Source organism: Stenotrophomonas testudinis, assembly GCF_024499815.1.
In the GTDB taxonomy this organism is placed as follows: Bacteria; Pseudomonadota; Gammaproteobacteria; order Xanthomonadales; family Xanthomonadaceae; genus Stenotrophomonas.
In genome coordinates this window covers 56,862-170,398 of record NZ_JAMOKY010000001.1, presented here as the reverse complement: position 1 = coordinate 170,398, position 113,537 = coordinate 56,862, and the positions used below count along the sequence as shown (strand labels likewise).

Sequence of the window (113,537 nt, the reverse complement as noted above, 5' to 3'; positions counted from 1 at the left end):
GCCAGGCCACGCGAACGCAGCTCGGTGAACGCCTGCGGCGAGGTCACCTCGTGTATCAGGTGCAGGTCGATGTACAGCACGGCGGGGGCGCTGTCGGATTCGGGAACCACCACGTGGGCGTCCCACAGTTTGTCGTACAGGGTGCGGGGTGCGGAAGTCATGCGTATGCCTGGCAGAAGTACGAGAGAGCGAACATCAATAAAGAAAGCGGGACGGTCAAGTCAGCGGCGACGGGCGAGCACGCGCAGGCGCACGTAGTCGGCCAGCGGCTGGCCGGCTGCGTCACGCGGCAGGTCGTCCAGCAGGGCCGCGGCGGCGTCGCGCACGGTGGCGCGGGCCGCGGCCGGCAGATCGTCCAGCAGCGGCGCGGCGAACACCCGCAGCCAGCCGGCCACGCCGGTCGGCAGCGCGGTCGGGCGCGGCGTGGTTTCGATCAGCTGCACCTGGAAGCCGTGCTGGCGCAGGCGGTCGGCGTAGGCATCGGCGGTGGGGAAGTACCACTGGAACGCGCTGGCGCCATGGCCATGGGCCACGCGTGCGGCCTGCACCGCGGCGATGATGGTGGCCACGTTGCCATGGCCGCCGGACTCGGCGACGAAACGGCCGCCGGGACGCAGGGCACGACGCACGCCCTCCAGCACGCGGTCCGGGTTGCCCATCCAGTGCAGCGCGGCATTGCTGAACACCGCATCGAACTCGGCGTTGAAGGTCAGCGCGTGGCCATCCATCACCTGCGCATCGACGCCGCGCGCGCGGGCGGCATTGACCAGTTCCGGCGAGGCGTCCACGCCGTGGATGCGTGCGCCGCTCAGGGCCAGTTCGGTGCTGAGTACGCCATCGCCACAACCCAGGTCGAGGATGCGTTCACCGGTGCGCGGGTCGAGCAGGCGCGACACCGCACCGCCGAGCAGCGGCACGAAACCGGCATCGATCGCATAGTCCTGGGCGTTCCACTGCTGGCCGGCGGCCGTGGTGGCGGTGTCGAAGGCGCTCATGTCGGTTTCCTCAGGCAGTGGCGGCGGTCGGGGTTTCAGTGTTGCTGGCGGCGGCCTGGCGCTGGCGCAGCAGGCGGTTGGCCACGTCCAGCCAGGCCAGCGCGGAGGCTTCGATGATGTCCTTGCTGGTGCCGGTGCCGTCGTACTCCACGCCTTCGTGGCGCACGCTCAGGTTGGCTTCGCCGCGCGCGTCGGCACCGATGCCGACGCTGTGCACCTGGTAGCTGTCCAGCTGCAGCTGCACGCGGGTGGCCGAGGACAGTGCGCCGAACAGGGCATCGACCGGGCCATCGCCCTGCGCGGTTTCGGCCACGCGGTTGCCTTCCGGGTCGGACAGTTCGACCAGCGCATTGGCGCGGCTGCCGACGTCGCTGATGGTCATCGAGGCCAGGCGGTAGCCCTGGTTGTTGGCGCCGCCCTGCATCAAGGTCTGCAGGTCGGCGTCGGTGACCACGCGCTGCTGCTCGCACATCGCCTTGAACTGTTCGAAGACCAGCTTCAGTTCGTCCTCTTCCAGCCAGAAGCCCAGCGCACGCAGGCGCGATTCGACCGCAGCGCGGCCACTGTGGCGGCCCAGCACCATCTGCGAATCTTCCCAGCCGACGTCTTCCGGACGCATGATTTCATAGGTGCCGCGGTGGCGCAGCATGCCGTGCTGGTGGATGCCCGATTCATGGGCGAACGCATTGGCGCCGACGATGGCCTTGTTGCGCTGGACCGGCATGCCGACCAGGCGCTGCAGCAGCTGCGAGGTGCCGACGATGCGCGGGGTGTTGATCGCGGTGTCCTGCTCATAGAAGGCCTGGCGCACCTTCAGCACCATGGCGATTTCTTCCAGCGAGCAGTTGCCGGCGCGTTCGCCGATGCCGTTGATGGTGCACTCGACCTGGCGTGCGCCACCTTCGACGGCGGCCAGCGAGTTGGCCACGGCCAGGCCCAGGTCGTTATGGCAGTGCGCGCTGAAGATCACGTTGGCCGCGTTCGGAACATCGGCCACGCCGGCGATGACCTGCTGGAACATCGCGCGGATTTCTTCCGGCGTGGTGAAGCCGACGGTGTCGGGCAGGTTGACGGTGGTCGCGCCGGCAGCGATCGCCACGCGGGCCACTTCGATCAGGTAGTCCAGCTCGGTGCGGGTCGCATCCTCGGCCGAGAACTCCACGTCGTCGACGTAGGTGCGGGCCAGGGTGACGTGCTTGCGTACCGACTCCAGTACCTGCTCGCGGGTCATGCGCAGCTTGTGCTCGCGGTGCAGCGGGCTGGTCGACAGGAACAAGTGCAGGCGCGGGTTGGCCGCTGCTTCCAGGGCGCGTGCCGAGGTTTCGATGTCGGCCTGCAGGCAGCGCGACAGCACCGCCAGGGCCAGGCTCGGGCGGCGCAGCTCACGGCCGATCAGGGCCATCGCTTCGCGGTCGGACTGCGAGCTGGCCGGGAAGCCGGTCTCGATGATGTCCACGCCCAGTTCGTCCAGCGCACGCGCCATCACCAGCTTCTGCGGCGGGCTCATGCTGCAGCCGGGGGACTGCTCGCCGTCACGCAGGGTGGTGTCGAAGATGCGGATGCGCGGGGTGGTAATTCGTTCGATGGTGGTCACAGGGAAATCTCCTCGACAGCGGGCGCGACGGCTTGCAGGTTGGAAGGGGAAGAGGTGGGGGAGACGGGGGCGCTGGCCTTGCTGGGCGAGCGCGGGGTTTCAGTGCGGCGCCGGCGCGGTTTGCGCGGCGGCCGCGGGCGGATGTCGGTCAGCAGGCCGGCCAGCACGCCGGCATCGATGTTGCCGCCGGACACCACCGCACACTTGCGGCGGCCAGCCACGCGGCGGCCGGCGGCCAGGGCCAGTGCGCCGGCGCCCTCGGCGATGATGTGTTCTTCCAGCGCCAGGCGGACCAGGGTCTCGCGCAGTTCGGCTTCGCGCACGATCACCACGTCGTCCAGCAGCGAGGCGCACAGGCGGCGGGTCAGGTAGCCGGGCACCTTCACCCGCACGCCGTCGGCCAGCGACGGCACCGGTGCGATCTCGTTGACATCGCCGTGGATCGCGCGGGCCATCGAATCGACGCCCTCGACCTGCGCACCGATGATGCGCACGCCCTGCGATTTCAGGGCCAGCGCCACGCCGGAGGCCAGGCCGCCGCCACCGATCGGCACGATCACCACGTCCGGCGCGTGCGGTGCCAGTTCGATGCCGACCGTGCCTTGGCCGGCGATCACGTCGGCATCGTCGAAGGCGGACAGGAAGCGGTAGCCATGGCGCTCGGCCAGTTCCACAGCGAAGGCGAAGGCCTCGTCGTAGCTGTTGCCGTGCTGGCGAACGGTGGCGCCCCAGTGGGCGACACCGGCGATCTTGGTGGCCGGCGCGCCATGCGGCATCACGGTGATAGCCGGCACGTCCAGGCGGTAGGCGGCCCAGGCCACGCCCTGGGCGTGGTTGCCGGCCGAAGCGCAGATCACCGGCCGGGTATCACCGCGTTCGCGGCCGGCCAGCAGCGCGTTCAATGCGCCGCGCACCTTGTAGGAACCGGTGCGTTGCAGATTTTCCAGCTTCAGCCAGGTGCCGAAGCGTTCGGCATGGTGCAGCGGGGTGGGCGGCAGGAAGCGGCGCAGGCGGGCCTGCGCAGCCAGTACGTCGGCGACGCTTACGTCGCCGACATCGCTTTCCTTGCTGGCATCAGCGGCCGGCATGGGCCACCAGCGGGTTGCCGGCATGCGCCGGGTGCGGGCACGGGCGACGAAGAAGACGCCTCCGTGCCGGCACCGTGGTCGCTACGGTACGGGTGTTCATCATGCAGCTCCTTCCACGGGCGTCAGCTGTACCGACACGCAGTCGTAGATCTTTTCCATCTGCCGGCACAGGGTTTCCGGCGGCCGCTGGCCATCGACCACCAGCTGCAGGTGCCAGCGACCGTCATCGGCGGCCACCGGCGCGCCGCTGATCGCACGCGGGGCGAAGCCGCGACGCTCGGCCATGCCGATCACGCGCAGCAGCGCACCTTCGGCCGGGTGCAGCACCAGGTCAAGCCGGTATTGCATTGGGGGTCTCCTGGCGGGCGTGGGCGGGGTTGCTTTCCAGCATGGTGCTGTTGGCAGTGTTGGGCGGCACCAGCGGCCACACGTTGGCGCGTGCATCGATGGCCACGTGCAGCAGGGCGGGGCCCGGTTCGGCCAGCAGCGCGGCCAGGCCGCCTTCTACGTCGTCGCGGTTGTCGATGCGGGTGGCAGCGATGCCGAACACCTTGGCCAGGGCCACGAAGTCCGGGTTGTCGGACAGGTCGATCTCGCTGTAGCGCTCGGAGAAGAACAGCTCCTGCCACTGCCGCACCATGCCCAGCGAACTGTTGTCCAGCAGCACGATCTTCACCGGCAGGCGGCAACGCGCGATGGTGGTCAGCTCCTGCACGTTCATCATGAAGCTGCCGTCGCCGGACACCAGCACCACGGTGCGGTCGGGGCAGGCGAATTGCGCGCCCATCGCCGCCGGCAGGCCGAAGCCCATGGTGCCCAGCGCGCCACTGGTCAGGTGGTTGCGCGGGTGGTTGAAGCGGCAGTGCTGGGCCACCCACATCTGGTGCTGGCCGACATCGCAGGCGATGACCGTGTCGGCCGGCGCCACTTCGCTCAGCCGCTTCAGCAGCGCCGGGGCGTAGATGTGCTGGCCCGGTGCGTCGTAGCGGGCGGCGAAGCGGTCGCGGTGCTGGGCACAGCGTTTGCGCCATGCGTCCTGGTGGGCCTGGGGGGAGGGGAAGGCCGCACGCAGGGCGCGGATGGCGTGGCTGACATTGCCCGACACCGCGACATCGGCGCTGCGCAGCTTGGAGATCTCGTAGGCGTCGGCGTCGATGTGGACCACGCGGGCGAACGGAGCGAACTCGGCCAGCTTGCCGGTGGCACGGTCATCGAAGCGCGCACCCAGCACCAGCAGCAGGTCGCTTTCCTGCACCGCCATGTTCGCGGCGCGGGTGCCGTGCATGCCCAGCATGCCCAGCGACTGCGGGTGCTGCGGGGGCAGCGCGCCCAGGCCACGCAGGGTCATCACGGTGGGGATGGCGCTGGCCTCGGCGAAGTCGCGCAGGTCCTGCACGGCCTCGCCCAGGGCAATGCCACCACCGGCGTAGATCACCGGCTTCTCGGCCGCTGCCAGTGCGGCGATGGCCTCGGCGATGGCCGCATCGGCGGCCGCGGCCGGCGGTTCCACGCTGGACGGCATGTGCGCCGGCAGGTGGCTGGCATCGGCCAGCTGCACGTCCTTGGGCAGGTCGATCAGCACCGGCCCGGGGCGGCCCTCGCGCGCGATGCGGAAGGCGTCGGCCACCACGCGCGGCAGGTCATCGACGCTGCGCACCAGCCAGCTGTGCTTGACGATGGGCAGGGTCAGGCCGAACACATCCAGTTCCTGGAAGGCGTCGGTACCCAGCAGCGGCGTGGCGACCTGGCCGGTGATGCAGACCATCGGCACCGAATCCAGCATCGCATCGGCGATGCCGGTGACCAGGTTCGACGCGCCGGGGCCGGAGGTGGCCACGCAGACGCCGACCTGGCCGCTGGCGCGGGCGAAGCCATTGGCTGCCAGTGCCGCACCCTGCTCGTGGCGCACCAGGATGTGCTTCAGCGACGAATCCACCAGCGCGTCGTAGAACGGCATGATGGTGCCGCCGGGATAGCCGAACAGCGTACGGACGCCCTCGGCCTCCAGCGCCTGGGTCAGCCAGCGCGCGCCGTTGGGCGGCGCGCTGCGGTGTGTGGGAGAGTTCATGGGGGAACCTTGCAAAGCGGGTGGGGGTGGCCGCGTGCTTACGCGGCCTGTCCTTGCAACCAGACCATCTTGGCGCGCAGTTCCTTGCCCACCTTCTCGATCGGGTGCTCCAGGTCGGCCTGCTTGTACTTCTTGTAGTTCGGCAGGCCCGCTTCGTACTCGGCTACCCAGTTCTTGGTGAAGGTGCCGTCCTGGATGTCCTTCAGGACGTCCTTCATGCGCTCCTTGGTGCTGGCGTCGATCACGCGCGGGCCGCTGACGTAGTCGCCGTACTGGGCGGTCTCGGAGACGAATTCCAGCATGCGCGAGATGCCGCCTTCGTAGAACAGGTCGACGATCAGCTTCAGTTCGTGCAGCACTTCGTAGTAGGCGATTTCCGGCTGGTAACCGGCTTCCACCAGCGTTTCGAAGCCGGCCTGCACCAGCGCCGAAGCGCCGCCGCACAGCACTGCCTGCTCACCGAACAGATCGGTTTCGGTTTCTTCCTTGAAGGTGGTCTGGATCAGGTTGGCGCGGGCGCCGCCCAGGCCGGCCGCATAGGCCTTGGCATGCTGTTCGGCCTTGCCGGTGACATCCTGGTGGATGGCCCAGATGCACGGCACGCCGCGGCCGATTTCGTATTCGCGACGGACCAGCGCGCCCGGGCCCTTCGGCGCGACCAGCACCACGTCCAGGTCGGCGCGCGGCTCGATCATGCCGTAATGCACGTTCAGGCCGTGGGCGAACAGCAGGCAGGCACCCTGCTTCATGTTCGGCGCCAGCACCTCGTTGTACAGTTTCTTCTGCACCATGTCTGGGGTCAGCACGGCGACCAGGTCGGCGTCCTTCACGGCGTCAGCCGGAGCCACCACGTTGAAGCCGTCCGCCTGGGCCTTGGCTTCTGTCGGGCCGCCCGGGCGCAGGCCTACCACCACGTCGAAACCGGATTCGCGCAGGTTCAGTGCGTGGGCGCGGCCCTGGCTGCCGTAGCCGATGACGGCGATCTTGGTCTGGGGCAGATCGTTGGTGCTCATGGGGGAGGTTCCTTGGGGTGGGAAGAAAAAAGACGGCCGGCAGTCGAAGCGACGTACCGGCCGGTCAGGGAAAAACGGTGGGGGAGGCGCCGCGCATCGCACGGGCACAGCCACCACGAGGCGTCGTGGTGTGGCAGCTCCGGGTTTTGCAGTTGGCGGTGTTCATGGTGGTTGCGTCTGAAACCAGGTCTTGAAATGAAAAAACCCGCACCGGGGCGGGTGCGGGTTTTTGTCGAGTTCCGGTGTGTCTGTTGCTTACACGCTGGCTCGTCCCGCACCTGTTGGCTGGGTAATAAGTACGAGCACGAGAATCGAACGCAGCGAGGCGGCGCCGGTGTCGGCGGCTTCAACGTGGGTTCGCAGTGGCGTGGTGTGGTGCAACATGTTGTCGAGAGAAACATGTGCGATTCGGCAGTGTCAACCCTGGCAACGGATATTTTTTTGGTTTCCGCTGCATCCGGCGCAATCGCTTGTGGCACAAGGATGGTTTCCGCAGAAAGTGTTTCGGTGAACCCGAATTCACTCTTTTCAGCGGGTTTTTTGCGCGGGAATGAGGGGCTTTCGCCGCTTCGCTCGCCGGGCACGACCCGGCGCTACCGGATCCCGTGCAGGTAGCGCCGGGCCCTGCCCGGCGGATTGCCGCCGCCTTCCATGACCTCTGCCCGATACCGCGTGAAGGCCGCAGCGGCGAAGATCGGGGGACCACCCTTTCCCCGGAATCCGACCGTGTCCCGACGCCTTGCCCGTTCTCTGCTGGCCGCTGCCGTGCTGGCTACGCTGCCGACCCTGGCCGCCGCCGCCGACCGCATCACCGGCCACACCTTCGCCACCCGCTCTGAGGTCATTGCCCCGCATGCCATGGCCGCCACCTCGCAGCCGCTGGCCACCCAGGTCGCGCTGGACGTGATGAAGGCCGGCGGCTCGGCGGTCGACGCCGCCATCGCCGCAAACGCCACCCTCGGCCTGATGGAGCCGACCGGCAACGGCGTGGGCGGCGACCTGTTCGCCATCGTCTGGGACCCCAAGACCCAGAAGCTGTACGGCTACAACGGCTCGGGCCGCTCGCCGAAGTCGCTGACCCTGGCCGAGTTCCAGCGCCGCGGCCTGAAGGACATCCCGGCCACCGGTCCGCTGCCGGTCTCGGTGCCCGGCGCGGTTGACGGTTGGTTCGCCCTGCACGAGCGCTTCGGCCGCAAGCCGATGGCCGACAACCTGGCCCCGGCCATCCGTTATGCCCGCGAGGGCCATCCGGTCGCCGAGGTCATCGCCTATTACTGGGACCGCTCGGTGCCCAAGCTGTCGCAGTACCCTGGCTTCAAGGAACAGTTCACGATCAACGGCCACGCCCCGCGCAAGGGCGAGATGTGGAAGAACCCGAACCTGGCAAATACCCTGCAGCAGATCGCCGACGGCGGCCGGGATGCTTTCTACAAGGGCGCCATCGCCCACACCATCGGCGACTACTTCAAGGCCAACGGCGGCTACCTGAGCTACCAGGACATGGCCGACCACCACGGCGAGTGGGTCGAGCCGGTCAGCAGCAACTACCGCGGCTACGACGTGTGGGAACTGCCGCCGAACAGCCAGGGCATCGCCGCGCTGCAGATCCTCAACGTGCTGGAAGGCTACGACTTCTCGAAGATCCCGTTCGGTTCGCCCGAGCACGTGCACCTGTTCGTCGAAGCCAAGAAGCTGGCGTTCGCCGACCGCGCGCGCTTCTACGCCGACATGGCCTTCCAGCCGGCACCGGTGCAGACGCTGATTTCCAAGGACTACGCCGCACAGCGCCGCGCGTTGATCTCGATGGACAAGGCGCTGAAGGAAGTGCAGCCGGGCACGCCGAAGCAGCTGGAGGAGGGCGATACGATCTACATGACCGTGGCCGACGCCGACGGCATGATGGTGTCGTTGATCCAGTCCAACTACCGCGGCATGGGCAGCGGCATGGCTCCTCCGGGCCTGGGCTTCATCCTGCAGGACCGCGGCGAGATGTTCGTGCTGCAGAAGAACCATCCCAACGGCTACGCACCGGGCAAGCGCCCATTCCAGACCATCATCCCGGGCTTCATCACCAAGGACGGCACGCCGTACGCCAGCTTCGGCGTGATGGGCGGCGCGATGCAGCCGCAGGGCCACGCGCAGATCGTGATGAACCTGGTGGACTTCGGCATGAACCTGCAGGAAGCCGGTGATGCACCGCGCATCCAGCACGAGGGCTCGACCGAACCGACCGGCCAGGCGACGGCGATGAGCGATGGCGGTGAAGTGAACCTGGAAACCGGCTTCCCGTACGAGACCGTGCGCGCGCTGATGCGCAAGGGGCATCGCATCGTGTTCGCCGACGGCCCGTATGGTGGCTACCAGGCGATCATGCGTGATCCGGAGAGCGGGGTTTACTACGGTGCTTCCGAGAGCCGCAAGGATGGGCAGGCGGCGGGGTACTGAGTTTCCCGGCCAACGGGCTGAGCCCCCTCTGCGATGGTGGTGGTATCAGTGATGCTGGGCTTGGCCGGGCGGGTGGGTTGTCTGGGGGACGCCGTGAATACGTCCCTGTAAGCTCGGTCGCCGCATCCATGCGGCTCACGCCCCCAGCCAACCCACCCGCCCGGCCACGGACAGTTTCCGTGGCCATCACCGCAGGAAAAGAAAGAAGAAGAGCAAGAGCAAGAGCAAAGGCGACAGCCACAGCCGCGCGCTTTGGGTGGGGTCGGATCCGTTTTCCGCAGGAAAACGGCTCCGGCCCCTTCTTGTTTTCCGATACACCTCTTCCACGCAAAGCGTGGAAAACCAACCGTCACCGAGAAACTGTCGGGGGTGGGGCGGTGTGGGTGGGCAGGACCGCAGGCGCCATGGATGGCGCCTACGAGCCCCCATGGACGGGTTTACGGCGTGTCCTGCCCGCCCACACCGCACCGCCCAACAAGAAGCAACCCAGAGCCGCTTCGGCCGTTGCCGTTGCATTGAGCAGGTGCAGGGCTGCAAGCCCTGCAGAAACACACTCAACCCTGATCCTGCGCCCGCGCCGCCTCCGCCTGCGTCTCCTCCTGCGCTGCCATCTCCCGCGCAATCCACGCATCGATCATGCGTCGCTGCCGCTGCGCTTGCCGCCGCTCCCGCGTGTACTCCTCGTCCAGCACCCGGTACAGCGACACCATCACCAGCACCATCAGCAGCGCGAACGGCAACGCCGCGATCGTGATCATGCCCTGCAGTGCATCCAGTCCGCCGGCCAGCAGCAGGGCCGCCGCGATCAATGCCACCGCTACGCCCCAGGCCAGCTTGCGCTTCAGCGGTGGATCGCCCGCTTCGTCGGTCGACATGCTGGCCAGCACCAGTACCGCCGAATCGGCCGAGGTCACGAAGAAGATCATCAGCAGGACCAGTGCCACGCAGGAAAGCAGCAACGGCATCGGCATGCTGTCGAACAGGGTGAACAGCACCGTCTCGTAGCCATTGCCCAGCGCCTGCACCAGATTGGCATCGCCGAAGATCTCTGCCCACAGTGCCGTGCCGCCGAATACGGAGAACCAGAAAAAGCCCAGCACCGTTGGGGCCAGCACGACACCGATGACGAACTCACGCACGCTGCGCCCGCGGGAAATGCGTGCGATGAACGAGCCCACGAACGGTGCCCAGGATATCCACCAGGCCCAATAGAAAATGGTCCAGTCCGCCACCCACGTACTGCCGGAGAATGGCGACATGCGCAGGCTCATGGTCACCAGTTGGTTGAGGTAGGAACCCAGCGTGGTAGTGAACGTATCAAAGATGAAGCCGGTTGGGCCAAGTACGAGCACGATGGCTGCCAGAAGTGCGGCCAGTGCAAGGTTGAAATTGGACAGCCACTTGACGCCGCGCTCGACACCACTGGCGGTGGAGGCCATGTAAAGCACGAACGCCACCGCGATGATGGTCATCTGCACGGCAACGGTTGCCTGGAGCCCGAACACGCGCTCGATGCCGGCGGCGATCTGGATGGTGCCGAAGCCCAGCGTGGTGGCGACACCGATCGCGGTGGCGACCACGGCGGCGACGTTCACCACCGTGCCGATCCAGCCGCGATGATGGCGACCGATGATCGGCTGCAGCATGTCACTGACCAGTCCGCGCCCATTGCGGTTGAACTGGAACCAGGCCATCGCCAGGCCGATCAATGCATAAATCGCCCACGGATGCAGGCCCCAGTGGAAGAATGCATAGCGCATTGATGCGCGCGCAGCCTCCATGCTCTGCGGCGCCAGTCCTTCCGGTGGCTTGGTGAAGTGGGAAATCGGCTCGGCCGCGCCCCAGAACACCAGGCCGATACCCATGCCGGCGGCGAACAGCATCGACATCCAGCTGGCCCGGGAGAACTCGGGTTCGGCGTCTTCGCCGCCGATGCGCAGATTGCCGAAGCGGCCAAAGGCCAGATACATCAGGAAGGTCAGCGCGAGGAACACGACGAGCAGATAGAGCCAGCCGACGCTGCGGATGACGTCGGCCAGTACCGACTGCACCACGGTATTGAAAGGGCCGGGCGCGAAACCAGCAAGGAGTACCAGTACGAGCACCAGTGCGATGGAAGCGCGAAACACCATGAAGGAGCTTCTCCGATCAAGGGATTGAGGGGAGCGAGCCAGAGCTTGCAGCGATGGCCGCGCATGCGGCACCGCATCACGTTACTGAACGGAATGTCATCGCTCCGTTAACGATGGGCGCTCTGTGCTCTAATGCGCGGCAAGAAGCGGGGGTACCGCGGCCTGGTGGTCGCGGTTGAGATAGTCCCTTGGAACCTGATCCGGCTCATACCGGCGTAGGGAAGCTTTGCAGTGCAGCCGCGCCCGGAGTCCGCCCAAGGACCGTCCGGGCGCGGTGCGCAGTGCGCCGCCGCTTCGTCCCTGACCTTTCCTGGACGATGCCCGATGAACGCACAGCTCTCCGCCCTGCAGCAGCAGGCCCAGCAACTCTCCGAATCGGTGACCCAGCCGATTGCCGGTTCGCGCAAGATCCATGTGTCGGGCTCGCGGCCTGACCTGCGTGTGCCCATGCGCGAAATCGTGCTGTCCCGCACGCCCGTGCTGTTCGGCGGCGGCGACAACGCGCCGGTCACGGTGTACGACACCTCCGGCCCCTATACCGACCCGGATGTGCGGATCGATCTCTCCGCAGGCCTGCCAGCGCTGCGCCGCGGCTGGGTGGAGGAGCGGGGCGACACCGAACAGCTCGATGGCCTGAGCTCGGCATTCGGTCGAGACCGCGAACACGATGCGAAGCTCGACCCCGTGCGCTTCCCCGCGCGCAACCTGCCACGGCGCGCGCGTGCCGGTGCCAATGTCACCCAGATGCACTACGCACGGCGCGGCATCATCACGCCGGAAATGGAATTCGTCGCCATCCGCGAGAACCAGCGGCTCGAAGCGATCCGCGATGCGGCGCTGCTGCAGCAGCATCCGGGGCAGTCGTTCGGCGCCTCTATCCAGAACATCATCACCGCCGAATTCGTCCGCGATGAAATCGCCCGCGGGCGCGCGGTGCTGCCCAACAACATCAACCACCCGGAAAGCGAGCCGATGATCATCGGCCGCAATTTCCTCACCAAGATCAACGCCAACATCGGCAACAGCGCGGTGTCCTCGGGCATCGCCGAGGAAGTGGAGAAACTGGTGTGGGCCATCCGCTGGGGCGGCGACACGGTGATGGACCTGTCCACCGGCAAGCACATCCACGAAACGCGCGAGTGGATCATCCGCAACTCGCCGGTGGCGATCGGCACCGTGCCGATCTACCAGGCGCTGGAGAAGGTCGACGGCCGCGCCGAAGCGCTGACCTGGGAAATCTTCCGCGACACGCTGATCGAACAGGCCGAGCAGGGCGTGGACTACTTCACCATCCATGCCGGTGTGCTGCTGCGCTACGTTCCGCTCACCGCCAAGCGCGTCACCGGCATCGTCAGCCGCGGCGGCTCGATCATGGCCAAGTGGTGCCTGGCACACCGCAAGGAGAACTTCCTCTACACGCATTTCGAAGACATCTGCGAAATCATGAAGGCCTACGACGTGACCTTCTCGCTGGGGGATGGCCTGCGCCCGGGCTGCATCGCCGATGCCAACGACGCGGCGCAGTTCGGTGAGCTGGAAACGCTGGGAGAACTGACGAAGATCGCCTGGAGGCACGACGTGCAGACCATGATCGAAGGACCCGGCCACGTGCCGATGCAGCTGATCAAGGAAAACATGGACAAGCAGCTGCACGAATGCGGCGAAGCGCCGTTCTACACGCTGGGGCCGCTGACCACCGACATCGCACCGGGGTACGACCACATCACCAGTGCCATCGGCGCGGCGATGATCGGCTGGTTCGGTACGGCCATGCTCTGCTATGTCACGCCGAAGGAACACCTGGGCCTGCCCAACCGGCAGGATGTGCGCGACGGCATCATGGCCTACCGCATCGCCGCGCATGCGGCAGACTTGGCCAAGGGCCATCCGGGTGCGCAGGTGCGCGACAACGCGCTGAGCAAGGCGCGTTTCGAGTTCCGCTGGGAAGACCAGTTCCACCTCGGCCTGGATCCGGAAAAAGCGAAGGCGTTCCATGACGAGACGCTGCCAAAGGATGCGCACAAGCAGGCGCACTTCTGTTCCATGTGCGGTCCGAACTTCTGCTCGATGAAGATCACCCAGGATGTGCGTGACCATGCCGAAGCGGGGTGGCAGCGGTAGCGCCGGGCCATGCCCGGCGAGCGGAGCGGCCTGTGGAAACCGCCGGGCATGGCCCGGCGCTACCACCACGCATCCACGCTGCACCGGCTATCCTCGCGCCACCACACAGGGGAAGGACGCCATGCCCGTTGCCATCACCACCCGTTGGCTGGCCATCGCCCGCCGTCATCCGTCGGCCTGGTTGCTGGGCGCGCAGCTGATCGCGGTGATGTTGTATCCGGCACTGGATGACACCGCAGGCGGGCGCGCCGCGTTGGGTGTGTTCGGTATGGCGGTGCTGGGGCTTGCGCTATGGGTGGTGCAGCGCAGCCCGCTGGGCACGTGGCTGGCGCTGGTGCTGGCGATCCCGTCGGTGGTGTTTTCCATTGCCGCGGCACTGCTGGACCGACCCGCGCTCGGAACCGCAGCGCAGCTTCTGGAAAGCCTGCTGTATTTCTATACGGCAGGCGCGTTGATCGCCTACATGCTGCAGGACCATAAGGTCACCCGCGATGAACTGTTTGCCGTTGGTGCTACGTTCACGTTGCTTGCGTGGGGATTCGCGTTCGCATTTGCGGTCTGCCAGCAGTGGTATCCGGGCAGTTTCCAGGGCAGTGGAGAGAGGCCGCAGCGCACCTGGATGGAACTGCTTTATCTGAGCTTCAGCTTGCTGTCCGGGGTGGGGCTCAGCGACGTCGTTCCGCTGCATCCACAGGCACGCGCTTTGGTCATGCTGGAGCAGTTTTCCGGTGTCATGTACGTCGCTCTGGTGGTTTCGCGACTCGTCGGATTGACCATGATCCGGCGGCTCTGAAAATGAACCCCAGATAAAAATTTCGCGCCCAAAGGGGCGCGAATGATGTTGCAGCTTATGTGAATGCGTCGGCGAGAGAGAGCCTGATGTCGACCACGCATAGGCGAGGTAACCTGCATAGGCTAATATTCGTCCGCTTAGTTTTTTTTGCGGTATGCGCCGATGCTTTTTGCGGAATCTGGCTTCTCGCTGTGCCTCGGACGGAATCGTGTCGATTGGCAGTTGCCTCCGTGGCCCGTTTCAGACTTTTAGCAACACATGACCAGCGAAACCCAGCCGCCTGAAGCCGACCGCATACGGATCGGCGATTGCACCGTGACGTTGTCCTCGCGCGAGGTTGATGTCGTGGGTGCGCGTCGACCGCGCCGGCTCACCCCGAAAGCGCTGGGCGTGCTGCGCGTGCTGCTGCGGCAGCCGGGCCGCGTGGTCACCCGCGAAGAACTGTTCGCGGAAGTGTGGCCGGATACGCTGCCGACCAATGATGTGCTGACCCAGGCCGTGACGCAGCTGCGCAAGGCGTTCAGCAGCGACCAGGACAACGGCCAGACCTACATCGAGACCATCGCCAAGACCGGCTATCGATTGCTGGTGCCGGTGCAGGTGCTGTCAGATGCCGCGCGTGAAAGTGCGGAGGATGCAGCATCGCCCGAAGCCCCCGCCGCTGATGAACCCGTGGCGGTGCTGCAGCCGGCAGCGAACGCGGCGGCGCGCCGTCGCTGGCGTTACTGGCGTCGTCGCCTGCTGCTGGCGCTGGGCGTGGCGATGCTGCTCGCGTTGCTGGTGCTGACGGTGTTGCTGGTGCGGCGTCCGTCGCCGGTGAGTTCGCCGGTGGATGCCGCAGTGGAAGATGGCACCCGCGTGATCGGCAGTCCCGAACGTCCGTATCGCCTGATCACCGCCACGGCTGGTTTCGAGACCTATCCCACGTTGTCGCCGGACGGTTCGCAGGTTGCCTATGAAGGCGCGAACGAGGACGGCAAGGGCGGCAACGCGATCAAGGTGCAGACTTCGGGCAACGCGCCGGCACGCCAGCTGCTGTCGCCGCCGGAAGGCGCCAACGATCGTTTCCCGACCTGGTCACCGGATGGCCGCGAAATCGCCTTTGCGCGTTTTGGTGCCAACGGTAGCTGTCAGGTGCTGGTGGCCAGTGCCACCGGCGGCGCGCTGCGCCAGGCCACGCGCTGCGATGGCACCGAACTGCTGAGCTTCGACTGGACGCCGGATGGCCGTGGCCTGGTGTTCGGCAGCATGGTCGGCCGTTACGCGCATCGCGGCATCCGCGTGCTGGATCTGCCCACCGGGCAGTGGCGGGCGATCGACTATGCGGTGGATGAGAGCGATTTCGACTATGCGCCGCGCTATTCGCCCGATGGCCGCTGGCTGGTCTTCGTGCGCAACCCGCAGCTGGGCGATCTGTGGCGCGTGCCAGCCACGGGCGGTACGCCCGAACAGCTGACCAATGAATCGGCCGAGCTGCGTGGCTGGGCCTGGCTCAGCGATGGCCGCACCATCGTGTTCGGTCGCCGCGTCGACAGCGAAGCCCGTCTGTACTACCTGGACGTGGCACGGCGCACCCTGCGTGACGCCGGCCTGGATGATGCGCAGTGGCCGGCGGTCTCGCGCCGCGGTGACATGCTGGCCTTCGTCCATCGGCGCGCCCAGTTCGGCGTCTTCAGGATGCCGTCGATTGGTGGCAGCGAGCGCTTGTTCGCTTCCAGTGGTCGTGACGCCCAGCCGATGCTGGCTCCCGATGGCCACCAGCTGGTCTTCAGCTCCGACCGCTCCGGCAGCTTCGCGCTGTGGTGGGCCGATCTGCAGCGGCCCGATTCGTTGCGGCCGATCGAGGGCCTGCGCCCGGAAGCCCGGCAGGCCCCGGACTGGTCCGAGGACAGCCGCCAGGTGCTGGTGGTGGGCCGCGATGACCACGGCAAGGCCGTGGTCTATGAGATCGCGCCCCGTGACGAGCGGCTGCAGCTGCTGCCGGTGCCGGTCGAGCAACCCCTGCAGGTGCTGTACGGGGCGGGCCCGGACCAGCTGTTGGTGCTCGAGCGCGGCGCGGACCAGCACACCCGCCTGAGCCTGTTCGACCGCAGCAGCCAGCCGTGGCGACGCCTGGCCAGCGTGGAAGGCGTCTCCCAGGCGCGTTTCGACCGCAGCGGTGGGCGGGTGGTGTTCACCCGGTTGGCGGCCAGCGGGCTGTGGTCGATCGATCCGGCCCTGGACCAGGCCAGCGTCCAGCAGATCAGCCAGGACCGGCCCAGCCGCTGGCGCTACCGGACCTGGACCGTGGCCGGGCAGGGCGCTGTGGACTACCTCGGCACCAGCAATGCCTGCGCCACCACCCTGGTGCGCCTGCGCGGCAATCAGGAGGACCCGGAGCGCTGCCTCGACGCGCAGCGGCTCAGTGCCGGCAACGGCCTGAGCGCCAGCGCCGATGGGAGTGACCTGTACCTGGCCTTGGCCGTGACCGACGGGGCCGACATCGGCGTCATGCACCTGCCCAAGGCGGCGCCGTCGTTATTCCCTGCCTTCAGCAAGTTGTTGATCTTCAACGACAATGGGCCTTCGTAATTTCTTCGTGCCGCTCTCGTCGCGAATTCGTGGCGATCTCGTCAGACTTTCCTGACGCGGAAGCACCTGATTGGGCAAAACGGAGGCCTGTACTTGGCAAATCCGTGGTGCCCTCATGCGTCAACTCTCCCTGGCCGATCGCGGCCAAACCGTGTCCCTCGACAAGGCCGTCGACGATGTAGCCCCGACCTGCCTGGGCGTTGCCCGCCTGGGCAGCCTGCAGACCGCCGGCGTCAACTTCACCGTGTGGATGCAGGTGCGTGGCACCTCCTGGGTGGAAGCGAAGGAAGGCCGGTTCCGGCTGCGCCAGGGCGAGTGGATCGCGTTCGAGAAGGAGTCGCGCCCGCTGGTGCAGGCCGGCCGCAATGGCCTGTGCGTGGGCCTGAGCCTGAACCCCGAGGCGCTGCGGGTGCTGGCCGAGATGGCCGACTGCGGTCTGTACGCCGGCCGTGGCCGGATGAGCCGCAGCGACGCCCGCGTCGGCCTGCGCCTGTGGCGTGAGGCACTGGCCAATGGCCTGCCGGCGCCGTCGCTGCGTCCGCTGCTGCTGCACCTGGCCGGTCTGCAGCGCAGCCTGGCCGACAACGTGCAGCGCTGCCCGGGCCGCTCGCGCAGCCGCAAGCGCCAGGTGTTCGGCCGCATGCAGCGCGCCCGCCTGTACCTGGAAGGCAACAGCCACCGCGTGGTGCGCATCGGCGAACTGGCCGAGCTGACCAACTTCTCCAGCTGGTATCTCTCCAAGACCTTCCAGAGCCTGTACGAGGAAAGCCCGCAGTCGCTGTCGGCGCGCCTGCGGCTGGAACGTGCGGCGGATCTGCTGCGCGACACCGACATGATGGTCGGCGAAGTGGCGGCGGCCAGTGGCTTCGACAACTGCTGCAGCTTTGCCCGCGCCTTCCGTGCGCGCTATGGCACCTCCGCATCGCGTTTTCGTGAAAACGGCGCGAAGCTTCCGCCACAATCGGCAAAGTCTCCGGGTGTGTCGCGCAAATACAGCGCTGCAACGCAATCGTAACGTGCTGGGGTGTTTTAACACGCTGCTAACACGTACCTTGGAGAGATTGATGAACTTCCGTAATCCCGCAGTGCGGCTCGGCCTCCTGCCGGCCGGCATTGCGCTGGCGCTGACGCCGGCGTTTGCTTCCGCACAGGAAGCGGCTTCTGGCACCACCGACCTCGATCGCATTTCGGTCACCGGTTCGCGCATCCGCGGCGCCGCCGTTGAGACCCAGCAGCCGATCGTGACGCTGAGCCGTGAAAACCTGGAAAAGCAGGGCTACACCTCCGTGGCCGATGTGCTGCAGAACCTCACCTCGGCAGGCTCGCCGGCCATCTCCCGTTCGGAGTCGCTGGCATCGGGCGAGAACGTCGGCGGCTACTATGTTGACATCCGCAACCTGGGTGCCCAGCGCACCCTGGTGCTGATGAACGGCAAGCGCCTGGGCGCGACCACTGCCGGCTACCAGGACCTGAGCCAGATTCCGATGGCCGCTGTGGAGCGCATCGAGATTCTGAAGGACGGCGCTTCGGCCATCTACGGCTCGGACGCGATCGCCGCAGTCGTCAACGTCATCACCCGCAAGCGCGTCGACGGCGCCGAAGCCAGCGTCTACGTCGGCCAGTACGGCCAGGGCGACGGTGACACCACCACCTACGCCTTCACCCTGGGCAGCGTCGGTGAGCGTGGTGGCGTCACGCTTTCGGCCGAGTACTCGAAGCAGGATCCGGTCTGGGCGCGCAATCGCTGGTTCAGCCGTGACGGCAACGCGGGCCCGAACTACCCCGGCTCCGGCAACAGCCCGATCAACCAGAAGGGTGCATTCTGCGATCCCTGCGTAACCCCGGATCTGGAGCAGGGCGACCCCGGCTACGTCGGTCCGAGCGCCCAGCGTTGGTACACGCTGCGCGACGGTGGCAACCCGGCCAACCGCGCCGATTACCGCCTGGAGACCAGTGCCGACGCCGTCAATGCCAACCAGCAGATGATGGTGCAGACCGGTATCGAGCGTAAGTCGCTGTATGTCAACGGCAATTACGACTTCACCGACTCGATCGCGTTCAATGCAGATGTCCTGTACAACGAGCGCAATACCACCCAGCAGATTGCCGGCTACCCGTACCAGTCTGCGTCTTTCGGCACTCCGCTGTCGGCTGACAGCGCGTTCAACCCGACCGGCGAAGACCTGACCTTCCGTCGTCGCCTGTGGGAAGTTCCGCGTACCACGGACAGCCAGGTCAAGACCCTGCGTTTTGCTCCGACCATCAGCGGCTTCTTCGACTTCGCCGGCAAGACCTTCGACTGGGACGTCGGCGCGCTGTGGAACCGTAACGAAACCACCAAGCGTGGTCACGGCGACATGAGCCTGATCGCTTCCGAGCAGGCGCTGGGCCCGTCCTTCATTGGTGCAGACGGCGTAGCACGATGCGGCACCAGCATGGCCGACGCGATCGCCACCAGCAACTGCCGCCCGTGGAACCCGCTGCTTCCGTTCGGCGTTGCAGGTGCAGGCTCGCTGGCTGATCAGGCCACGCAGGACTTCCTGTTCCCGTACTTCACCGACACCGGCCTGACCAAGACCACCAGCTTCACCGCCAACCTGGCCGGTTCCATCGTGACCCTGCCGGCCGGTGACCTCGGCTTCGCGGTCGGCGTCGAGCACCGCAAGGAAGAAGGCCGCTTCTCGCCGGACGCCTTCGCACAGTCGGGGCAGTCGACCGGCCTGGGCGCGCAGACCACCCAGGGCGAGTACTCGCTCGATGAGGTCTACCTGGAACTGAACGTGCCGGTCCTGAGCGACGTGCCGTTCGCCAAGGAACTGACGCTGAATGCCGCCACCCGTTACTCGGACTACAGCAACTTCGGTGACACGCTGAATTCGAAGTTCGGGTTCACCTGGCGTCCGATGGATGAGCTGCTGGTCCGCGGTACCTGGGCCGAGGGCTTCCGTGCCCCGACCATCGACAATCTGTATGGCGGTCTGAGCAGCAGCTTCGAGTCCTACACTGATCCGTGCGGCATCACCGCGCCGGGCTCCGTCAACGGCAACGCTGCCTGCTCGGCCGGCGGTGTTCCGGTTGGCTTCACGCAGTTGGGCCAGGGCCTGACCCCGTGCACCTCGACCCCCTGCGCGACCCCGGACCAGTTCATCTCCGGCGCCAACCCGAACCTGACCCCGGAAACCTCGAAGAGCACGACGGTGGGCCTGGTGTGGAGCCCGCGCTGGGTGCAGGGCCTGGACATCTCGCTGGATTGGTACAAGTACGAAATCAGCGACATGATCATCGCTGACAGCGTCGACCGTATCCTGCGTGACTGCTACGTGCTGGGCGATGCCTCGCGCTGCGGTTCGCACACCCGCGCTGCTGACGGCCACATCAACTCGATGACCTACGGTCTGGCCAACCTCGGCCAGATGGAAACGCAGGGCTACGACCTGGGCATCAAGTACCGCCTGCCGGAAATGGCTATCGGTCAGTTCGCCATTGACTGGCAGACCAGCTACCTGGCCAAGTACGACGAGCAGGGCCAGAACGCCGACGGCAATTCCATCACCATCGGCCGTGTTGGCGAAGCGGGCCTGTTCCGCGTGCGTTCGAACGTGGGCGTGACCTGGTCGCTGGGTGACTTCGGTGTGGCTTACACCGCTCGTTACTATTCGGGCATGAACGAAGCCTGCGTTGCAAACCGTCCGTGCGATCTGCCGGACCGTCTGCAGAACGGCGAAGGTGCACCGCTGCGCAAGACCGGCTCCAACACCTTCCACGACCTGCAGGTCAACTGGAAGGCTCCGTGGGATGCCACCATCGCCCTGGGCGCCAACAATGTGTTCGACCACAAGGGTCCGATCATGTTCACCCAGCCGAACTCGAACTTCGCCTATTACGGTGGCTTCGACGTGGGTCGCTTCCTGTACATGAAGTACACCCAGCGCTTCTGATCCATCGAAGCGTCGCAACACGCAACACAGGAGGGCGGACCGCAAGGTCCGCCCTCCTTCTTTGTGCAGGGTTCTCTGGATCTTGTGTAGGAAAAATCTGAGTGGCGGCGGAGGGTGATACCGATCACGGTCGGGCGCTGTCGCATCCAGCACATTGGCGTTGTCCAATGACGGACGCCTGGAGATGGATATGAAAGCCACGCTCTTGAACAAGCTCTCTGCGGCCGTGCTGATCTACGCCACGCTGGCCGGATCGGCATCAGCCCAGAACCTCATCATCTGCGCCGGTGGCCGCTATTGCGCCGAACTGCGCCAGGAGTGCCTCGCCTCAGGCCAGCTGCCCGCGTACTGCGAGGCGCTGTGGCGCGATTGCGTGCTGGACGCCTGTCCCCAGCGCTGAAACGACGATGGCGCGCCTCACGGCGCGCCATCCTGGGGAACTACGGCTTCGGGCAGGATCAGGCTTCGGTCGGTAGCAGCCCCATCAGGCTGTTGGCATGCTCGCGCCACTGCGGCAGCTTGTTCAGTACGCCGGCACGCTGCAGGTAGTCCTCGTCCACCGGGTCGCCGTTGACCAGTGCCAGCGCCACATGCACCGCACCGGTCACCCAGAAGCTGCGCGTGTTGGCCCGCTGCGGCTGCAGGTGGAAGGCCACCGCTTCGATGATCGGCATCGGCAGGCCCCACAGGCCCAGCAGGTAGGCGCCGGCCTCGGCATGGCCCGGGCGCGGATCGTCGGCCTGCGCCGGTTCACTGCGCTCGTTGCGCACGCCCGGCAGCAGCAGACCAATATTGGCCAGCAGGGCGGCCGTTGCGCCCAGCTCGGCACTGGATTCGGGCAGCAGGCGCGCGGCCAGGCGCGAGGCCATCAGCGCGCGCTGCTGCAGCGAATTGCGCTCTGCTGTGGACAGTGTCGGTGTGGAAAACACTTCGCTGGCCAGCACCAGGTCGCGCAGCGTGGCCAGGCCCAGGCGGGTCACCGCAGTGCGCAGGTCGGCAATGGTGCGGCCCTGGCTGAAGAACGCCGAATTGGACAGTTGCAGCACCTTGGCAGCAATCGCCGGATCGGCGGCCACCAGCTTGGCCACGTCGGCACTGTCGGTGTCGTCGTCATGCTCCAGCGCTTGGGTCAGACTCAGGTACAGGTGCGGCGGCGAGGGCAGCTTCTCGATACGGCCGATCGCATCGCGCAGGCGCGGGCTGTCGAGCACCTCGCGCAGCTCTTCCAGGCTGGTCAGCGCTTCCAGCAGCACTTCCGGCGCCAGCGGCAGTGGCAGGAAGCGGTGGGCCACGCCGATCAGGCGCGCCGGCGGCGGCCGGTTGCCATGCTGGGCATCGACCAGTGCGATACGGATGGTTTCAGGCCGCAGCGTGCGGATCTGACCCAGCAACGTGGTTGCATTGAGGTCGGGCAGCTGCGGGCAGACGATCACCGCATCCACGCCCTGCGCCGCCACCGCGGACATCGCAGTGTGGCCATCGAAGGCGGTCAGCGGTTGCCATTCTTCCCCAAGATCGGCAATGAACTCGCTCAGCTCAGCCGGCAGGCTGGCTGAATCCCCAACTAGCAGAATACGCACGACACATTCCCCTGGCTGTCTCGACGGCGTGCGTCGATGACGTGTGAAGTGACGCAATTTACCTAATATGGCGCCAACAGTGATGGGCCGCAGTGTTGAAACGTGACCAGCATCGCTCCGGCGCGTGGCACCGGAGCGATCCTGTTCAGACTCAGGCCTTGCTGTCGAGGTGGCGCTGGTGCGCCTCGATCAGGATCTGCTTGGCCTCGGCCGCGCCACCCCAACCGTCCAGCTTGACCCACTTGCCCTTTTCCAGGTCCTTGTAGTGCTCGAAGAAGTGGCCGATGCGCTCCAGCCAGTGGCTGGACACCTGGGCGATGTCTTCGACGTGGGCGTAGCCGCTGAAGATCTTCGAGACCGGCACGGCCAGGATCTTTTCGTCGCTGCCAGCCTCATCGCTCATCTTCAGCACGCCGACCGGACGGCAGCGCACGACCGAACCCGGGACCAGCGGCAGCGGCAGCACCACCAGCACGTCGGCCGGGTCGCCATCGCCACACAGGGTGCTCGGCACGTAGCCGTAGTTGCACGGGTAGCGCATCGGGGTCGACAGGATGCGGTCGACGAAGATCGCGCCGGTTTCCTTGTCCACTTCGTACTTCACCGGCTCCGAGTCCTTCGGGATCTCGATGATGACGTTGATTTCTTCCGGCGGGTTCTTGCCGGGCGAGACGAGTTCCAGACCCATGGTGTGCTCCAGGTGGGGGATGTGGACGGATAGCCCACCATTTTATGCCTTTGCCGGGCGCTGTGCAGGGTAGGGCGGCGCCGACCTTGGTAGGGGCCCCTGGCGGAGGCGTCTGGGCGGGGTTTCCCGATGGGGGCGGGGGCGCGTGGCGGCGCAGGCTGGATCCTCATTCCCGAGGAGCACCGCCATGACCTGGATACGCTGCTGTGGCCTTGCCGTACTGCTGTCCGTCGCCCCGCCGGTGGTCGCCGGCAGCCATGTCGACCTGGTCGATTTCCCCACCAGCGAGGCCAACTGGGACCGTTTCTACGACCTGGAAGCAGCCCTGATGCGGAGCTTCGACCACATCTGCGCCGACACGATCTGCGCGGGCGACTACAGCAACTACCGGGTCATGCAGGTGCGCTGCGCCGTGCAGCTGGCGGCGGCGGTGGTCACCCGCTGCACCTGGGTGGTGGCGGCCAGCGAGCTGCGCGTGCAGCCCGCCACCGGCGAGGTGCAGGTGGACAACGGTCGCTGGGTCTGCCCGGCCGACCTGCTGCCCGGGGTGCCGGTGGAAGCCTTCCATGCGTCGCTTGCCGCCCCCGGCGGCCTGGTGGCGCCGTTGCCGGTGGTCGGTCGCAGCCTGTTTTCCGGCCTGTTCGAGTGCCTGCAGGGCCCGGGGGTGCAGCCATGAGGCGTGCCCTGTCGTTGGTGATCGGCCTGCCGCTGTGCCTGGCCAGCCTGCCCGCCGTCGCCGCGGACCGCTTCGTCGATGCCCGTCTCCATCCCGACCAGGCCAGTGGCTGGGAGCGTTTCCGCAACGTCGAGCGCGCGCTGGAGGCCGGCTTCGATGATGTCTGCGGCGATACCTTCTGCGAAGGGGAGTACTACAACCTGCAGCCCATGCGCCTGCGCTGCTCGGTCGAGCGGGCCACCGGTCAGGTGGCCGCCTGCACGTGGACTTTCGTCGGCAGCAGCACCTCGGTACGCAGTGATGGCAGCATCGATGTCGACCTGCGCAGCTATGCCTGCGTGCTGCCGCTGGCTGTGGGCACGCCCTTGGAGAGCCTGCTGCAGGCGCTGGAAGCCGTCCCTCCACGGGATTCGATCGATGTGCCGTTGCCGGGCACCTCGACCAGCGTCTACGACGGCCTGACCGAGTGCCTGTAACCAGAGGATTTCAGTTCGCGGCGGCGGCCTGCACTGCGTCCTGATGCAGTGCTTCGTTCAACTCATCCACCACCGTCGTCCAGGCCGCGTCCGCCTGCAGCGATTCGGCAAGGAACTGCCGCTGAGCATCGCTCCAGAATGGGGCGTCGGCCACTTCCACCCCGGTGGCGAGCTGATGGCTGCTGATGAAGCTGGCGATCCCCTCGGGGCTCTCTTCAAGGCCCAGCTGCAGGAACAGATTGGTCATGCTCGGTTCGGTGGTGATCATTGCGACAGCCTGGCAAAGGAAAGGTAAGCTGCATTATCTATGTCTTCCGTCGTCCCGTGATGAACACCCCAGACGCGTGCGGTTGCAACCGCAGCGCCCTTCTGAAAGCCGCAACGCGGGCCAGCCACGACGCGCTAGACAAGCGCATCCTGGCCGAAGGCATTTTCGCTGACCGCGCCCGCTTCGGCCGTTTCCTGAAAGTGCAGTACCGCTTCCATCGCAGTGTTGACGCGCTTTATGGCATGCCGACGCTGATGGCGTTGCTGCCGGATCTGCCAGAGCGCCGTCGGCTGCAGCAGGTCCGCCGTGACCTCCTTGATCTTGGCGTGGAACTGCCGGCGCAGGATCCCGATGCCCGTTTGCCCGGTGCATCGCTGCCGGAAGCACTGGGCTGGATGTACGTCGCCGAAGGGTCCAGTCTCGGCGCCGCCGTGCTCTACCGGATGGCCGCCGCGCTGGGGCTGGACCACCGGTTCGGGGCCCGCCACCTGGCCGGGCACCCTGACGGGGTGGCCGTGCACTGGCGCCGATTCACTACGGCGCTGGATGCAGTAGCGCTGACCCCAGGGCAGATTGAGCAGATGATCGATGCCGCCAACATCGCTTTCCGCAGCGTCCACGCCCATGTGGAGAAGGAGTTCGCTCGCTGAACTGCCTGGTGGAGCCGGGCCCAGGCTCGGCTGCTCCAGCCTGCGACGGGCTCGGAGCGCCCGGTAAAGGGCTCCGAGCGCCGCTGCGCGGATCTACAGAAGCGGCACCAGCAGCAGCGCCACGATGTTGATGATCTTGATCAGCGGATTGATCGCCGGGCCGGCGGTGTCCTTGTACGGGTCACCGACGGTGTCACCGGTCACCGCGGCCTTGTGCGCCTCGCTGCCCTTGCCGCCGAAGTGGCCATCTTCGATGTACTTCTTGGCGTTGTCCCAGGCACCGCCACCGGTGGTCATCGAAATGGCCACGAACAGGCCGGTGACGATGGTGCCGATCAGCAGGCCGCCCAGCGCACGTGGCCCCAGCAGCAGGCCCACCACCACCGGCACGGCCACCGGCAGCAGCGAAGGCACGATCATTTCGCGGATGGCCGAGCGGGTCAGCATGTCCACGGCCTTGTCGTACTGCGGCTTGCCGGTGCCCTGCATGATGCCGGGAATCTCGCGGAACTGGCGCCGCACTTCCTCCACCACCGCACCGGCCGCGCGGCCGACCGCTTCCATCGCCATCGCGCCGAACAGGTAGGGAATCAGGCCACCGATCAGCAGGCCGATGATCACCGTGTGGTCGCTGAGGTCGAAGCGGAACTCCTGGCCCGGGTTGGCCGCCTGCAGGTTGTGCGTGTAGTCGGCGAACAGCACCAGCGCGGCCAGCGCCGCCGAGCCGATCGCATAGCCCTTGGTCACCGCCTTGGTCGTGTTGCCCACGGCGTCCAGCGGATCGGTGATGTCGCGGATGTCCGAGGGCAGCTCGGCCATCTCGGCGATGCCACCGGCGTTGTCGGTGATCGGCCCGTACGCATCCAGGGCCACGATCATGCCGGCCATCGACAGCATCGCGGTCGCGGCGATGGCGATGCCGTACAGGCCGGCCAGCGCATGCGCGCCCCAGATCGCCGCACACACCGACACCACCGGCAGCGCGGTGGACTTCATCGAGATGCCCAGGCCGGCGATGATGTTGGTGCCGTGGCCGGTGGTCGAGGCCTGCGCGACGTGCTGCACCGGCTTGTACTGCGTGCCCGTGTAGTACTCGGTGATCCACACGATCAGGCCGGTCAGCACCAGACCGATCAGCGCGCAGCCGTACAGCGCCATCGGGCCATGCACGTTGTCGCTCATCAGCCCGGTGGTGATCGGGTAGAACGCGATGGCCGCCAGCACGCCGGAGACGATCACGCCCTTGTACAGCGCACCCATGATCGAGCCGCCTGGCTTCACCTTCACGAACAACGCACCGATGATCGACGCGATGATCGACACCCCGCCCAGCACCAGCGGGTAGAGCACCGCGTTGGCACCGGCCTCGCTCAGCATCAGGCTGCCCAGCAGCATCGTGGCGATGACGGTGACCGCATAGGTTTCGAACAGGTCGGCGGCCATGCCGGCGCAGTCGCCCACGTTGTCACCGACGTTGTCGGCGATCACCGCCGGGTTGCGCGGGTCGTCCTCGGGAATGCCGGCTTCCACCTTGCCCACCAGGTCGGCGCCGACGTCGGCACCTTTGGTGAAGATGCCGCCGCCGAGGCGGGCGAAAATCGAGATCAGCGAGGAGCCGAAGGCGAGGCCGACCAGGGCGTGCAGCGCCTGTTCCATCGGCAGCCCCATGCGCAGCAGCAGTGCGTAGTAGCCGGCCACGCCCAGCAGGCCGAGGCCGACCACCAGCATGCCGGTGATGGCGCCGCCGCGGAACGCCACGTCCATCGCCGCGCTGATGCCGTTGCGCGCGGCTTCGGCGGTTCGCACGTTGGCGCGGACCGAGACGTTCATGCCGATGTAGCCGGCCGCGCCGGACAGCACCGCGCCGACCGCGAAACCAATGGCCGTATACCAGCTGAGGAACACGCCGACCAGCACGAACAGCACCACGCCGGCCACGCCGATGGTCAGGTACTGGCGGTTGAGGTAGGCGCGCGCGCCTTCCTGGATCGCGGTGGCGATCGCGATCATGCGTTCATTGCCGGTGGGTTGGCGCAGGATCCAGCGCGCCGAGATGATCCCGTAGAGGATCGCGAGAATGGCGCAGCCCAGCGCCAGTGACAGCCCATGACGTTCCAGCATCAGACCCCTCCGCAGAATGGATGGTGAGCATCCAGTGGCGATGAACGGCACCACGAGGGGGACGACGGGTTGCAGCCTGGAACCAACCCGTGCCGACCGAAACGGTCGTCCGACGTATGGCGGTGTTCAGCATTCCCTGGTGCCCGCAGTATGCGTCCCGGCCCTTGTAGAGTCGAGCCATGCTCGACTGGCTCCTTCACGGCACCCTTTGCACCCCGTTAAGCCACCTTCTGCAAGCCTGCGCACAGTCCTGACGGAGATTCCCCATGCGCCTGTCCCTGCTGATGTTTGCCGCTCTGGTCCCGGCCCTGCCGGCCCTGGCCGCAGAAACCCCCGAGCTGCAGCGGGCGGTCGGCGCACCACAGGCGGTGGGCGCGGTGCATACGCTGCGGCAGATTCCCGAGGCCTGCGCACGTCTGGAAGGCGTGTTCACCGGCCAGGCCGCCGAGCCGTACCGCTTCTCCGCCGTGCGCATCAGTGAGCAGTGCCAGCCGCGCGCCCGCTTCGTCGATTACGCCAAGGCGCAGCCGAGTGCCGACAAGGGCTGGAAGCTCAACGACGTGATCCGCGTGCCCAATGCCGCGTGCCCGGCGCAGCAGGCGGTGGTGCGGGTGTGGCGCCTGCCGGTCAGCAACACCCAGGCGCTGGATGGCCAGGGCCAGTCACGCATCTATCTGGAAGAAGCGAAGAAGCAGGCGGCCGCCGGCAAGATCCCGCAGGTGACGATGTTCGCCGCGCAGCTGCAGGTGGAAGGCAAGGCCTGCAATTGATACGGGTGGGTGCCGACCGTTGGTCGGCACCGATGTCGCATCCACGCATGGCGTGGATCTACTGCCGCCGCCATCACACCCCAGCCAGCTTCGCCCCGCGCGCCACCAGCAGCTCGCGTAGCGCCTTGCGATGGCAATGCGCCTCCTCTTCGCAGTAGCAGCCCACGGCGATGTCACTGTGTTGCGACAGTGCCGCCAGAAGATCCAGCGCATGGGCGGCCTCGGGCGCTTTCATCTCGGCCTTGAAGTGGCGGAAGAAGGCGTTCCAGTCCGCCGCAGTCTTCGCCTCGTGCGCCAGCTTCACCCGCGCCGGGCTGGGTGACAGCGTCGGGAACCAGACGTCATACCAATCCTGCCGGGCGAACTCGCTACGCGGCACGCCCCGTGGCGGCCGCCGCACCGTGCCGATGCGCAGGCCCTCGCCGGGCTCGCGCGGGCTGCCGAGTCGAACAACGCGCAGTGCCATCGCCTTCCTCCCTCGCCCCGACCGTGGATCAGCCCTCGAACGCGGGCAGCTTCTGCTTCACCGCTACATTCTTCAGCGTCACGTACCTCGGCAGGCCGTCGCTACCGTAGGGCAGCGGTGCTTCGCCCTTGATCAACGGCTGCAGGTAGGCACGCGCCTTGGCCGTGATGCCGAAACCATCGCGGCGGATGAAGCCGGCCGGCATCTTCTTCTCGTGGTTGGCGATCTTCGCCAGCGGCGCGGCCTCGATCTTCCAGCGATACGGCGCATCGCTGCTGCGTACGATCACCGGCATCACCCCGTTCTGGCCCTTCAGCGCCAGCTGCACAGCGGCCTTGCCCACCGCCTGGGCCTGTTCCCAGTCGGCTTTGCTGGCGAGGTGGCGGGCCGATCGCTGCAGATAGTCGGGCAGGGCCCAGTGAACCTTCAGCCCAAGCTGGTCCTTGACCCGCCCGGCCAGATGCGCGGCAACGCCGCCCAGCTGCGAATGGCCGAAGGAGTCCTTGCCGCCGCCTGCGTCGGCGACGAAGCGGCCATCGGCGGTGGCGATGCCCTCGGAGGCCACGACGACGCAGTAGCCGACGCGCTCGACCACGGCCTCGACCTTGGCCAGGAAGGTGGCCTCGTCATAGGCACGCTCGGGCAGCAGGATGATGTGCGGGGCTTCGTCCTCGCCGTTGCCGGCCAGGCCCGCGGCGGCGGCCAGCCAACCGGCGTGGCGGCCCATCGCCTCGTAGATGAAGACGCGGGTGGAGGTCTCGGCCATCGCCGCCACGTCCAGCGCGGCCTCGCGCACTGAGACCGCGGTGTACTTGGCCGCCGAGCCGAACCCCGGGCAGGTGTCGGTCACCGCCAGATCGTTGTCGATGGTCTTGGGCACACCGATGCAGGTCAGGTCGTAGCCGGACGCCTTGGCCAGCAGCGACACCTTCAGCGCGGTATCGGCCGAGTCGTTGCCGCCGTTGTAGAGGAACCAGCGCACGTCGTGGGCGCGCAGCACCTCCAGCAGGCGGTCGTAACGGGCGCGGTCGGCCTCCAGCGATTTCAGCTTGACCCGGCACGACCCGAAGGCACCGCCCGGGGTGTGGGCGAGGGCGCGGATGGCGGCGGCACTCTCCTTGCTGGTGTCGATCAGCTCCTCGCGCAGGGCGCCGAGAATGCCGTTGCGGGCGGCCAGGACCTTGATGCCCTTGGCCCGGGCCTGCTCGATGACCGCCGCCGCGGTGGCGTTGATGACCGCCGTGACGCCGCCGGACTGGGCGTAGAGGAGGGTGCCGCTGCGCATGCTTCTACCTGCTCGGTGAGGGGGACATTGCAGAGACATTACCCGTATGCGCTAAAGTGGCGCTATTGCGGTGCAGCGATACCGGTCCGTCCGGGGCGCGAACCTTCTTTGTTTTCAACACGTTGGAGTCAGGTCAATGCGATTGGTTCTGTTGGGACCGCCCGGTTCGGGCAAGGGGACGCAGGCGACGCGCCTGAAGGAAAAGCTGGGCATCGCCCATATTTCGACCGGTGACATGCTGCGCGCGGAAATCGCCGCGGGCTCGGAGCTGGGCAAGCAGGCCAAGGCGGTGATGGATGCCGGCAACCTGGTGTCCGATGACATCCTGCTGGGCATGCTGGAGTCGCGCCTGACCCAGGCCGATGTCGCCAAGGGCTTCATCCTGGACGGCTACCCGCGCAACGTGGCCCAGGCCAATGCGATGGACGGCCTGCTGGCCAAGATCGGCCAGCCGCTGGACGCCGTGGTGCAGCTGGACGTGGCCACCGAGCTGCTGGTCGAGCGCATCGCCGGCCGCGCGCAGGAACAGGGCCGCGCCGACGACAACCCGGAAGCGGTGCGCCAGCGCCTGCAGGTCTACAACGACCAGACCGCCCCGGTGGTCGACTTCTACGCCGGCCGTGGCACCCTGGCCCGCGTCGATGGCGTCGGTGACCTGGACGAGATCGAAGCCCGCATCCTGGCGGCGATCAAGAGCTGATGGCGGTTGGCCGGCCCTGCGCCGGCCGCCGCACAGCGACAACGAAACAGGCCTGATCCTTGTGGACCAGGCCTGTTTCGTTTCATAGGTGCCAGCGATGAGCTTGCTCAGGGCTCCGCAGCATGAGCTCCCTTGGGGATGGCCTCTTGGGGAGTAGGACCGGTTCGGGTACTACGGCTGGCTTCCTGAATTGTGTACGGGTTCACATACCTGCGCTATCAGGAATTCCCTGACAGACGATTGGACTTTTCTCACAAGCGCTGTAGGAGTTGTCTGACCCCGCTGCCGACAATGGCCCTATACAGCCGTGATCGGTCACAATCCCCGGTCATGAGCAGCGTACATATCCTTGCAATCGCCGGCACCTTCATGGGTGGCGTGGCCGCCCTGGCGCGGGAACTGGGCCATACGGTCAGTGGCAGCGACCAGGCCATCTATCCGCCGATGTCCACCCAGCTTGAACAGCTGGGCATCGTCCTGGACCAGGGCTACCGCGCCGACAGCGTGCCGCCGGGCACGGCCGAGGTGGTGATCGGCAACGCCCTGTCGCGCGGCAACCCCGCCGTGGAAGCCGTGCTCGACGCAGGCCAGCGCTACATCTCCGGCGCCCAGTGGCTGTCCGAGCAGGTGCTGCCGGGCCGCGACACCCTGGCCGTGGCCGGCACCCACGGCAAGACCACCACCACCACCATCCTTACCTGGCTGCTGGAAAGCGCTGGGCGCTCGCCGGGCTTCCTGATCGGTGGCGTGGCCGAGGATTTCGGCGTCTCCGCCCGCCTGGGCCAGGGCCGCGAGTTCGTGGTCGAGGCCGATGAGTACGACACCGCCTTCTTCGACAAGCGCAGCAAGTTCGTGCACTACCGGCCGCTGGTGGCCATCCTCAACAACCTCGAATACGACCACGCCGACATCTTCCCGGACGTGGAGGCCATCGAGCGCCAGTTCCACCACCTGGTGCGCACCGTGCCCGCGCGCGGCCGCCTGATCGTCAATGGCGAGGACGCGCACCTGGCCAAGGTGCTGCAGATGGGCTGCTGGACCCCGGTCGAGCGCTTCGGCTTCGACCCGTCGCTGGACTGGCATGCCGAGCTGCTGGCCGCCGATGGCAGCGCCTTCCGCGTGCATCACCACGGGCAGGCGCTGGGTGATGTGCACTGGTCGCTGCTGGGCCGCCACAACGTACTCAACGGCCTGGCCGCACTGGCCGCCGTGCATGCGGTGGGCGTGGCCCCGGCCGAGGTGATCCCGGCGCTGGCCCGCTTCCGCAGCGTCAAGCGCCGCATGGAAGTGATCGGCAGCCATGACGGCATCACCGTCTACGATGATTTCGCCCACCACCCCACCGCGATCGCGACCACGCTGGACGGCCTGCGCGCCAAGGTCGGCGACGCACGCATCGTGGTGGCGATGGAACCGCGCAGCAACTCGATGCGGCTGGGGGCACACGCGCAGGCGCTGGCACCGTCGCTGGCGCTGGCCGACGAAGTAGTGTTCCTGCATCGGCCGGAACTGGCCTGGGATGCCGCGGCGGTGATCGCCGCCGTGCGTGGCCAGGCCCATGCCGTGCCCGATACCGATGCACTGCTGGCACAGCTGCAGTCCAGCGTGCGCAGCGGTGACCACGTGGTGTTCATGTCCAACGGTGGCTTCGACGGCGCGCCGCGCCGCTTCCTCGCCGCCCTGCAGGCCCAATGAGCACCGACGTTTCGCTGCCGCTGTTTCCGCTGCACACCACGCTGTTGCCCGGCGCGGCGGTTGGCCTGCGCGTGTTCGAGCGCCGCTACCTGGACTTGGTGCGCGACACCGGCCGCAGCGGCGAGGGCTTCGGTGTCTGCCTGATCCTGAAAGGGCAGGAAGTGGGGGAGCCGGCTACCCCGGCGGCCTACGGCGTGCAGGTCCGCATCGAGGATTTCGATGTCGGCGCCGATGGCGTGCTGCAGCTGCGCCTGCGCGGCACCCGGCGTTTCCATGTCGAACGTACCCGCGTGCGCGACAACGGCCTGGTCGTGGCCGATGTGCGCTGGTGCGAGGAAGACCCCGATGACGAACTGAAGCCGCAGCATGCGCTGCTGGCCACGGTGCTGGGGCACATCATCGAGCAGGCCGGCGAAGCCTATGCGCCGGCCAACCCGGCGTTGCTGGACCAGGCCAGCTGGGTCGGCTGGCGGCTGGCCGAACTGCTGCCGCTGGGCGAGCAGCAGCGGTTGCTGCTGCTGCAGATGGACGACCCGCACCAGCGGTTGCAGCAGTTGTTGGGGTGGATGCCGTAAGCGGCCATCCACGCGTGCCGTGGATCTACAGAAACGGCCATCCACGCGTGGCGTGGATCTACTGTAGAGCCGAGCCCATGCTCGGCTTGCCGGATCGCGCGAGGATCAGCCGAGCACAGGCTCGGCTCTACACGTTCCGGTAGCGCCGGGCCATGCCCGGCGGATCCATCACGGCTGCGTCTTCAACCGCAGCACCGGCAACCCGGTTTCGGCGTGCACGTCCTCGTGCTGCGGCATGCCCTGCACGGCCTCCTTCACCGCGTTGAACGCGGGGTCGATGCCGCGCACCGGGTGCCACATGCCGATCCACTCGAAGTGGCGCTCGTAGCGCAGGGTCTGCGCACTGCCCAGCCACAGCGGCACGTCGCCCGGCTGCAGCTGGCCCGGCGCCGGCCACAGGCGCAGCACGTAGCGCTCCTCCGGCTTCGCCCCCTGGCGCACCATCAGCAGGGCTTCCACCCGCGTTTCCAGCGTGGCCGGCAGCACCGGCAGCTCCTCGGCGCCGGTGTTCTTGTCCAGCATCAGCAGGGCTTCTTCCCAGCCGGCCTGCGCCTGCACGGTCCAGCCGCGCGCCTCCAGCTGCGCCTGCAGCGGTGCCAGCGGGCCAGCCACCTGCACATCCAGCGGCCAGCGCTGGTCATCGTCGAACTCGTTGCGGCGTGCCGGCAGCCTGGCCCAGTCGTGCTGCCACCAGGCCTGCATGTCGATGGCATGCGGTGCCGGCAGGGTCGGTTCGAAGCGCTCCAGCTTCACCGGGATGTTGCGCGGCGCGTACCACATCGCCGCCACCGCGAAGACGCCGTAGAACAGCCACGCCACCGGCTTCACCCAGAACGAGCGGTTGAAGCGGCGGCGGTAGGCGATGCCCAGCACCAGCAGCCAGAACGTGCCGAACAACATGCCGCCGATGACGTCGCTCAGCCAGTGCGCGCCCAGGTACAGGCGTGAGAAGCCGATCAGGCTGACCACGATGCCCGACACCAGGTACGGCCAGACGCGGGTGCGGCCGGGCATCTCGCGGGCGATCAGCACCGCGAAGAAGCCGAAGGTGATGGTGGCCATGGTCACCGACACCGAGGGGAAGCCGAATCCGCTGCTGGCATCGACCGGGCGCACTACGTCCACGGTGGTGCCCAGCAGCTTGGTCAGGGCCAGGCCGAAGGCCAGCGCGGCCAGCCAGTGCGCGGCCGCCATCCAGCGCCGGCGCCAGACCAGGTAGCCCATGGCCGCGGCGGTAGCCGGCATCAGCACCTGCCACGCGCCCAGCGAGGCCAGTGCGGCCATCGGGTAGTCGGCCAGCGGGTTGCGCAGGGCCAGCATGGCCTGGTGCACCAGCAGGTCGATGGCCAGCGGTTCGCCATGGGCGACCACCACGGTCAGCAGCGCGAACCAGCCCCAGCCCAGCAACAGCAGCATCAGCGCCAGCATCGCCAGCGGCACCGATTCACGGCGCTTCGGATCGAGCACGCCGACCGTGTAGCGGCCCAGCGTGGGGTGGCGGTTGGACCAGTCCAGCAGGCGCGCCAGCCAGTGGTCCATGCGCGCGGCCGACCAGCGATAGCCGTACAGCACGATGGCCCAGACCAGGCCGAGGATGACCACCAGCAGGCCGACCACCACCACCAGGCGCCCGGCGACCGCGGCGACGGCGTCATAGGCCTCGCCAAGGATCCAGCCGGGGGCCAGGAACAGCACCGCCCACGACAGGCTTGCGATGCCACTGGCCTGCACGTAGCGGCTGGCCGGCATCTTCAGCATGCCGGCGATGGCTGGCACGAACGGACGGATGGCGCCCACATAGCGCGCGATCAGGATGCTCTTGAAGGCATTGCGGCGGAACAGGTTCTCGCCGCGGTCCAGCAGCTGCGGGTAGCGGCTGAACGGCCAGACCCCGCGCAGGCGGTCGCCCCAGCGGCGGCCGATCCAGTAACTGATGCCATCACCGGCAAACGCACCCAGCGCCGCCGCCGCCACGGCATACGGCCCGGAGATCTGCCCCAGGCCGATGAACACGCCCACCGCGAACAGCAGGGGCAGCGCCGGCACGATGGCGCCGAGAATGATGACCGCATCGCAGAAGGCGATCAGAAAAATAACCGCGCCCGCGAGTACGGGATGGGCGGCAATCCACGCGAGGGTGGCGTCGATCCATGAAGAGTCCATTGCCCGATTATAGAGGCGTGAAGGTGACTGGTTCCCAGCGGCTTGGTGACCGTTTGCAACCAGCGCCATCGCCTAGAATGGGCGCATGCCGCACTCGACCGACGCTCCAACGCATGCCCTGAAGGCCGACAGCTTCGGCCGCATCCTGCTCGTGCAGGGGCCGCATGGCCCCTTCGTACGCCGCGACTTGGGCGCAACGCCGCTGTGGCTGCGCGTGCCGGCGTGGTGGCTGGCCCGTCGCGAAGCACGCGCGCTGCGACACATCGAGGGCATGGCCGACGTGCCGCAGCTGCTGGACTGGGATGGCCGCCACCTCGACCGCAGCTTCATGGCCGGCGATGCCATGTACCAGCGCCCGCCGCGTGGCGACCTGGCTTGGTTCCGTGCCGCGCGCCGGCTGCTGCAGCAGCTGCACCGGCGCGGCGTGGCGCATAACGATCTGGCCAAGGAAGCCAACTGGCTGGTGACCGAGGACGGCCGCCCGGCGCTGATTGATTTCCAGCTGGCGGTGATCGGCAACCCGCGTTCGCGCTGGATGCGCCTGCTGGCCCGCGAAGACCTGCGCCACCTGCTCAAGCACAAGCGCATGTACTGCCGCGAATCGCTTACCCCGGTGGAGAAGCGCGTGCTCAAGCGCACCTCGTGGGTGCGCGAGCTGTGGTTCGCCACCGGCAAGCCGGTCTACCGCTTCGTCACCCGCCGCATCCTGCATTGGGAAGACAACGAAGGGCAGGGACCGAAGCCGTGACCGCCGCGCAGGTGGTGACCGGCCCGCCGAGCGCGGCCAGCGTGCTGCGTGCGCAGCTGCCCGGCGCCAGCTTCGTGCATGCCTGCCAGGCCCATACCCGTCGCAACGGCCGCAGCGCGTTGCAGGCATACCGCGATGTGGCAGCGACCATTCCTGGCTGGTTCGATGGCCTGATGGCGCTGCGCAACCGCGGCATGCGCCTGCTCGGCATGAAGGACCTGGGTTCGTTGCGCGCCGTGCAGGACACCGCCGCGCCGCGACCGGGCCAGCGGCTGGGCATCTTCACCCTGCAGTCGCTGGATGAGGACGCCATCGTGCTGGAAGACAACGACCGCCACCTCCGCGTGCAGCTGGCCCTGCAGTGGCAGGGCGACGTGCTGCAAGTGGCCACCGTCGTGCATACCTACAATGCGTTTGGCAGGGTTTACATGCTTCCGGTGGCGCCGGTGCATCGATGGATCGTGCCGCATCTTCTGAAGAAGCAGGTGCAGGCGTACTGTTGATTCAATGCCCCGCCGCCGGGCCATGCCCGGCGGGCACGCGGCGTTGCAGCACTACGGCGCCGTCGGCACCACCTGCTGGCCGATGAAATTGCGCTTGCCGTCGAAGTCATAGCCGATCTGCAGCTGGCCGACATCCGGGCAGGCATGGCAGTCGCGCAGCGGCGTGCGGTACAGCAGGCGAATGCCGCCGCCATCGAGCGGTGCGGTACCGGCAGACTGCGCGGGTGCGAACGGCGTGGCCTGTGGGTGCGCGGCCAGCACCGCCTGTACCCCCGGGTCGGCGCGCAGGGTGTCGTCCAGCTGCACCGCGTCGACATCGATGCGCTTGCCAGCGGCGTCCACCAGTCGCGTGCCTTCGTTGGTGTTGGCGCGGAACGGATACTCCACCGTGGCCACGCCCAGGCCATCGTGTTCATGCCAGGCCGTCACATAGGCCAGCTCGCCGCCGGTGGACAACTGCTCGGCAGCGGCGACGGCATCGGCGCTGGCGCCGGCGGACTTCATCGTTTCAGCCAGGCACGCGCGCGTTGCACTGTTCTCACCTTGGCGGCATGCGTTGAGGTCGCCATCCCAGACCACCGACTCGCTCCAGCGCAGTGAGCCATCGGCGGCCTTGTTGGCGGCAGGCGCATCGCCGGTGGCGGGTTCGGTGCCGGGTTCCGGCGAACGGCCTTGGCAGGCGGTGAGCAGGGCCAGGCCCAGGGCAGGCAGCAGCAGGCGGGAACGGCGCATGGCGTAAACCTCGTGCGTGTGACCAGGGCATCAGTATCGTCAACGCGCGGTGAACTCCGCGTCGGCGCGGCATACTGGCGGCTCATGGCATACGCTGGAGTGTGGAACGTGGGCAGTCTGCAGGGCAAAACCCTTTTCATCACCGGTGCCTCGCGTGGCATCGGGCTGGCCATCGCACTGCGCGCCGCGCGCGACGGTGCCAACGTGGCCATCGCCGCGAAGTCGTCGGTGCCCAACCCGAAGCTGCCGGGCACCATCCACAGCGCCGCCGAAGCCGTGACCGCGGCCGGCGGCCAAGGCCTGGCGCTGAAGTGCGACATCCGCGAAGAGGAGCAGGTGAAGGCGGCCGTGGCCGCGACGGTGGATACCTTCGGCGGCATCGACATCCTCATCAACAATGCCAGCGCGATCTGGCTGCGCGGCGCGCTGGACACACCGATGAAGCGGTTCGACCTGATGCAGCAGGTCAATTCGCGCGGCAGTTTCCTGTGCGCGCAAGCCTGCCTGCCGTACCTGCTGCAGGCGCCCAATCCGCACATCCTCACCCTGGCCCCGCCGCCCAGCCTGGCACCGAAGTGGTGGGGCCCGCATACCGGCTACACGCTGGCCAAGATGGGCATGAGCTTCGTCACCCTCGGCCTGGCTGCGGAATTCGGCCCGCAGGGCGTGGCGATCAATGCGCTGTGGCCGCGTACGGTCATCGCCACCGATGCGATCAACATGATCCCCGGTGTGGATGCGGCCGGCTGCCGTACGCCGCAGATCATGGCCGACGCCGCGCACGCGGTGCTGGTGCGCGAGGCCGCCGGTTTCCACGGCCGCTTCCTGATCGATGACGAGGTGCTGGCCGAAGCCGGGGTGACCGATCTCTCCCGCTACGCCGTGGACGCGTCGCGGCCGCTGCTGCCGGATCTGTTCCTCGACTGACTGCGGTAGAAAAGGCTACGGGATTGAGCCGGCCATCACGGCGGGCTCGGTTAGAATACGCGGCTGTAATCGTTTTCAAGGAAGGCCCGCATGCCCCGTATTCTTTCTTCCACCGCGCTGGCTGCTGCGCTCGCGCTTGCCCTGTCTGCCTGCGGCAATACACCTGCCGGCGACCCGGCCACGTCGGGCTCGGCCGAGCAGCGCGCTGCGACGGCTGCCGTGGACGCGCAGCAGCAGCTGACCGCCAAGCTCAACGCCTACATCGGCTGTTTCAACGCACTGGATTCAAAAACGCGTGACAGCATCCAGTCCTATACGCGTTGGATCAAGGATGTCGACGCAGGCCCGACGGGCCGCGAATCGAGCATCTACGGGCCCTTCGAGATCAGCGATTACGACATGAAGCAGTGCGATGCACCGGTGACGGAGGCGATCGCGGCCAAGCCTGCACTGACCGAGCTCGATGCCGCCGCCAGCCGCTACCAGCAGGCGCTGAAGGCGCTGGCGCCGGTCAGCAAGGAGGCCCACGACTACTACGAGCGGCAGGATTACGAAGACGACCAGTTTGCCAAGGGCAAGCAGATGCACGGCCCGCTGATGGCCGCGTTCAAGCAGTTTGTCGCAGCGAGCGAGCAGTTCAACGCTGAGCTTGAACGCCAGAACGATGCCGCGCAGCGTGAGCAGCTGAAGGTGCTGGAGCAGGCCGAGGGCCGCACCCGCGAGTACTACCGCCTGGCGATGATGCTGGAAGCCAAAGCTATCGTCGAACTGATGACGCAGGATGCGTTCGACACGGCCAAGGCGCAGGAGCGTCTGGACGCCTTCAACCGCATTTCGGACGAAGCGCATGCCAAGGTGGCGGATCAGGAGCCCGGCAAATCCGATTGGGAAGGCTTCGAGCGCGAGGCGGAAAACTTCCGCCGCCAAGGCAAGGAACGACTGCAGCGTGTCAGCGAGAAAAGGGCCTACAGCCAGTTTGAGCGCGGCATGCTCGACTCGCCGTCGATGGCGCCGCAGGGCTCGCCAGGCAAGCTGATGCAGGAATACAACGCGCTGGTCTTCCAGAGCAACCGGCAGTAATGCGCCCTGTTTTCTGCATGCGAGGAACCGAAGTGAACGCTTCCGTACGTGTACTGCCGGTGCTGCTGCTGGGCGCCGTGGCCGGTCTGGCCGGCTGCAACAAGTCCAACGGCCTGTCGGTGGCTGATCCCAGCCTGGCCAAGGTCAACGCCTACATCGAGTGCTACAACGGCGTCGAACAGCCCATCCACGAGGGCTTCGAGACCTACACCGGCTGGATCAAGGATGTCGAGGCCGGTCCGACCGGCAAGGAAGCGCAGCCACGCTCGCCGGGCAAGGTGCTGTCGCACCGTGTGGAGTACTGCGGCCAGCCGCTGACCGACGCGCTGGCGATGACGCCGGCAACGCCGTTGGATGCGCCGGTGCGTGACTACCAGCAGGCCTTCCAGGCCCTGTACGCGAAGATCGAACAGGCCGATGGCTACTTCAGCCGCGAGGAGTTCCGTCGCGATGGCGGCGAAGGCATGCGCGGCCAGCACGCACCGCTGATGCAGGCCTATGCGGCCTTCTTCAAGGCCAGCGACGCACTGGACGTGGCGCTGGAAAAGAACGAGGAAGACCGCCGTGCCGCGCAGCTGAAGCAGATCGAAGAGAGCGAAGGCCGTTCGCCGGCGTACTACCACCTGCGCCTGGTGGGCGATGGCAAGCAGCTTGCGGTGGCCTTCCAGGACGAAAAGCCGGACGTCGCCGCGCTGCGCACGCGCCTGGCGCATTACGAGGCGCTGGTGAAGGAGATGCAGGCCGCCGGCATCGGCAAGGACGACCCGATGTGGGCCCATGTGCAGCGCTCGGCCGACATGCTGGTCCGCAAGGCCGGCCGTGGCATCGAACGCATCGAGCAGGGCAAGCCGATCAGCGCCGAAGGCCTGGCCGCCGAGCGCAAGGCTTCGGGCAGCTGGCTCATCTCGGCCCCGGAAGGCGCGCAGTCGGACATCCTGGACGCGTACAACGACCTGGTCACCACCAGCAACCGCATGCATTGACGGATTCTGGCTCTGGTGGGTGCGGACCGTTGGTCCGCACTGTGCCGGTGCTCATCCACGCATGGCGTGGATCTACTTGTTGAAGGTATCCGGCAGGGCACTGCCGCACCGGCGGCAATGGCGCGCGTCGGGCTCGTGGCCTTCCAGCCCGCACTGCGGGCAGCCACGTGCATCCCGGCGCGCGGCCATCTCGGCATCGCGCATGGTGCTGGCCAGTTCGGCGGTGTAGATGCCGGTGGGCACGGCGATGATGCTGTAACCGATCAGGATCAGCACCGAGGTGACGAAACGGCCGAGCACGGTCTGCGGCACGATGTCGCCGAAGCCGACGGTGGCCATGGTCACCACCGCCCAGTACATGCTGGCCGGGATGTTGCTGAACCCATGCGCCGGGCCCTCGATGATGTACATCAGGGTGCCGGCGATGATCGTGATGGTAATGACCGTGAACAGGAACAGCAGGATCTTGCGCCGGCTGCGCCACAACGACTGCAGAAGGATGCCGCTTTCCTCGATGTAGCGGGTCAGCTTGAGGATGCGGAACACCCGCAACATGCGCAGCGCGCGCACCACCAGCAGGCTCTGCGCGCCGGGGATGAACAGCGACAGGTAGGCGGGCAGTATCGACAGCAGGTCGATGATGCCCCAGACGCTGACCGCATAGCGCAGTGGCCGCTTCACCACCGCCAGGCGCAGCAGGTACTCGATCGTGAACAGGGCGGTGAAGCCCCACTCGATGATGTACAGCCAGTCCGACCACGCCACGTGCAGGTGCTGCACGCTGTCGATCATCACCACCAGGATGCTGGCGATGATCGCCACCACCAGAATCAGGTCGAAATTGCGCGACGGCCGGGTGTCGTGGCGGTAGATGATTTCGAACCAGGTCCGGCGCCAGCCGGAAGCGGTGGCGGGGTTCAGCTGGGGGGCGGAAAACGGGCGCATCCGCACATTGTGCCGCAGGGGCTGGGGGGCGAGAATGGGGGTTCCTGAACCCACTCCACTGCCATGACCGCCGCTACCGATCCGTTGATCTCCCTGTCGCACTACTACCTGCCGGTGTACAAGCCCCGCCAGGTGGTGTTGGAGCGAGGCCAGGGCGCCCGCGTATGGGACAGCCAGGGCCGCGAGTTCATCGACCTGGCCGCCGGCATCGCCGTGTGCGGCCTGGGCCATAACGACCCGGACCTGGTGGCTGCGCTGGTCGAGCAGGCCGGCAAGCTGTGGCACACCAGCAACGTCTTCTACAGCGCGCCGCCGCTGCACCTGGCCGAAGAGCTGGTGCAGGCCAGCCGCTTCGCCGAGCGCGTGTTCCTGTGCAATTCCGGCGCCGAAGCCAATGAAGTGGCGATCAAGATGGTCCGCAAGTGGGCCTCCAGCAAGGGGCGCCCGGCCGACAAGCGCGTCATCATCACCTTCCGCGGCAGCTTCCACGGCCGCACCATGGGCGCGGTCACCGCCACCGCCCAGCCGAAGTACCAGGAAGGCTACGAGCCGCTGCCCGGTGGTTTCCGCTACATCGACTTCAACGATGAGGTGCAGCTGGAAACCGCGATGGCCGCCGGCGACGTTGCTGCGGTCATGCTCGAGCCGGTGCAGGGCGAGGGCGGCGTGATGCCGGCCAGGTCCGGTTTCCTCAAGCGCGTGCGCGAGCTGTGCGACCAGCACGACGCCCTGCTGGTGCTGGACGAGATCCAGGCCGGCATGGGCCGCACCGGCACCCTGTTCGCGCACTGGCAGGATGACGTGGTGCCGGACATGGTCACCCTGGCCAAGGCGCTCGGCGGCGGCTTCCCGATCGGCGCGATGCTGGCCGGCCCGAAGGTGGCCGAAACCATGCAGTTCGGCGCCCACGGCACCACTTTCGGTGGCAACCCGCTGGCCGCGGCCGTCGCCCGCGTGGCCCTGCGCAAGTTGGCCTCGCCGGAAATCGCCGCCAACGTCAGCCGCCAGTCGAAGGCGCTGCGCGATGGCTTTGACCGCATCAGCGAAGAGTTCGGCGTGTTCAGTGGCGTGCGTGGCCGCGGCCTGATGCTGGGCGCGGTGCTGAGCCCGGCCTTTGCCGGCCAGGCCGGTGTGATCCTCGACCACGCCGCCGACCAGGGCCTGCTGACCCTGCAGGCCGGCCCGGACGTGCTGCGCTTCGTGCCGTCGCTGAACATCACCGACGAAGAAGTGGCCGAAGGCCTCAAGCGACTGCGCGCGGCCGTTGCCGCGTTCGTCGCCGCGCGCTGATCCCGGCGCCAGGGAACCCCTGTAGAGCCGAGCCCATGCTCGGCCGCTGCACGTAAGCCGAGCATGGGCTCGGCTCTACAGGATTGCGTAGCGCTTCAACACCTTTCCCAGCCCACGCCCGTCGCGCACCGTTTCCGCGTGCAGGCCGGCGGCGCGTGCGCCGCGCACATTGGCGAACAGGTCATCGACGAACAACGTGTGCGCAGGCGCCACCTGCAGCACGTCGAGCACGCGCTGGAACACCGCCGGCTGCGGTTTGCGCAGGCCGAAGTCGGCACTGCAGAACACCCGTCCGTGCAGCGCAGGGAACAGGCCCGGCAGCAGCTGGGGCAGCGCCTTCACCATCAGCGCGCCGTTGTTGGTCAGTACTGCCAGCGGCACCTGCAGGTGCTCAAGGCGCTGCAGCACCGCGTGCTGCGGATGGCTGGCGGCCTGTCGTGCGGCGGTCCAGGTCTGCACATCCACGGTGCGGCCCAGCAGTCCGCCAAGGCGTGCCAGATAGGTCGTGCCATCCAGCACGCCGCTGTCGTGTGCCGCTTCCAGCCCACTGCCATACAGCGCCGCCTGCACGGCATCGGCGCTCACGTCCAGCGCCTGCGCCAGATGCAGCACGCGCTGCGCACGCTGGTAATGCACCAGCACGCCATCCACATCGAGCAGCAACAGGTCGATCCGCATGGCCTGAGCATGCCATCGCCGTGGAATCGCGAATACCCCGGCGTGCGCGTGCGACAGACGGTCGCAGCCGGTGGCGCATGGCCCTGCCTAGAATGGTCGGTGAACCCGCAGGAGACGCAACGATGAAGGCTTGGATGGTGGCAGTGGGACTGGGTGCGCTGATGCTGGCGCCGTCGGCGATGGCACGCGTGTGTGCGGTGAGCATCGACAGCACGGACCAGATGAGCTTCAGCACGCGCCAGATCAAGGTGGCTGCCGACTGCAGCGAAGTCGACCTGACCCTGCGCCACACCGGCAAGCTGGCGGCCACGGCGATGGGCCACAACTGGGTGCTGACCCGCACGGCCGACTACCAGCCGGTAGCGATGGCCGGCATGCGCATGACCCTGGCCGACAGCTACCTGCCCAAGGCAGACAAGCGCGTGCTCGCGCACACCAAGGTGATCGGCGGCGGCGAGACCGCGCGCGTGCGTTTCTCGACCAAGGGCCTGCAGAAGGGCGGCGATTACACCTTCTTCTGCTCGTTCCCCGGCCACTTCGCGATGATGAAGGGCAGCTTCGTCTTCGGTTGATGCCGTTTGTAGAGTCGAGCCATGCTCGACTGCACGCGTGCCAACCAAGGTTGGCACCCACCAGATGCGGCAGTGCCAACCAAGGTTGGCACCTACCAGAGCAGGGCTCAGCCCTTGGCGGCCTTGAACGCGATGCGGGCGGCGGCCAGGGTGGCTTCGATCACGGCATCATCGTGTGCGCTGGACATGAAGCCGGCCTCGTAAGCCGACGGCGCCAGGAACACGCCCTGGTCCAGCATCGCGTGGAAGAAGCGGTTGAACGCCGGGATGTCACAGGCGGTGGCCTGTGCATAGGTCTCCACCTTTTCGCTGGTGAAGAACAGGCCGAACATTGCGCCCACGCGGGTGGTGGTCACGGCCACGCCGGCTTCGGCGGCGGCCGCTTCCAGGCCCTCGCACAGGCGCGCGGTGCGTGCGGCCAGGTCGTCGTGGAAGCCCGGCTGCGAGACCAGTTCCAGCATCGCCAGGCCAGCGGCCATCGCCACCGGGTTGCCGCTCAGCGTGCCGGCCTGGTAGATCGGGCCGGCCGGGGCGATCTGCTGCATCAGCTCGCGGCGACCACCGTAGGCACCCACCGGCATGCCGCCACCGATGATCTTGCCGAAGGTGCTCAGGTCCGGGGTGATGCCGTAGTGCGCTTGCGCGCCGCCCAGGGCCACGCGGAAGCCGGTCATCACTTCGTCGAAGATCAGCAGTGCGCCGTACTGCGTGCACAGCGCGCGCAGGTGCTGCAGGTAGCCGTCGCGCGGCGGGATGCAGTTGGCGTTGCCCACCACCGGTTCGATGATCAGGCCGGCGATCTCGCTGCCCTGCGTTTCGAACAACGCGGTGGCGGCGTCGAAGTCGTTGTAGGGCAGGGTCAGGGTCAGTTCGCTCAGGCCGGCCGGCACGCCCGGCGAGGTCGGCACGCCCAGGGTCAGCATGCCGCTGCCGGCCTTGACCAGGAACGAATCACCGTGGCCGTGGTAGCAGCCTTCGAACTTGACGATGCGGTTGCGGCCGGTGGCGCCACGGGCCAGGCGGATGGCCGACAGCGTGGCCTCGGTGCCCGAGTTGACCATGCGCACCATCTCGCAGGACGGCACCAGGCGGGTGATGGTTTCGGCCATGGTCACTTCGGCCGCACAGGGCGCGCCGAAGGACAGACCGTTGTCGATGGCCTTCTTCACCGCCTGGCGCACGGCCGGGTGGTTGTGGCCGACGATCATCGGGCCCCAGGAACCGACGTAGTCGATGTAGCGGTTGCCGTCGACGTCGTACAGGTAGGCGCCATCGGCGCGCTCGACGAAGAACGGCTCGCCGCCGACGGACTTGAACGCGCGCACCGGCGAATTGACGCCGCCCGGCAGCAGCTGCTGGGCGCGGGAGAACAGGGCGTGGGACTGGTCGTGGTTCATGGGGCTTTCCTGGGTGTTACGCGAACTGGGCGAGGAAGGCGCGCTGGGCCGTGACCGGGTCCTGCGCGGCATAGATGCCACTGACCACGGCCACCAGGTCGGCGCCGGCATCGATGATGGGACCGACATTGTCCGGCGTCAGGCCGCCGATCGCCACCCGCGGCACACCCAGTGCGGCGCTTTGCCGCAGCAGGTCGGTGTGGGCGCGGCTGCGGGTGACCTTGGTGGTGGTGGGATGGAAGGCGCCGAAGGCCACGTAGCTGGCGCCGGCGGCCACGGCCGTTTCGGCATTGGCCAGCTGGTCGTAGCAGGACGCGCCGATGATGGCGTCCGGGCCGAGCAGGGTGCGCGCGCTGGGGATGTCGCCGTCGGTGCCGCCCAGGTGCACGCCGGCCGCGCCCACGGCCTGGGCCAGCTGCGGGTCGTCGTTGATGATGAGCGGCACGCCATGGGCGGCGCACAGCGCCTGCAGGGCGGCGGCCTGTTCCTGGCGCAGCGCGTCGCTGGCGGTCTTGTTGCGGTACTGCAGCCAGGTGGCACCGGCGGCCAGCAGCGGCGCCGTGCGCGCCAGCAGGCGTGCGGTATCGGGTTCATCCGGGGTGATCAGGTAGACGCCGCGGGGCGCCGGGGAAGCAGAAGTCATCGATGGCTACCGGTGAGTGGGCCGCGATGGGACAATGGCGGCCCGTGAATCCAGCCCTGATTATCCGATGAGCGACGCCACCCCCACCACCTTGCGTACCTGGATGTGCGTGGTCTGCGGCTTCATCTACCGCGAAGCGGACGGTCTGCCCGAGGAGGGCATCGCCCCGGGCACGCGCTGGGAGGACATCCCCGAGACCTGGACCTGCCCCGATTGCGGGGTGACCAAGGCCGATTTCGAGATGGTCGAGATCGATTGACTCAATGCAACCGCGGCATCGGCCCACCCAGGTCGATCAGCTTTTCGCGCAGCCACTGCGCATCGTTGGCCTCGGGGTTGCGGCGCAGGTACTGGCCCAGGTCGTGGCGGGCGCCGGCCACATAATCCAGCTGCAGGTAGGCCAGGCCCCGGTCGCGCAGGGCATCGTGCTGTTCCGGGGCCAGCTTCAGCAGGCGGTCGGCACTGCGCGCGGCACGGTCCCACTCGCTGGCTTCGGCATACACGCCGTGCAGGTTGCGCAGCATGCGGATGAGGATCGCGCGGGTCGGCGCCGGGTCGAGGATCTGCGCAAGCACCTGGTCGTCCGGGGCCTGCCCGCCGAGGTGTGACTTGGCGCGCTCGCGCAGTTCGTCCACGTCCAGCGGGCGGCCGCCATTGAACGGGTCCATCACCAGCACGCCGTCGTCCACCGGCAGGCGTACCAGGAAGTGGCCGGGGAAGGACACGCCGTCCAGTGGAATGCCCAGGCGCCGGGCGACTTCCATCTGCACCAGGGCCAGCGAGATGGGGTTGCCCAGCCGGCGCTCGAACACCTGGTTGAGGTAGCTGTTGCGCGGGTCGTAGTACTCCTGGTGGTCGCCGCTGTAGCCCAGTTCGTCGAACAGGTGGCGGTTGACCGCGGCCATCTTCAGCGGCCAGCGCTCGATGGTGTCCACTTCCGCGCGCAGGTGGTCGACATGGCTCTGCACCAGCGCGTCGTACACGCCGGGCTGCAGGTCGGGGTATTCATCGCGCGCGATCAGCAACGCGGTCGGCAACAGTGGCAGTGCCTCGTCATCGACGTCGGCCAGTGCATCCCAGTCGGGGAGTGTGATCCGGTCCTGCATGGCCACAGACTGGAGGCAATCGCAGGCGGTTTCAAGCGGTGTGGCGTGAAAAGAACTTTGCCATGAAGAAACGGGGTCGGATCCCTTTCGCATGCGAAAGAAATCCGACCCCGAGAGATTGCAGCCAACTGTCAGAGGCGGGGCGGTGTGGGCTTGCAGGACCGCAGGCGCCATGGATGGCGCCTACGAGCCCCCAGGGATGGGTTTACGGCGTGTCCTGCAAGCCCACACCGCCACGCTATCCCACGGAATGCACGACGTTGACGTTGACTTTGACGTTGCCGGCCAGCGGCCGGCACTACCCGCGGGTGCCGGGCGCCGCCCGGCCAACCCTTATTTCTCGATGCCCGGGCCGAAGGTCAGCGGGGTGCCGTCCTTCAGCTTCAGCTTCTCGGCCTGGCCGGCGTTGAGCTCCAGCACGTAACGCGCCGGGCCACCGCTGGGGTAGGGCGGGCACTTGTCGCCGGCCGAGCACGGCGGCACGTCGCGCTGCTGGCTGACCAGCCTGCGCTCGCTGTCGAAGTACAGGATGTCCAGGGCGATCTTGGTGTTCTTCATCCAGTACGCCTGCATTTCCTCGCGGTCGTGGATGAACAGCATGCCGTTGTCGGCCGGCATCTGGTCGCGGAACATCAGCCCGCGGGCGCGGGTTTCATCATTGGTGGCCAGCTCCACCTGGTAACGGGCGCCGTCCAGCTCCACCCAGTGGCGGGCGGCATCGGTGGCGCAGCCGGTCAGGGCCAGCAGGGGGAGGATCAGCAGCGAGCGCAGCGACATGTCAGCGTCCTTCGGGAAAATCAGAGCACGACCGGCGGTTCGCCGCCGACGATCACCACATCGGCGCGACGGCGCGCAAACAGGCCTACGCAGACCACGCCCGGCAGCTGGTTGAGCTCGCGCTCCAGCTTTTCCGGGTCGGTGATCTCCAGGTTGTGGATGTCCAGGATCTGGTTGCCGTTATCGGTCACCACGCCCTCGCGCCAGGTCGGCTGGCCGCCGGTCATGTCGCGGATCTGGCGGGCCACCAGGCTGCGCGCCATCGGGATCACTTCCACCGGCAGCGGGAACCTGCCCAGCACCGGCACCTGCTTGCTCGGGTCGACGATGCAGACGAAGCGCTCGCTGGCCTCGGCGATGATCTTCTCGCGGGTCAGCGCGGCGCCACCGCCTTTGATCAGGCACTTGTTGGCATCGCACTCATCGGCGCCGTCCACGTACAGTGACAGGCTGCCGGCGTGGTTCAGTTCGATCACCTCGATGCCGTGCTGCTTCAGGCGGGCGGTGCTCTGTTCGGAACTGGACACCGCGCCCTTGATGCGGTGCTGGATGCGGGCCAGGGCATCGATGAAGTAGGCAACGGTGGAACCGGTGCCGACGCCGACGATCATGCCGTCCTGGACGTATTCGATGGCTTTCTCGGCGGCAAGGCGCTTGGCTTCGGACATGGGAGGACTCTCAGGCAGGGAATCAGGATTTCTTTTCGAGCGACAGCAGCAGCTTCCACTGCGCGGCCGTCACCGGGAACACCGACAGGCGGTTGCCCTTGGCAACCAGCGGGAAGCCCTCGCCGAGTTCGTCGGCGTGCAGCTTGATCTCGTCCAGCGCGATCACCTGCTTCAGCTTGCGCTCGAAGCCCACGTCCACCAGCATCCAGCGCGGGTTTTCGCGCGTGCTCCTGGGGTCGTGGTAATCGGACGTCGGGTCGAACTGGGTGTCGTCCGGGTAGGCCGCGCTGGCCACCGTGGCCAGGCCGACGATGCCTGGCACCTTGGTATTGGAGTGGTAGAACAGGATGCCGTCGCCGACCTGCATGCCATCGCGCATGAAGTTGCGCGCCTGGTAGTTGCGCACCCCGTTCCAGGGCTCGACCTTCACCTTGGCCAGGTCATCGATGGAAAAAGCGTCCGGTTCGGACTTCATCAGCCAATAGCGCTTGCGGGCGGTCATGCGTTCACGGGGGCAGCGGAGGGGAACAGGGTGCCGTCTTCGGTGCAGATCGCATCCACCGGCACGTCCCACGACGCCACCGGCAAGGACTCGACCTGCTGCACCGCGAACGCAGCACCGACCAGCCAGGGCGGCGCCGGCCGGTCGTGGCGGAAGGCGAAGCTGCGATCATACCAGCCGCCTCCCATGCCCAGCCGCCGGCACTGGCTGTCAAAGCCGACCAGCGGGGTCACCACCAGCGCCATCTGCGCCGGCTCCAGGGTGTCTTCCAGGGCCACGTCCGGTTCGGGGATGCCGTAGCGGTTGCTGGTCAGCGGCTGGCCGGGACGCCACGGCGCGAAGCGCAGCACCTCGCCGGCCAGCACCGGCAGGCAGTAGGTCAGGCCTTCGGGCAGCTGCAGCTGCCAGCGGTGCAGGGCGATCTCGCCATCCAGCGCCCAGTAGCCGGCCACCGGGCCGGAACGCGGGGCGAAGGGCAGAGCGAGCAGGGCATCGGCCAGCGATTCGGCGGCGGCGATGCGCGCGGGCGCGGAAAGATCACGGCGGCGTTGCCGCAGGTCGTGGCGCAGGGCCTGGCGCGGGTCGGTCATGGCAGCGTGCGGCGGGGGAACAGCCGTCATTGTGCCGGAAAGAACAAGGGCGACGCCCGAAGACGCCGCCCTTGCTGGAATATTGCATTCTCCGCAATGTCGATGCATGCGAAACGACCTTGAACCCGGGGGCTCAAGTGGGAACGCTGGAGAACCATCGGGCTTCCCGCTACAAGGCGGACCTGCACTCCCGGCGCTGTCGCGCTCCCGGTGTCGTTCTTAAGGGACAAGGCGAATGTTTGCACATGCCGTCGAGTACCGCAGAGAACGCGTGGCCATTATAGCCAGCGCGCAGGATCTGGATAGGCCGTTCGTCGGCAACAGTACGTGCTAATTCAGCTATGAAAAGGCGCATTACGCACGATCTTCACGTGCTGCTGTCGATCGCGCGGTCCAGTCGCCGGTTCAGATCGGCCAGCGTCTGCTGCAGGGCCACCGCCTGGCGGGCGTTCTCGTCGCGCAGCAGCTGCAGCTCGTGGGCCAGGTTGAGCGCGGCCAGCACGGCTACGCGGTCGACCGCGGCCATCCGGTTGCTGCCACGTATCTCGCGCATGCGCGCATCCAGCAGGCGCGCGGCGGCCATCAGGCTGTCGCGTTCATCGCCACCCACGCCCACCGTGTATTCACGATCGAGGATGCGGACACTGACCGGTTCGGCGCTCATGTGTGCTGCTCCAGGGATTTGAGCCGGCTGATCATCGCTTCCACCCGCGAGCGGGCCTGCTCGTTCTTGGCCAGCAGCGTCGAACGCTCGGTCACCAGCTGTTCCTGCTGATGGCGCAGACTGCGGTTCTCTTCGGCCAGGCGCTGGTTGCGTTCAAGCAACGCTTCCACGCGGGCGGCGAAGGCCTGCAACTGGGCAAGGGGGTCGGCGGGTTCCATGCCGCACGATAGGCAAGCCGGGCGAGGGCGGTCAAGCGTTGCCGCAGCAGGGCCGGGCCGCCACGAGGAGTACCCGGTTGGGTTGCTACACTACCTGGCTCACGGGCGCGCGCGTGCGCCCTCCGGGTTTCCCTTACGAACGAGCCGCACGATGACCGAACTTCCCTCCGTCGACGACGTTTCCCGCGCCAGCCAGGAACTGGGCCTGGGCGCCACCGCTGCCGAGCTGCATGGCGGCCTGTGCGGCTGGCTGGCCGCCGGCGGCGCCCCCGGCAATGACTGGCCGGCACGCGTGCTGGCCGACGACAATCTGGCCCCGGTGCCGGACGGCAGTGCGCTGGCGCAGCTGCTGGAGGCCACCATCAAGCAGCTGGAAGACCGCGACTTCGCCTTCGAACTGCTGCTGACCGACAGCGACGACGTGGCCGCGCAGGCCGACGCGATGTTTGCCTGGACCCGCAGCTTCCTCGGTGGCTTCGGCCTGGGCAGCGGCGGCCGCCGCCCGACCCTGTCCGAAGAGGGCGAGGAAGCGCTGACCGACATGGCCAGCCTGGCCCGTGCCTCCAGCGAGGATTTCGAGGCTGGTGGCGAGGACGACGACGAAGCCCTGTCCGAGATCGAGGAGTTCATCCGCGTGGCGGTGCTGCTGCTGCACGGTGACGTGGTGCTGGCCGCGCGCCACCGCCAGCGCCTGAACTGATGGATATCAAGCAGCGCACCGGCATCGCGGCCGGCGAGTACAAGCGTCGCCGCCGCCAGCTGATGGACATGGCGGCCGACGACGCGATCCTGGTGCTGCCGGCCGCATCGGAGAAGGTGCGCAGCCTGGATACGCATTACCCGTACCGGCAGGACTCGGACTTCCAGTACCTGAGCGGCTTCCCGGAACCGGAAGCGGTGCTGGTGCTGATTCCCGGCCGCCGTCACGGCGAGGCCATCCTGTTCTGCCGCGAGCGCGATGCCGAGCGCGAAGCCTGGGACGGCGGTCGCGCCGGCCAGGATGGGGCGGTGGCGCAGTACGGCATGGACGATGCGTACCCGATCGACGATCTGGACGACATCCTGCCGGGCCTGCTGGAAGGGCGTTCGCGCGTCTATTACCACTTCGGCCGCGACGCGGACTTCGACCTGAAGCTGATCGGCTGGGTCAACCGCGTGCGCTCGCAGGTGCGCCACGGCGCGCAGCCGCCGCACGAGTTCCTGGAACTGGGCCACCTGCTGCATGAGCAGCGTCTGTTCAAATCCGGTGCGGAAGTAGCGCTGATGCACCACGCCGCGCAGATCAGCGTGCGTGCGCACCTGGCCGCGATGCGGGTGGCGAAGGCGGGCATCCACGAGTACGAACTGCAGGCCGAACTCGAACGCGTGTTCCGCGCCAGCGACGCGGTGCCGGCCTACTGCAGCATCGTCGGTGCCGGCCGCAACGGCTGCATCCTGCATTACCGCGACAACAACGCGCGTTCGCGCGATGGCGAGCTGGTGCTGATCGATGCCGGTGCCGAGTACCGTGGCTACGCCAGCGACATCACCCGCACGTTCCCGGTGAACGGCCGCTTCAGTGCCGAGCAGCGCGCGCTGCACGACCTGGTGGGTGAGGCGCAGGCGGCAGCGCTTGCGCAGGCCAAGCCGGGCGTGGCCTACGAGACCGGTCACCTGGCGGCAGTGCAGACCCTTACCGAAGGCCTGCTGCGGCTGGGCCTGCTGAAGGGCACGCTGGAAAAGAACCTGGCCGAGGGCCTGTACCAGCGCTTCTACCGGCACAAGACCGGGCACTGGATCGGCCTGGACGTGCACGACGTGGGCGACTACCGCCTGGCCGGCGATTCGCGCCTGCTGGAGCCGGGCATGGCCTTCACCATCGAGCCGGGCCTGTACATCGGTGCGGATGACACGACGGTGGAACCGCGCTGGCGCGGGATTGGCATCCGTACCGAGGATGACGTGCTGATCACCGATGACGGCCATCGCGTGCTGACCGAAGGCCTGGCGCGCAGCGCCGACGAGATCGAAGCGGTGATGGCGGGGTAAGGGTTATCGGCAGGGCTTGCAGCCCTGCACCCGCAGACGCAACAGCTGGAGCAACAGCAACAGCGGGCTATCCGTGGGATGGCGGGGCACTGTGGGTTTGCGGGGACGCCGTGAATCCGTCCGTGGAGGCTTGGTCGCCGCATCCATGCGGCTCACACCCCGCAAACCCACAGTACCCCGCCTTCGACAGATTCCTGCGGCTGTTGGTGGGTGCCGACCGTTGGTCGGCACATCTGTCAGACATCGAATGAATCATCCACGCATGGCGTGGATCTACTGGCAATTGCGGTTGTTGGTTCGCGCGGCTGTTGGTAGGTGTCGACCTTGGTCGACACGGAGCGAGCGCAGCAAGCGACCCGCTTCTGCTTTTCTTTTTTCTTTTCCGTGGTTGGACGCGGCAGGAAACTGTCAAAGGTGGGGCGGGTAGGCCATGCAGGGGCGTTGGCGCCATGGATGGCGCCATCGAGCTTACAGGGACGTACTTGCAGCGTCCCCTGCATGGCCTACCCGCCCCGCCAAGCGCGGCTTTTGCTCTGAGCGTCACACCACGAGGGGCTCAGCCGTTCGCCGCCGCAAACGCCGGCCGCGTCAGGTTGTCCGCCTCGCCATCAGTGCACAGCACTTCGTCTTCGATGCGGATGCCACCATACGGACGGAAGAAGTCCACGCGGTCCCAGTTGACCGCATCGCCATGGCCGGCAGCCTTCACTTCGTCCAGCAGCATGTCGATGAAGTACAGGCCCGGTTCGATGGTCACCACCATGCCCGGTTCCAGCACGCGGGTCAGGCGCAGGTAGGGATGGCCGGCCGGGCGCTCGATGCGGCCGCCTTCTTCACTGGCGGCGAAACCGGCCACGTCGTGCACCTGCAGGCCGATCAGGTGGCCGATGCCGTGCGGGAAGAACGCGGCGCTGACGCCGGTCTCCAGCGCGGTCTGCGGCGAGACCTTGATGACGCCGAAGTCCTTCAGCACGCCCATCAGCGAAAGATGCGCATCCACGTGCAGCTGCTTGTAGTCGAAGCCGGCACGCACCGCCGCGCACATCTGCTGCTGGGCGGCATCCACGGCCTCGATCATCGCGGCGAACTCGTCGTGGCCCTTGGCCGCGTAGGTACGGGTGATGTCGCTGGCGTAACCGTACGCGCTGGCACCGGCATCGATCAGGAAGCTGCGCAGCGGCTGCGGTGCGGTACAGCCCAGTTCGGTGTAATGCAGCACCGCGGCGTGTTCATTCAGCGCAACGATGTTGCCGTACGGCAGTTCGTTGGCATCCTGGCCCACGGCCTGGCAGTAGGCCATGTGGATGTTGAACTCATCGGCACCATTGCGGAACGCCGCCTCGGCAGCATGATGGCCGCGCACGCCCAGCACCTGCGCCTGGCGCATCAGCGCGATCTCATACGGGGTCTTGTAGGCGCGGTGCCATTCCAGATGGTTCACCACCGGCGCCGGGTTGTTCGGCACGTAGGCACCCAGCGCGCTCTGCGGCTCGCCGAGGATCGCGCAGCGCGTCGGATCAGCCGGCAGCAGCGCCAGCGCCTCTTCCGGCTTGCGGATGATGTGGATGTCGAAGTGTTCCACCCACCAGCCGCTGGGAGCGTCCGGCACCACGTGCCAGTAATCGGACGGCTGGTGGAAGATCACCGCCGGACGCTTGCCCGGGGTGAACACCACCCAGCTGTTGGGCACGCGGGTGAGCGGCAGCCACGCCTTGAACTGCGGGTTCACTGCGTACGGGTAATCGCGATCATCGAACATCTGGTAGTGCAGGGTGCCGCTGGGCACCGCCAGGTGGTCGAAGCCGCCGCGGGCCAGCGCCTGTTCGGCGCGTCGGCACAGCACGGCCAGGTGGTCGGAATACAGGGCGCCAGGGTCTTGCTGGATCATTGCGGTGGCTCGACACGGAAAACGGCCCTAGATTCTGCCGCATGCCGCAAAAAACCGCTGTGCAGGAACCGGCACTCAGCCTGTCGAAACCGGCGCCTCGTCGCTGTCCTCGCCGATCCAGGCACGCAGCAACTGCCGATGTTCGCGCGACAGGGTGAGGAATCGGAATCCGGCCCAGCTCTGCCCCGGGGCATGCGCCGGCTCGCTCCACAGCAGGTGCACGCCTACATCGATGGCCGCGCTGCGGCCATCGCCCAGTGGCAGCGGGAAGCGCAGCTGGTACAGCGCGTCGTCGCGCAGCGGTTGGCTGGCCAGCATCAGCATGCCGGTTTCGGAAACATTGCCCAGCCGGCCCACCACGCTGTTGCGCATCTGGTCGGTGACCGGGACCAGGTCGGACACCTGGCGGCGGGGTGCGCGGCGGGTGTCCTGCGGCGGTAACTGGCTCATGCGTCAGGCTCCTGGCGACGACCGGCCATCGCGCGCAGGGCAGACAGGCTGGCCTGCCAGGCACGATCGACCAGGCGGCCTTTTTCTTCAGTGACCAGCTGCGCCCGGCCGGCGGCCATCTGCCGGGCCAGCGTATCCAGGTCGGTCTCGCTGCTTTTCTGCCCGCGCGGATTGACGAACAGCACATGGCCGGTCAGCAGGCTGTACCAGGACAGGCGCTGGCGGCGCACGCTGCCGTCCTCGTCGCTGAGGTCGAACCAGCTGCCGAAGGGCAGGTGGGTCAGCTGCTCATGGCAGGCCTGTTCGACCGCGCTGCGCGGTGCGGGGTCGTGGGTGCGGGTGCTGCCCGCTGCATGCTCGCCCAGCCGCGCGCGCGCCTTCAGGCGTGCACTGAGTTCGGTGCGCGAGGTGTGCTCGTCCTCGCCGCCGGGCGTGGCCAGGCGGCGGGCGACCGCCGAGGCTTCCTCGGGGTGGTAGCCGACCTGCAGCAGGGCCGCTTCCACTTCCGCGGCCAGCGGCGCGTCGGGCACGCTGTCGGCCCCGGCGGGCGCGGCGGTGACCGCGGCAATGCGTTCGGTCTGCTGCAGGCGCTCCTGCCACTGCGCCGAGTCATCCCCGTGGCGCAGCCGGGTCAGGGTCAGCGCGTCGGCCCACGCCTCGCGCAGCAGAGTCTGCACGAAGCGCGGCGGCGCCTGTGCCTGGCATTGCTGGTCGATCTGCGCGCTGGCTTCGCGGCGGGCCAGGGCCAACCGCTCCTTGCCGCGCGCTGCTTCCACATGGCGGCGTTCGGCCAGCTCGGCGCGATGCGCGGCGGCGCGCTGGTGTTGCTGGATGTCTTCATTGGCCGCAGCGAATGCTTCAGGCGTGCGCGCGTCCTGGCCCAGCAGTCCCTGCACGCTCTGCGCCAGGCGCTGCATCAGCTGCGGATCCACGTCATCGTCGCCCAGCCAGTTGGCACCGGCTTCGGCGATGGTGTTGAGCAGTTCGCGCGCGGGGTGTTCGTCGCGCACGAAGAAGGCGGGGTCGGCCATCGCCGCGCGCGCAAGTGGCACCTGCAGGCGGGCCAGCAGGGCGGCCGGCACGGGGTCGGGGCGCTGTTGCTGCTGGACCTGCTGCAGCAGCAGGCGCAGCAGGTCAAGGTGGTCGCGATCGTGGCTGGCCAGCTGGGCCTGCGCGCCGTGCTCACTGCGCAGCTGCGCGGTCACGGCGGTCTGCAGGTCGGTGATGCTGGTGGCGGCGCCGGCCTGGGCCTGCAGGCGCGCCAGCACCGCATCCACCAGGCCGCTGGGAATCGAGGGCGGTTCGATGGCCATCGGCGCGGCGTGCCGGGCCTGCTGCAGCAGGTCGTGCAGAAGGTTGGCCGGGGGCGTGGTCAGTTCCGGGTTGGCCGCACCCGGCGGGACGGCGTCGGCGAAGGCGTTCTGCATCAGCGCCGACCACGAACCCGCGCGGCCGGTGCTGCCCCAGCCGGTCAACGGCTCGGCCGAACGCGGTGCAGGCTGCGTCGCGCGGCCACCGCCGACGGACTGGGTGATGATGCGGCGGGTGCTGGACGAGCGCGCCAGGTACGGGGTGTAGACCAGGCCCGGCAGCACGCCGTGCTGGGCCAGCAAGGTGTTGGAGCGCTCTAGGACATCGCCGAGGCGTTCCAGCAGTTGGCGTTCGAAGCTGCGATAGAGCGCCAGCTGCAGTTCGGCGCTCAGCCCATCCTGTTCGGCCAGGCGCCGCACCAGGGTGCACAGCGCCTGCGGCGCCAGCGGCAGGGTGTCGTTGTCGAACGCCGGGGCGGCGGCCAGCACCGCAAGGCGCTGGCCGAGCAGGTTCAGGGCATTGCCCGAACGCTGGTTTTCCCGGCGCACCATTTCGGTCAGCACCAGGTTGCGGTCCACTTCGTGGTCATCCACCAGTGACAGGCCCAGCAGGCCCGGCGGGCGGCCGGACGCGCTCGCCGGCGCGGTGTCCTGCGGCGCACGCAGCTGCACCAGGCTGTCGGCCAGCGCATCGAGCATGCGGTCGCAGAAGGTGCCGGCAAACGCGTGCAGCTGGCCACGCTGTGCCAGCAGCTCGGCCTGCATCTGCGGATTGCGTGCGTGCTCGGCATCGTGCAGCAACGCCTGTTCGGCCGCTTCCACGGTAAGGATGAGCGGCGCGGTCAGCACATGGCGGCACAGCACCAGCAGTTCACCCAGCAGCTCGCGCACGCGGGGGGGCAGGTCTGCGGCGGCCAGGCGCGCGCTGTCAGGGGTGGCAAAGGGGAAAGCGGCAGACATCGGGTGCAGTTCCGGGATTCCCGCGAATCGACATGGGAATCTACCGTGTCGGCAGCCGCGGGCGCTACTTGAGGAATTTCTGCGGTGGGCACCCGTTCAAAAGCAGCGAAGGGCGGCCAGCGGCCGCATCCACCGGGTGCAACGCACTCGCCGCGCATGGCCCGGCGCTATTCCTCCAGGAACAGGCTCACCACGTCGTTGGTGAAGCGACGGCCCAGTTCGGTCGGCTGCACGTGGTCGCCGGTCACCTCCAGCCAGCCGCGCTGCACCGCCTCGGCCAGCGGTGCGTCCAGCACGCTGCGCGGCAGGCCGGTGCGCGATTCGAAATCGCGCAGGCCGAAACCTTCGTGCAGGCGCAGCAGGTTCAGCATGTACTCGAAGGGCAGGCGATCGGCGGCGATCACTTCGTCGCCACCGAACGAGGCCGGGTTGCCGGCGCTGTCCATGTAGGCCTGCGGGTGCTTGAGCTTCCAGCGCCGCAGCACGTGTTCCTCGGCACCGGAGCTGATCTTGCCGTGCGCGCCGGCGCCGATGCCCAGGTAATCGCCAAAGCGCCAGTAGTTCAGGTTGTGCGCGCTCTGCCGGCCGGGACGGGCATAGGCACTCACTTCGTACTGGCCGAAACCGGCCTGCGCCAGCAGCGCCTGGCAGTGCTCCTGCATGTCCCAGGCGTTGTCCTCGTCGGGGATGCCCTGCGGCGGCCGTGCGAAGAACACGGTGTTCGGTTCCAGGGTCAGCTGGTAGTGCGAGATGTGTGCCGGCTGCAGCGCGAAAGCGCGTTCCAGGTCGGCCTCGGCGCCTGCCAGGGTCTGTTCCGGCAGCGCGTACATCAGGTCGATGTTGAAATTGTCGTAGCCCGCGTCCTGCGCCATCTTCACCGCGCGCTCGGCTTCGCCACTGTCGTGGATGCGGCCCAGGCGCTTCAGCGCGGCATCGTCGAAACTCTGGATGCCGAAGCTGAGGCGGTTCACGCCGGCCGCGCGGTAGCGGTCGAAGCGACCGTGCTCGGCGGTGCCCGGGTTGGTTTCCAGGGTGATCTCGGCATTGGGGGCAAAGCGCAGGCGCGCGCTGGCCTGCTGCAGGAAGCGGTCGATCGCTTCCGGCGGGAACAGGCTGGGCGTACCGCCACCGAAGAACACGCTGTGCACCACCCGGCCCCAGACCAGCGGCAGGTCCTGGTCGAGGTCGCGCAGCAGGGCGTCGATGTAGGCCTCGAACGGCAGCTCGCCCTTGGCCTGATGCGAGTTGAAATCGCAGTACGGACATTTGCGCACGCACCACGGCAGATGCACGTACAGCGACAGCGGCGGCGGCACCAGGCGCGGCGCGGTGTCGTGTGCGTGGTCGGCGGAGCAGGCTTCGCCGGGCAGGTGGTTGCAGTGGTCGTGGTCGTGCGGCATGGGCTTCATCGGTAGTGCCGGCCGCTGGCCGGCTTCCCTGGAGTAATCAGTTGGGCGTCAGAGCCAGCGGGCCAGCTGCTGCTTGAGCTGCTGCAGGGCGGTAGCGCGGTGGCTGATGGCGTTCTTCAGCGCCGGCTCCATCTCCGCGGCGGTCAGGCCGTGGGTGGTATCGAGGAACACCGGGTTGTAGCCGAAGCCGTTCGTGCCGCGCAGTTCGCGGATGATCTGGCCTTCCCAGCGGCCTTCGCAGATCAGCGGCTGCGGGTCGGTGGCATGGCGCAGCAGCACGATGACCGCATAGAAGCGGGCCGTGCGCTGGCCATCGGCAATGTCGGCCATCGCCTCCAGCAGCTTGGCGTTGTTGGCCGCGGCATTGGTCGGGTGGCCGGCGTAGCGCGCGCTGTACAGGCCGGGCGCGCCGCCGAGGGCGTCGACGATCAGGCCCGAATCATCGGCCAGTGCCGGCAGGCCGGTCGCTTCGCAGGCCGCGCGTGCCTTCAGCAGCGCGTTCTCGACGAAGGTCAGGCCGGTTTCCTCCACGTCACCCAGGCCCAGTTCGGCGGCCGAGGTGATCTGCAGCGGCAGGTCGGCGAGGATCTCCTGCATTTCCACCAGTTTGCCGGCGTTGTGGCTGGCAAGCACGAGCGTCTTCATCAGCGGGGCTCCAACAGGTCCCAGGTGTTGCCGTACAGATCGCGGAACACCGCGACGGTGGCATAGGCTTCCTCGCGCGGCGCTTCCAGGAATTCAACGCCGGCAGCAACCATCGCCGCGTGGTCGCGGTGGAAGTCATCGGTGTTGAGGAAGAAGCCGACGCGGCCACCGGTCTGGTTGCCGATGCGGCTGCGCTGTTCCTCGTTGCTGGCGCGGGCCAGCAGCAGGGCGGCAGCGCTGCCATCGGTCGGCCCGACCACCACCCAGCGCTTGCTGCCCTGGTCGATGTCGTCCAACAGGGCGAAGCCGAGCTTGCCGGTGTACCAGGCAATGGCTTCGTCGTAGTCGGCCACCACCAGGGTGGTCAGGGCGATGCGGCGGTTCATGCCGACAGCGCCGCCTGCTGTGCGGCCAGCAGCTCGCCCACGCCCTTTTCGGCCAGGCCCAGCAGCGCGTCCAGTTCATCGCGGCGGAAGGCGTGGCCTTCGGCGGTGCCCTGCAGCTCGATGAAGCCGCCACCGTCGTTCATCACCACGTTCATGTCGGTGTCGCAGTCGCTGTCTTCGGCGTAGTCCAGGTCCAGCACCGGGGTGCCGCGATACACGCCCACCGAAACGGCCGCCACGGCGCCGAGGATCGGGTTGCGCTTGATGTCGCCACGCTTCATCAGCACGTTCACCGCATCGACCAGGGCCACGTAGGCGCCGGTGATGGCGGCGGTGCGGGTGCCACCGTCGGCCTGCAGTACGTCGCAGTCCAGGGTGATGGTGCGTTCGCCCAGCGCGTTGCGGTCGACGCAGGCGCGCAGGCTGCGGCCGATCAGGCGCTGGATTTCCAGGGTGCGGCCGCCCTGCTTGCCACGCGCCGCTTCACGGTCGCTGCGGGTGTGGGTGGCGCGCGGCAGCATGCCGTATTCGGCGGTCACCCAGCCTTCGCCCTTGCCACGCAGGAAGCCCGGCACACGGTTTTCCACACTGGCGGTGCACAGCACGCGGGTTTCACCGAAGCACACCAGCACCGAACCCTCGGCATGGCGGGTGAAGCCGCGTTGGATGACGACCGGGCGGAGCTGGTCGGGCTGGCGGCCGCTGGGGCGGGAATCGGACATGGTGCGGGTTCCGTAAGGGCATGGGGGTACGCCGCCATGCCCGCGACCGTGACGGGGCGGGCAGGGGGGCTCAGGTGAGGGCGCTAGGGTACCATTCCCCCTTTGCACGCACCGGACACATTCCATGATTCGAAGCATGACCGCCTATGCCGGCGGCGAGCGCGTCACCCCGTGGGGCACGCTGGGCTGCGAGCTGCGCTCGGTCAACCACCGGTTCCTGGAAGTGGGCACCCGCCTGCCCGAGGAACTGCGGGCGCTTGAACCGCAGCTGCGCGAGCGCATCGCCGCCCGCCTGAGCCGCGGCAAGCTGGACCTGGTCATGCGCCTGCGTGCGCCGGAAGGCGCGGCCAGCCTGCAGGTGAACGAAGCGCTGCTGGGCCAGCTGGGCCAGCTCGCGCACCGCCTGACCTCCGATTTCCCCAATCTGCAGGTCAGCTTCATCGAGCTGCTGCAGCTGCCGGGCGTGACCCAGGGCGAGGCCACCGACGCAGCGGCCCTGCAGGCCGAGGCGCTGTCGCTGCTGGACCAGGCGCTGGACGGCTTCGTCGCTGCCCGTGAACGCGAAGGCGACAAGCTGGCCGCCGCCATTGCCGAGCGCGTGGACGGCATCGAGCGCATCGCCAATGACGTCCGCACGCTGATTCCTGCCATTCGCGACGGCCAGCGCGCCAAGCTGGCCGCCCGCCTGGCCGACCTGCCGCACCCGGTCGATCCCGGCCGTGCCGAGCAGGAACTGGTGATGTGGTTGCAGAAGCTGGACGTGGACGAGGAGCTGGACCGCCTGGGCAGCCACATCGTCGAGATCCGCCGCGTGCTGAAGCAGCGCGAGCCGGTCGGCCGCCGCCTGGATTTCCTGCTGCAGGAATTCAACCGCGAAGCCAATACGCTGGGGTCGAAGTCGGTGGACAGCCGCACGTCCAATGCTGCGGTGGAGCTGAAGGTGCTGATCGACCAGATCCGCGAGCAGGTGCAGAACATCGAATGATGTGCAGCGGGGCGCCTTCGGGCGCCCTTGTTGAATGGCGCACGCTCGTCGCTACTTCGCGATGGCCGGCGTCGCTGGCTGGAGGAGGCGGGCCAGCCGCCCGGCCCGCTCTGTTAAAGTTGCGTGCCCGCACCCCGGGGAGCCGTCTGCCGGGCCTGGTTCCAGGATGTTCCGCGCAGCTCCCGCCGTGCTGGCGCGATCCTCCGCGCCGGTTCTGGAACATCGAGGATAAATTTTGCGAAATCAACAACTTGGGTTCCGCGCATGAGTGCCCCGTCCACCCCGTCGGCCGCCGTTGCGCGCGGCACGCTGTACATCGTTGCCGCCCCCTCGGGCGCCGGCAAGAGCAGCATCGTCAATGCCACCCTGGCGCGTGACCCGCAGATCGCCCTGTCCATTTCATTCACCTCGCGCGCCATGCGCCCGGGTGAGGTGAACGGCGAGCACTACCACTTCGTCAGCGCCGAGACGTTTGAGGAAATGATCGCCGACGGCGATTTCTTCGAGCATGCCTGGGTGCATGGTGACTGGAAGGGCACTGCCCGCCAGTCGGTGGAACCGCAGCTGGCCGCCGGCCAGGACGTGCTGCTGGAAATCGACTGGCAGGGTGCGCAGCAGGTGCGCCAGCTGGTGCCGGGCACGGTGACGGTGTTCATCCTGCCGCCGTCCAAGCAGGCCCTGCAGGACCGCATGCGCAAGCGCGGCCAGGACAGCGAGGCGGTCATCGCCCAGCGCCTGGGCGCCGCCCGCGATGAAATGCTGCACTTCAACGAGTTCGACTACGTCATCGTCAACGAGGTATTCGATACCGCCGTGGACGAGCTGTGCGCCATCTTCACCGCCAGCCGCCTGCGCCGGGAGGCCCAGAAGGTCCGCCACGCCGGCCTGATCCAGGCCCTGCTGACCCCCGATGCGGGTGCAACTGACTGATTCCAAAAGAATCGGGTGGGGGTTGGCTTGATTTTGTCCAGCCCCTGCCAGTACACTCCGTCCCCTTTCCCTCATTCGACTGAGCGGCCGACCGGTCGCCGGGAGCCCGTATGGCCCGCATCACCGTAGAAGATTGCCTGGAAGTCGTTAACAACCGTTTCGAGCTGGTCATGATGGCCTCCAAGCGTGCCCGTCAGCTCGCCAACGGCGTGCAGGCCACCCTGGACAACGACACCGAAGACAAGCCGACCGTGCTGGCACTGCGCGAAATCGCCGCCCGCAAGATCGACAACGCGCTGATCGACGAAGTCGAGAAGGCCGAGCGCGAGCGTGCCGAGCGTGAAGCGCTGGAGTGGGCCGCCGCGGAAGTGGTCGCCGACGAAGACATGTCCAAGAACGACGATTGATCGCATCGATCAATGCCGTTGCTTGACCGCTGAACAGCCCGCCCCGTGCGGGCTGTTTCGCATTCAGGGTTTGCCGTAATCGGCGCGCTGGCATAGGCTTCTGGCATGAACCCAGGCCCCACTGCCAAGGTAGCCGCGCCCACCGCCGCGGCCGTACCTGATTACGTCCTCCAGCTCGAACGCGCCGCCCATTACCTGCCGCCGGAACAGCTGCCGCTGCTGCGCCGTGCCTGGGAAGTCGGTGCGTCGGCGCATGCTGGGCAGACGCGCAAGTCGGGCGAGCCCTACATCACCCATCCGGTGGCCGTGGCCCAGGTCCTGGCCGAGCTCGGCTTGGACGTGGAAGCGCTGATCGCCGCGATCCTGCACGACACCATCGAAGACACCCCGCTGACCCGCGAAGAGCTGGCCTCGGAGTTCGGCGAAGCCGTGGCCGAGCTGGTCGACGGCGTGACCAAGCTGGACAAGCTGAAGTTCCGCGACCGCCAGGAAGCGGCCGCCGAGAGCTTCCGCAAGATGCTGCTGGCGATGTCGCGCGACCTGCGCGTGATCATGATCAAGCTGGCCGACCGCCTGCACAACATGCGCACGCTGGGCGCGCAGAGCCGCGAAGCGCGCGGCCGCATCGCCCGCGAAACGCTGGAGATCTACGCGCCCATCGCCCAGCGCCTGGGCATGAGCCTGGTCAAGAGCGAGCTGCAGAACCTCGGCTTCAAGGCGCTGTACCCGTGGCGCCACGCCATCATCGAAAAACACATCCGCAGCCAGCCGGTGGTACGCCGCGAGGCGATGGCGCAGGTGGAAGTACAGCTGTCGCAGCGGCTGGCGAAGGAAGGCATCGAACACCGCCTGGTCAGCCGCATCAAGACCCCGTGGAGCATCTACAACAAGATGCGCGACGAGAACAAATCCTTCGACCAGGTGATGGACGTGTTCGGCTTCCGCCTGGTCGTGCGCAGCGTACCCAGCTGCTACCACGCGCTGGGTGCGGTGCACGCCACCTTCAAGCCGCTGGATGGCCGCTTCCGCGATTTCATCGCCATTCCCAAGGCCAACGGTTACCAGTCGCTGCACACCGTGCTGTTCGGGCCCTACGGTTCGCCCATCGAAGTGCAGATCCGCACCGAGGAAATGGACCTGATCGCCGAACGCGGCGTGGCCGCGCACTGGACCTACAAGTTCGGTGGCGATTCGCCCAACAGCGCGCAGAGCCGCGCCCACGCCTGGATCGTCGAGCTGATCGATTCGCAGCGCGCCGCCGGTTCCTCGCTGGAGTTTCTCGACAACGTGAAGGTCGACCTGTTCCCGGACGAGGTCTACCTGTTCACCCCGAAGGGCAAGATCCTGGCCCTGCCGCGCAACTCGACCGCGCTCGATTTCGCCTATGCGGTGCATACCGACGTCGGCAACATGGCCGTGGCCTCGCGCGTGGACAAGAAGCTGGTGCCGCTGCGCACCAAGCTGGTTTCGGGTCAGTCGGTGGAAATCATCACCGCGCGTTCGGCCACGCCCAAGCCGCAGTGGCTGGAATTCGTGGTCACCAGCAAGGCGCGCACCGCCATCCGCCACCAGCTCAAGCAGCTGGAGCACGAAGACGCCGTGCAGCTGGGCCACCGCATGCTGGACCGCGCGCTGGAAGCGATGGATTCCTCGCTGGAACGCCTGCCCAAGGGGCGCCTGGATGCGTTCCTGGCCGAACACCGTTTCCCGCGCCTGGAAGCCCTGCTGGCCGAAGTGGCGCTGGGCAACTGGATGCCGACGCAGGCCGCGCAGGCGCTGATGGCCTATGCCGAACTGCGTGGCGGTCCGAACTCCCGCCAGTATTCGCAGGAAAAGATCCTCATCAACGGCAGCGAACGCGGCGTGGTCACCTTCGCCGGCTGCTGCCAGCCGATCCCCGGCGACGAGATCATGGGCTACCACACCGCCGGCAAGGGCATCGTGGTGCACCGGGTGGATTGCCCGAACCTGGCCGAGCTGCGCAAGTCGCCCGAGCGCTGGGTGCCGATCGGCTGGGACACCACTGTGTCGGGCGATTACAACACTTCGCTGGTGGTGGAAGTGGAGAACGGCACCGGCGTGCTGGCACAGCTGGCTGCGGCCATCGCGCAGAGCCACTCCAACATCGAGCGCGTGGATTACCTGGACCGCGACTTCAACGCCGCCGTGCTGGCGTTCAACATCCAGGTGCGCGACCGCAATCACCTGGCCGAAGTCATGCGTCGCCTGCGCCGCCTGTCGGTGGTGCAGTCGGTACGCCGCCAGTAGCTCCACGCCATGCGTGGATGATTCCCGGTAGCGCCGGGCCATGCGTGGGTGCACCCCCACCCGGTACAATCACCGCTCTGTTTTCCCCCAACGCACCGGAGCGACCATGTCCCGCCAGATCATCAACACCGAAAAGGCTCCTGCCGCCATCGGCCCGTACTCGCAGGCCGTGCGCGCCGGCAACACCGTGTATTTCTCCGGCCAGATTCCGCTGGACCCGGCCACCGGCGACATCGTCGGCGTGGGTGACGTGGAAGCGCAGGCCCGCCGCGCCTTCGACAACCTCAAGGCCGTGGCCGAAGCCGCCGGTGGTTCGCTGGACAAGGTCGTGCGCCTGGGCCTGTACCTGACCGACCTGGCCGAATTCGCCAAGGTCAACGCGGTCATGCAGGACTACTTCCAGGCCCCGTTCCCGGCCCGTTCCACCATCGAAGTCTCCGGCCTGCCGAAGGGCGCCAACTTCGAGGTCGACGCGGTGATGGTCATCGACTGACCCACCCGTGGCACGCAAGGCGGCGGTCACCCCGGCACTGTCACCGTCCGGCGAAGCATCCCTGGCGATGCTGGCGGGCGTGGGCCCGGCCGTGGCCGCCAAACTGCAGGCGCGTGGCCTGGCCACCCTGCAGGATCTGTGGCTGCACCTGCCGCTGCGCTATGAAGACCGCACCCGGCTGACCCGCATCGAAGACCTGCGCCCGGGCATGCCCGCGCAGGTGGAAGTGCGGGTCACCGCGGTCGAACGCGGCATGCGCTACCGGCCCATGCTGAAGGTGGCGGTGGAAGACGAAGGGCGGGGCACCCTGGTGCTGCGCTTCTTCCACTTCCGCCAGCAGCAGGTCGGCCAGTTCGCGGTGGGCAACCGGCTGCGCTGCTTCGGCACGCCCAAGCCCGGCCACCTCGGCCTGGAAATCGTCCACCCCAGCTACCAGGTGCTGGGCCGCAACGACGATCCCGAACTTGGCGACCGTCTCGACCCGGTGTATCCCACCGTGGAAGGCGTCGGCCCTATGACCATGCGCAAGCTGATCAGCCAGGCCCTGGACCGCCTGCCCGAGGAAAGCACGCTGGAACTGCTGCCCACGGGCTGGCTCGACGGCCTGGGCCTGCCTTCGCTGCGCAGCGCGCTGCTGACCGTGCACCAGCCGCCACCGGATGCCGATCTGGCCGCGCTGGCCGCCGGCACCCATCCGGCGCAGCGGCGCCTGGCGATGGAAGAACTGCTGGCCCACCACCTCAGCCTGCGCCGCCAGCGCATTGCCCAGCAGGCGCACCATGCGCCGCCGCTGGCCGGCCCGGGCAAGCTGGCCAAGGCCCTGCTGAAGCAGCTGCCGTTCGCGCTGACCGGCGCGCAGGCGCGCGTGTTCAAGCAGATCCGCGAAGACCTCGCACGCCCCAGCCCGATGCTGCGGCTGGTGCAGGGCGACGTCGGTTCCGGCAAGACCGTGGTGGCCGCGCTGGCCGCCATGCTGGCGGTGGAGCAGGGCAAGCAGGTCGCCTTGGCCGCACCCACCGAGCTGCTGGCCGAACAGCACCTCAACAATCTTCGCGGTTGGCTGGAACCGCTGGGCGTGCGCGTCTGCTGGCTGGCCGGCAAGGTCACCGGCAAGGCGCGCACCAAGGTGATCGAGCAGGTCGCCAATGGCGAAGCCCAGGTCGTGGTCGGCACCCATGCGCTGATGCAGGAAGCGGTGGTGTTCCACGACCTGGCCCTGGCCATCGTCGATGAGCAGCACCGCTTCGGCGTGCACCAGCGGCTGGCCCTGCGTGACAAGGGGGCAGGCGCACACAGCGTGCCGCACCAGCTGGTGATGACCGCCACGCCCATTCCGCGCACGCTGGCGATGTCCGAGTACGCCGACCTGGATGTATCGGCCATCGACGAACTGCCGCCCGGTCGAACGCCGGTGCAGACCGTGGCGCTGAACAACGATCGCCGCCCCGAACTGATCGAACGCATCGCGTTGGCCTGCCAGGAAGGGCGCCAGGTGTACTGGGTCTGCACGCTCATCGAGGAAAGCGAAGAGCTGGATGCCACGCCTGCCCAGGCCACGTACGAATCGCTGCAGGCGCTGTTGCCCGGCGTGCGCGTGGGCCTGGTACATGGCCGGCTGAAGGCTGCGGAAAAGCTGGCCACGATGGTTGCGTTCAAGGCTGGCGAGATCGATCTGCTGGTGGCGACCACCGTGATCGAAGTGGGCGTGGACGTACCCAATGCCTCGCTGATGGTGATCGAGAACGCCGAGCGCCTGGGCCTGGCCCAGCTGCACCAGCTGCGCGGTCGGGTGGGGCGTGGTTCGGCGGTGTCGCGCTGCGTGCTGCTGTACCAGGCGCCGCTTTCGCAGATGGCGCGCGAGCGCCTGCAGACCATGCGCGAAACCAACGATGGCTTCGTCATCGCCGAGAAGGATCTGGAACTGCGCGGTCCCGGTGAACTGCTGGGTACCCGCCAGACCGGCCTGGCCGGCTTCCGCATTGCCGACCTGGCCCGCGATGCCGGCCTGCTGCCCGGCGTGCACGACCTGGCCGAACGCCTGCTGGCCCAGCAACCCGCGCTGGCCGACCGCGTGGTCAACCGCTGGATCGGCTCCGCCGTCCGTTACGCCTCGGCGTAAGCGGCGAAGGGGTCAGACCCCATTCCCGCGACGCTCATCCACGCATGGCGCGGCGCTACTTCGCGCTGCGCGCGTGAGTCGAGCATGGCTCGACTCTACAGACAGCCTTCTCGATCATTTTGTTCATCCACGCATGGCGTGGATCTACTGGTCACCGGGAAACTGTCGAAGGCGGAGTGGCTCCGGTTGCGGGGGCGTGAGCCGCATGGGTGCGGCGACCGAGCTTACATGGACGCACTTGCAGCGTCCCCCGCAACCGGACCCACCCCGCCATCCCCCAGCCAACCAGCTTTTGACGTTGCTGTTGCCGTTGCTCCTGCCCCAGCGGGTGCAGGGCGCAGCCCTGCCGAACCCCAACCCCCCGTACTTGCAACGGTCATCAACCCGGTCCACACTTCGTTGCCGATCTGAAGACGGCAACGATGACCCACAAGATCCCGCTGTTGATCGACACCGACCCCGGTGTGGACGACGCCCTGGCCCTGCTGATGGCCTTCGCCGATGAACGGCACGACGTGGTCGCCCTGACCATCGCTGCCGGCAACGTCGGCCTCGAATACACCGTCCGCAACGCCCTCAAGCTCTGCGACGTCGTCGGCCGCACCGACGTGCCGGTGTTCGCTGGCAGCCCCGATCCGCTGCTGCACCCTTCGATGGATGCTGCCCACGTGCACGGCCGCGACGGATACGGCGACGTGGACCTGCCGCCGCCCAGCCGCCACGCCGAGGCCGAACACGCCGCGCTGGCCATCCTGCGCCTGTCGCACCAGTACGCCGGCGAGCTGATGCTGGTGATGCTCGGCCCGCTGACCAACCTGGCGCTGGCGCTGAAGCTGGACCCGACCCTGCCCCAGCGCATCAAGCGCATCGTGGTGATGGGCGGTGCCGTCACCTGCCACGGCAACATCACTCCGGCCGCCGAATTCAACATCGCCTTCGACCCCGAAGCGGCGCATGTGGTGTTCACCTCGTTCAAGCATCTGCTGGTGTCCGACTGGGAGGCCACTGTCGCCCACGGCCTGCCGCTGGAGCAGGCGGAGCAGTGGCTGAAGGCCGATTCCGACCGCGCTCGCTTCTACGAGCTGATCTCGCGCAAGACCCGCGCGCTGTCCGAAGACGCCAAGGGTGGCCGCTGGTACACCGCCGATGCGGTGGCCATGGCCTGGGCGCTGAACCCGGAAGGCCAGCTGCAGGTGGAATCGCGTCCGCTTAACGTGGAACTGAACGGTACGTTCAGCCGCGGCGCCACCATCGTCGACTGGAACCGCCAGACCGGCCAGCCGGACAACTGCGACCTGCTGATGGCCTACGACCAGGCCCGTTTCGAGGCCCTGGTCCGCCAGGCGCTGGGCGCCAATTGATCCCGATGTGCAGACACCGGTTGCCCCGCTCGGCAACCGGTGTTTATAATGCCGCTCTTGACCACCAGCCCACTTACGGTGTGAGCCCATGAAGGCCGATATCCATCCGAACTACCGCGACGTCGTCTTCGAAGACGTCACTTCCGATTTCAAGATCCTGACCCGCTCCACCATGGCGACCAAGGAAACCACCACCTGGACCGACGGTAACGAATACCCGCTGGTCAAGGTCGAAATTTCCTCTGCTTCGCACCCGTTCTACACGGGCAAGCACAAGGTGATCGACACCTCGGGCCGTATCGACAAGTTCCAGAAGCGCTACGCGCGCTGATCCGTCGATCCAGCTTCGAACCGACGGCCGCGCTTTGCGCGGCCGTTTGTTTTTGTCCGGCGCCCACCCAACAGGCGTTTGGAATGGCGGAACAGACCGTTCAGGGGATGGCGTCTTTGCCCATCAAGGCCGCTTGCCGGCAGGCTTGCCCCTGCCCGTCGTCTACGACTTCCGTCTAGCACCCGACAAATGCTGCTGTGCGATAATGGGCAGATCCCCGGCACAGGCCGAGGACGTCATTCACGTGCCTGACCAACGCGCTTGGGCAGGCGCCTTCCCATGAAGGAGCGCACACAGTGTCCGATCTTGATCAGGTCACGCTCAACGCCGGCGACACGTCGGTCGTTCTGCCCGTCATCAAACCCACCCTTGGCAACGACTGCGTCGACATTGCGAAGCTGACCAAGGAAACGGGGTTCTTCACCTACGATTCCGGCTTTACCGCGACGGCCAGCTGCAAGTCTGCCATCACCTACATCGACGGCGACAAGGGCGTGCTGCTGTACCGCGGCTACCCCATCGAACAGCTGTCGGAGAAGTCGAGCTACGTCGAAGTGGCCTACCTGCTGATCAACGGCGAGCGCCCGAGCGCCGAGCAGCTGAAGGCCTTCACCGATGAGCTGGCTGCCGAAGCCAATGTCGATGAGTCGATCAACACCCTGATCGGCAGCTTCGCCAAGGATGCCCACCCGATGGCCATCCTGACCGCCGCCATCGCGCAGCTGTCGGCCATCTACCACGACTCGTTGGACCTGTCCGACGCCGAACAGCGCCGCCAGGCTGCCGTGCGCCTGATCGCCAAGGTGCCGACCCTGTCGGCCCTGATCTACCGCCACGGCAAGGGCCTGCCGGCCAACAAGCCGGACACCTCGCTGGATTACGTCAGCCGCTTCCTGAAGCAGACCTTCGAGTCGGCGGATGGCCAGTACGATTTGAACCCGGACGTGGTCAAGGCACTGGACCTGCTGTTCATCCTGCACGCCGACCACGAGCAGAACGCCTCGACCTCGACCGTGCGCCTGGTCGGTTCGACCGGTGCCAACCCGTACGCGTCGGTCGCCGCTGGCGTCACCGCGCTGTGGGGTCCGGCCCACGGCGGTGCCAACGAAGCCGTGCTGAAGATGCTGGAAGAGATCGGCACTGCCGACAACGTCGAATCCGCCGTGGTCAAGGCCAAGGACAAGACCTCCGGCTTCCGCCTGATGGGCTTCGGCCACCGCGTGTACAAGAACTTCGACCCGCGCGCCAAGGTCATCGGCGTGATGACCAGCAAGGTGCTGGAACAGCTGGGCGTGCAGGATCCGCTGCTGGACGTGGCCGTGAAGCTGGAACAGGCCGCGCTGCAGGACGAGTACTTCGTCGCCCGCAAGCTGTACCCGAACGTCGATTTCTACAGCGGCATCATCTACAAGGCGCTGCAGATCCCGACCGAAATGTTCACCGTCATGTTCGCCCTGGGCCGTACCTCCGGCTGGGTGTCGCATTGGTTGGAACAGCAGGTCGACCCGGAAATGAAGATCGGCCGTCCGCGCCAGGTCTACACCGGCGCAGACGTGCGCGACTACCAGGGCTGATCGCCTGCGGTAGGTTGTGATGAAAACGCCCCGCATTGCGGGGCGTTTTTTGTGTGCGCGTGCGGTGAAAGAATCATCCACGCATGGCGTGGATCTGCTGGTGGTGGCGCCGGGCCAAGCCCGGCGAGCCAGCGGCCGCCGAAGATGCCGCCGGGCATGGCCCGGCGCTACCGCAGCTGTGGTTTACCCGTTGCTGTATGCACGGGCAGGCACCTGAATGAAAGGGCGGCCGCTTCACATGCTTTCGTACAAATTGCATGGGCGTCCGGTTGCGCAGAGAGCACGCTGATTGCGTCATTCACTGAGGACCCTGCCATGAAGCGACTTCTCCCCATCATCCTGGCCGTTGCGCCGTTCACCGCGCTCTCCGTTCCTGCCCATGCCCAGTACACCGGCCCCGGTGCCCACGCTGCAGTCACCACGGTGACCGAAGCACGCAGCCAGCGTGATGACCAGCCGGTGGTACTGCGCGGCACCCTCATTGCGAAGGTGGGTCACGAGCGCTATCGCTTCAAGGACGCGACCGGCGAAATCGAGGTGGAGATTGATGACGACGATCTGCCACACCATGCGCCCATCAGTGCCGACACCGTGGTTGAGCTGCGCGGCGAAGTGGATACGCACCGCTTCAAGCCCACCGACATCGATGTCGACCACGTGCGCGTTGTGCCCGGCCCGTAACATGTGGCAGGTAGCGCCGGGCGATGCCCGGCGGGAGGGAGTCGGATCCCTTTGCACCGCAAAGGGATCTGACCCCAGACGTAATGCTCTGGCAGCTGCCAACCTTGGTTGGCACGCTCCGCCATGAAGCGGCTTACGCCGCCTGCAGCTGCACATGCCCATATTCGGCCAGCGCCCGGCACGCAAACAACAGCCCCTCGCGCGCGCTGTCACTGACCTGCACGCTGTCATCCCCATTCACGCCAAGGCTGGCCATCGGCGGCTTCCAGCTGGCGGATGCGCTGCAGGCAGTTCAGCAGGGTGATGCTGTCGGCTCTGCGTGTGCCTGGAATCTGGGTGGCAAGCAGAGTGTCTTCCAGGGGGCCGGCCAGATCATCAGGCAGGCGCGCGGCGGCCTCACTCAAGGTGGCGTAGAGATAGGGGTATTTCGATTCGCTCATGGCGGCGACTTTATGCGTGTTGCAGAGGAGCCACCCCGCAGAAGGCGAGGGTGGCGGACGGTGCGTGGTTGCAATACCGGGGGCTGGTTCAGACTTGCCGGTGGGCACGAGGCCCCCACGCACCGCCCGCCACAAAGGAGCGGACGGATTGCCTGCCGACGCCGCGCACAGGAATGCACGACGCCGACAGACAAGCGTAAACAGCAAACCAACCCACGGGATTGCAAGCCCGTGCCATCCATTGTCGGTGGCGTGCCCATGATGGGAAGCAATCGCCTGCAGCCCAATGAGAAAAGTGGGAAACTCGAAAAAATACGAGTTCTTGCAGGGGCAGCGCCGTCGCCGCCAAAGCAGGCTGATTCCGACAATCCGGGGCTGCGCGCGCCAAGATCGTGTGATTCAAGGGTCTCGCCGCGTTCACAAGCGTGCGCGCAGCCTCAGGACGCCCGCTGCACCCGCAGCACTGCCTACACGGAGCGTCCGTCCCATGAGTACCCGATTCGATCCGCCCGCGCGCGGCCCCCTTGGCGGCGATGTCGCCACGGTGGTCACTGCGCCCATCGTCGCGCCCGCCAGCGAAAGTGCTGTGTCGTGGGGCGCGATCTTTGCCGGTGCCGCCGCTGCCGCGGCGCTCTCGCTCATCCTGCTGATCCTCGGTGTGGGCCTGGGGCTTTCCTCGGTGTCGCCGTGGTCGTTTGAAGGCGTCAGCAAGGAAACCTTCGGCTGGTCCAGCATCGCGTGGCTCACCTTCACCGCTCTGGCTGCCTCCGGCCTGGGCGGCTACCTGGCGGGCCGCCTGCGCACCAAGTGGACGCAGATCCACGGCGATGAGACCTATTTCCGCGATACCGCGCACGGCTTCGTGGCGTGGGCGGTGGCTACGCTGCTGACGGCCGGCCTGCTGACCTCGGCCATTGGTGGCGTGCTGGGCGCGGGTGCCAAGGTGGCCGGAGCCACAGCAGGCGCTGCTGCTTCCACTGCGGGTGTGGCTGCCGCTGGGGCTGGAGCCGCTGCGGCCGGCGGCCCGGAAGGCGACCTCAACTACTGGGTGGATTCGCTGTTCCGCAGCGCCAGCGCCCCGGCCACCGCCGCCGCACCGCCGGCGCCGATGGACCCCGCCGTACCGCCGCCGCCGGCTGCCGCCAGCGCCGGCCCGCGTGATGCGCGCATGGGGCCGCCGCCGCGCCCGATGCCGGGCCATGGCCCGATGGATGACCGGCGCGAAGTGCGTGCCGAGGTGAACCGCATCATCGTCAACAGCCTGCAGGGCGACGGGCTTGATACCGCCGACACCCAGTACCTGTCGCAGCTGATCGCGCGCGAAACCGGCATGAGCCCGACCGAAGCGCAGGCCCGTGTGGACGATGTGCAGACCCGTATGCGTGCAGCGCTGGAAAAGGCGAAGAACACCGCCAAGCAGGCGGCTGACGATGCCCGTAAGGCCACGGCTTATGCCGCGTTGTGGCTGTTCATCACTCTGCTGATCGGCGCGTTCTTTGCCAGCCTCAGCGCCACCTGGGGCGGCCGCCGCCGTGACCTCTGAACAAGGAGACCTGACATGAAAATGATTCTGCTCTGGCTGCTGGGCGTGCCGATTCCGTTGTTGATTCTGTACGCGATTTTCTTCTGACGGATCCACGCTGCTGATGTCCACATGTCAGGCCGCCGAAAGGCGGCCTGATGTGTTTGTGGCGCTGGTGGATGCCAATCTGGGTTGGCATGGGATGCGCGTGTGTCCAGAGCATCCACGCATGGCGTGGCTCTACTGTTGTCCGAAGTCTGCAATGAGGAAAGTTGCATCTCGCATTGCAAGAGCTTGCATTTGTTCGAATTCTTGACTCGGTTCAACAATCCAGATCGAACATTCGAAAAATAGGAATCGTTGAATAGTCTCGGGCGGGTAGGGTTTCTAGCATTATCCCCGTCGCCACTTTCCTATGGCGGCGACGCTTCCGCTGGAAGCCCCACCTCCATGTCCGAGAGAGACGTCATGCACACGATTCTGAAGAAGGCCGCGCTGGCTGCAGCGCTGGTCACCGCATCCCTGTCCGCCCATGCACTCGATGCAGACATCAAAGTATGGGCCACTGTCGATCCAACCCTGGCCCTGCTCAAGGCCGATGGCACCGCACTGGATTCGGTCGTCAACATGGTGCACAACCCGGTCAGCGGCCTGGTGCCGTGGTCGCAGCAGGTGCGCATCTACTCCAACGATGACGACAAGGACATCGAAGTGCGCGTCGGCAGCGCACCGCAGCTGCTCAACACCGATGGCAGTGGCGCCCCGGTGCCGCTGACCGTCAGCCTCAACGGCAAGGCGCTGACCGTGGCCGCGCAGGACTTCGCCGCGTCCGACCTGTTCGACGGCGCACTGGAGGGCGCATCGATCCCGATGCCGCTGCGCATCGCGCAGACCAACCAGGCGCCGATCACCAAGGGCGGTACCTACGAAGGCATCGTCACCATCGCCTTGGTGCAGAAGCCCTAAGTCTGCTGCCGCGCCGGCCCGCTCGCCGGGCCGGCCGCTTCCGGCAACACCCCCATGAAATCTCCCGCACCCGCCGTCACCCGGCTGGCGGTCGCGCTCGCCCTGTCGTTGGCCACGCCCCTGGTCGCGGCGCGCGGCGTTCCCGTCGGCTTCGAGGATCTGGTCGAAGGCCAGACCGAACAACTCGAGGTACGCCTGTTCGGTCGCTCCACCGGGCTGGTGCCGGTGCGCGTGACCCTGGAACACGTGCAGCTGGAAGCCCCGGCTGAAGCGCTGCAGGCGCTGCAACTGTCAGCCGAAGCGCAGGCGGCGCTGCTGCCTGCGTTGTCACAGCCGTTGCCGCGCAACAGCCACCTGGCCTGCCGCTACGGTGGCGCCAGCGCCGGTTGCGGTTACATCGATCCCCCCGAGGAGCCTACCGCCGTGCGCGCGCTGTATGACGAGGGCGAGGGCGCGGTGCGCCTGTTCATCGCCCGCCAATGGATCGCCGGCGAGCCGGCCGTCGAGCGTTACCACCAGGTCGACGCCAATGCCGAGAATGCCTTCCTGCACCAGCACACCCTCAATGTCAGCGGTGGCCGTGGCTACCAGTCGCTGGCCGCGCAGGGCATGGGGGCCCTGGGCGTACTACAGCGCGGGCACCTGGCCGCCGACTGGACCTTCAGCCAGCAGCATTATCGCGGTGGCCGTGCCAACCGTGATTTCCAGCTGGACAACGCCTACTACCGCCATGACCTGGGGCAGCAGCACTACCTGCAGGCCGGGCGCATGGACCGCCGCAACCTGAGCAGCCCGCAGGGCGGCACCTTCAGCTTCAGCATGCTGCCGATGGATCGCTTCCAGGGCCTGCGCCTGGGCACCACGCAGGCTTACGTGGATTCCGCTGCCGCCGTGCAGGCCACGCCGCTCACCGTGCTGCTGGCGCGCGATGCGCGGGTGGATGCCTTTGATGGCGAACGCCTGCTGCAGACCTTCTACCTGCAGGCCGGCGTCAACCAGCTCGACACGCGCCGGTTTCCGCTGGGCAACTACACCATCACCCTGCGCATCTATGAAGACGGCGTGCTGGTGCGCAGCGAGGACGCGCCGTTCGACAAGGGCGGCGACTGGACTGACAGCAGTGTGCAGTGGTTCCTGCAGGGCGGGCGCCGCAACGAGCGCCGCAGCGACCGCTTCGATGACGAGCGGGCGGCGATGGGTGGCGTGCGCGTGCCGGTGTCGCGCAACGTGGCGGTAACCGCTGGCCTCGCCGACCTGGGTGGTTTCAGCTATGGCGAATTGCGGGTGGATCTGCGCCACGTATTTGCCACCCAGGACGTGCGCGCCACCTTCAGCGGCATGCACGGCAGCGATGGCAGCCGCGGCCAGCAGCACCAGCTGTCCTACCGCCGCCGCGCCTCGTGGAATGTGTACCACCAGCGCATGCGCGGCCGCGCCTGCCAGTTCGAGGACGATGCGCGCGACCGGCTTGGCTGCGCCGACTCGCTCAGCGCCTCGATGGCGCTGCCGGTGGCCGGCGGCAATGCCTACGTGGCCTATACGCGCCGCCAGACCTGGCGCGCAGGCACCGTGCAGCCGGGGCTGGGGGATGATCCGCTGGCCGGGCTCGACCCGCTGTTGCCGCCGTGGATTCCACTGCCCACACGCGTGCCCCAGCTCAGCCGCACCTGGCAGGCCAGCTACAGCCGCAGCCAGCGCTGGGGCGAGTTCAGTCTTTCCAGCCGCATCGGCGTGTGGCAGCAGACCAGCGGTGGCGGCCTGCGCGATGGGCGCGACCGCGGCATCTATTTCAACGTCAGCCTCAACCGTCTGCAGCGCGGCGACCGCGGCACCTCGCAGCGGCGCTACGGTGTGGACGTGCGCCAGCCCCAGCACGCGCGGCCGGAGATCAACTACAGCGCTGGGCAGACCCTGCGCCAGGAGTACGAGGACCAGTACCGCGAGGTTGCGGCCGAACTGCGTGGCAACAACAACGAACGCTACAGCGCGACGGTGAGCGGCCAACTGCAGAACCGCAGTGGCCAGACCGGCGTCACGCTGTCGCGCTACCAGGACCGCAGCGGCGGGGAAATGGCGTATAGCGCCACGCACAACTCGGGCCTCGCATTCGGCACGCGGGGGCTGTATTGGGGCGCGGGCATCGGTGCTGATGCCGGGCTGGCGGTGCAGGTCGATGGCACCGACGACCTGGACCTGACCGGGGTGGCCGCTGAACTGCAGGTAGGCGGCCTGCGCCGGCAGCGCCTGCGGCTGGGCGAACGCCGCCTGCTGCCGATTTCTGCCTACCAGCCGCACCGCGCCGAGGTGCAGGACGCCAGCGCTCTGGACAGCATTGCGGCGGTGCGCGTGACCAGTGTAGGCGGTGCGCGCCCGCTGTTCCTCTCGCCAGGCCGCCTGGTACGCATGCCGGTGCCGATCGAGGTGACCTACACCTTCATCGGCAACGCGCGTGATATCGCCGGTGCACCGCTACGCGGGGCCCGGATTCTCAACGCACCGGTGCCGGGCACCGGCAGCAATGGAGGCTTCGTGGCCGACTTCCCGCGACGCGAAAAGACCCTGTACCTGCTGCAGGGCGACCGCCTGTTGCACTGCCCCCTGCAGGTGCGCGAGCGCCGCAGCGTCGTGATGCTGGTAGGCGCGGTGCGGTGCGAACCGCTGGCCGTGGCGCAGTTGCCGGCTGACATCCGCCATCAGGCACGGGTGACGCGACTGCTGCAGGAGCAGGCGTTGATTGCGGCGACGCCGCAGACCGCGGCCGCGGGAGGTGGGAAGTGAAGCGCTGCGGTCGCTGGGGGATGGTTGTGTGCGTTCTGGCCGTGCTTGCGCCGCAGGCGATGGCGCAGCAGCCGCCGGAGACAGACCCCACCCCAATAGTTCAGAAGGTCACCCTCGAATGGGATCGATCATCCATGCCCGGTGATCTGGAGATTTGGCCAGATAGAACTGTTCTGGGCTTCAGTCGTGATGTAACTCGCAAGCTTGGTCAAATTCACCTTACCTGCCGATCCAGCGTCGACCCTTCACAGGGTAGTTGCAGTACGTCCGGCGATGAGAATTTGTCGTTCAGACCGTCGGAGATCGTGCTTCGTATGGTCGAGCAGCGATCCGGCCTTCCCACGGATGTGAGATTGAAGGGGTGGCTGAGGCGGATCGTCTCGGGCCGTGCATGTTCTGGAGATTTTTGGACCCCACACGTATATCCGCTTAATTCGGCGGCTTGGGACCAGTGCAGCATTGATACGCCACTGGGTACCGGTGTAGCGCTTGTGCTTCCACAATCAGAACTCCGGAACTTAGTTGCTGGGCGGTGGCGCGGCGAGCTCAAACTCGATGTCAGAGTAGATCCCGCACAAGCGGCAATGCTGACCAACACGGTCACGTTCGACTTCACCATCACCGACCACAACGCGGTCTCCATCTACTTCCCGCTCTTCGACCAGGTCACACCGCATGTCGGCCTGAACCTGCAGTACGACCCGATCGCACAGACCGTCAGCGGCAGCACCAAGGTGGACATGTGCCTGTACGACGGGCTGGGGTCACAGAGCCAGTACCTGGGCATCACCGTGCACGACAGTGGCGCAAGACTGCCGGGACCGTCCGGTTACTCGGTCTGGCACACCGATGGTGGCAGTGATGCCACCCAGCGCGTGGACTACACGGTCACCCTGGACCACAGCGGCACCGCCATCCCCCTGCGTAATGGCGTGGAGCAGCTGCTGCACGGCATCGATACCGCAAAGCTGCGCCTGGTGATGTTGCCAGGCATGACGCAACCGGTGTTCTGCGTGCCCACGCCGATCACGCTGGATACCCCCCGCGTGTCGGTCAGCACCAAGCGCCCTGGCCACTACAGCGGCGATCTCAAGGTGGAACTGCGCGTTCCCACGGCCACGCCCTGACTTACATGGAGTCCCCGATGAAGTGCTTCGTTCGCTATCTATTTCCGCTGACCTTGCTGTTGGCGGCGCAGGCCCACGCCAATCTCACCGTGCACCCCATGCGCACCTCGGTGGACGCGAAGAAGGGCGCGCAGATCCGCATCTACTCTCAATCCACCCAGCCCCAGTACGTGCAGGTATCGATCAAGCGCATCGTCGATCCCGCCGGGGAAAACGAGCGGGAAGTGGAGGTGGAGCCGGGCGATGCCGCCATTGCGGTAACGCCAGGCAAGTTCGCACTGGCCGGTGGTGGCAATCGCCTGATCAGGGTGATTCCGCTGCAGCCGGTCGAAAAGGAAACCGCCTATCGCGTGTACTTCGAGGGCGTCCGCGGCCCCGATAGCGCGGAACGTGGCGCCGAGGGCGACCGTGCCCAGGCCAACGTCGGCGTCAGCCTCGTGTGGGGCGCCCTGGTCAACGTGCTGCCGGCCGAGGCCACGATGCGGCTGCAGGTGGACGGGAACCGCCTGCGCAATACCGGCACCGTGCGCGTCGGCATCACCAGCATCGCCGACTGCGATGGGCCGCGCTGCACCGCGCATGACGTCTCGCGCAGCCTGTATCCAGGCAGCGCGCTGGAACTGCCCTTCGCCACCACGCCCGGCCACACGCTGCAGCTGCGCTACCGACTGACCCGCGATGGCTACCGCGAGCACGTACAGACGCTGGCGCCCTGACCCCCACAGGCCGTCGTGGCGCAGTGCCTCCGCGATGACACTTCTTCGTTTCCCTTGTTAAGGAGTTTTCATGAACAGGATTTACCGCCGTCTTTGGTCCACTGCCCGGCAGTGCTGGGTGGTCACCAGTGAGCTCGCGTCCACAAAGCGTAAGCCAGGGGCTTCCACACGCTCCCTTCGTCGCAGTACGGCAGCGGCGCTGGTCATGTTGTTCGGTGCGGCCGGCACCGCCCATGCGGAGCGCAATCTTTTCTCGTGCTACACCGCCAGCCAAGGATGCGTGCCGACCTGGGCATGGGTGCATGACTATCAGTGGATCAGTGGGAATGGGCGTTTCGTGCTGTTGACCGGCAATGCCATCACGTTCGAAGGCGACTATGCGACTGCGTTTGGTAACAACATCATCTCCTATGGTGATCGCAACTCTGCCTTCGGCTATGGCGCCGGTGTAGCGGGCGGATATGCCACCGCCGTAGGTGCTTTTGCCAACGCCACGGGAATCGGTGCAACGGCGATTGGCAATGATGCGAACGCCTATGGCGGCAACGCGGTCGCGCTGGGCAGCAAGGCGACGGTCATTACCGGGGCGGGCGTTTCCGGTATCGCCATCGGTGCCGACTCGCGTGCGGGCACGCAGGGCTGGACGGGGGCCGTTGCACTCGGTGGCGAAGCGTCTGCGTCCCACGACAGCATTGCCCTGGGGTACAAGGCGCATTCAAGCGCGGCCAACTCCGTCGCACTCGGGCGCGGGTCGCAGGCCACCGAGGCCGACACCGTATCGGTAGGCAACGGTTCTACGAAACGGCGGATCGTCAATGTTGCCGACGGCACCATCAGCAGCAGCAGTACGGATGCGGTGAATGGCCGCCAGTTGCAGGTGGCAAAGAATGACATCAATGCCGCCAAAGCCACCGCGACAACAGCCAAGACCACGGCCGACCAGGCACTGGCCAATTCACGGGTGGTGACCCAGGCATCGGCCAGTGGCACCGTGCGCGTGGGCGGTGACAACACCGGTACCACGGTCAGCTTTGCCAACAAGAACAACGCCACCCGCTACCTCAACGGCATTCGCAACGGCGCGCTGAGCACCACCAGTACCGATGCGGTGACGGGCCAGCAGCTGTTTGCCACCAACGCCAACGTGACCAAGGCGCAGAGCGCGGCCGATGCGGCCCAGAGCGCGGCCAACAGCATCAAGACCACCGCCGACAGCGCGCTGTCCAAGGCCAATGGCCTGGCTGGCCTGGTCAGCCAGGCCTCGGCTTCTGGCAATGTACGCCTGGGGGGCGAGAACACCGGCACCGTGCTGGATGTGCGCAACAAGGCCAATGCCAACCGCCGCATCAGCGGCCTGGCCGATGCAACGTTGAACACCACCAGCACCGAGGCAGTCACCGGCAAGCAGCTCACGGCCACCAACGCCAATGTCACCACGGCGCAGAACACCGCCACCGCTGCACAGACAGCGGCGACCGGTGCCAGGACCACCGCCGACAGCGCGCTGGGCAAGGCGACGGCGCTGGGCGGGCTACTGAGTCAGGCCTCGGCCAGTGGCACCGTGCGGGTGGGCGGTGACAACACCGGTACTACGGTCAGCTTTGCCAACAAAAGCAATGCCACCCGCTACCTCAATGGAATTCGCAACGGCGCGCTGAGTGCCACCAGCACCGATGCGGTGACCGGCCAGCAGTTGTTCGCCACCAATGCCAACGTGACCAAGGCGCAGACGGCGGCGGATGCGGCCCAGAGTTCGGCCAACAGCGCCAAGACCAGTGCCGACACCGCGCTGGGCAAGGCCACTGCGCTGGGCGGCCTGGTCAGCCAGGCCTCGGCCACGGGCAATGTGCGCCTCGGTGGTGACAACACCGGGACCGTGCTGGATGTGCGCAACAAGAGCGATGCCGGCCGTAAGGTCACCGGCTTGAGTGATGGCACTCTGAGCAGCACCAGCACCGATGCCGTCACCGGTAGGCAGCTCACCGCCACCAACACCAAGGTGACCACGGCGCAGAACACCGCCACGGCTGCACAAACGGCGGCAGCGGGCGCGAAGACCACCGCCGACACTGCGCTGGGCAAGGCCAACGCGCTTGGCGATCTGGTAAGCCAAGCCTCTGCCACGGGCAATGTGCGTTTGGGGGCCGAGAACACGGGCACGGTGGTGGATGTGGCCAACAAGGATGGCGCCAAGCGCCGGGTGAACAACGTTGCCAACGGCGTGGTGAGCAGCACCAGCACCGATGTGGTGACCGGGCAGCAGCTTCATGCCACCAATCAGGCCGTCTCCACCCAAGGCCAGTCGCTGGTGCTGCACGGCCAGCAACTGGCGACGCACACCCAGTCCCTGGCAGCGCAGGACCAGCGCGTGTCGACCAACCGGACTGATATCGACCAGCTGCGCTCGGACGTGGACAACTTCGATCCGGATCTGGATGGCGTGGTGAAGTTCAGTGCTGATCGTCGTCTTGTGGATATGGACGGTGCGCGTGTATCGGGCGTTTCGGCGGGTGATATCAGCTCGGCAGGCAGCACTGAAGCTGTTAATGGTGGGCAGTTGTTTGCAACCAACGAACGTGTCAAAACGCTTGAGAGCGCCGGGCGTTTCCTGAGTATCGGAACGGACGGACTGAGTGATGCAGCCAGATCGGGGGCGTTCAGCGTGGCCATTGGTGATTCCGCTCAGGCTGGTATTGATAATGAAGGCGGGACGGCGATAGGTGCTTTTGCCATCGCGAACGGCAAGAACTCTGTCGCTCTTGGAAGAGGCGCGCTTGTAGAGAAGGGAGCCGAGAGTTCTTTTGCACTTGGCACCGGTTCGCGTGCAGCGGGCATCGAGACGACAGTAGTTGGCGCGAATAGTCGCGCTGAAATCGGTGCAGACAGGGCCGTTGCTGTCGGGGCCGGCTCAATAGCAAAGGATGCAGACACTGTTTCATTCGGCACGAATCTGTATCGCCGCCGATTAGTAAATGTAGCTCGAGGTCTCGGAGATGAGGATGCGTCAACTATTGCTCAGCTCAAAGAGACTCTGCAGGGCCTAGGGGGGCGCGTGCACTTGGATGCAGGCGGAACGATCATCGGCCCCACCTACAACGTTCAAGGCGGAACTCAGGACAATGTCGGCGACGCTTTGGCGGCACTAGATGTGGCAGTGATCAGAACCAGCGGCCGCGCTGAGAGCGTCGAAAGCCAGTTGCGTGCCATGTTCCAGCAGTCACCATCACCTCTGGTGGATGGGATCGCTCAGCTGAACTTGGCTGGCGCGCAGGGCATGGTTTTGTCGAACCTGGCTGATGGTCGTATTGCCGCAGGTAGCCGTGATGCGGTGACCGGTGATCAGCTGTATGCCACGGAGCAGAAGATCGAGCGTAATCGACGCGACCTAGACGCGATACAGCGCGATTGGAGTTCGGAGCAAAAGAATCTGCTGACTAAGACCGGAGATGGAAACCCCATCGATTTCGGCGGCGCGCGTCTAACTGGTGTTGCCGATGCGCGCCTCTCTGCTGATAGTTCGGATGTGGTGCGTGGGAGCCAGCTTTACAGCACGAACCTGCGACTGAACTCCATTGAAGAGATGGGCAGCAACTTCGCATTTGGCTGGATGCCTGAGGATTGGCAGTATCCAGCTCAAGCAGGCCCAGCCGGGGTGGCTATTGGCAAGAACGCAAAGGCGTCGTTGCGCTCAGAAGGCGGCGTCGCTGTGGGTGCATGGGCAGCGGCCCAAGGCAAGAATTCAATCTCGATCGGTCGAGCAGCGTTTGTTGCTGAGAACGCCGAGGCGGGATTTGCGCTGGGTGTTGGGACGTCTGTCAACGCTGTTAGAGGAATGGCGCTGGGTGCGGAAAGCCGAGTGTTGGCTGAAGCGCGAAATGGTGTTGCCATCGGCTATGGATCGGTAGCATCCGAGCCTGACACAGTGTCGTTTGGAAATGACAACGTGCGACGTAGATTGACGGGTATTTCCCGCGGCACTGGCAGCAACGACGCAGCCACCATCGGCCAGCTGCGCGGCGCACTGTCCGCTTTCGGCGGCAACATCGACGCCAACGGCAATGTCATCACACCCGGCTTCAACCTCCAAGGGCAGCACCACACCACAGTAAACGACGCCCTCACCACCCTAGACGCGGCCCTAGTCACCACCGACTCCCGCGTAGACCGCGTGGAAACCCACCTGCGTTCGGTCTTCCAGGAAAGCCCCTCCACCCGCAGCGATGGTGCCGCTCAGCTCACCCTGGCAGGCGCCAACGGCATGGTCATCTCCAACGTGGCCAACGGCCTGATTGCCGCCGGCAGCCGCGAGGCCGTCAACGGTGGCCAGCTGCATGCGGTGCAGCAGCAGCTCAATGGCCGCATGGACGGGCTGGAGCAGCGTGTTGACGGTAAGCCGCAGGCCCGTGCGATGGCGACTGCATCGGCCAATGCGGGCACGCCAACGCCCACCCCGACCAGCAGCGAATCGGCCGCGGCCACTCCGCCGGTGGCCAACGAGGGTGACAAGGCCGTAGCCGACAGCGGCAGTGCGCCGTCGTCGTCGCCCACGCCGCAGCCCAAGTCCAAGAAGGATGACGCGCCCGCACCGACCCCGCAGGTGGACACCGCCGAGCTCGAGAAGATGCTCGCGCGCGCCAATGAGTACACCGATGGTGCCATCAAGGGCGTGGAGCAGCGCCTGGACAAGATGGACAAGCGCTTCAACCGCATGGCGGCGATGAGCAGTGCGCAGACGGCCATGGCCATGAACACGGCCGGCCTGGCCACCTACAACCGCCTCGGCGCGGGCGTGGGCTATGCCGAGGGCGAGTCGGCCATGGCGGTGGGCTACCAGCGCGTACTCAACGAGAAGGGCTCGGCCACGTTCAGCCTCAACGGGGCGTTCACCAACAGCGGTGAGCAGAGCGTTGGCGTGGGCGTGGGCATCGGCTGGTAAGCCATGCAGCCCCGGCGCGGCGCGCAGAAGGATGCCCGTTGCGCCGGGGCACTTCAAAGGGAGATGGCGATGTACAAACGGTTCAGCCGTTTCATGACCTACCGGCGCTTCTATGTATGGCGTGCGCGGTACAACTATGTGGTGCGCAGCATCAATGGATGGACGCTTGTCTACGCGCTGCTGATGCTGGGGCTGGTGTATTCCTGCTGGATCATCTGGAGGATCAGCAACCCGCCGGTACTGCGCGTGCATCCGGAGGCGGCCAAGGTGCAGGTGCGGTTGATCCGGGAGCAGTCGATGCATCGCGTGGCCGTCGCACTTCACGGCGGCGGCAAGCCCGGGCAGGATTACACCACGGCCGACGAGGTGCGTGCGGCGACGCTGCGTGCGTTGCGCGCGCGCGAGCTCTATCTGGGCGAGGAGTCCAAGCAGCTGCAGGCAGACATGCTGGCGGACATCTCCGACTACATCCGCGCGACGGGGGTGTGCGCGCCCTTCATCTGCTGGCATATAAAGGAGAGTGTGGCGCAGCTGCGCAGGGCGGGGGAGCGGACGGCCAGACTGGATGCGGCACTGCGGCCGATGCTCGACCTGCCCGACGGTGCGCTGCCGCCGCTGGAAGGCGACTTGAACCGGTTGCAGAACTCGTGGTCCGACCCGTTCCAGGATGTGGTCTTCCACGGCTGGATGCTGAGTGACATCCAGGTGCTGCACGAGCGGATGATGGAGGAATACCCGCAGCGCGAGCCGATGCCGTGGTTGTCGCGGTTGATGGATAAGCCGCTGGACCCGCGTTACGCGATGTGACGCGCTGTAGGTGTCGACCTTGGTCGACACGGCCTAACGCCGCTGCGCTCGCCGGGCATGGCCCGGAGCTACCCATGCGGTGCCATGCGGCAGAGCAGGCGAGCATGGGCTCGGCTCTACAGGGTGGGGCCGATGTAGGCGCTGATCTCCGCTTCCGCCAGCAGCTGCCGCAGCTGCGCGATGGATGCCCGCCGCATCGGCTTTTCATCCACCGGCGACAGCGGTGCCTGGCGCAGGGTGTCGTAGGGCAGCACGGCCAGGTCGAAGGTCAGTTCCTCCGCACTGAACACCCACACCGGGACGTCCAGGCTGCGCTCGCGGTCCAGGCGCAGCCGGCGTACGCGCGATTCGGCGGGAATGCCGTGTTCGTCAAGGAAGCGGTGCACGGCTTCCGGGTCGTCGCTGTGCAGGTGCAGCTGGACGGGGCTGTTGGCGTCTGCGGTGCCATCCAGCACCGGGCCAGCCAGCCGCGGTGAAAAGCCGTGGAGGAATTCCAGGGCACGCAGTGCGGCTTCGCGGCGGCGCTGCAGTTCGTTGCCGTGCTGCGGGCCGGAGAACAGGCGCTGGTACTCGCGCAGGGCGTCTTCGATCTCGACGTTGCGGGGCAGGGAGGCATCGTCGTGGATGCCGAGGCGGCTGGCGGCCTTCAACTTGGCCTGGTGGTAGTCGCGGATGCCGCCTTCGGCCATGAGGCGGGCGGCTTCGTGGGCGAGGCGGTGGCGCCGCTCGCGGGTCTGGCTGGCAGCATGCTGACGTGCCCGATGCATGCAAAGACTCCTGATGCGACCTGCAGACAGGTTAGCGCAGTGATGTGACATCTGCGTGGGGGCGCATGGGTAGATGCCAACGCGCCAATCGGCGTTGGCAACCCCCGGTAGCGCCGGGCCATGCCCGGCGGATTGCATGAGTGCCAACCAACGGTTGGCACCCACCCGTACCGGCGTCAGAAGATATCGAACGCGGCGGCGTCGGCCTGCGGGGTGTTCTGCAGGTTGAGGTCGTAGTCGGTCAGGCGGTCCATGTCTTCCACCTTCACCCACTCCACCGCGCCGTTGAGCGTGGCCTGGACCATGCCGGCCGGCGGTTCGTTCTCGGCCAGCGGCACGTCCTTCAGGGCGGTGCGCATGTAGTCGATCCAGATCGGCAGGGCGGCCTTGCCACCGTATTCGCGGTAGCCCAGCGAGCGGAAGTCGTCGCGGCCCACCCAGACGGTGGTGACGTACGGGCCGCCGAAGCCGGAGAACCAGGCATCGCGGTGGTCGTTGGTCGAACCGGTCTTGCCACCCAGGTCGGCGCGGCCGAGCACCTTGGCGGCGGTACCGGTACCGCGCTGGACCACGTCGCGCATCATCGACACCAGCTGATAAGCCGTACGGGCGTCGATCGCGCGCGGGGCGGTGCGGGCGTCCGGGTTGACCGGTGCGGCCGGGGTCTCGGTGGCCGGCGCGGCGGCGGTGGCATCGGGCTTGGGCGCCGGGGCGCCGAAGTTGAAGCCGTCCACCACCTGGTTCACCGGCTGGTCGCTGGTGCCGGCGCACTCGCGGCAGGCCAGGGCCGGGTTCTCCTTGAACACCACGGTGCCGTCGCGGTCGGTCACCTGATCGATCAGCCAGGTGTCCACGCGCGAGCCGCCATTGGCGAACACGGCGTAGCCACGGGCCACCGACAGTGGGGTGAGCGAGGCGGTACCCAGCGACATCGACAGGTTCGGCGGCAGTTCCGATTCGGCAAAGCCGAACTCACTGATGTACTTGCGCGCGTAATCCACACCCATGCCGTCAAGCAGGCGCACCGAGACCAGGTTGCGCGACTGCACCAGCGCCTCGCGCAGGCGCATCGGGCCGCGGAAGCCGCCGCCGTCGTTCTGCGGGGCCCAGGTCTTGCCGCGGCGGTCGCGGAACACGACCGGGGCGTCGAGCACGATCGAGGCGGGGTTGTAGCCCTTGTCGAAGGCGGCCGCGTAGACGAACGGCTTGAAGCTCGAACCCGGCTGGCGGCGGGCCTGGGTGGCACGGTTGAACTTGTTGCCGGAGAAGCTGAAACCACCGACCAGGGCCTTCAGGGCACCGCTGTTGGCATCCAGCGAGACCAGGGCGGACTGGCCGCGCGGGATCTGGTCCAGCAGCCACTCGCCTTCCTTGGCGCCAGCACGCACACGCACGATGTCGCCGCGCTGCACCAGCTTGCCTGGGGTCTTGTTGGTCCATTTGGCGGCGCCGGCCGGCAGCACGATCTCGCTGCGGTTGGCCAGGACCACGGTGGCGCTGCCGTCGGCGCCGGTGCTGGCGACGATGGCCGGCAGCAGGCCGGCCTGGGCGACGATGCCGCGCAGGTGCTCGGCCAGGGCGGCGGCGTCATCACCGGCGCCCAGCTGCACCTGCTTTTCCACGCCGTGCCAGCCGTGGCGATGGTCGTACAGCAGCAGGCCGTCACGTACGGCCAGGTTGGCCGATTCCTGCAGAGTCGAATCGATCGTCGTGGTGACGTGGTAGCCCTTGTTGACCACGTCACCGCCGAAGCGGGCGATCATTTCCTGGCGCACCAGCTCGGCCACGTACGGGGCGTACACCTCCACCGGCGGCTCATGCGGGGTGGCGTGCATCGGCACGGCCTTGGCCGCATCGGCCTCGGCCTGGGTGACGAACTGCAGGTCGGCCATGCGCTGCAGCACGTAGTTGTCGCGGCGCTGGCGGGCACGTTCCGGGTTGGAGATCGGGTTGCCGGAGGAGGGGAACTTGGGGATGCCGGCCAGCGAGGCCATTTCGTCCAGATCCAGCTCGTTCAGCTTCTTGCCGTAGTAGAACTCGGCCGCAGCGGCCACACCGTAGGCGCGGTTGCCGAAGAAACTCTTGTTCAGGTACAGCTCGAAGATCTCGTCCTTGCTCAGCTCGGACTCGATCTTGCGGGCCAGCAGGATCTCGGCCAGCTTGCGCGTGTAGCTGTACTCGGAGCTGAGGAAGAACTGGCGGGCAACCTGCTGGGTGATGGTCGACCCCCCCGGCACGCGCCGGTCGCTGGTGGTGGCCAGCAGCCAGACCGCGCGGGCGATGCCCTTGTAGTCCACGCCGCCGTGTTCATAGAAGCGGGCGTCCTCGGTGGCCAGGAAAGCCCGCTTCAGGTTCTCCGGCACGTCCTTCATGGTGATGGGGGTGCGCCGGGTCTCGCCGAAGACGGCCATCAGCTTGCCGTCGGAGGCATAGACGTACATCGGCTCCTGCATTTCCACGTCGCGCAGGGTCTGCACGTCGGGAAGCTTGGACGATACGGCGTAGTACAGGCCGCCCACGGCGGCAGCACCAACCAGCGCCAGGACCAGGACAACAACAAAGATCCAGCGCAGCCAGCGGCGGAGACGAGTCATCGGTGTCAGATTCCGATTGCGAATTTCGTGGTCGCAGAGTATAGATTACGCAAGGTAGCGGCTGGGGCCGGTACCGGGGAACGCAAGGGGAATTGCCAGGGGCTGCGTGTTCATCCTGTGAGGGATTTCACAGCAGGGCGGTTGCCATTCGCTAAAAATACGTTATTAATGCGCGGACGCAGATCCTGTGTCCAAGTGCCCGTCGGCAGGGGAGAAACCGTGGGGCTCATCCCAAAAAGTCAGTCGCCGCTCATTGGCGTCGACATCAGTTCGACTGCGGTAAAGCTGTTGCAGCTTTCCCGCAGCGGCAACCGTTTCCGCGTGGAACACTACGCCGTGGAACCGTTGCCGCCGAATGCTGTGGTTGAAAAGAACATCGTCGAAGTGGAGGCCGTGGGCGAGGCCATCCGCCGGGCGATGAACCGTTCCGGCAGCAAGGCCAAGCTGGCCGCGGCCGCCGTGGCCGGTTCGGCGGTGATCACCAAGGTGATCCCGATGCCGGCCGACCTCGACGAAGCCGACATGGAAGCCCAGATCGAGCTGGAAGCGGTCAACTACATTCCGTACCCGATCGAGGAAGTGAACCTGGACTTCGAGGTGATCGGGGCGATCCCGAACAACCCGGAGATGGTCCAGGTGCTGCTGGCCGCCTCGCGCTCGGAAAACGTCGAGCTGCGCCAGTCGGCGCTGGAGCTGGGTGGCCTGCAGGCCAAGGTGATGGACGTGGAGGCCTTCGCGGTCGAGAACGCCTTCGCCCTGGTGGCCAGCGAGCTGCCGGTGTCCCACGACGGCGTGGTGGCCCTGGTCGACATCGGCGCCACCATGACCACGCTGAACGTCCTGCGCGGCGGCCGTAGCCTGTACAGCCGCGAACAGGTGTTCGGTGGCAAGCAGCTGACCGACGAGATCATGCGCCGCTACGGCCTGAGCTATGAGGAAGCGGGTCTGGCCAAGCGCCAGGGCGGGCTGCCGGAAAGCTACGAAGTGGAAGTGCTGGAGCCCTTCAAGGAAGCGACGGTCCAGCAGATCAGCCGCCTGCTGCAGTTCTTCTACGCAGGCAGCGAATTCAACCGGGTCGACCACATCGTGCTCGCCGGCGGTTGCGCCGCGCTGGCCGGTCTGCCGGAGATGGTCGAAGAGCAGCTGGGCGTGCCGACCGTGGTCGCCAACCCGCTGGCACAGATGACCCTGGGCCCGAAGGTGCAGGCGCAGGCGCTTGCCCAGGATGCCCCCGCGCTGATGATCGCTACCGGTCTGGCACTGAGGAGCTTCGACTGATGGCACGCATCAATCTATTGCCCTGGCGCGCCGAACGGCGCAAGCAGCGCCAGCGCGAGTTCGGCGTCATGCTGGGCATGGCCGCGCTCGGTGGCCTGCTGCTGTCCCTGCTGATCTGGTTCTACTACGACATGCAGGTCAGCGGCCAGCAGGAGCGCAATGCGTATCTGCAGACCGAGATCGACAAGGTCAAGAAGCAGAACGAGGAGATCAAGCGCCTCGACGAGCAGAAGAGCCGCCTGCTGGCGCGCAAGGCCGTCATCGAACAGCTGCAGGCCAAGCGTTCGCAGATGGTCCACCTGTTCGATGCCCTGGTCCGCACCATTCCCGATGGCGTGGTGCTGACCGCCCTGACCCAGGACGGCGACATGCTCACCCTGGAAGGCCGCACCCAGTCCAACGCCCGCGTTTCGGCGTACATGCGCAACCTGGAAGTGTCCGGCTGGATGACCAACCCGGAACTGTCGATCATCGAGGCCAGCACCCCGGACAAGGACAAGGAAATCCGTGCCGGTGGCCCTGTGGCTGACATCAAGGCCCTGCCGTACCTGTTCAAGGTGACGGTGAAGCTGCCGGCACAGAGCGACGAGACCACCACCCCCGGCCTGAATGCCGATGGCTCGGTGGCGACGCCTGGTGCTGCTGCTCCGGCCGTCGCGCCGCTGGCGGCAGGTCCGGATGCGGCCGCTCCGGCAGCCGGCCCGGCTTCGGCCCAGCCCGGCGCTGCCCCGGCCGCTGCTCCGGCACCTGCTGCTGCCCCGGCGAATGCCCCGGCTGCCCAGCCCGCGCCGACAGCGCCGGCCGCCAAGCCGGCGGCCCCGCCCAAGCCTGAGGGGAGCCGCCTGGCGCAGCCGCCGCAGGCCTTCCACGCCCCGTTGCAGGGGGACCGCGCATGAGCAGGAAAGTCGACCTCAAGAGCCTGGACTTCAACGACATCGGCAACTGGCCGCGGAACGCGAAGATCGTGTTCTGCACGCTGATCGCCCTGGTCATCATGTTCGTGGCGTACATGCTGCTGATCAGCGGCAAGCGCGAGGAGCTGGAAACCCTGGAAGGCCAGGAAGCCACGCTGCGCGAACAGTTCAGCACCGAGCAGGCACGCGCGGTGAACCTGGAACCGCTCAAGCAGCAGCTGGCACAGATGGAGCAGGTCCTGCAGCAGATGCTGCGGCAGCTGCCCAGCAAGACCGAGATGCCGGACCTGATCATCGACATCTCGCAGACCGCGCTGTCCAGCGGCCTGACCAACCAGCTGTTCGAGCCGGAGCAGGAACAGATCAAGGAGTTCTACGCCGAGAAGCCGATCAAGCTGAAGATGGTGGGCAGCTACCACCAGTTCGGCGCGTTCGTCAGTGGCGTGGCCTCGCTGCCGCGCGTGGTCATCCTGACCATGCACGACATCAACCTGAAGCCGGCCGACAAGACCGGTGGCAGCATCCGCGCCGGCGCGCTGGAGCTGTCCGGTACGGTCAAAACGTACCGGTACCTGGATGAGTCCGAGATCGCAGAGCAACAGGTTGAACCGGGCAAGGAGGCGCAGCCGTGATCCGTTCCTTCATTGCACGGGGTGGCATGGCGATGGCGGTGTTGTTGCTGGCCGGCTGCGGCCGCGGCATCACCAGCACGCCGGGCGACGCCCCCAACCTGGAAAAATGGGTTGAAAGCGAGCGCGCACGACCGGCGCAGCCGCTCGAGCCGCTGCCGGTGATGCAGCAGTTCGAGACCTTCGAGTATTCCGCGCAGGGCATGCGCGATCCGTTCACCGATGCCTGGGCCAATCCGCAGCAGGGGGCTGGTGGAACCCGTCCGGATCCGAACCGGCGCAAGGAGCCGCTTGAAGGCTTCCCGCTGGATGCGCTGGACATGGTGGGTACCATCGGTACCGGAGGCGGCACTGTCGCCCTGGTGATGGGGCCCGACAAGGTGACCTACCGGGTGCGCCCGGGTGGATACCTTGGGCAGAGCGACGGGCGGGTCACCGCGGTCTACGAAGACCGCGTGGAGCTGATCGAACTTGTGCCGGACGGTGCGGGGGGCTGGCTGGAACGTCCGGCCACGCTCGCGCTCGATGATCAATGATCGTTTACTGGGGATAGCACGATGACTTTTCACCAAGCCAAGGGGCTGCGACCCATCCGGCGCTCTACCTTGAACCGCATCAGCGCGCTGGGAGTCGCGCTGATGCTGGCCTGCGCCCCGGCGCTGGCTGCCGCACCGGCCGAAAAGCCGGCAGGCACCGCCGTAGCGACGCAGGCCTCCGCGCCGGCCTCGCTGTCGGTGCAGCGGATCGATTTCAAGCGCGGCGATGACGGCAGTGGCCGCCTGATCGTCCAGTTCGACGGCCAGGGCGCGATCCCTGACCTGCGCACGCAGGACAACAGCGTGGTGGTCGACGTCGGCAATGCCCGACTGCCGGCCAACCTGCAGAAGCCGCTGAACGTCACCGACTTCGCCACGCCGGTGCAGCGCATCGACGCCAAGCCGTCGGGCGCGGGCACCCAGCTGGTGCTGAGCACCGGCGGCGCAGTCGAATCGCTGGCCTACCAGAGCGGCAACGAGTACGTGGTCGAGATCAGTGCCCGCAAGGCACCGGCCGCCGTCGGTGCCGTCACCGCAGGCAGCGTCACCCAGGCTGCCAAGGGCGTGCCGGAGCGTGGCTACAGCGGCAAGCCGGTCACCTTCAACTTCCAGGACGTGCCGGTGCGCACCGTGCTGCAGTTGATTGCGGAAGAGTCGAACCTGAATGTCGTGGCGTCCGATTCGGTGCAGGGCAATGTGACCCTGCGCCTGGTCAACGTGCCGTGGGACCAGGCGCTGGACATCGTGCTGCGCGCCAAGGGCATGGACAAGCGTCGCGACGGCAGCGTGATCTGGGTCGCGCCGCAGGCTGAACTGGCCAAGTTCGAGCAGGAAAAGGAAGACGCACGCATCGCCATCGAGAACCGCGAGGATCTGGTGACCGATTACGTGCAGATCAACTACCACAGCGCCACGCAGATCTTCAAAGCGCTGACCGAGGCCAAGGGCATCGGTGGTGGCGGTGGTGGCAGCGGTGGCGGCTCCAGCTCCAGCCAGGAAGAGAGTGGCTTCCTGTCCTCGCGCGGCCGCATCGTCGCCGACGAGCGCACCAACACCCTGATGATCAGCGACATCCCGAAGAAGATCGCGCGCATGCGTGAGCTGATCAACGTGATCGACCGCCCGGTCGACCAGGTGCTGATCGAGAGCCGCATCGTCATCGCCACCGATACCTTTGCCCGCGAACTGGGTGCCAAGTTCGGCATCAGCGGCAGCCGCGACAATGTGTACTTTGGTGGCAACGTGGATCAGAACCACAGCACCCTCGATTCGCAGGTGACCACCGCCGCCACCAACGCCAACGCGGTGCGCGACTGGATCGCCGGCGGCAGCGTCGGCCCGGCGCCCATCCCGGTTGCGTCGAAGATTGGCAACGGCCTGAACTGGAACCTGCCGGTGGCCTCCACCAGCAACCCCGGTTCGCTGGCACTGTCCATCCTCAACGCGGGTTACCTGCTGGACGTCGAACTGTCGGCCATGCAGGAAGAGTCGCGTGGTGAAGTGATCTCCAACCCGCGCGTGGTGACCACCAACCAGCGCGAGGCCCTGATCAAGCAGGGTAAGGAAATCGGCTACGTGACCATCAGCGGCGGCGGTGCGGCCGGCGGTGCGCAGACCCCGAACGTGCAGTTCAAGGAAGTGGTGCTGGAGCTGAAGGTCACCCCGACCATCACCGACGACAACCGCGTGTTCCTGAACATGGCGGTCAAGAAGGACGAAGTGCAGCGCTACATCACCCTGGCCGGCTACGGTGAAATCCCGGAAATCAACCGCCGCGAGGTCAACACCGCCGTGCTGGTGGAGGACGGCCAGACCGTGGTGATCGGTGGCGTGTACGAGTTCACCGACCGCAGCAGCGTCAGCAAGGTGCCGTTCCTGGGCGATGTGCCGTTCCTGGGCAATCTGTTCAAGAAGCGTGGCCGCAACAAGGACAAGGCCGAACTGCTGGTGTTCGTGACCCCGAAGGTGCTGCGCGTGGCCAAGAAGAGCTGAGCCAGCCCGCACACGCTGTACGAGACGGGGTCGCCATGTGCGGCCCTTTTTCGTGGTGGATCCACGCCATGCGGCGATGGCCATTCATCCGTCCTTGATCCAATCCGCGGACCGGCCTGCGATGATGTGGGGAACCCGTGCCGTTCCGCGCCGGTCAAAGGCCCCCATGAACCTGCCACCGCCGATGCCCGAATCCGCCACGCCGCCGCCCGCGCCGACCACTTCGCAGCTGCATGCCGCCTTTACCGGCCTGCGTGATGCCCTGTCGGCCGAGATCGTCGGCCAGGCCGCGCTGGTCGAGCGCCTGCTGATCGCCCTGCTGGCTGACGGCCACCTGCTGGTCGAAGGCGCCCCCGGCCTGGCCAAGACCACCGCCATCCGCGCGCTGGCCTCACGACTGGAAGCCGATTTCGCCCGCGTCCAGTTCACCCCGGACCTGCTGCCGGCCGACCTGACCGGTACCGAGATCTGGCGCCCGCAGGAAGGTCGCTTTGAATTCGTGCCCGGCCCGATCTTCCACCCGATCCTGCTGGCCGATGAGATCAACCGCGCCCCGGCCAAGGTGCAGTCTGCGCTGCTGGAAGCGATGGGCGAGCGCCAGGTCACCGTCGGTCGCCATACCTATGCGCTGCCGTCGCTGTTCCTGGTAATGGCCACGCAGAACCCGATCGAGCAGGAAGGCACCTTCCCGCTACCGGAAGCGCAGCTGGACCGTTTCCTGATGCATGTGCGCATCGGCTACCCCGACCAGGCCGCCGAAGCGGAGATCCTGCGCTTGGCCCGCGACCGCGCGCGCGGTGCGCTGGACAACGCCGCGCCGGCACCGGAAAAACTGCCGATGCAGGTGGTGTTCGACGCCCGCCGCGAAGTGCTGGACCTGCACATGGCGCCGGCGCTGGAGCGTTACCTGATCGAACTGGTGCTGGCCTCGCGCGATCCGTCGCGCTACGACGCCGGCCTCGGCCGCCGTATCGCCTGGGGCGCGAGCCCGCGCGGCTCGATCGCGCTGGAGCGCTGCGCGCGTGCACGTGCGTGGCTGGCCGGTCGTGACTTCGTTACCCCGGATGACGTGCGTGCCGTGGCCGCCGACGTGCTGCGCCACCGCGTGCTGCCCAGCTATGAAGCGACGGCCGAAGGCTGGGATGGCGAGCGCCTGGTGCAGGAACTGCTGGCCCGCGTGCCGGCGCCCTGAGCCTGCACATGTCCGATTCATCCCCGCCGCACAGCGCCAGCGTGGCCGAAGGCGATGGCCTGCGCCCGCAGCTGGCCGAGCTGGTGGCCCTGCGCCGGTTGGCGCAGCGACCGCCGCCGCCGCGCCGTGGCCGCGTGGGCAATGCCGGCCAGGCACCGTCACCGCTGCGCGGACGCGGCATGGAATATGCCGAGTCGCGCGAATACGTACCCGGCGATGACGCGCGGCACATCGACTGGCGGGTGACCGCGCGCACCGGTCGCGCTCATACCAAGCTGTTCCAGGCCGAGCGCGAACGGGTCAGCCTGATCGTCGCCGACACCTCGCCGGCGCTGTACTTTGGTACGCGCGTGCGCTTCAAATCGGTGCAGGCCGCGCGCGCCGGGGCTGTGGCTGCGTGGTCCGCACAACGTCGTGGCGACCGCATCGGCGCGCTGCGTGGCAGTGACCGTGAGCCGCCGATCGCTCCGGCCGGCGGCCCGCGTGGCGTGCTGCGCGTGCTCGACGCACTGACCCGCTGGTACGCGCAACCGCCTGCCGATGACCTCGGCCTGGAGCGCGCGCTGGACCACGCCGGCCGTGTGCTGCGCCCCGGCGCACGCATGCTGGTACTGGCCGATCCCCAGCAGGCCGTGCGCATCGCACCGGCACGCTGGAGTGCGCTGGCCCAGCACCACGACCTGAGCCTGCTGCTGCTGGTCGACCCGCTGGAACTGCAGCCGCCCTCGGCGCCGCTGCAGTTCCTGGCCGCGCAGCAGCGCATCGGCCTGGATCTGCGCCGCAGCGAAGTGCAGGACCACTGGCGCGCGCACTTCGTTGAGCCGCTGCAGGCCATGCGCCAGCAGCTGGCTGCACGCCGCGTGGATGTACAGATCCTCTCCACCGACGCGCCCAGCGACGCCTGGCTGGCACCTGCACCGACCGAGGTGCCGGCGTGAGCGCGGCCCTGCCGTTGCGCGATGTCGCGCTGCCGCCGTCGCCTTCGTGGTGGCCGCCGGCGCCGGGCTGGCTGATGTTGGCCGGCGCCGTGCTGCTGGTGCTGGGCATCGTGCTCTTCATCCGCGAGCGTCGTCGCCGTCGACGCCAGCGCTGGCTGCAGCAGTTCGACCAGGAACTGCAGGCGGCGCCCACCGCAGCGGCCGAACTGGCCACCATCGCCGGCCTGCTGCGTCGCGCCGCGCGCCTGGCCCAGCCGGGCAGCGAAGCGCTGCATGACCAGGCCTGGTGGCAGCGGATCGACCCGAAGGACGAGCTGGGCGAGCCGCAGCGACGCCTGCTGGCCGAAGGTGCCTACCGGCCGCAGGTGCCGGCGGATGAGGTGGTCGAGGTCCGCCGCTGGGCACGCGAACGTTACCTGCAGCTGCTGCAGGAGCGTCGCCGATGAGCCTGCTGGCAAGTTACTGGCCCTGGCCGGACCTGCAGCTGGCCTGGCCGCTGGCACTGCTGGCGCTGCCCGTGCCGCTGCTGATGCATCTGTGGAAACGCCGGGCCGAACCCGGCGCCGCCCTGCGCGTGCCGTATGCCGCCGCCGAGCTGCTGGCGCTGGCCGGCGGCGGACGCGTCGATGCATCCTGGCTGCGCACGATCATCCTGTGGTTGGCCTGGGCCGCACTGTGCGTGGCGATGGCGCGGCCGCAGCAGCTGGGCGATGCGATCACGCCGCCGCAGGAAGGCCGGCAGATGATGCTGGCGATGGACGTGTCCGGCAGCATGAGCGAGCCGGACATGGTGCTCGGTTCACAGGCGGTGGAGCGATTGACCGCGGCCAAGGCGGTGCTGGCCGACTTCCTCGACCGCCGCGCCGGTGACCGCGTCGGCCTGCTGGTGTTCGGCGATCGTGCCTACACGCTCACCCCGATCACCGCCGACCTGGCCAGCGTGCGCGACCAGCTGCGCGACAGCGTGGTCGGCCTGGCCGGCCGCGAGACCGCCATCGGCGATGCGATCGCGCTGGCGGTCAAGCGCCTGCGCAGCCAGCCGGAGGGGCAGCGCGTGCTGATCCTGCTGACCGACGGCGTCAGCAATGCCGGAGTGCTGGAGCCGCTGCGCGCGGCCGAACTGGCGCGTGCCGAAGGTGTACGCGTGCATACGGTCGCCTTTGGCAGCGATGGCAGCATGCGTCTGTTCGGCATCCCCATCGCCAGTGACCGCGACCCGGTGGATGAAGCCACCCTGCGAAAGATCGCCGAAATGACCGGCGGCCGTTTCTTCCGCGCCCGCGATACCGACGAGCTGGCCGGCATCTACGCCGAGCTGGACCGGTTGGAGCCGATCGCGGCGAAGGGCCCGAGCCTGCGTCCGCGCAATGAACGTTATGCCTGGCCGCTGGGCCTGGCGCTGTTGCTGGGTGCATTGGCATGGCTGTGGCCGGAGCGCCGCCGATGATCGCCACGTTCCTGCAGACATTCCAGGCCGCGCTTCCCGATTGGAGCGCACTGCATTTCCTGCGGCCCGAGTGGCTGTGGGCGCTGCTCGCGCTGCCGCTGATCATCGCCGCCACGTTGTACCGGCAACGTCGCAGTGATGCGTGGCGGCAGGCGGTCGACGCGCATCTGCTGTCGCACCTGCTAGCCGCAGGTGGGCGCCGCCGTGCGCGTCTGCCCTGGGCCATCCTGCTGGGCTGGACGCTGGCCGTGCTGGCCCTGGCCGGCCCGAGCTGGCGCCAGCAGGCGCAGCCGATGTACCAGGCCGGCACGCCGCTGGTGGTGGTGCTGGATCTGTCCAGCCGCATCACCGCCACCGACCTGCCGCCATCGCGGTTGCTGCAGGCACGGGCCAAGATCGGTGCACTGCTGCGTGCGCGGCAGGGCGGCCAGGTCGGTCTCGTGGTGTATGCCGATGATGCCTACACGGTGGCTCCGTTGACCGATGACACTGCCAACGTGGCGCTGTATCTGGATGCGCTGTCGCCGGAGGTGATGCCGCGCGAAGGGCAGCATGCCGACCGCGCCATCGACTGGGCGACCCAGCTGCTGCGCCAGACCGGCACGCTGCGTGGGCGCATCCTGCTGATCAGCGACCAGGCCGATGCCGCTGCCGCGCTCGCCGCGACGCAGGCGCGTAGTCTCGGCCTGCAGGTGTCGGTGCTGGGCCTCGGCACGCCTACCGGTGCCGCTTACCGCGATGGCAGCGGGCAGATCGCCCAGGCGGCGCTGGATGAAGGCAGCCTGCGCACGGTGGCCACCGCCGGTGGCGGCCAGTACGCGCGCATCGCCGCCGATGACCGCGACCTGCGTGCACTGGATGTGCTGGATGCCAGCGATGGCACCGCACGGCAGGGCCGGGGGCAGGGCAGTCAGTGGCAGGATGAAGGCTACTGGCTGCTGCCGCCGCTGATGCTGCTGGCCCTGCTGGCGTTCCGGCGCCGCGCGGTGCTGGCCGCGGTGCTGGCGGTGGGCTTGCTGCCGCTGGCCGGCAACCTGCACGCACAGCCACGCAGTGCGCCGACGAAAGAAACCGGCACGCTCTGGCAGCGCGCCGACCAGCGCGAGCACGAACGCATCGCCGAAGGCGTGCAGGCCTACCGCAACGGTGATTTCGATACCGCGCGCGCACGCTTCGAGGGCATCGACAGTGATGCCGGCCTGTACAACCTCGGCAACGCGCTGGCGCGGCAGGGCGACTACGACGGTGCCATCGCCGCCTACGACTGCGCGCTGGCCAAGCATCCGGGCATGGCCGATGCAGTGGCCAACCGCGCGGTGGTCGATGCCGCGCGCAAGCGCAAGCCGCCGTCGAACAAGGACCAGAACAACCGCTCCAACCAGGACAAGGGCCAGGGCCAGCCGCCGCAGCAGCCGAAGCAGGGGCAGCAGCCAGGTCAACAGGGCCAGCAGGGGCAGCAGGATCAACAGCCGCCGCTGCAGGGCAAGCCCGGCGAAAACAAAGACGGCCAGAATGCCGGTCCGCAGGCCGCCGATGCGCAGGCACAGGCGCAGGCCGACGCCGAGCAGCGCCAGCGCATGCAGCAGGCCATGCAGCAGTCCAGGCCCGGCGAGAAGGGCAAGCCGGCCACGCGCGGCGACGGCCGCACGCCGCAGCAGCGCGAGGAACAGCAGGCAGTGGAGGCGTGGATGCGTCGCGTGCCCGATGACCCGGGCTCGCTGCTGCGGACCAAGTTCCAGCTGGAAAACGAACGCAGAAAGAGGGAAGGGCGATGATCGGCGTGCCGCGCAGGACATTCCAGGTGACGGTGCTGCTGGCGATGCTGCTGGTGTGGCTGCCGTCGGCCGCACTGGCGCAGACGCGCGCGTGGCTCGACCCGGCCAGCACCACCCTCGGTGAGCCGGTCACCCTGCAGGTGGAAACCGACCAGGGCAGTCCGGACTTTGCGCCGTTGAATGCGGACTTCGCGCTCGGCGCGCAGGGCAGCAGCCGCCAGGTGCAGTGGAGCAACGGCAGCATGCAGCAGCGCAACGTGTACTCGGTGACGCTGACCCCGCGCCGCAGCGGCACCCTGCTGGTGCCCTCGCTGCAGGTCGGCAGCCAGCGCACCGAACCGCTGCAGCTGCAGGTGGGCACCGGCACGGTGGCCACCGCACAGAGCAATGCCGCCGCTTTCGTCGAGACTGAAGTGGACGACGCGCAGCCTTACGTGCAGCAGAGCGTGGGCGTGGTGGTGCGCCTGTACTTCGCCTCGCAGCTGGCCTCTGGCGAGCTGGTGCTGGATACGCCGGAAGGTGCCTCGCTGCAGCGGGTGGGCGAGGACCGCACCGACGTGCGCCAGGTCAACGGCCGCCGCTACAACGTGGTGGAGCGCCGCTTCCTGCTGATTCCCGAACGCAGCGGGCCGCTGCGCCTGCCCGGCGCACGCTTCAACGGGCGCACGGCCGGTGGCTTCTTCGATGATTTCTTCGGTGCGGGCGGCGACGGGCGCATGAACGCCGTCGCCCCCGAGCGCACCCTGCAGGTGCGCGCGCAACCGGCGCAGGCACCGCAGCCCTGGATGCCGCTGCACGGCCTGCAGCTGCGCTACACCACGGCGCCGGACAGTGCGCGGGCCGGCGAAGCGGCCACCGTGGTGGTCGAAGCCGTGGCAAACGGTGCGACCCGCGCCCAGTTCACCGATCTGCCGGTGCCCGACGTGGGCGATGCCGGGCAGGTCTTTGCCGAACCGGCCCAGTACGATGAGACCTTCAGCGGCAGCACGCCGCGCTTGAAGATCACCCGGCGCTATTCGATCGTGCCGCGCCAGGCCGGCACGCTGGTGGTGCCGGGGCCGAAGGTGACCTGGTGGAACGTGGACAGCGGCACTGCCGAGCAGGCCACGCTGCCGGATCTGACCCTGACGGTGGCCGCCGGACGCAGTGGTACCCCGGCGCCCCAGCCCCTCGATACACAGGCCGCGCTGCCCGGCGACGACGCGCGGCCGGCCGCACCGACCGCGGTGCCGTTGGGCACGGCCGTTGCGCGCCCGTGGCCCTGGATCTCGGCTGCCATTGGTCTGGCCGTGCTGTGGCTGCTGACCCTGGCCTGGGGCTGGCGCCGTGGCCGTCGCGCACCGTCTGCCGGCGCACCGATCACCACAGGTACCAGCCGCAGCGGCGCATCGCGTGGCAGCGTGGCCGAGCTGCGCCGCGCACTCGACGGCGAGGGATTCGACCAGGTGCAGGCGCAGCTGTGTGCGATGGCCGGGGTTGAACGCCTGGAGCAGGTGATCGAGCGTCTGGCCGATCCGGCCCAGCGCCAGGTGCTGCTGGACCTGCAGGCCGCGCGCTGGGGCGGGCAGGGTGAAGCGTCGGTGCTGCGTGCGCGCCTGCGCGAATGCTTCCGTGACGGACCGCACTGGTCGGCGCCGCAGAAAGCCGTCGACACTGGGCTGGCGCCGCTGTACCCCACGCAGCGACCCTGAACCGGCGGAGCTTGCGCGCTTTGTTAGAGTAGATTCATTTTTCGAGGAATGCCGCGTATGACAGCAGCTGCTGCCGACAAGAAGAAGTTGCCCCTGCACTGGAAGATGGGCATCGGCTTTGCGATCGGCCTGATCCTGGGGTTGACCGTGCATGCCCTGGGCGGCAGCGTCGATGGTCTGCAGGCCGGTGCCAAGTGGGTCATGGACTACATCACCACGCCGGCATCGGGTCTGTTCCTCAACCTGATCTTCATGCTGATCGTGCCGCTGATCTTCTCGGCGCTGATCATGGGCGTGTCCGAGATGGGCGACATCCGCGCCCTCGGCCGTATCGGCTGGAAGACCCTGGCCTACACCATTCTGTTGTCCGGCATTGCCGTGGGCATCGGCCTGGTGCTGGTCAACGTGCTCAAGCCGGGCGCTGGCGTCGACCCGCAGACGGCCGCGCTGATGCTGTCGGAGAACGCCGAGCGCAGCAAGGAGATCGTGGCCGGCATCCATGGCACGCCCAAGGGGATGGACATGCTGCTGTCGATCGTGCCGAGCAACGTGCTGCAGGCCGCGTCGGACAATGGCGCCATCCTGTCGCTGATGTTCTTCGCGCTGATGTTCGGCATCGGCATGGTGCTGACCGACGAAGAGAAGGTCGCCCCGCTGCGTCGCGCCATCGAAGGCGTGTTCGAAATCTCGATGACCCTGATCAACCTGGTCATCCGCCTGGCCCCGTACGCGGTGGCCTGCTTCATGTTCAACCTGGCCGCGCTGTTCGGCTTCGAGCTGATCATCCGCCTCGGTGCCTATGTGGGCGTGGTGGTGCTGGCGCTGGGCCTGCACATGGTCGTGACCTACGGCGCCGCGGTGTGGCTGTCGGGCCGTTCGCCGCTGTCGTTCTTCCGCGATACCCAGGAAGCGACGGTGATGGCCTTCTCCACCGCCTCCAGCAACGCCACCCTGCCCACCGCGCTGCGCGTGGCCGACCAGATGGGCCTGCCGCAGCGCGTCTCGCGTTTCGTGCTGACCGTGGGCGCCACCGCCAACCAGAACGGCACCGCGCTGTTCGAGGGCGTGACGGTGATCTTCCTGGCCCAGTTCTTCGGCGTGGACCTGTCCATCGGCCAGCAGGTCATGGTGATGGCGGTCTGCATCCTGGGCGGCATCGGTACCGCCGGCGTGCCGTCGGGCTCGCTGCCGGTGGTGGCGATGATCTGCGCGATGGTCGGCGTGAACCCGCTGGGCATCGGCCTGATCCTGGGCGTGAACCACTTCCTGGACATGTGCCGTACCGCGCTGAACGTGACCGGCGACCTGGCCCTGACCACCCTGGTGGCCAAGGGCGAGGCGGCCGACACCCCTGCCGAGGCGGCTGCTGCCGCGGCCCGTCTGGACAACTGATCGGTAGTGCCGGCCGCTGGCCGGCAACACCTGAACGGGGTCGGATCCCTTTCCGCCAGGAAAGGGCTCCGACCCCGTCTCGTTTCCGGGCGACGTTGACCTGACCCTGCCGGGCGTCTGTGGGACAATGGCGCGCCCGCAGTTTCGCGGCCGCCTCCCGATTCCGACAGAACCATGACGCAGCCTACCCGTCGCCAGTTGGCCAACGCCATCCGCTTCCTTGCCGCTGATGCGGTTGAAACCGCAAATTCCGGCCATCCCGGCATGCCCATGGGCATGGCCGATATCGCCGAAGTGCTCTGGAACGACTATCTCCGGCACAACCCGAACAACCCGCAGTGGTTCAACCGTGACCGCTTCGTGCTGTCCAACGGCCACGGCTCGATGCTGCAGTACGCGCTGCTGCACCTGAGCGGCTACGACCTGCCGATCGAGCAGCTCAAGCAGTTCCGCCAGCTGGGCAGCCACACCGCCGGCCACCCGGAGTACCACGAGACCCCGGGCGTGGAAACCACCACCGGCCCGCTGGGCCAGGGTTTCGCCAACGCCGTGGGCTTTGCCCTGGCCGAGAAGCTGCTGGCACAGCGCTTCAACCGCCCGGAGCTGGAAATCGTCGATCACCGTACCTGGGTGTTCATGGGCGATGGCTGCCTGATGGAAGGCGTGTCGCATGAAGCCGCTTCGCTGGCCGGCACCTGGGGCCTGCACAAGCTGGTCTGCTTCTGGGACAACAACCACATCTCCATCGACGGCAACGTCGAGGGCTGGTTCACCGACAACACCCCCGAGCGTTTCGAAGCCTACGGCTGGAACGTGGTGCGCGATGTCGACGGCCATGACCCGGAAAGCATCAAGGCCGGCATCGAGGCCGCGCTGTCGCAGAGCGACAAGCCGACCCTGATCTGCTGCCGCACCACGATCGGCTTCGGTTCGCCGAACAAGGCCGGCAAGGAATCGAGCCACGGCGCCGCGCTGGGCAAGGACGAGCTGGCTGCTACCCGCAAGGCGCTGGACTGGAACTACGGTCCGTTCGAGATTCCGGAGGAGATCTACGCCGGCTGGCGTGCCGGCGGTACCGGTACCCTGCGCCAGGCCGAGTGGGAACAGCAGTTCGACAAGTACGCCGCGCAGTTCCCGGCCGAAGCCGCCGAGCTGACCCGTCGTTCGCATGGCGAGCTGCCGGCCGACTTCGTCGCCCAGGCCGATGCCTACATCGCCAAGGTCGCTGCTGAAGGCGCCACCATCGCCTCGCGCAAGGCCTCGCAGCTGGCCATCGAAGCCTTCGCGCCGCTGCTGCCGGAAATCGTCGGCGGTTCGGCTGACCTGGCGCATTCGAACCTGACCCTGTGGAAGGGCAGCAAGTCGGTGGCCAGCGATGACGCCAACGCCAACTACGTGTACTACGGCGTGCGCGAGTTCGGCATGACCGCCATTGCCAACGGCCTGGCCCTGCACGGTGGTTTCATTCCGTTCGACGCCACCTTCCTGGTGTTCAGCGATTACGCCCGCAACGGCGTGCGCATGAGCGCGCTGATCCCGGCCCACGCCATCCACGTCTACACCCACGACTCGATCGGCCTGGGCGAAGACGGCCCGACCCACCAGCCGGTGGAGCACCTGGCTTCGCTGCGCTACATCCCGAACAACGACGTGTGGCGCCCGTGCGATGCCGTCGAGTCGGCGGTGAGCTGGAAGGCCGCGATCACCCGCCAGGACGGCCCGAGCTGCCTGGTGTTCAGCCGCCAGAACCTGCCGCACCAGCCGCGCAGCGCCGAGCAGATCGCGCAGATCGAGCGCGGTGGCTATGTGCTGGCCGATGCGGCCGGCACCCCGGACGTGATCCTGATCGCCACCGGTTCGGAAGTTTCGCTGGCCACCGAAGCCAAGGCCCAGCTGGACGCCGCCGGCCTGAAGACCCGCGTGGTTTCCATGCCGTCCACCGACGTGTTCCTGCGCCAGGATGCGGCCTACCGTGAATCGGTGCTGCCCAATGCCGTGCGCAAGCGCGTGGCGATCGAAGCCGGCGTCACCGGTTTCTGGCGCCAGTTCGTCGGCCTGGACGGCGCGGTGATCGGTATCGACACCTTCGGTGCCTCGGCCCCGGCGGACAAGCTGTTCAAGCACTTCGGCATCACCACCGACCACGTGGTGGCAGCCGCCAGGGCGCTGTAAGCAGCCCCGCGAAGCAGGAAAGGGAGAGGCCGGCGCAAGCCGGCCTTTCTCGTTTCCGCGTGGGAATACTGCCTTTCCCGGAATGATTCATCGGCGAACCGATGATGACGTGTTGGCCTCTTCCGCCTGTACTGCGCTTTCTGCGAAAACCACGACTTTCATGGCATTCGCCGGGCAAGCCCAGTTCGGGTGATGGAGGGACCGTGCACAGGCCGCATATCCAAATTGCAGGATGTAAGGTGATGCCTTACAGTTGGCAGGCGTGATCGTCAGCTTCCGGCACAAGGGGCTGAGAGCACTCTACGACCGGGGTGACGCGTCAGGCGTCCGCGCGGACCACGTCGGCCGCTTGCGACGTCTGCTCCATCAGCTGGATCAAGCCAGTCTCCCCGGCGATATGGGATTACCAGGCAACCGTCTGCACCCATTGCAAGGGAACTACAAAGGCTATTGGTCCGTGAGTGTTTCGGCTAGCTGGCGCCTGGTCTTCCGCTTCCGGGGGCTCGATGTTGAACTGGTCGATTACCTTGATTACCACTAGGAGAACCTGCGATGCCGATGCATGACCCGCCTCATCCGGGGCAGTCGCTGCGCGAGGACATCCTGCCTGCGATCAGCATGTCCATCAGCGCGCTTGCGCAGCACCTGGGGTACTCCCGCGGGCAGCTGTCGACGATCATCAACGGGCATGCGGGGATTTCTGCAGAGCTGGCGTACCGGCTGGAGCTGGCTGGCCTGGGAAACGCACGGATGTGGCTGGCGATGCAGGCAGCCTATGATCTGTGGCAGGCGGAGCATCGGGACCATCCTCCGATCAAGCGCCTGTACCTGGCCGATGCTCTGACCAGCCAGCAGTAGATCCACGCCATGCGTGGATAACCGCTACATCGCGTCGCGCACGCCCATCAGCGCAAACCCCAGCAGGTTCAATCCACGCCATTGCGCGGGTTGTGCGCGTCGGCGTGGTCCTTGGCCAAGCCGATGCCCCAGATGAAGTCCATCGGGCTGGCTTCGACCAGCACCCAGCCTTCGGTCGAGCGCAGAAACGCACCCAGTTCCGGGTTCTGCGCGAACTTGGCCCTGTTGCCTTCCACGACCAGGTCGTAGCGCGTCTGCATCCAGCGCGCTTCGTCGAAGCCTTCGATCTTGCGGCCGAGCGCCTTGGCCTTGTCCGGCGTGGCGCTGACGATGATTTTCTCGAGCAGGTCGGTGGCACCGCACAGGCGTGCCTTGCCGGCCATCATGTAGTGCTCGGCGGTGCGGTAGTGCACGCCATCGATGTCGAAGCCGGCGTCATACCACTGGCTGAAGCAGGAGGCGGACACGCCAGTGTGCGGCGGCTGGTGGCCCCAGAAGCAGAGGTAACGCAGGTCTTCGCCTGCAGCCTGGCGCTGCCGCAGGTCATACAGGAAACGGGAATCGTCTTGCATCCCTTAAGGATACCGCGTCAGCGCCGCCGTCCTGGTAGCTGCCAACCTTGGTTGGCACCGCGATCCCCATTCGCCGGGCATGGCCCGGCGCTACCATGGCTTACGCGGTGCGGGCGAGGGCCAGGCGCAGCAGGCGTGCGTTGATGCGCTCGCCGAGATCCTTCGGTGCCTGCAGGCCCATGCGCTGCAGGTACACCGCGTCGCCATCGCCGGCGGGCTGGCGCACCGCGGCCCACAGCGTGCGCAGCGTGCCGCCGCGCGTCTGCGTGTTCGATTTCAGCCAGCCGAGTGCCTTCACCAGCACCTGCTCGATCTCGTTGAAGTCGCTGCCCAGCGGATAATCGGGCAGGGTGCCATCGGCGCGGAACGGTGCCAGCGCCGCCGCCAGCGCCTGCGGTGTGTTGCGCTGTTCGCGCTGCGGGTCGGGATGTCGCCCCGTACGCAGCTTGCGCGATGCATAGGCCTGCTGCAGCAGGCCGGCCTGGAACGGTGCTTCGGTGATCGCGGTCATCGCCTGCACGCAGTCGTCGTCGGTCAACGCGCGCAGGTCGGCAATGCCGTACTCGTTGAGGTAGATGTCACGCAGGTGGCGCGGAATGGTGGTGTGCCCGTAGTTCCAGCGCACGTTCGACGCGCGCTGGCCCTTGTCGTCACGTGCGGCGCGGAACATCAGCACGCTGCGCGCTTCCGGCAGCGCATGCGCCATCGCCACGAAGTTGTATTGCCCGCCCACGCCAGACACCACGCGGCCGTCGTCCAGCGCATCGGACACCGCCGCACCCAGCGCGGTGGCCATCATGCAGGAATTGAAGAAGCGCGCATGGCGGCGCTGCAGGCGCTCCAGCGTCTCGTTGCCGCCATACAGCTGGTTGATCTCGCTGATGCGGCGCATGCCGATGGCGCTGCGCTCGTCGTCGGGAAGGGTGCGCAGCCATTCGTAGAACTCGGGCGAACCCAGGTAGAACGCGCCGTGCAGGTACTCGCCTTCGGCCTCCAGCGTGGCATGGTCGATGGACAGCGTGCTGCCGTTCTCGATGCGCTGCATCAGCGCCAGATCGTCGTGCACCTTGCGCCGGATCACACCGGTCTGTACCAGCCGGCGGAAGCCTTCGTTGAGCATTTCGCTGCAGCCGTACAGGCCGACTTCGAACGGATCGAGGCCGCCGATCTCCTCCACCAGCGGATGGCTGGCCAGCTGCGGATCCAGCGCATTCAAGACGCGGCGATAGCGCGCGTTGTCGGTATGGCGCAGCACCAGCGCATGGCTGAGGGCATCGGCCAGCGTACCGATTCCGATCTGCAGCGTGCCGCCGTCGCGCACCAGGGTGCTGGCGTACAGGCCGATGGCGTAGTCCGCATCGGCCACCGGCTGCCTCGGCAGCCCGAACAGCGCCGGGTACGGCGGCGGCGGGGTGATGACCAGATCGAAGAAGGACACATCCACCGTGGCCGTGCCGCCCAGGTAGGGCAGCTGCGGATCGATCTCGGCCACCAGCAGCGGGCGCGGCAGGCCTCGCGCGGCCATCGCATCCAGGGTGTCCTGGGTGATGTCGTTGTTGCACGACAACGAGAGCCGGCGGTCGTCCGGGCGCATCGCTACTTTCTGCACGATCACCTGCGGCGCGCGCTGCGCGACGGCGTCGGCGGCGTGGGTGTAATTCAGGCTGGTATAGCTGGATTGCGCCTGCCGCGAACCGAGCAGCGCGCCGGACTGCATGTAGAACTCCTCCACCTCCACATGCGGCGGCAGCGCATCGCGGGCGATGGCATCGGCGTAGGCCAGGCGCGGGAAATCCTCGCCGAAATGGCGCTGCACGAACGGCGCCATGAACCGCGCTTCCAGGCCATGACCACGCGCCTGCGGCGGGTTCAGCGACAGCGCCGTGTACAGCTGCAACGGCCGCGATGGATCCCCTTCCACCCGCGAATACAGCGCATTGAGCAGCCGGTGCGGCTTGCCCAGTGCCAGCGGAGCGCCCACCCGCAGCGGCCCTTCCACGCGCGCGAACAGCCAGTCAACGGCGGCGTCCAGGTCGGTCAGGTGTTCGGTCATGCGTGGCGGTCCTGCGGCGGGGGGAGTGCTGGCATTACAGCATGTCGGGCTTGAACCGCCGTCGACGCGAGATTTCCTGCCCTGAAACCATGAACCGGCCATCGCCGGGATAGTGGAAGCTGCGCGGCAGTTTCGGCCGCGGCGCGACGTGGGCGCGCACGATTTCCCAGATGAAAAGGTTGTTGGCCTCGACCTGGCTGTCGTCGTGCAGGCGGCATTCGAAGCTGGAATGGCACTGGCCGACCAGCGGCGCGAGCACGTCGCGGGCCGGCACCGCATCCAGGCCGAACCGCGCGAACTTGTCCACCTCGCGGCCGCTGCAGTTGCCGATGTCCACCACGGTGTCCAGCAGCTCCACGCCCGGTACGTTGATCACGCACTGCCGGCTGTCGCGGGCCAAGGCGAAGCTGTGGTTCTCGTTCCAGATGTAGGTGGCCAGCAGCGAGGGCGAGAAGCCCATCACCATCTGCCAGCCCAGCGTCATCAGGTTGCGCTGGCCGTGGGCCGCCGTGCTGACCAGCACGATGGGGCCGGGTTCCAGGAATCGCCGGGCCTGTTCCACCGGGAAGTCCAGTTTGCGCAGCGGCTTCATGCAGGTTCCGTGGGCGGAAGGGCCGATGCAGGGGCAGGTGCGATGAACCTCCGGTCGAGGGCTTGACACTGGATTCGATTACGCGCGTAATCGGTCTATCGATTACGGACGTAAACCATGATCCCGATCAGCGAAGCAGAAGCCGTCGTGATGGAGGTGCTCTGGCAACAGGCACCGCGCAGCGCCGAAGAGGTGGTAGCCGCGCTGGCCCACCGCGAATGGGCCGAGCCAACCATCAAGACCCTGCTCAACCGCCTGCTGACCAAGGGCGCGATCGCCGCCGAGCGCGATGGCCGCCGCTACCTCTACCAGCCGCTGCTGCAGCGCCAGGCCTGGGTGGAAACACAGAGCCAGGATTTCATCGGTCGCGTGTTCGATGGCCGGGTGGCGCCGCTGGTGGCGCATTTCAGCGAGCGCGGCCAGCTGAGTGCGCAGGACATTGCCGAACTGAAGAAGCTGATCCAGGAGATGGACGATGAATGAGCTGCTCGATGGACTGTGGCAGGCCAGCCTGTGGCTGGCGCTGGGCGTGGTGCTGCTGGTGGCCGTGCGGCCACTGCTGGTGAAGCTGGGCGGCGCAGAGCTGGCCTACCGCAGCTGGTGGCTGCTGCCGCTGCTGCTGGTGGCCCTGCTGCTGCCCCTGCCGGCGTTGCGGGCATTGCCGGTGCTGCAGCATGTGCCGACGCTGCCGCTGAAGGTGGTGCCCGGTGCGGTCGAGGGCGCCGCCGCGCAGCTGCCAATGTGGCCGTGGCTGCTGGCCGTGGCCTGGGGGCTGGGTGCCGGCCTGCACCTGGCGCGCGAACTGCGCGCTCAACGGCGCTTCGAGCGCGGGCTGGGCACGCTGAAGGCACGGGGCGATGGCAGCTGGCAGGCCAGCGCCGACCCCGGCCTGCCCGCGCTGGTCGGCCTGTGGCAGCCGCGCATCGTGGTCGGCCCGCACTTCGACCAGCAGTTCGATGCCGAAGAACAGGCGCTGATCCTGCGCCACGAACGCAGCCACCGCCGCAATGGCGACCACTGGGCCAATGGCGCCCTGCTGCTGGCACGGTCGGTGTTCTGGTTCCACCCGTTGTTGCCCTGGGCTGCGCGCCGCTTCCTGCGCGACCAGGAACTGGCCTGCGATGCGCGCACCGTTGCCGCGCAGCCGACGCAGCGCCGTCTTTATGCCAGCACGCTGTTGAAGGCGCAGCTGGTCCACCCGGTTGCACCGATGGCATGTCATTGGCGCAGCCAACCCGTGTTGAAGGAGCGTATCGCCATGTTGAAGCAGTCGCAGCGGAAGGCATTGCCGAAGGTGTCCGGCCAGGTGTTGCTGATGGGGTTGTGCATGGGTGTTGCTGCGTTGGCCTGGGCCAGCCAGGGCGCGGTGAAGGGCACGCCGTCGGTCAGCGCCGAACCGTTCCAGCACGCCGCGGCGGATGCCGCCAAGGCCGGCCTGGACAGCCCGATCCAGGCCCAGAAGATGTCACCGCCGAGCTATCCGGCCGAGGCTTTCGAGAAGGGCCTGACCGGTGTGGTGAACCTGATCGTGTCCGTCGATGCCAAGGGCATCGTCACCGACGTGAAGGTGGAAAGTGCGACCAACCCCGGAGTATTCGAAGCTGCCTCGATCGCAGCGGCGCGTAAGTGGACCTACACGCCGGCGATGAAGAACGGCAAGGCGGTGGCCGGCAAGCTGCGTATCCCGATCACCTACGCCATGGACAACACCGAGGCTGCCGGCGGCCAGGCGCAGTGAAGGCAGCGATGAAGGGCGCACCGCTGTGTTTTGCAGCGGTGCTGCTGGCCGGCTGTGCCAGCCATGAGCGGCTGACCACGGTCGACACCCGCAGCGAGAACGTCGGCCACCAGCGCCTGCAGCCCGATGCCGGCGGTGGCGCCGGGCAGATCCAGCCGTATACGCTGGCCGCCAGCGAGGGCTACCGGATGCCGCAGCTGTACGCGGCACCGGACCCGGTGGTGGGCGAGAGCGATCCACGCACCTCGCTGCCACCCACCACGGTCTGCCTGCAGGTGGTGGTGGACGCACGGGGGCTGGTTGAACGCAGCCAGCCGCTGACCGACCGCAGTGAATGCAGCGCAGGGGCGGCGGCAGAGAACGGGCCGCTGCTGCAGGCCGCACAGGACGCGGTCGCGCAGTGGAAGTACTCGTCAGCGGCGATCTGCCGTTTCGCGCCGGGGAAAGCGCCCAAGGACCGCAGCGACTGCCAGGGCGCCGACAGCATCGAACCGGTGGCGGTCACCCTGCAGTACGCCTTCACTTTCGAGATCGTGAAGGGCCAGCACGTGGTACGCACGCAGGGCAGGTAAGGGGTAGCGCCGGGCCACGCCCGGCGGTTTTCCACGGCTGTCGTCAGGCGCCGCCAACGATGTTGGCCTTCACCGCCGGGTGCATCAGCTTCGGCTCGGCGAGGGTCGCATCACGCGCCTCGCGCACGCTGACGAACGCCGCTTCATCCACGCCGTCGTGCACATGGATGTTGTGCGCGCGCTGTTCGCCGATGGTGGTTTCGTTGGCGAACGCGCGTCCGCCCGGGCCGTAGTCGTGGCAGACGAACACGCGGGTGGCATCGGGCAGGGCGAGCAGGCGCCGGATCGAGCGGTACAGCTGCGCGGCATCACCGCCGGGGAAATCGCAGCGGGCGGTGCCGCCATCAGGCATGAACAGCGAATCGCCGGTGAAGACCGCATCGTCGATCAGGTAGGCGATGCTGTCGCTGGTATGGCCGGGTACGGCGATGATGCGGCCCTGCAGCTGGCCCAGCGCGAAGGCCTCGCCATCGGCGAACAGATGGTCGAAGTACGCATCCTGCGCCGCCAGCTGCAGGCCGTAGCGCGGCGCGAAGGTTGCCTGCACCGAGCGGATGCCTTCGCCGATGGCCAGGGTCGCCTGCGGGAAGCGTTGCTTCAGCCGTCGCCCGGCCGACACATGGTCTGCATGGGCGTGGGTTTCCAGCAGCCAGCGCACCTGCAGGCCCTGCTCTTCGATGGCGTCCAGCAGCGGGCGCACCGGCGCGTCGCTGCTGGCATCGGTGTCCGGGTCGTAATCCAGGACCGGATCGATCAGCGCGGCCTCCCTGCTGGCCGGGTCGACGACCAGGTAGCTGAAGGTGTTGCTGTCGCGGTGGAAGAAGGATTGGACCTGGACCGCCATCGGAACCTCCTCAGCGCGTGCCGAGCACGCGGTTCAGCAGCTGCGCGAGATTTTCGCCGGCCAGCCGCAGCTGTGCTTCGGCCACCGGGCGATAGCGCTCGGTGTATTCATCGCCGATCTTGTGCGTGGCCGGGTACACGCCCGGCTGCACCGAGATGCGGCAGCTGGCTTCGGCCCAGCGCTGCGGGTCGCGCTGCGGGTTGGACTGGCGCGCCAGCTTAGGTGTCGGCAACGCACGCAGCACCGGCAGGTAGCCGGCGTCATCCAGTTTGCGGGTGTTGAGCATGCCGCTGTCCCACAGCGAATGCAGGTTGGTACCGCGGTTGCCGAACTGCAGCTGGAAATCGTTGCCGCCCTTGTCGTGGCCGTAGCCTGCGTGCATCGGCTGGTGCACGTCTCCGACCATGTGCACGACGAACTTCAGTGCCTGCAGGCGCTCGCCGTCGGTCAGGCTGTGGTCGCCGAGGATGGCGCTCTGCGCCTTCAGTGCCTCGACGATGCAGTTGCCGTTCCTGCAGTGCTTGGCCGGCTCGTACTGGCAGCCGTCCTCGGCGATGTTGACGTAGTGCCAGCCGGCGGAGCGACGGCCTAGGCCGGGGTCCTTGGCACGCAGCTGGTCGGCCCACGGCGCGATGCTGGCCAGGGTGGCGCCGGGCTCGGCGGCCAGCAGGCGGTCGACTTCGGCACGTGCGGCTGGGTTGAGACGGGTGTCGGCCACTTCGGCCACCAGGCGATGGCCTTGCGCGCCCCAGGCATGGGCGGGGGCGGACAGAGTCAGCAGGGCCGGCGCGAGGGCGGCAGCGAGTATCAGGGAGTGCAGGGCTTTCATGCGCCCATTCTAGCGGGGGGCGCAGGGACTGGATTGACGGGATGGGGCCAGTCGCCATCCGGTGTTGACAGTGGAAGGGGTAGGGTGGGGCCCGATTGAGGGGAGGGATGGATGATCATTGAAAACAGCCGCGCCGAAGCGGCTGCCAACGCCGACCAGGACTTTGCCCACAGCTTCAACGCCCAAGTCCTGTGGCGCATGCGCTGCGCCTGCATCCTGGCGGCGTTGCTGGCGCTGGTCTTTGCCGTGCTGGACCGTGGCTGGCTTCCGCCCGACGTGAACGCGGCCGTGTTCCGTTGGCGCGCCGGGCTGCTGCTTCCGGCGCTGCTGATCGGGGTAATGCTGACCTTCGTGCCGGTCTTCCGCCGTCGTCTGCAGACGCTGGGGGCCTGCGTCGTGCTGGTGGCAGGCCTGGCGCTGGTCATGATGGTCTGGACCGCACATCGCGCGGGGGTGAACTACCCCTATGAAGGGATCAGCCTGTTCCTGCTGTTGAACTATTTCCTGTGCGGCCTGCGCTTCGCGGTCGCGGCGGTGGCTGGCTCCGTGGTCAGCGCGGCCTTCGCCCTGGCCGAGTTCAGCCTGGGCTGGCAAGGCGCGCTGCAGGGGGTGATGTTCGTGCTTGCCAGCAACACGGCGGGCATCGTGGGCAGCTACATTTCCGAACGGCAGGCGCGGGCCACCTGGCGGGCCGAGCGTCAGTTGGATGCCATGGCCAACCATGACGCGCTGACCGGGCTGCTCAATCGCCGGGCCTTTGCCCGCCGCGCCCGAGAGATCTTCCAGGGCTCTCTGAAAACGCCCCACGCACCCGGCGCCCTGCGGATCGCGATGATCGATATCGACTATTTCAAGCGTTACAACGATCACCACGGTCATCCGGCGGGCGACACGGTCCTGCATGCGGTGGCGCTCACCCTGGCTGCGCAGCTGCAGGGCACCGGCTCATTGGTGGCCCGTTATGGCGGCGAGGAATTCGTGGCGCTGGGTTACTGGACGCCGGGTGCACCGGAAACGGCGCCGTTCGAGCAGATGCGGCAGCAGGTGCAGGCGCTGGAGATCCCGCACGTGGCTTCGGATGCGGCGCCCATGGTGAGTGTAAGCATCGGCGTAGCACGCTGGCATGAGGACGGCGGCGACACGCTGGAGCAGGCGTTGCAGCGTGCCGACAAGGCCTTGTACCGGGCGAAGGCAGCCGGCCGCAACCGGGTGGAAATGGCCGCAGACCCGTAGATCCACGCCATGCGTGGACGCTTTCAATGACCGCAGCGAGGCAGAAAAAAGCCCCGGCACACACACCGGGGCAACATGCTGCGAGGGTTCCGGGTGTCTTAGAACTTGAAAACGTAGGACACGCCATAAGCGAGCGGATCGATGTTCACCGTGCCGATCTTCTCGCCATTGAGCTTCACCTTGCTGTCGATGTCGATCCAGCGCAGGTCCACGCGCAGCGCACCCTTCTCGCCGATGGCAAAGTCCACGCCGGCATGCGCGGCCAGGCCCCAGGAGTCTTCAAGCTTCAGCTTGCTGCCGGCCAGCGCGCCAGTGGTGTCTTCGCTGAAGAAGGTCGTGTAGTTCAGGCCCGCGCCGAGGAACGGCGAAACCTTGCCCGCGCTGTTGAAGTGGTACTGCAGGCTGACCACCGGCGGCAGGTGCTTGGTGCTGCCCACGCGGCCCAGACCGTTGATGTTGATGTCGTGCTTGAACGGCAGGGCCGCCAGCACTTCAATGCCCAGGTTGTCGGCAAGGAAATATTCGCCGGTGATGGTCGGCTTGATGTCACTGTCGACGTCCACCTTCAGGGTGCCACCGGCCAGCGAGCCGTTGTTCGACTTCGGCGCGACCTGGTGGACGCCGGCCGAGACGGTCCAGTCGCCCTTGGACTGGGCCATGGCCGGGGCGGCGGCCAGCGAGACGGCGGCGGCCAGGCTGGCCAGGATCAGGGGGGAGGTCTTGCGCATGGGGGTGTTCTCGTTGCGGGATGGATGTGGCCAGTCTCGGCCTCACGCCACGCTAACGCTTTGATCCG

104 protein-coding genes, 1 other RNA gene and 1 riboswitch (1 of these 106 only partly in view) are annotated in these 113,537 nt (G+C 67.2%); of the genes, 60 read left to right on the top strand and 45 right to left on the bottom strand.

The features are described 5' to 3' along the window. From leuC to ilvC, 7 genes are all read right to left on the bottom strand, one after another. On the bottom strand, positions 1–161 hold the beginning of the coding sequence (gene leuC, locus NQ204_RS00770) for a 3-isopropylmalate dehydratase large subunit (RefSeq protein ID WP_256642796.1). Its footprint begins 1,258 nt before the window's first position; the window shows 161 of its 1,419 coding nt (coding positions 1–161); its start codon is at positions 159–161; the stop codon falls past the left edge of the window. A 60-nt stretch (positions 162–221) separates the two neighbouring features. Further along, complete coding sequence (locus NQ204_RS00765; protein WP_256642795.1) at positions 222–995, bottom strand: class I SAM-dependent methyltransferase; 774 nt, start codon at positions 993–995, stop codon at positions 222–224. Between the two features lie 10 nt (positions 996–1,005). Next, a complete protein-coding gene (locus NQ204_RS00760; protein WP_256642794.1) occupies positions 1,006–2,589 on the bottom strand; it encodes a 2-isopropylmalate synthase in 1,584 nt (527 codons plus the stop codon). Beyond that, complete coding sequence (locus NQ204_RS00755) at positions 2,586–3,677, bottom strand: threonine dehydratase (RefSeq protein ID WP_256642793.1); 1,092 nt, start codon at positions 3,675–3,677, stop codon at positions 2,586–2,588. Before NQ204_RS00755 ends, NQ204_RS00760 begins: the two co-directional genes overlap by 4 nt. Positions 3,678–3,776: 99 nt before the next feature. Continuing rightward, positions 3,777–4,025, bottom strand: coding sequence for an ACT domain-containing protein (locus NQ204_RS00750; RefSeq protein WP_079223152.1), 249 nt, complete (start codon positions 4,023–4,025; stop codon positions 3,777–3,779). Further along, entirely contained in the window at positions 4,009–5,745 is a 1,737-nt protein-coding gene (gene ilvG / locus NQ204_RS00745; protein WP_116863944.1) for an acetolactate synthase 2 catalytic subunit, read from the bottom strand. Before ilvG ends, NQ204_RS00750 begins: the two co-directional genes overlap by 17 nt. Before the next feature lie 38 nt (positions 5,746–5,783). Further along, a complete protein-coding gene (gene ilvC, locus NQ204_RS00740; protein ID WP_116863943.1) occupies positions 5,784–6,758 on the bottom strand; it encodes a ketol-acid reductoisomerase in 975 nt (324 codons plus the stop codon). Between the two features lie 726 nt (positions 6,759–7,484). Here ilvC and ggt point away from each other — a divergent pair. Continuing rightward, entirely contained in the window at positions 7,485–9,203 is a 1,719-nt protein-coding gene (ggt, locus tag NQ204_RS00735; protein ID WP_116863942.1) for a gamma-glutamyltransferase, read from the top strand. 554 nt (positions 9,204–9,757) lie between these two features. Here the strand turns inward: ggt and NQ204_RS00730 are convergent. Continuing rightward, positions 9,758–11,335, bottom strand: coding sequence for a BCCT family transporter (locus tag NQ204_RS00730; RefSeq protein ID WP_256642857.1), 1,578 nt, complete (start codon positions 11,333–11,335; stop codon positions 9,758–9,760). 138 nt (positions 11,336–11,473) lie between these two features. After that, positions 11,474–11,575, top strand: a riboswitch (TPP riboswitch). An 84-nt stretch (positions 11,576–11,659) separates the two neighbouring features. Here NQ204_RS00730 and thiC point away from each other — a divergent pair. The 6 genes from thiC (at position 11,660) to NQ204_RS00700 (ending at position 21,158) form a co-directional block, all read left to right on the top strand. Beyond that, on the top strand, positions 11,660–13,456 hold the full coding sequence (gene thiC / locus NQ204_RS00725; protein WP_256642792.1) for a phosphomethylpyrimidine synthase ThiC: 1,797 nt from the start codon (positions 11,660–11,662) through the stop codon (positions 13,454–13,456). A 121-nt stretch (positions 13,457–13,577) separates the two neighbouring features. Next, a complete protein-coding gene (locus NQ204_RS00720; protein WP_256642791.1) occupies positions 13,578–14,249 on the top strand; it encodes an ion channel in 672 nt (223 codons plus the stop codon). 258 nt (positions 14,250–14,507) lie between these two features. Beyond that, the gene (locus tag NQ204_RS00715; RefSeq protein ID WP_256642790.1) at positions 14,508–16,820 is read left to right on the top strand and encodes a winged helix-turn-helix domain-containing protein; all 2,313 of its coding nucleotides are present in this window, start codon (positions 14,508–14,510) and stop codon (positions 16,818–16,820) included. Positions 16,821–16,935: 115 nt separating this feature from the next. After that, the gene (locus NQ204_RS00710; protein ID WP_116865095.1) at positions 16,936–17,835 is read left to right on the top strand and encodes a helix-turn-helix domain-containing protein; all 900 of its coding nucleotides are present in this window, start codon (positions 16,936–16,938) and stop codon (positions 17,833–17,835) included. Positions 17,836–17,884: 49 nt separating this feature from the next. Continuing rightward, positions 17,885–20,758 carry a TonB-dependent receptor plug domain-containing protein gene (locus NQ204_RS00705; protein ID WP_116865094.1) on the top strand — a complete coding sequence of 958 codons (2,874 nt, stop codon included), beginning with the start codon at positions 17,885–17,887 and terminating at the stop codon, positions 20,756–20,758. A 190-nt stretch (positions 20,759–20,948) separates the two neighbouring features. After that, a complete protein-coding gene (locus tag NQ204_RS00700) occupies positions 20,949–21,158 on the top strand; it encodes a hypothetical protein (protein WP_116864558.1) in 210 nt (69 codons plus the stop codon). Positions 21,159–21,216: 58 nt separating this feature from the next. Here NQ204_RS00700 and NQ204_RS00695 read toward each other — a convergent pair whose 3' ends face one another. Then, positions 21,217–22,338 carry an HDOD domain-containing protein gene (locus NQ204_RS00695; protein ID WP_256642789.1) on the bottom strand — a complete coding sequence of 374 codons (1,122 nt, stop codon included), beginning with the start codon at positions 22,336–22,338 and terminating at the stop codon, positions 21,217–21,219. A 151-nt stretch (positions 22,339–22,489) separates the two neighbouring features. Continuing rightward, positions 22,490–23,026: an inorganic diphosphatase gene (gene ppa / locus NQ204_RS00690; protein WP_005410935.1), complete on the bottom strand. Its 537-nt coding sequence runs from the start codon at positions 23,024–23,026 to the stop codon at positions 22,490–22,492. Positions 23,027–23,213: 187 nt separating this feature from the next. Here ppa and NQ204_RS00685 point away from each other — a divergent pair, with 187 nt between their 5' ends. Continuing rightward, entirely contained in the window at positions 23,214–23,702 is a 489-nt protein-coding gene (locus NQ204_RS00685) for a hypothetical protein (protein WP_256642788.1), read from the top strand. Continuing rightward, a complete protein-coding gene (locus NQ204_RS00680) occupies positions 23,699–24,178 on the top strand; it encodes a hypothetical protein (protein ID WP_256642787.1) in 480 nt (159 codons plus the stop codon). The genes NQ204_RS00685 and NQ204_RS00680 overlap by 4 nt, the downstream gene beginning before the upstream one ends. 10 nt (positions 24,179–24,188) lie before the next feature. Here NQ204_RS00680 and NQ204_RS00675 read toward each other — a convergent pair whose 3' ends face one another. After that, entirely contained in the window at positions 24,189–24,446 is a 258-nt protein-coding gene (locus tag NQ204_RS00675) for a DUF2789 domain-containing protein (RefSeq protein ID WP_116864554.1), read from the bottom strand. Between the two features lie 59 nt (positions 24,447–24,505). On the opposite strand from NQ204_RS00675, the gene NQ204_RS00670 reads away from it, so the two are divergent. Beyond that, a complete protein-coding gene (locus NQ204_RS00670) occupies positions 24,506–25,096 on the top strand; it encodes a biliverdin-producing heme oxygenase (RefSeq protein ID WP_116864553.1) in 591 nt (196 codons plus the stop codon). A 93-nt stretch (positions 25,097–25,189) separates the two neighbouring features. Here the strand turns inward: NQ204_RS00670 and NQ204_RS00665 are convergent, their stop codons facing one another. Further along, positions 25,190–27,217 carry a sodium-translocating pyrophosphatase gene (locus NQ204_RS00665; protein WP_256642786.1) on the bottom strand — a complete coding sequence of 676 codons (2,028 nt, stop codon included), beginning with the start codon at positions 27,215–27,217 and terminating at the stop codon, positions 25,190–25,192. 266 nt (positions 27,218–27,483) lie between these two features. Between NQ204_RS00665 and NQ204_RS00660 the strand changes: the two genes are divergently transcribed. Beyond that, on the top strand, positions 27,484–27,987 hold the full coding sequence (locus tag NQ204_RS00660) for a hypothetical protein (protein WP_256642785.1): 504 nt from the start codon (positions 27,484–27,486) through the stop codon (positions 27,985–27,987). A gap of 73 nt (positions 27,988–28,060) precedes the next feature. On the opposite strand, the gene NQ204_RS00655 is transcribed toward NQ204_RS00660, so the two are convergent. Further along, entirely contained in the window at positions 28,061–28,453 is a 393-nt protein-coding gene (locus NQ204_RS00655; RefSeq protein WP_256642784.1) for a DUF488 domain-containing protein, read from the bottom strand. 28 nt (positions 28,454–28,481) lie between these two features. Continuing rightward, positions 28,482–29,738, bottom strand: coding sequence for a 6-phosphofructokinase (locus NQ204_RS00650; protein WP_256642783.1), 1,257 nt, complete (start codon positions 29,736–29,738; stop codon positions 28,482–28,484). 136 nt (positions 29,739–29,874) lie between these two features. Between NQ204_RS00650 and NQ204_RS00645 the strand changes: the two genes are divergently transcribed. The 3 genes from NQ204_RS00645 to NQ204_RS00635 all read left to right on the top strand — a co-directional run bounded on the left by NQ204_RS00645 (position 29,875) and on the right by NQ204_RS00635 (position 32,708). Beyond that, positions 29,875–30,438 carry an adenylate kinase gene (locus NQ204_RS00645; protein ID WP_116864548.1) on the top strand — a complete coding sequence of 188 codons (564 nt, stop codon included), beginning with the start codon at positions 29,875–29,877 and terminating at the stop codon, positions 30,436–30,438. A gap of 330 nt (positions 30,439–30,768) precedes the next feature. After that, entirely contained in the window at positions 30,769–32,133 is a 1,365-nt protein-coding gene (gene mpl, locus NQ204_RS00640) for a UDP-N-acetylmuramate:L-alanyl-gamma-D-glutamyl-meso-diaminopimelate ligase (protein ID WP_256642782.1), read from the top strand. Beyond that, on the top strand, positions 32,130–32,708 hold the full coding sequence (locus NQ204_RS00635) for an LON peptidase substrate-binding domain-containing protein (RefSeq protein ID WP_116864546.1): 579 nt from the start codon (positions 32,130–32,132) through the stop codon (positions 32,706–32,708). The genes mpl and NQ204_RS00635 overlap by 4 nt, the downstream gene beginning before the upstream one ends. Before the next feature lie 168 nt (positions 32,709–32,876). On the opposite strand, the gene NQ204_RS00630 is transcribed toward NQ204_RS00635, so the two are convergent. Beyond that, entirely contained in the window at positions 32,877–34,871 is a 1,995-nt protein-coding gene (locus NQ204_RS00630; protein ID WP_256642781.1) for a bifunctional DedA family/phosphatase PAP2 family protein, read from the bottom strand. A gap of 85 nt (positions 34,872–34,956) precedes the next feature. On the opposite strand from NQ204_RS00630, the gene NQ204_RS00625 reads away from it, so the two are divergent. Together NQ204_RS00625 and NQ204_RS00620 are read left to right on the top strand one after the other, a co-directional pair. Further along, positions 34,957–35,619 (top strand): serine/threonine-protein kinase, encoded by a 663-nt coding sequence (locus NQ204_RS00625; RefSeq protein ID WP_116864544.1) that lies wholly within the window; start codon positions 34,957–34,959, stop codon positions 35,617–35,619. Next, positions 35,616–36,122 (top strand): DUF2867 domain-containing protein, encoded by a 507-nt coding sequence (locus tag NQ204_RS00620; protein WP_116864543.1) that lies wholly within the window; start codon positions 35,616–35,618, stop codon positions 36,120–36,122. The genes NQ204_RS00625 and NQ204_RS00620 overlap by 4 nt, the downstream gene beginning before the upstream one ends. A 51-nt stretch (positions 36,123–36,173) precedes the next feature. Here NQ204_RS00620 and NQ204_RS00615 read toward each other — a convergent pair whose 3' ends face one another. Next, positions 36,174–36,854 carry a hypothetical protein gene (locus NQ204_RS00615; RefSeq protein ID WP_116864542.1) on the bottom strand — a complete coding sequence of 227 codons (681 nt, stop codon included), beginning with the start codon at positions 36,852–36,854 and terminating at the stop codon, positions 36,174–36,176. An 84-nt stretch (positions 36,855–36,938) separates the two neighbouring features. Here NQ204_RS00615 and NQ204_RS00610 point away from each other — a divergent pair, with 84 nt between their 5' ends. From NQ204_RS00610 to NQ204_RS00600, 3 genes are all read left to right on the top strand, one after another. Continuing rightward, positions 36,939–37,781: an SDR family oxidoreductase gene (locus NQ204_RS00610; protein ID WP_116864541.1), complete on the top strand. Its 843-nt coding sequence runs from the start codon at positions 36,939–36,941 to the stop codon at positions 37,779–37,781. A gap of 90 nt (positions 37,782–37,871) precedes the next feature. Further along, the gene (locus tag NQ204_RS00605; protein WP_256642780.1) at positions 37,872–38,861 is read left to right on the top strand and encodes a YiiG family protein; all 990 of its coding nucleotides are present in this window, start codon (positions 37,872–37,874) and stop codon (positions 38,859–38,861) included. A 32-nt stretch (positions 38,862–38,893) separates the two neighbouring features. After that, positions 38,894–39,844 (top strand): YiiG family protein, encoded by a 951-nt coding sequence (locus tag NQ204_RS00600; RefSeq protein ID WP_256642779.1) that lies wholly within the window; start codon positions 38,894–38,896, stop codon positions 39,842–39,844. 72 nt (positions 39,845–39,916) lie between these two features. Here the strand turns inward: NQ204_RS00600 and NQ204_RS00595 are convergent, their stop codons facing one another. Next, complete coding sequence (locus NQ204_RS00595; RefSeq protein WP_256642778.1) at positions 39,917–40,789, bottom strand: ion transporter; 873 nt, start codon at positions 40,787–40,789, stop codon at positions 39,917–39,919. Positions 40,790–40,852: 63 nt separating this feature from the next. On the opposite strand from NQ204_RS00595, the gene NQ204_RS00590 reads away from it, so the two are divergent. Then, positions 40,853–42,079, top strand: a complete 1,227-nt coding sequence (locus NQ204_RS00590) for an acetylornithine transaminase (RefSeq protein ID WP_256642777.1) — start codon at positions 40,853–40,855, stop codon at positions 42,077–42,079. Between the two features lie 75 nt (positions 42,080–42,154). Here NQ204_RS00590 and NQ204_RS00585 read toward each other — a convergent pair whose 3' ends face one another. Then, positions 42,155–42,757: an HAD-IA family hydrolase gene (locus NQ204_RS00585; RefSeq protein ID WP_116865174.1), complete on the bottom strand. Its 603-nt coding sequence runs from the start codon at positions 42,755–42,757 to the stop codon at positions 42,155–42,157. A gap of 122 nt (positions 42,758–42,879) precedes the next feature. Between NQ204_RS00585 and azu the strand changes: the two genes are divergently transcribed. After that, positions 42,880–43,329, top strand: a complete 450-nt coding sequence (azu, locus tag NQ204_RS00580; RefSeq protein WP_108769889.1) for an azurin — start codon at positions 42,880–42,882, stop codon at positions 43,327–43,329. A gap of 107 nt (positions 43,330–43,436) precedes the next feature. Here the strand turns inward: azu and hemL are convergent, their stop codons facing one another. Both hemL and thiE read right to left on the bottom strand, forming a co-directional pair. Next, positions 43,437–44,726, bottom strand: a complete 1,290-nt coding sequence (gene hemL / locus NQ204_RS00575; RefSeq protein WP_116865173.1) for a glutamate-1-semialdehyde 2,1-aminomutase — start codon at positions 44,724–44,726, stop codon at positions 43,437–43,439. A gap of 16 nt (positions 44,727–44,742) precedes the next feature. After that, complete coding sequence (gene thiE / locus NQ204_RS00570; protein ID WP_116865172.1) at positions 44,743–45,369, bottom strand: thiamine phosphate synthase; 627 nt, start codon at positions 45,367–45,369, stop codon at positions 44,743–44,745. Between the two features lie 34 nt (positions 45,370–45,403). On the opposite strand from thiE, the gene NQ204_RS00565 reads away from it, so the two are divergent. Next, positions 45,404–45,628, top strand: coding sequence for a rubredoxin (locus NQ204_RS00565; RefSeq protein ID WP_305888226.1), 225 nt, complete (start codon positions 45,404–45,406; stop codon positions 45,626–45,628). A gap of 1 nt (position 45,629) precedes the next feature. On the opposite strand, the gene NQ204_RS00560 is transcribed toward NQ204_RS00565, so the two are convergent. From NQ204_RS00560 to NQ204_RS00525, 8 genes are all read right to left on the bottom strand, one after another. Then, on the bottom strand, positions 45,630–46,475 hold the full coding sequence (locus NQ204_RS00560) for a SirB1 family protein (RefSeq protein WP_256642775.1): 846 nt from the start codon (positions 46,473–46,475) through the stop codon (positions 45,630–45,632). Between the two features lie 333 nt (positions 46,476–46,808). Continuing rightward, positions 46,809–47,252, bottom strand: a complete 444-nt coding sequence (locus NQ204_RS00555; protein WP_256642774.1) for a DUF192 domain-containing protein — start codon at positions 47,250–47,252, stop codon at positions 46,809–46,811. A 20-nt stretch (positions 47,253–47,272) separates the two neighbouring features. Further along, on the bottom strand, positions 47,273–47,920 hold the full coding sequence (gene rpiA, locus NQ204_RS00550; RefSeq protein WP_116865168.1) for a ribose-5-phosphate isomerase RpiA: 648 nt from the start codon (positions 47,918–47,920) through the stop codon (positions 47,273–47,275). A 22-nt stretch (positions 47,921–47,942) separates the two neighbouring features. Next, positions 47,943–48,422, bottom strand: a complete 480-nt coding sequence (locus tag NQ204_RS00545; RefSeq protein WP_116865167.1) for an EVE domain-containing protein — start codon at positions 48,420–48,422, stop codon at positions 47,943–47,945. Further along, positions 48,419–49,012, bottom strand: a complete 594-nt coding sequence (locus tag NQ204_RS00540; protein ID WP_116865166.1) for a 5-formyltetrahydrofolate cyclo-ligase — start codon at positions 49,010–49,012, stop codon at positions 48,419–48,421. Before NQ204_RS00540 ends, NQ204_RS00545 begins: the two co-directional genes overlap by 4 nt. 84 nt (positions 49,013–49,096) lie before the next feature. Then, positions 49,097–49,282, bottom strand: a non-coding RNA gene (ssrS, locus tag NQ204_RS00535) — 6S RNA. A gap of 97 nt (positions 49,283–49,379) precedes the next feature. Beyond that, the gene (locus NQ204_RS00530) at positions 49,380–49,676 is read right to left on the bottom strand and encodes a cell division protein ZapA (protein WP_108769880.1); all 297 of its coding nucleotides are present in this window, start codon (positions 49,674–49,676) and stop codon (positions 49,380–49,382) included. Then, a complete protein-coding gene (locus NQ204_RS00525) occupies positions 49,673–49,894 on the bottom strand; it encodes a TIGR02449 family protein (protein WP_108769879.1) in 222 nt (73 codons plus the stop codon). The genes NQ204_RS00530 and NQ204_RS00525 overlap by 4 nt, the downstream gene beginning before the upstream one ends. 151 nt (positions 49,895–50,045) lie before the next feature. Here NQ204_RS00525 and NQ204_RS00520 point away from each other — a divergent pair, with 151 nt between their 5' ends. After that, on the top strand, positions 50,046–50,594 hold the full coding sequence (locus NQ204_RS00520; protein ID WP_116865164.1) for a UPF0149 family protein: 549 nt from the start codon (positions 50,046–50,048) through the stop codon (positions 50,592–50,594). Between the two features lie 5 nt (positions 50,595–50,599). Continuing rightward, positions 50,600–51,922, top strand: coding sequence for an aminopeptidase P N-terminal domain-containing protein (locus NQ204_RS00515; RefSeq protein WP_116865175.1), 1,323 nt, complete (start codon positions 50,600–50,602; stop codon positions 51,920–51,922). A gap of 556 nt (positions 51,923–52,478) precedes the next feature. On the opposite strand, the gene pepQ is transcribed toward NQ204_RS00515, so the two are convergent. The 7 genes from pepQ to rph all read right to left on the bottom strand — a co-directional run bounded on the left by pepQ (position 52,479) and on the right by rph (position 59,692). Next, positions 52,479–53,810 (bottom strand): Xaa-Pro dipeptidase, encoded by a 1,332-nt coding sequence (gene pepQ, locus NQ204_RS00510; protein WP_256642773.1) that lies wholly within the window; start codon positions 53,808–53,810, stop codon positions 52,479–52,481. 75 nt (positions 53,811–53,885) lie between these two features. Further along, positions 53,886–54,260 carry a PilZ domain-containing protein gene (locus NQ204_RS00505; protein WP_256642772.1) on the bottom strand — a complete coding sequence of 125 codons (375 nt, stop codon included), beginning with the start codon at positions 54,258–54,260 and terminating at the stop codon, positions 53,886–53,888. Next, a complete protein-coding gene (locus tag NQ204_RS00500; RefSeq protein ID WP_256642771.1) occupies positions 54,257–56,530 on the bottom strand; it encodes a DUF1631 family protein in 2,274 nt (757 codons plus the stop codon). The genes NQ204_RS00505 and NQ204_RS00500 overlap by 4 nt, the downstream gene beginning before the upstream one ends. 167 nt (positions 56,531–56,697) lie before the next feature. Beyond that, a complete protein-coding gene (gene hemW, locus NQ204_RS00495) occupies positions 56,698–57,930 on the bottom strand; it encodes a radical SAM family heme chaperone HemW (protein ID WP_256642856.1) in 1,233 nt (410 codons plus the stop codon). A 57-nt stretch (positions 57,931–57,987) separates the two neighbouring features. Then, entirely contained in the window at positions 57,988–58,584 is a 597-nt protein-coding gene (gene rdgB, locus NQ204_RS00490) for an RdgB/HAM1 family non-canonical purine NTP pyrophosphatase (RefSeq protein WP_108769873.1), read from the bottom strand. Beyond that, positions 58,584–58,970, bottom strand: coding sequence for a VOC family protein (locus NQ204_RS00485; RefSeq protein ID WP_108769872.1), 387 nt, complete (start codon positions 58,968–58,970; stop codon positions 58,584–58,586). The genes rdgB and NQ204_RS00485 overlap by 1 nt, the downstream gene beginning before the upstream one ends. Beyond that, positions 58,967–59,692: a ribonuclease PH gene (rph, locus tag NQ204_RS00480; RefSeq protein ID WP_005410889.1), complete on the bottom strand. Its 726-nt coding sequence runs from the start codon at positions 59,690–59,692 to the stop codon at positions 58,967–58,969. Before rph ends, NQ204_RS00485 begins: the two co-directional genes overlap by 4 nt. 124 nt (positions 59,693–59,816) lie before the next feature. On the opposite strand from rph, the gene NQ204_RS00475 reads away from it, so the two are divergent. The 10 genes from NQ204_RS00475 to NQ204_RS00430 all read left to right on the top strand — a co-directional run bounded on the left by NQ204_RS00475 (position 59,817) and on the right by NQ204_RS00430 (position 70,841). Then, entirely contained in the window at positions 59,817–60,677 is an 861-nt protein-coding gene (locus NQ204_RS00475; RefSeq protein ID WP_256642770.1) for a YicC/YloC family endoribonuclease, read from the top strand. A gap of 264 nt (positions 60,678–60,941) precedes the next feature. Continuing rightward, positions 60,942–61,607, top strand: a complete 666-nt coding sequence (gene gmk / locus NQ204_RS00470) for a guanylate kinase (RefSeq protein WP_108769867.1) — start codon at positions 60,942–60,944, stop codon at positions 61,605–61,607. Between the two features lie 110 nt (positions 61,608–61,717). Beyond that, entirely contained in the window at positions 61,718–62,014 is a 297-nt protein-coding gene (gene rpoZ, locus NQ204_RS00465) for a DNA-directed RNA polymerase subunit omega (protein WP_079223054.1), read from the top strand. A gap of 105 nt (positions 62,015–62,119) precedes the next feature. Next, entirely contained in the window at positions 62,120–64,282 is a 2,163-nt protein-coding gene (locus NQ204_RS00460) for a RelA/SpoT family protein (RefSeq protein ID WP_116865035.1), read from the top strand. Between the two features lie 106 nt (positions 64,283–64,388). Next, positions 64,389–64,775 carry a RidA family protein gene (locus tag NQ204_RS00455; protein WP_025874214.1) on the top strand — a complete coding sequence of 129 codons (387 nt, stop codon included), beginning with the start codon at positions 64,389–64,391 and terminating at the stop codon, positions 64,773–64,775. 7 nt (positions 64,776–64,782) lie between these two features. Next, positions 64,783–66,894, top strand: a complete 2,112-nt coding sequence (gene recG, locus NQ204_RS00450) for an ATP-dependent DNA helicase RecG (RefSeq protein ID WP_116865262.1) — start codon at positions 64,783–64,785, stop codon at positions 66,892–66,894. A 422-nt stretch (positions 66,895–67,316) separates the two neighbouring features. Further along, positions 67,317–68,255, top strand: coding sequence for a nucleoside hydrolase (locus NQ204_RS00445; protein WP_116865263.1), 939 nt, complete (start codon positions 67,317–67,319; stop codon positions 68,253–68,255). Positions 68,256–68,343: 88 nt separating this feature from the next. Next, a complete protein-coding gene (locus NQ204_RS00440) occupies positions 68,344–68,586 on the top strand; it encodes a type B 50S ribosomal protein L31 (RefSeq protein ID WP_079223041.1) in 243 nt (80 codons plus the stop codon). A gap of 296 nt (positions 68,587–68,882) precedes the next feature. Next, on the top strand, positions 68,883–70,160 hold the full coding sequence (locus NQ204_RS00435; protein ID WP_116865264.1) for a citrate synthase: 1,278 nt from the start codon (positions 68,883–68,885) through the stop codon (positions 70,158–70,160). Between the two features lie 315 nt (positions 70,161–70,475). After that, positions 70,476–70,841, top strand: a complete 366-nt coding sequence (locus tag NQ204_RS00430; RefSeq protein ID WP_256642769.1) for a NirD/YgiW/YdeI family stress tolerance protein — start codon at positions 70,476–70,478, stop codon at positions 70,839–70,841. Positions 70,842–70,974: 133 nt separating this feature from the next. Here NQ204_RS00430 and NQ204_RS19635 read toward each other — a convergent pair whose 3' ends face one another. Beyond that, entirely contained in the window at positions 70,975–71,097 is a 123-nt protein-coding gene (locus tag NQ204_RS19635) for a hypothetical protein (protein ID WP_488192328.1), read from the bottom strand. Then, entirely contained in the window at positions 71,069–71,281 is a 213-nt protein-coding gene (locus NQ204_RS00425) for a hypothetical protein (protein WP_488192327.1), read from the bottom strand. Before NQ204_RS00425 ends, NQ204_RS19635 begins: the two co-directional genes overlap by 29 nt. Before the next feature lie 487 nt (positions 71,282–71,768). Here NQ204_RS00425 and NQ204_RS00420 point away from each other — a divergent pair, with 487 nt between their 5' ends. From NQ204_RS00420 to NQ204_RS00390, 7 genes are all read left to right on the top strand, one after another. Then, a complete protein-coding gene (locus NQ204_RS00420) occupies positions 71,769–72,824 on the top strand; it encodes a hypothetical protein (protein WP_256642768.1) in 1,056 nt (351 codons plus the stop codon). A gap of 447 nt (positions 72,825–73,271) precedes the next feature. After that, positions 73,272–73,769: a CS1 type fimbrial major subunit gene (locus NQ204_RS00415; protein ID WP_256642767.1), complete on the top strand. Its 498-nt coding sequence runs from the start codon at positions 73,272–73,274 to the stop codon at positions 73,767–73,769. A gap of 54 nt (positions 73,770–73,823) precedes the next feature. Next, positions 73,824–76,547 carry a TcfC E-set like domain-containing protein gene (locus tag NQ204_RS00410; RefSeq protein WP_256642766.1) on the top strand — a complete coding sequence of 908 codons (2,724 nt, stop codon included), beginning with the start codon at positions 73,824–73,826 and terminating at the stop codon, positions 76,545–76,547. 20 nt (positions 76,548–76,567) lie between these two features. Further along, positions 76,568–77,674, top strand: coding sequence for a CblD like pilus biogenesis initiator family protein (locus NQ204_RS00405; protein ID WP_116864790.1), 1,107 nt, complete (start codon positions 76,568–76,570; stop codon positions 77,672–77,674). Positions 77,675–77,691: 17 nt separating this feature from the next. Continuing rightward, a complete protein-coding gene (locus NQ204_RS00400; RefSeq protein ID WP_116864789.1) occupies positions 77,692–78,390 on the top strand; it encodes a pilus assembly protein in 699 nt (232 codons plus the stop codon). 70 nt (positions 78,391–78,460) lie between these two features. Continuing rightward, positions 78,461–83,326, top strand: a complete 4,866-nt coding sequence (locus NQ204_RS00395; protein ID WP_256642764.1) for an ESPR-type extended signal peptide-containing protein — start codon at positions 78,461–78,463, stop codon at positions 83,324–83,326. 69 nt (positions 83,327–83,395) lie between these two features. Continuing rightward, entirely contained in the window at positions 83,396–84,133 is a 738-nt protein-coding gene (locus NQ204_RS00390) for a hypothetical protein (protein ID WP_256642763.1), read from the top strand. 116 nt (positions 84,134–84,249) lie between these two features. Here the strand turns inward: NQ204_RS00390 and NQ204_RS00385 are convergent, their stop codons facing one another. Both NQ204_RS00385 and NQ204_RS00380 read right to left on the bottom strand, forming a co-directional pair. Beyond that, complete coding sequence (locus NQ204_RS00385) at positions 84,250–84,900, bottom strand: hypothetical protein (protein WP_116864786.1); 651 nt, start codon at positions 84,898–84,900, stop codon at positions 84,250–84,252. Between the two features lie 176 nt (positions 84,901–85,076). Beyond that, positions 85,077–87,494 carry a penicillin-binding protein 1A gene (locus NQ204_RS00380; protein WP_116864785.1) on the bottom strand — a complete coding sequence of 806 codons (2,418 nt, stop codon included), beginning with the start codon at positions 87,492–87,494 and terminating at the stop codon, positions 85,077–85,079. Between the two features lie 219 nt (positions 87,495–87,713). Here NQ204_RS00380 and NQ204_RS00375 point away from each other — a divergent pair, with 219 nt between their 5' ends. The 15 genes from NQ204_RS00375 to NQ204_RS00305 all read left to right on the top strand — a co-directional run bounded on the left by NQ204_RS00375 (position 87,714) and on the right by NQ204_RS00305 (position 104,308). After that, positions 87,714–88,772, top strand: coding sequence for a pilus assembly protein PilM (locus NQ204_RS00375; RefSeq protein ID WP_079223036.1), 1,059 nt, complete (start codon positions 87,714–87,716; stop codon positions 88,770–88,772). Then, entirely contained in the window at positions 88,772–89,668 is an 897-nt protein-coding gene (locus tag NQ204_RS00370; RefSeq protein ID WP_256642762.1) for a PilN domain-containing protein, read from the top strand. Before NQ204_RS00375 ends, NQ204_RS00370 begins: the two co-directional genes overlap by 1 nt. After that, on the top strand, positions 89,665–90,318 hold the full coding sequence (locus NQ204_RS00365; protein ID WP_116863731.1) for a type IV pilus inner membrane component PilO: 654 nt from the start codon (positions 89,665–89,667) through the stop codon (positions 90,316–90,318). Before NQ204_RS00370 ends, NQ204_RS00365 begins: the two co-directional genes overlap by 4 nt. 26 nt (positions 90,319–90,344) lie before the next feature. Further along, entirely contained in the window at positions 90,345–90,851 is a 507-nt protein-coding gene (locus NQ204_RS00360) for a pilus assembly protein PilP (RefSeq protein WP_108770744.1), read from the top strand. A 21-nt stretch (positions 90,852–90,872) separates the two neighbouring features. Then, positions 90,873–92,843, top strand: a complete 1,971-nt coding sequence (locus NQ204_RS00355; protein ID WP_116863730.1) for a type IV pilus secretin PilQ — start codon at positions 90,873–90,875, stop codon at positions 92,841–92,843. Positions 92,844–93,009: 166 nt separating this feature from the next. Further along, on the top strand, positions 93,010–94,035 hold the full coding sequence (locus NQ204_RS00350; protein WP_108769844.1) for an AAA family ATPase: 1,026 nt from the start codon (positions 93,010–93,012) through the stop codon (positions 94,033–94,035). Positions 94,036–94,043: 8 nt separating this feature from the next. Then, entirely contained in the window at positions 94,044–94,973 is a 930-nt protein-coding gene (locus NQ204_RS00345) for a DUF58 domain-containing protein (protein WP_116863729.1), read from the top strand. Next, on the top strand, positions 94,970–95,419 hold the full coding sequence (locus NQ204_RS00340; protein ID WP_116863728.1) for a DUF4381 family protein: 450 nt from the start codon (positions 94,970–94,972) through the stop codon (positions 95,417–95,419). Before NQ204_RS00345 ends, NQ204_RS00340 begins: the two co-directional genes overlap by 4 nt. Next, positions 95,416–96,420, top strand: coding sequence for a vWA domain-containing protein (locus tag NQ204_RS00335; protein WP_116863727.1), 1,005 nt, complete (start codon positions 95,416–95,418; stop codon positions 96,418–96,420). Before NQ204_RS00340 ends, NQ204_RS00335 begins: the two co-directional genes overlap by 4 nt. Then, complete coding sequence (locus NQ204_RS00330) at positions 96,417–98,195, top strand: VWA domain-containing protein (protein ID WP_243402698.1); 1,779 nt, start codon at positions 96,417–96,419, stop codon at positions 98,193–98,195. Before NQ204_RS00335 ends, NQ204_RS00330 begins: the two co-directional genes overlap by 4 nt. After that, entirely contained in the window at positions 98,192–99,886 is a 1,695-nt protein-coding gene (locus NQ204_RS00325) for a BatD family protein (RefSeq protein WP_116863725.1), read from the top strand. Before NQ204_RS00330 ends, NQ204_RS00325 begins: the two co-directional genes overlap by 4 nt. Positions 99,887–99,943: 57 nt before the next feature. Then, positions 99,944–101,278 (top strand): dicarboxylate/amino acid:cation symporter, encoded by a 1,335-nt coding sequence (locus NQ204_RS00320; protein WP_256642761.1) that lies wholly within the window; start codon positions 99,944–99,946, stop codon positions 101,276–101,278. A gap of 174 nt (positions 101,279–101,452) precedes the next feature. Next, positions 101,453–103,450 carry a transketolase gene (tkt, locus tag NQ204_RS00315; RefSeq protein ID WP_256642760.1) on the top strand — a complete coding sequence of 666 codons (1,998 nt, stop codon included), beginning with the start codon at positions 101,453–101,455 and terminating at the stop codon, positions 103,448–103,450. Positions 103,451–103,712: 262 nt separating this feature from the next. Continuing rightward, complete coding sequence (locus NQ204_RS00310) at positions 103,713–103,991, top strand: type II toxin-antitoxin system RelE/ParE family toxin (RefSeq protein WP_256642759.1); 279 nt, start codon at positions 103,713–103,715, stop codon at positions 103,989–103,991. Between the two features lie 11 nt (positions 103,992–104,002). Further along, the gene (locus tag NQ204_RS00305; protein ID WP_116863722.1) at positions 104,003–104,308 is read left to right on the top strand and encodes a HigA family addiction module antitoxin; all 306 of its coding nucleotides are present in this window, start codon (positions 104,003–104,005) and stop codon (positions 104,306–104,308) included. A 68-nt stretch (positions 104,309–104,376) separates the two neighbouring features. On the opposite strand, the gene ybiA is transcribed toward NQ204_RS00305, so the two are convergent. The 3 genes from ybiA to NQ204_RS00290 all read right to left on the bottom strand — a co-directional run bounded on the left by ybiA (position 104,377) and on the right by NQ204_RS00290 (position 107,525). After that, positions 104,377–104,880, bottom strand: a complete 504-nt coding sequence (gene ybiA, locus NQ204_RS00300; RefSeq protein ID WP_256642758.1) for a riboflavin biosynthesis intermediates N-glycosidase — start codon at positions 104,878–104,880, stop codon at positions 104,377–104,379. A 100-nt stretch (positions 104,881–104,980) separates the two neighbouring features. After that, the gene (locus tag NQ204_RS00295) at positions 104,981–106,933 is read right to left on the bottom strand and encodes an acetyl-CoA hydrolase/transferase C-terminal domain-containing protein (protein ID WP_256642757.1); all 1,953 of its coding nucleotides are present in this window, start codon (positions 106,931–106,933) and stop codon (positions 104,981–104,983) included. A 34-nt stretch (positions 106,934–106,967) separates the two neighbouring features. Continuing rightward, positions 106,968–107,525 (bottom strand): flavin reductase family protein, encoded by a 558-nt coding sequence (locus NQ204_RS00290; protein ID WP_256642756.1) that lies wholly within the window; start codon positions 107,523–107,525, stop codon positions 106,968–106,970. 117 nt (positions 107,526–107,642) lie between these two features. Between NQ204_RS00290 and NQ204_RS00285 the strand changes: the two genes are divergently transcribed. From NQ204_RS00285 to NQ204_RS00275, 3 genes are read left to right on the top strand one after another with little or no spacing between them, the layout of a single operon-like run. Continuing rightward, positions 107,643–108,008 carry a BlaI/MecI/CopY family transcriptional regulator gene (locus NQ204_RS00285; protein WP_116863718.1) on the top strand — a complete coding sequence of 122 codons (366 nt, stop codon included), beginning with the start codon at positions 107,643–107,645 and terminating at the stop codon, positions 108,006–108,008. Continuing rightward, entirely contained in the window at positions 108,001–109,263 is a 1,263-nt protein-coding gene (locus NQ204_RS00280; protein WP_116863717.1) for a M56 family metallopeptidase, read from the top strand. Before NQ204_RS00285 ends, NQ204_RS00280 begins: the two co-directional genes overlap by 8 nt. 8 nt (positions 109,264–109,271) lie before the next feature. Continuing rightward, a complete protein-coding gene (locus NQ204_RS00275) occupies positions 109,272–109,835 on the top strand; it encodes a hypothetical protein (protein WP_256642755.1) in 564 nt (187 codons plus the stop codon). 43 nt (positions 109,836–109,878) lie between these two features. On the opposite strand, the gene NQ204_RS00270 is transcribed toward NQ204_RS00275, so the two are convergent. Further along, positions 109,879–110,679, bottom strand: a complete 801-nt coding sequence (locus NQ204_RS00270) for an MBL fold metallo-hydrolase (protein ID WP_256642754.1) — start codon at positions 110,677–110,679, stop codon at positions 109,879–109,881. 10 nt (positions 110,680–110,689) lie between these two features. Continuing rightward, complete coding sequence (locus tag NQ204_RS00265; RefSeq protein ID WP_256642753.1) at positions 110,690–111,508, bottom strand: S1/P1 nuclease; 819 nt, start codon at positions 111,506–111,508, stop codon at positions 110,690–110,692. 198 nt (positions 111,509–111,706) lie between these two features. Here NQ204_RS00265 and NQ204_RS00260 point away from each other — a divergent pair, with 198 nt between their 5' ends. Continuing rightward, complete coding sequence (locus tag NQ204_RS00260; RefSeq protein WP_256642752.1) at positions 111,707–112,741, top strand: GGDEF domain-containing protein; 1,035 nt, start codon at positions 111,707–111,709, stop codon at positions 112,739–112,741. A 98-nt stretch (positions 112,742–112,839) separates the two neighbouring features. Here NQ204_RS00260 and NQ204_RS00255 read toward each other — a convergent pair whose 3' ends face one another. Beyond that, positions 112,840–113,469, bottom strand: a complete 630-nt coding sequence (locus NQ204_RS00255; RefSeq protein ID WP_256642751.1) for an OmpW/AlkL family protein — start codon at positions 113,467–113,469, stop codon at positions 112,840–112,842. Positions 113,470–113,537: the final 68 nt, after the last annotated feature.

Coding starts and splice junctions, on each gene's coding strand:
- NQ204_RS00765 (WP_256642795.1), bottom strand. CDS start 995: ATGAGCGCCTTCGACACCGCCACCACGGCCGCCGGCCAGCAGTGGAAC.
- NQ204_RS00755 (WP_256642793.1), bottom strand. CDS start 3,677: ATGCCGGCCGCTGATGCCAGCAAGGAAAGCGATGTCGGCGACGTAAGC.
- NQ204_RS00750 (WP_079223152.1), bottom strand. CDS start 4,025: ATGCAATACCGGCTTGACCTGGTGCTGCACCCGGCCGAAGGTGCGCTG.
- ilvG (WP_116863944.1), bottom strand. CDS start 5,745: ATGAACTCTCCCACACACCGCAGCGCGCCGCCCAACGGCGCGCGCTGG.
- ilvC (WP_116863943.1), bottom strand. CDS start 6,758: ATGAGCACCAACGATCTGCCCCAGACCAAGATCGCCGTCATCGGCTAC.
- NQ204_RS00730 (WP_256642857.1), bottom strand. CDS start 11,335: ATGGTGTTTCGCGCTTCCATCGCACTGGTGCTCGTACTGGTACTCCTT.
- thiC (WP_256642792.1), top strand. CDS start 11,660: ATGAACGCACAGCTCTCCGCCCTGCAGCAGCAGGCCCAGCAACTCTCC.
- NQ204_RS00720 (WP_256642791.1), top strand. CDS start 13,578: ATGCCCGTTGCCATCACCACCCGTTGGCTGGCCATCGCCCGCCGTCAT.
- NQ204_RS00715 (WP_256642790.1), top strand. CDS start 14,508: ATGACCAGCGAAACCCAGCCGCCTGAAGCCGACCGCATACGGATCGGC.
- NQ204_RS00710 (WP_116865095.1), top strand. CDS start 16,936: ATGCGTCAACTCTCCCTGGCCGATCGCGGCCAAACCGTGTCCCTCGAC.
- NQ204_RS00705 (WP_116865094.1), top strand. CDS start 17,885: ATGAACTTCCGTAATCCCGCAGTGCGGCTCGGCCTCCTGCCGGCCGGC.
- NQ204_RS00700 (WP_116864558.1), top strand. CDS start 20,949: ATGAAAGCCACGCTCTTGAACAAGCTCTCTGCGGCCGTGCTGATCTAC.
- ppa (WP_005410935.1), bottom strand. CDS start 23,026: ATGGGTCTGGAACTCGTCTCGCCCGGCAAGAACCCGCCGGAAGAAATC.
- NQ204_RS00685 (WP_256642788.1), top strand. CDS start 23,214: ATGACCTGGATACGCTGCTGTGGCCTTGCCGTACTGCTGTCCGTCGCC.
- NQ204_RS00680 (WP_256642787.1), top strand. CDS start 23,699: ATGAGGCGTGCCCTGTCGTTGGTGATCGGCCTGCCGCTGTGCCTGGCC.
- NQ204_RS00675 (WP_116864554.1), bottom strand. CDS start 24,446: ATGATCACCACCGAACCGAGCATGACCAATCTGTTCCTGCAGCTGGGC.
- NQ204_RS00670 (WP_116864553.1), top strand. CDS start 24,506: ATGAACACCCCAGACGCGTGCGGTTGCAACCGCAGCGCCCTTCTGAAA.
- NQ204_RS00665 (WP_256642786.1), bottom strand. CDS start 27,217: ATGCTGGAACGTCATGGGCTGTCACTGGCGCTGGGCTGCGCCATTCTC.
- NQ204_RS00660 (WP_256642785.1), top strand. CDS start 27,484: ATGCGCCTGTCCCTGCTGATGTTTGCCGCTCTGGTCCCGGCCCTGCCG.
- NQ204_RS00655 (WP_256642784.1), bottom strand. CDS start 28,453: ATGGCACTGCGCGTTGTTCGACTCGGCAGCCCGCGCGAGCCCGGCGAG.
- NQ204_RS00650 (WP_256642783.1), bottom strand. CDS start 29,738: ATGCGCAGCGGCACCCTCCTCTACGCCCAGTCCGGCGGCGTCACGGCG.
- NQ204_RS00645 (WP_116864548.1), top strand. CDS start 29,875: ATGCGATTGGTTCTGTTGGGACCGCCCGGTTCGGGCAAGGGGACGCAG.
- mpl (WP_256642782.1), top strand. CDS start 30,769: ATGAGCAGCGTACATATCCTTGCAATCGCCGGCACCTTCATGGGTGGC.
- NQ204_RS00635 (WP_116864546.1), top strand. CDS start 32,130: ATGAGCACCGACGTTTCGCTGCCGCTGTTTCCGCTGCACACCACGCTG.
- NQ204_RS00630 (WP_256642781.1), bottom strand. CDS start 34,871: ATGGACTCTTCATGGATCGACGCCACCCTCGCGTGGATTGCCGCCCAT.
- NQ204_RS00625 (WP_116864544.1), top strand. CDS start 34,957: ATGCCGCACTCGACCGACGCTCCAACGCATGCCCTGAAGGCCGACAGC.
- NQ204_RS00615 (WP_116864542.1), bottom strand. CDS start 36,854: ATGCGCCGTTCCCGCCTGCTGCTGCCTGCCCTGGGCCTGGCCCTGCTC.
- NQ204_RS00610 (WP_116864541.1), top strand. CDS start 36,939: ATGGCATACGCTGGAGTGTGGAACGTGGGCAGTCTGCAGGGCAAAACC.
- NQ204_RS00605 (WP_256642780.1), top strand. CDS start 37,872: ATGCCCCGTATTCTTTCTTCCACCGCGCTGGCTGCTGCGCTCGCGCTT.
- NQ204_RS00595 (WP_256642778.1), bottom strand. CDS start 40,789: ATGCGCCCGTTTTCCGCCCCCCAGCTGAACCCCGCCACCGCTTCCGGC.
- NQ204_RS00590 (WP_256642777.1), top strand. CDS start 40,853: ATGACCGCCGCTACCGATCCGTTGATCTCCCTGTCGCACTACTACCTG.
- NQ204_RS00585 (WP_116865174.1), bottom strand. CDS start 42,757: ATGCGGATCGACCTGTTGCTGCTCGATGTGGATGGCGTGCTGGTGCAT.
- azu (WP_108769889.1), top strand. CDS start 42,880: ATGAAGGCTTGGATGGTGGCAGTGGGACTGGGTGCGCTGATGCTGGCG.
- hemL (WP_116865173.1), bottom strand. CDS start 44,726: ATGAACCACGACCAGTCCCACGCCCTGTTCTCCCGCGCCCAGCAGCTG.
- thiE (WP_116865172.1), bottom strand. CDS start 45,369: ATGACTTCTGCTTCCCCGGCGCCCCGCGGCGTCTACCTGATCACCCCG.
- NQ204_RS00565 (WP_305888226.1), top strand. CDS start 45,404: ATGGCGGCCCGTGAATCCAGCCCTGATTATCCGATGAGCGACGCCACC.
- NQ204_RS00560 (WP_256642775.1), bottom strand. CDS start 46,475: ATGCAGGACCGGATCACACTCCCCGACTGGGATGCACTGGCCGACGTC.
- NQ204_RS00555 (WP_256642774.1), bottom strand. CDS start 47,252: ATGTCGCTGCGCTCGCTGCTGATCCTCCCCCTGCTGGCCCTGACCGGC.
- rpiA (WP_116865168.1), bottom strand. CDS start 47,920: ATGTCCGAAGCCAAGCGCCTTGCCGCCGAGAAAGCCATCGAATACGTC.
- NQ204_RS00545 (WP_116865167.1), bottom strand. CDS start 48,422: ATGACCGCCCGCAAGCGCTATTGGCTGATGAAGTCCGAACCGGACGCT.
- NQ204_RS00540 (WP_116865166.1), bottom strand. CDS start 49,012: ATGACCGACCCGCGCCAGGCCCTGCGCCACGACCTGCGGCAACGCCGC.
- NQ204_RS00530 (WP_108769880.1), bottom strand. CDS start 49,676: ATGAGCGCCGAACCGGTCAGTGTCCGCATCCTCGATCGTGAATACACG.
- NQ204_RS00525 (WP_108769879.1), bottom strand. CDS start 49,894: ATGGAACCCGCCGACCCCCTTGCCCAGTTGCAGGCCTTCGCCGCCCGC.
- NQ204_RS00520 (WP_116865164.1), top strand. CDS start 50,046: ATGACCGAACTTCCCTCCGTCGACGACGTTTCCCGCGCCAGCCAGGAA.
- pepQ (WP_256642773.1), bottom strand. CDS start 53,810: ATGATCCAGCAAGACCCTGGCGCCCTGTATTCCGACCACCTGGCCGTG.
- NQ204_RS00505 (WP_256642772.1), bottom strand. CDS start 54,260: ATGAGCCAGTTACCGCCGCAGGACACCCGCCGCGCACCCCGCCGCCAG.
- NQ204_RS00500 (WP_256642771.1), bottom strand. CDS start 56,530: ATGTCTGCCGCTTTCCCCTTTGCCACCCCTGACAGCGCGCGCCTGGCC.
- hemW (WP_256642856.1), bottom strand. CDS start 57,930: ATGCCGCACGACCACGACCACTGCAACCACCTGCCCGGCGAAGCCTGC.
- rdgB (WP_108769873.1), bottom strand. CDS start 58,584: ATGAAGACGCTCGTGCTTGCCAGCCACAACGCCGGCAAACTGGTGGAA.
- NQ204_RS00485 (WP_108769872.1), bottom strand. CDS start 58,970: ATGAACCGCCGCATCGCCCTGACCACCCTGGTGGTGGCCGACTACGAC.
- rph (WP_005410889.1), bottom strand. CDS start 59,692: ATGTCCGATTCCCGCCCCAGCGGCCGCCAGCCCGACCAGCTCCGCCCG.
- NQ204_RS00475 (WP_256642770.1), top strand. CDS start 59,817: ATGATTCGAAGCATGACCGCCTATGCCGGCGGCGAGCGCGTCACCCCG.
- gmk (WP_108769867.1), top strand. CDS start 60,942: ATGAGTGCCCCGTCCACCCCGTCGGCCGCCGTTGCGCGCGGCACGCTG.
- rpoZ (WP_079223054.1), top strand. CDS start 61,718: ATGGCCCGCATCACCGTAGAAGATTGCCTGGAAGTCGTTAACAACCGT.
- NQ204_RS00460 (WP_116865035.1), top strand. CDS start 62,120: ATGAACCCAGGCCCCACTGCCAAGGTAGCCGCGCCCACCGCCGCGGCC.
- NQ204_RS00455 (WP_025874214.1), top strand. CDS start 64,389: ATGTCCCGCCAGATCATCAACACCGAAAAGGCTCCTGCCGCCATCGGC.
- NQ204_RS00445 (WP_116865263.1), top strand. CDS start 67,317: ATGACCCACAAGATCCCGCTGTTGATCGACACCGACCCCGGTGTGGAC.
- NQ204_RS00440 (WP_079223041.1), top strand. CDS start 68,344: ATGAAGGCCGATATCCATCCGAACTACCGCGACGTCGTCTTCGAAGAC.
- NQ204_RS00430 (WP_256642769.1), top strand. CDS start 70,476: ATGAAGCGACTTCTCCCCATCATCCTGGCCGTTGCGCCGTTCACCGCG.
- NQ204_RS19635 (WP_488192328.1), bottom strand. CDS start 71,097: ATGGCCAGCCTTGGCGTGAATGGGGATGACAGCGTGCAGGTCAGTGAC.
- NQ204_RS00425 (WP_488192327.1), bottom strand. CDS start 71,281: ATGAGCGAATCGAAATACCCCTATCTCTACGCCACCTTGAGTGAGGCC.
- NQ204_RS00420 (WP_256642768.1), top strand. CDS start 71,769: ATGAGTACCCGATTCGATCCGCCCGCGCGCGGCCCCCTTGGCGGCGAT.
- NQ204_RS00415 (WP_256642767.1), top strand. CDS start 73,272: ATGCACACGATTCTGAAGAAGGCCGCGCTGGCTGCAGCGCTGGTCACC.
- NQ204_RS00410 (WP_256642766.1), top strand. CDS start 73,824: ATGAAATCTCCCGCACCCGCCGTCACCCGGCTGGCGGTCGCGCTCGCC.
- NQ204_RS00405 (WP_116864790.1), top strand. CDS start 76,568: ATGGTTGTGTGCGTTCTGGCCGTGCTTGCGCCGCAGGCGATGGCGCAG.
- NQ204_RS00400 (WP_116864789.1), top strand. CDS start 77,692: ATGAAGTGCTTCGTTCGCTATCTATTTCCGCTGACCTTGCTGTTGGCG.
- NQ204_RS00395 (WP_256642764.1), top strand. CDS start 78,461: ATGAACAGGATTTACCGCCGTCTTTGGTCCACTGCCCGGCAGTGCTGG.
- NQ204_RS00390 (WP_256642763.1), top strand. CDS start 83,396: ATGTACAAACGGTTCAGCCGTTTCATGACCTACCGGCGCTTCTATGTA.
- NQ204_RS00385 (WP_116864786.1), bottom strand. CDS start 84,900: ATGCATCGGGCACGTCAGCATGCTGCCAGCCAGACCCGCGAGCGGCGC.
- NQ204_RS00380 (WP_116864785.1), bottom strand. CDS start 87,494: ATGACTCGTCTCCGCCGCTGGCTGCGCTGGATCTTTGTTGTTGTCCTG.
- NQ204_RS00370 (WP_256642762.1), top strand. CDS start 88,772: ATGGCACGCATCAATCTATTGCCCTGGCGCGCCGAACGGCGCAAGCAG.
- NQ204_RS00365 (WP_116863731.1), top strand. CDS start 89,665: ATGAGCAGGAAAGTCGACCTCAAGAGCCTGGACTTCAACGACATCGGC.
- NQ204_RS00360 (WP_108770744.1), top strand. CDS start 90,345: ATGGCGATGGCGGTGTTGTTGCTGGCCGGCTGCGGCCGCGGCATCACC.
- NQ204_RS00355 (WP_116863730.1), top strand. CDS start 90,873: ATGACTTTTCACCAAGCCAAGGGGCTGCGACCCATCCGGCGCTCTACC.
- NQ204_RS00350 (WP_108769844.1), top strand. CDS start 93,010: ATGAACCTGCCACCGCCGATGCCCGAATCCGCCACGCCGCCGCCCGCG.
- NQ204_RS00345 (WP_116863729.1), top strand. CDS start 94,044: ATGTCCGATTCATCCCCGCCGCACAGCGCCAGCGTGGCCGAAGGCGAT.
- NQ204_RS00335 (WP_116863727.1), top strand. CDS start 95,416: ATGAGCCTGCTGGCAAGTTACTGGCCCTGGCCGGACCTGCAGCTGGCC.
- NQ204_RS00330 (WP_243402698.1), top strand. CDS start 96,417: ATGATCGCCACGTTCCTGCAGACATTCCAGGCCGCGCTTCCCGATTGG.
- NQ204_RS00325 (WP_116863725.1), top strand. CDS start 98,192: ATGATCGGCGTGCCGCGCAGGACATTCCAGGTGACGGTGCTGCTGGCG.
- NQ204_RS00320 (WP_256642761.1), top strand. CDS start 99,944: ATGACAGCAGCTGCTGCCGACAAGAAGAAGTTGCCCCTGCACTGGAAG.
- tkt (WP_256642760.1), top strand. CDS start 101,453: ATGACGCAGCCTACCCGTCGCCAGTTGGCCAACGCCATCCGCTTCCTT.
- NQ204_RS00305 (WP_116863722.1), top strand. CDS start 104,003: ATGCCGATGCATGACCCGCCTCATCCGGGGCAGTCGCTGCGCGAGGAC.
- ybiA (WP_256642758.1), bottom strand. CDS start 104,880: ATGCAAGACGATTCCCGTTTCCTGTATGACCTGCGGCAGCGCCAGGCT.
- NQ204_RS00295 (WP_256642757.1), bottom strand. CDS start 106,933: ATGACCGAACACCTGACCGACCTGGACGCCGCCGTTGACTGGCTGTTC.
- NQ204_RS00290 (WP_256642756.1), bottom strand. CDS start 107,525: ATGAAGCCGCTGCGCAAACTGGACTTCCCGGTGGAACAGGCCCGGCGA.
- NQ204_RS00285 (WP_116863718.1), top strand. CDS start 107,643: ATGATCCCGATCAGCGAAGCAGAAGCCGTCGTGATGGAGGTGCTCTGG.
- NQ204_RS00280 (WP_116863717.1), top strand. CDS start 108,001: ATGAATGAGCTGCTCGATGGACTGTGGCAGGCCAGCCTGTGGCTGGCG.
- NQ204_RS00275 (WP_256642755.1), top strand. CDS start 109,272: ATGAAGGGCGCACCGCTGTGTTTTGCAGCGGTGCTGCTGGCCGGCTGT.
- NQ204_RS00270 (WP_256642754.1), bottom strand. CDS start 110,679: ATGGCGGTCCAGGTCCAATCCTTCTTCCACCGCGACAGCAACACCTTC.
- NQ204_RS00265 (WP_256642753.1), bottom strand. CDS start 111,508: ATGAAAGCCCTGCACTCCCTGATACTCGCTGCCGCCCTCGCGCCGGCC.
- NQ204_RS00260 (WP_256642752.1), top strand. CDS start 111,707: ATGCGCTGCGCCTGCATCCTGGCGGCGTTGCTGGCGCTGGTCTTTGCC.
- NQ204_RS00255 (WP_256642751.1), bottom strand. CDS start 113,469: ATGCGCAAGACCTCCCCCCTGATCCTGGCCAGCCTGGCCGCCGCCGTC.